This window comes from Cryobacterium tagatosivorans (assembly GCF_004402215.1).
GTDB classification, from domain to species: Bacteria; Actinomycetota; Actinomycetes; order Actinomycetales; family Microbacteriaceae; genus Cryobacterium; species Cryobacterium tagatosivorans.
Window position 1 is genome coordinate 1 of record NZ_SOEZ01000007.1, and the last position, 115,343, is coordinate 115,343.

Annotated in this window: 103 protein-coding genes, 3 pseudogenes and 2 riboswitches (1 of these 108 running past the window's edge); of the genes and pseudogenes, 63 read left to right on the top strand and 43 right to left on the bottom strand. The window is 64.6% G+C overall.

Annotated features, from left to right (window positions below):
* Window positions 1-285 precede the first annotated feature (285 nt).
* Entirely contained in the window at window positions 286-777 is a 492-nt protein-coding gene (locus E3O23_RS00705) for a WxL domain-containing protein (RefSeq protein ID WP_241983253.1), read from the top strand.
* 164 nt (window positions 778-941) lie between these two features.
* On the opposite strand, the gene E3O23_RS00710 is transcribed toward E3O23_RS00705, so the two are convergent.
* The gene (locus E3O23_RS00710; RefSeq protein WP_241983266.1) at window positions 942-1,994 is read right to left on the bottom strand and encodes an ATP-binding protein; all 1,053 of its coding nucleotides are present in this window, start codon (window positions 1,992-1,994) and stop codon (window positions 942-944) included.
* 980 nt (window positions 1,995-2,974) lie between these two features.
* On the opposite strand from E3O23_RS00710, the gene E3O23_RS00720 reads away from it, so the two are divergent.
* The gene (locus E3O23_RS00720; RefSeq protein WP_241983254.1) at window positions 2,975-3,676 is read left to right on the top strand and encodes a TetR/AcrR family transcriptional regulator; all 702 of its coding nucleotides are present in this window, start codon (window positions 2,975-2,977) and stop codon (window positions 3,674-3,676) included.
* Between the two features lie 935 nt (window positions 3,677-4,611).
* A riboswitch (cyclic di-GMP riboswitch) is annotated at window positions 4,612-4,685 on the top strand.
* Between the two features lie 579 nt (window positions 4,686-5,264).
* Here E3O23_RS00720 and E3O23_RS00725 read toward each other — a convergent pair.
* From E3O23_RS00725 to E3O23_RS00740, 4 genes are all read right to left on the bottom strand, one after another.
* On the bottom strand, window positions 5,265-5,477 hold the full coding sequence (locus E3O23_RS00725; protein ID WP_134486843.1) for a hypothetical protein: 213 nt from the start codon (window positions 5,475-5,477) through the stop codon (window positions 5,265-5,267).
* 162 nt (window positions 5,478-5,639) lie between these two features.
* Window positions 5,640-6,182 (bottom strand): metal-dependent transcriptional regulator, encoded by a 543-nt coding sequence (locus E3O23_RS00730; protein WP_134486846.1) that lies wholly within the window; start codon window positions 6,180-6,182, stop codon window positions 5,640-5,642.
* A gap of 100 nt (window positions 6,183-6,282) precedes the next feature.
* Window positions 6,283-7,323 (bottom strand): WxL protein peptidoglycan domain-containing protein, encoded by a 1,041-nt coding sequence (locus E3O23_RS00735; RefSeq protein ID WP_241983255.1) that lies wholly within the window; start codon window positions 7,321-7,323, stop codon window positions 6,283-6,285.
* Window positions 7,324-7,517: 194 nt separating this feature from the next.
* On the bottom strand, window positions 7,518-8,093 hold the full coding sequence (locus E3O23_RS00740; protein WP_134486849.1) for a WxL domain-containing protein: 576 nt from the start codon (window positions 8,091-8,093) through the stop codon (window positions 7,518-7,520).
* 448 nt (window positions 8,094-8,541) lie between these two features.
* Window positions 8,542-8,615: riboswitch (cyclic di-GMP riboswitch) on the bottom strand.
* Between the two features lie 1,683 nt (window positions 8,616-10,298).
* Between E3O23_RS00740 and E3O23_RS00745 the strand changes: the two genes are divergently transcribed.
* From E3O23_RS00745 to E3O23_RS00760, 4 genes and pseudogenes are all read left to right on the top strand, one after another.
* Window positions 10,299-13,157: a sensor domain-containing protein gene (locus tag E3O23_RS00745; protein ID WP_134486852.1), complete on the top strand. Its 2,859-nt coding sequence runs from the start codon at window positions 10,299-10,301 to the stop codon at window positions 13,155-13,157.
* 45 nt (window positions 13,158-13,202) lie between these two features.
* Window positions 13,203-13,535 (top strand): annotated as a pseudogene (locus E3O23_RS00750) (phosphomethylpyrimidine synthase ThiC); the annotation flags it as partial.
* Between the two features lie 23 nt (window positions 13,536-13,558).
* Window positions 13,559-14,224, top strand: a complete 666-nt coding sequence (gene thiD, locus E3O23_RS00755) for a bifunctional hydroxymethylpyrimidine kinase/phosphomethylpyrimidine kinase (protein ID WP_134486855.1) — start codon at window positions 13,559-13,561, stop codon at window positions 14,222-14,224.
* A gap of 44 nt (window positions 14,225-14,268) precedes the next feature.
* Complete coding sequence (locus E3O23_RS00760; protein WP_338145290.1) at window positions 14,269-14,451, top strand: hypothetical protein; 183 nt, start codon at window positions 14,269-14,271, stop codon at window positions 14,449-14,451.
* Window positions 14,452-15,053: 602 nt separating this feature from the next.
* On the opposite strand, the gene E3O23_RS00765 is transcribed toward E3O23_RS00760, so the two are convergent.
* From E3O23_RS00765 to E3O23_RS00815, 11 genes are read right to left on the bottom strand one after another with little or no spacing between them, the layout of a single operon-like run.
* Window positions 15,054-15,554 (bottom strand): GNAT family N-acetyltransferase, encoded by a 501-nt coding sequence (locus tag E3O23_RS00765; RefSeq protein ID WP_134486861.1) that lies wholly within the window; start codon window positions 15,552-15,554, stop codon window positions 15,054-15,056.
* Window positions 15,551-17,095 carry a M81 family metallopeptidase gene (locus tag E3O23_RS00770; protein WP_134486864.1) on the bottom strand — a complete coding sequence of 515 codons (1,545 nt, stop codon included), beginning with the start codon at window positions 17,093-17,095 and terminating at the stop codon, window positions 15,551-15,553. Before E3O23_RS00770 ends, E3O23_RS00765 begins: the two co-directional genes overlap by 4 nt.
* A complete protein-coding gene (locus E3O23_RS00775) occupies window positions 17,092-18,333 on the bottom strand; it encodes an NAD(P)/FAD-dependent oxidoreductase (protein ID WP_166790358.1) in 1,242 nt (413 codons plus the stop codon). The genes E3O23_RS00770 and E3O23_RS00775 overlap by 4 nt, the downstream gene beginning before the upstream one ends.
* Window positions 18,330-18,626, bottom strand: a complete 297-nt coding sequence (locus E3O23_RS00780; protein WP_134486870.1) for a (2Fe-2S)-binding protein — start codon at window positions 18,624-18,626, stop codon at window positions 18,330-18,332. The genes E3O23_RS00775 and E3O23_RS00780 overlap by 4 nt, the downstream gene beginning before the upstream one ends.
* A complete protein-coding gene (locus E3O23_RS00785) occupies window positions 18,626-18,895 on the bottom strand; it encodes a (2Fe-2S)-binding protein (RefSeq protein ID WP_134486873.1) in 270 nt (89 codons plus the stop codon). Before E3O23_RS00785 ends, E3O23_RS00780 begins: the two co-directional genes overlap by 1 nt.
* Window positions 18,892-20,166, bottom strand: coding sequence for an NAD(P)/FAD-dependent oxidoreductase (locus tag E3O23_RS00790; protein WP_134486876.1), 1,275 nt, complete (start codon window positions 20,164-20,166; stop codon window positions 18,892-18,894). Before E3O23_RS00790 ends, E3O23_RS00785 begins: the two co-directional genes overlap by 4 nt.
* 9 nt (window positions 20,167-20,175) lie before the next feature.
* Window positions 20,176-21,627 (bottom strand): aldehyde dehydrogenase family protein, encoded by a 1,452-nt coding sequence (locus E3O23_RS00795; protein ID WP_134486879.1) that lies wholly within the window; start codon window positions 21,625-21,627, stop codon window positions 20,176-20,178.
* A gap of 8 nt (window positions 21,628-21,635) precedes the next feature.
* On the bottom strand, window positions 21,636-22,370 hold the full coding sequence (locus E3O23_RS00800; RefSeq protein WP_134486882.1) for an amino acid ABC transporter ATP-binding protein: 735 nt from the start codon (window positions 22,368-22,370) through the stop codon (window positions 21,636-21,638).
* A 6-nt stretch (window positions 22,371-22,376) separates the two neighbouring features.
* Entirely contained in the window at window positions 22,377-23,033 is a 657-nt protein-coding gene (locus tag E3O23_RS00805) for an amino acid ABC transporter permease (protein WP_134486885.1), read from the bottom strand.
* 12 nt (window positions 23,034-23,045) lie between these two features.
* Window positions 23,046-23,786: a transporter substrate-binding domain-containing protein gene (locus E3O23_RS00810; RefSeq protein WP_166790359.1), complete on the bottom strand. Its 741-nt coding sequence runs from the start codon at window positions 23,784-23,786 to the stop codon at window positions 23,046-23,048.
* A gap of 29 nt (window positions 23,787-23,815) precedes the next feature.
* A complete protein-coding gene (locus E3O23_RS00815; protein WP_134486891.1) occupies window positions 23,816-25,204 on the bottom strand; it encodes an aminotransferase family protein in 1,389 nt (462 codons plus the stop codon).
* 272 nt (window positions 25,205-25,476) lie between these two features.
* On the opposite strand from E3O23_RS00815, the gene E3O23_RS00820 reads away from it, so the two are divergent.
* The 4 genes from E3O23_RS00820 to E3O23_RS00835 are packed head-to-tail and all read left to right on the top strand — an operon-like array spanning window position 25,477 to window position 28,896.
* Entirely contained in the window at window positions 25,477-26,709 is a 1,233-nt protein-coding gene (locus E3O23_RS00820) for a thiolase family protein (RefSeq protein WP_134487128.1), read from the top strand.
* Window positions 26,703-27,401 (top strand): 3-oxoacid CoA-transferase subunit A, encoded by a 699-nt coding sequence (locus E3O23_RS00825; protein WP_134486893.1) that lies wholly within the window; start codon window positions 26,703-26,705, stop codon window positions 27,399-27,401. Before E3O23_RS00820 ends, E3O23_RS00825 begins: the two co-directional genes overlap by 7 nt.
* An 8-nt stretch (window positions 27,402-27,409) precedes the next feature.
* On the top strand, window positions 27,410-28,060 hold the full coding sequence (locus E3O23_RS00830; protein WP_277613868.1) for a 3-oxoacid CoA-transferase subunit B: 651 nt from the start codon (window positions 27,410-27,412) through the stop codon (window positions 28,058-28,060).
* Window positions 28,057-28,896: an IclR family transcriptional regulator domain-containing protein gene (locus E3O23_RS00835; protein WP_134486899.1), complete on the top strand. Its 840-nt coding sequence runs from the start codon at window positions 28,057-28,059 to the stop codon at window positions 28,894-28,896. The genes E3O23_RS00830 and E3O23_RS00835 overlap by 4 nt, the downstream gene beginning before the upstream one ends.
* Window positions 28,897-29,003: 107 nt before the next feature.
* Here E3O23_RS00835 and E3O23_RS00840 read toward each other — a convergent pair whose 3' ends face one another.
* From E3O23_RS00840 to E3O23_RS00880, 9 genes are read right to left on the bottom strand one after another with little or no spacing between them, the layout of a single operon-like run.
* Complete coding sequence (locus E3O23_RS00840) at window positions 29,004-29,525, bottom strand: hypothetical protein (RefSeq protein ID WP_134486902.1); 522 nt, start codon at window positions 29,523-29,525, stop codon at window positions 29,004-29,006.
* Window positions 29,522-31,240, bottom strand: coding sequence for a type IV secretory system conjugative DNA transfer family protein (locus E3O23_RS00845; protein WP_134486905.1), 1,719 nt, complete (start codon window positions 31,238-31,240; stop codon window positions 29,522-29,524). The genes E3O23_RS00840 and E3O23_RS00845 overlap by 4 nt, the downstream gene beginning before the upstream one ends.
* 2 nt (window positions 31,241-31,242) lie before the next feature.
* Window positions 31,243-32,667, bottom strand: coding sequence for a nucleotide-binding protein (locus tag E3O23_RS00850; protein WP_241983257.1), 1,425 nt, complete (start codon window positions 32,665-32,667; stop codon window positions 31,243-31,245).
* Window positions 32,664-34,280 carry a P-loop NTPase family protein gene (locus E3O23_RS00855; protein ID WP_134486908.1) on the bottom strand — a complete coding sequence of 539 codons (1,617 nt, stop codon included), beginning with the start codon at window positions 34,278-34,280 and terminating at the stop codon, window positions 32,664-32,666. Before E3O23_RS00855 ends, E3O23_RS00850 begins: the two co-directional genes overlap by 4 nt.
* On the bottom strand, window positions 34,280-35,776 hold the full coding sequence (locus E3O23_RS00860) for an SCO6880 family protein (protein ID WP_134486911.1): 1,497 nt from the start codon (window positions 35,774-35,776) through the stop codon (window positions 34,280-34,282). The genes E3O23_RS00855 and E3O23_RS00860 overlap by 1 nt, the downstream gene beginning before the upstream one ends.
* A 16-nt stretch (window positions 35,777-35,792) precedes the next feature.
* Window positions 35,793-37,199: a hypothetical protein gene (locus E3O23_RS00865; RefSeq protein WP_134486914.1), complete on the bottom strand. Its 1,407-nt coding sequence runs from the start codon at window positions 37,197-37,199 to the stop codon at window positions 35,793-35,795.
* A gap of 1 nt (window position 37,200) precedes the next feature.
* A complete protein-coding gene (locus tag E3O23_RS00870) occupies window positions 37,201-37,503 on the bottom strand; it encodes a hypothetical protein (protein ID WP_134486917.1) in 303 nt (100 codons plus the stop codon).
* A gap of 24 nt (window positions 37,504-37,527) precedes the next feature.
* Window positions 37,528-38,133, bottom strand: coding sequence for a M23 family metallopeptidase (locus E3O23_RS00875; protein WP_134486919.1), 606 nt, complete (start codon window positions 38,131-38,133; stop codon window positions 37,528-37,530).
* Window positions 38,134-38,135: 2 nt separating this feature from the next.
* The gene (locus E3O23_RS00880) at window positions 38,136-38,675 is read right to left on the bottom strand and encodes a hypothetical protein (RefSeq protein WP_134486922.1); all 540 of its coding nucleotides are present in this window, start codon (window positions 38,673-38,675) and stop codon (window positions 38,136-38,138) included.
* A 507-nt stretch (window positions 38,676-39,182) separates the two neighbouring features.
* Here E3O23_RS00880 and E3O23_RS18790 point away from each other — a divergent pair.
* The 5 genes from E3O23_RS18790 to E3O23_RS00905 all read left to right on the top strand — a co-directional run bounded on the left by E3O23_RS18790 (window position 39,183) and on the right by E3O23_RS00905 (window position 43,646).
* Window positions 39,183-39,506, top strand: coding sequence for an ArsR/SmtB family transcription factor (locus E3O23_RS18790; protein ID WP_134486925.1), 324 nt, complete (start codon window positions 39,183-39,185; stop codon window positions 39,504-39,506).
* Window positions 39,507-39,564: 58 nt separating this feature from the next.
* Window positions 39,565-39,801 (top strand): hypothetical protein, encoded by a 237-nt coding sequence (locus E3O23_RS00890; protein ID WP_134486928.1) that lies wholly within the window; start codon window positions 39,565-39,567, stop codon window positions 39,799-39,801.
* Between the two features lie 142 nt (window positions 39,802-39,943).
* Complete coding sequence (locus E3O23_RS00895) at window positions 39,944-41,884, top strand: hypothetical protein (protein ID WP_134486931.1); 1,941 nt, start codon at window positions 39,944-39,946, stop codon at window positions 41,882-41,884.
* Between the two features lie 125 nt (window positions 41,885-42,009).
* Entirely contained in the window at window positions 42,010-42,306 is a 297-nt protein-coding gene (locus E3O23_RS18900) for a DUF7882 family protein (protein WP_134486934.1), read from the top strand.
* Window positions 42,307-42,695: 389 nt separating this feature from the next.
* A complete protein-coding gene (locus E3O23_RS00905) occupies window positions 42,696-43,646 on the top strand; it encodes a sigma-70 family RNA polymerase sigma factor (protein WP_134486936.1) in 951 nt (316 codons plus the stop codon).
* A gap of 171 nt (window positions 43,647-43,817) precedes the next feature.
* Here E3O23_RS00905 and E3O23_RS17935 read toward each other — a convergent pair whose 3' ends face one another.
* Window positions 43,818-44,165 carry a hypothetical protein gene (locus E3O23_RS17935; RefSeq protein ID WP_166790360.1) on the bottom strand — a complete coding sequence of 116 codons (348 nt, stop codon included), beginning with the start codon at window positions 44,163-44,165 and terminating at the stop codon, window positions 43,818-43,820.
* A gap of 605 nt (window positions 44,166-44,770) precedes the next feature.
* Between E3O23_RS17935 and E3O23_RS00915 the strand changes: the two genes are divergently transcribed.
* Window positions 44,771-45,727, top strand: coding sequence for a DNA-processing protein DprA (locus E3O23_RS00915; protein WP_134486942.1), 957 nt, complete (start codon window positions 44,771-44,773; stop codon window positions 45,725-45,727).
* 126 nt (window positions 45,728-45,853) lie between these two features.
* A complete protein-coding gene (locus tag E3O23_RS00920) occupies window positions 45,854-46,060 on the top strand; it encodes a hypothetical protein (RefSeq protein ID WP_134486945.1) in 207 nt (68 codons plus the stop codon).
* Between the two features lie 183 nt (window positions 46,061-46,243).
* Here E3O23_RS00920 and E3O23_RS00925 read toward each other — a convergent pair whose 3' ends face one another.
* Together E3O23_RS00925 and E3O23_RS17940 are read right to left on the bottom strand one after the other, a co-directional pair.
* Window positions 46,244-47,215 carry a coiled-coil domain-containing protein gene (locus E3O23_RS00925; RefSeq protein WP_134486948.1) on the bottom strand — a complete coding sequence of 324 codons (972 nt, stop codon included), beginning with the start codon at window positions 47,213-47,215 and terminating at the stop codon, window positions 46,244-46,246.
* A 496-nt stretch (window positions 47,216-47,711) separates the two neighbouring features.
* A complete protein-coding gene (locus tag E3O23_RS17940; RefSeq protein ID WP_166790361.1) occupies window positions 47,712-48,236 on the bottom strand; it encodes a hypothetical protein in 525 nt (174 codons plus the stop codon).
* Window positions 48,237-48,253: 17 nt separating this feature from the next.
* On the opposite strand from E3O23_RS17940, the gene E3O23_RS00935 reads away from it, so the two are divergent.
* The 5 genes from E3O23_RS00935 to E3O23_RS00950 all read left to right on the top strand — a co-directional run bounded on the left by E3O23_RS00935 (window position 48,254) and on the right by E3O23_RS00950 (window position 54,464).
* The gene (locus tag E3O23_RS00935) at window positions 48,254-49,177 is read left to right on the top strand and encodes a ParA family protein (RefSeq protein ID WP_134486951.1); all 924 of its coding nucleotides are present in this window, start codon (window positions 48,254-48,256) and stop codon (window positions 49,175-49,177) included.
* Window positions 49,178-49,380: 203 nt separating this feature from the next.
* Entirely contained in the window at window positions 49,381-49,587 is a 207-nt protein-coding gene (locus E3O23_RS18795; RefSeq protein WP_420897630.1) for a ParB family protein, read from the top strand.
* 622 nt (window positions 49,588-50,209) lie between these two features.
* Window positions 50,210-51,874: an HsdM family class I SAM-dependent methyltransferase gene (locus E3O23_RS00940; protein ID WP_134486953.1), complete on the top strand. Its 1,665-nt coding sequence runs from the start codon at window positions 50,210-50,212 to the stop codon at window positions 51,872-51,874.
* Window positions 51,867-52,892 (top strand): hypothetical protein, encoded by a 1,026-nt coding sequence (locus E3O23_RS00945; RefSeq protein WP_134486956.1) that lies wholly within the window; start codon window positions 51,867-51,869, stop codon window positions 52,890-52,892. Before E3O23_RS00940 ends, E3O23_RS00945 begins: the two co-directional genes overlap by 8 nt.
* Before the next feature lie 276 nt (window positions 52,893-53,168).
* Window positions 53,169-54,464 carry a hypothetical protein gene (locus E3O23_RS00950; RefSeq protein ID WP_134486959.1) on the top strand — a complete coding sequence of 432 codons (1,296 nt, stop codon included), beginning with the start codon at window positions 53,169-53,171 and terminating at the stop codon, window positions 54,462-54,464.
* 387 nt (window positions 54,465-54,851) lie between these two features.
* Here the strand turns inward: E3O23_RS00950 and E3O23_RS00955 are convergent, their stop codons facing one another.
* Both E3O23_RS00955 and E3O23_RS00960 read right to left on the bottom strand, forming a co-directional pair.
* Complete coding sequence (locus E3O23_RS00955; RefSeq protein WP_134486962.1) at window positions 54,852-55,901, bottom strand: SDR family oxidoreductase; 1,050 nt, start codon at window positions 55,899-55,901, stop codon at window positions 54,852-54,854.
* Window positions 55,898-57,292 (bottom strand): MFS transporter, encoded by a 1,395-nt coding sequence (locus tag E3O23_RS00960; protein ID WP_241983269.1) that lies wholly within the window; start codon window positions 57,290-57,292, stop codon window positions 55,898-55,900. Before E3O23_RS00960 ends, E3O23_RS00955 begins: the two co-directional genes overlap by 4 nt.
* 236 nt (window positions 57,293-57,528) lie before the next feature.
* Here E3O23_RS00960 and E3O23_RS00965 point away from each other — a divergent pair, with 236 nt between their 5' ends.
* Window positions 57,529-58,416: a helix-turn-helix transcriptional regulator gene (locus tag E3O23_RS00965; protein ID WP_338145291.1), complete on the top strand. Its 888-nt coding sequence runs from the start codon at window positions 57,529-57,531 to the stop codon at window positions 58,414-58,416.
* Window positions 58,417-58,615: 199 nt separating this feature from the next.
* On the opposite strand, the gene E3O23_RS00970 is transcribed toward E3O23_RS00965, so the two are convergent.
* On the bottom strand, window positions 58,616-59,431 hold the full coding sequence (locus tag E3O23_RS00970; RefSeq protein ID WP_134486968.1) for an NAD(P)H-binding protein: 816 nt from the start codon (window positions 59,429-59,431) through the stop codon (window positions 58,616-58,618).
* A gap of 81 nt (window positions 59,432-59,512) precedes the next feature.
* Between E3O23_RS00970 and E3O23_RS00975 the strand changes: the two genes are divergently transcribed.
* The 4 genes from E3O23_RS00975 (at window position 59,513) to E3O23_RS00990 (ending at window position 62,199) form a co-directional block, all read left to right on the top strand.
* Entirely contained in the window at window positions 59,513-59,926 is a 414-nt protein-coding gene (locus tag E3O23_RS00975) for a winged helix-turn-helix transcriptional regulator (protein ID WP_134486971.1), read from the top strand.
* Window positions 59,927-60,097: 171 nt separating this feature from the next.
* Window positions 60,098-60,871 (top strand): alpha/beta fold hydrolase, encoded by a 774-nt coding sequence (locus E3O23_RS00980; RefSeq protein ID WP_255453269.1) that lies wholly within the window; start codon window positions 60,098-60,100, stop codon window positions 60,869-60,871.
* Between the two features lie 212 nt (window positions 60,872-61,083).
* The gene (locus tag E3O23_RS00985) at window positions 61,084-61,623 is read left to right on the top strand and encodes a TetR/AcrR family transcriptional regulator (protein ID WP_241983259.1); all 540 of its coding nucleotides are present in this window, start codon (window positions 61,084-61,086) and stop codon (window positions 61,621-61,623) included.
* A gap of 84 nt (window positions 61,624-61,707) precedes the next feature.
* A complete protein-coding gene (locus E3O23_RS00990) occupies window positions 61,708-62,199 on the top strand; it encodes an FBP domain-containing protein (RefSeq protein ID WP_092325303.1) in 492 nt (163 codons plus the stop codon).
* A gap of 105 nt (window positions 62,200-62,304) precedes the next feature.
* Here the strand turns inward: E3O23_RS00990 and E3O23_RS00995 are convergent, their stop codons facing one another.
* On the bottom strand, window positions 62,305-63,222 hold the full coding sequence (locus E3O23_RS00995) for a LysR family transcriptional regulator (protein ID WP_134486976.1): 918 nt from the start codon (window positions 63,220-63,222) through the stop codon (window positions 62,305-62,307).
* A 72-nt stretch (window positions 63,223-63,294) separates the two neighbouring features.
* Here E3O23_RS00995 and E3O23_RS01000 point away from each other — a divergent pair, with 72 nt between their 5' ends.
* Entirely contained in the window at window positions 63,295-64,236 is a 942-nt protein-coding gene (locus E3O23_RS01000; RefSeq protein WP_134486978.1) for a DMT family transporter, read from the top strand.
* A gap of 173 nt (window positions 64,237-64,409) precedes the next feature.
* On the opposite strand, the pseudogene E3O23_RS01005 reads toward E3O23_RS01000, so the two are convergent.
* From E3O23_RS01005 to E3O23_RS17950, 6 genes and pseudogenes are all read right to left on the bottom strand, one after another.
* Window positions 64,410-64,982: pseudogene (locus E3O23_RS01005) on the bottom strand (recombinase family protein); the annotation flags it as partial.
* 180 nt (window positions 64,983-65,162) lie between these two features.
* On the bottom strand, window positions 65,163-67,586 hold the full coding sequence (locus E3O23_RS01010; RefSeq protein WP_134486984.1) for a hypothetical protein: 2,424 nt from the start codon (window positions 67,584-67,586) through the stop codon (window positions 65,163-65,165).
* Between the two features lie 388 nt (window positions 67,587-67,974).
* A complete protein-coding gene (locus E3O23_RS18645) occupies window positions 67,975-68,106 on the bottom strand; it encodes a hypothetical protein (protein WP_255453270.1) in 132 nt (43 codons plus the stop codon).
* Window positions 68,107-68,415: 309 nt separating this feature from the next.
* Window positions 68,416-68,763, bottom strand: a complete 348-nt coding sequence (locus E3O23_RS01015) for a DUF2188 domain-containing protein (RefSeq protein ID WP_198415098.1) — start codon at window positions 68,761-68,763, stop codon at window positions 68,416-68,418.
* Complete coding sequence (locus E3O23_RS01020; RefSeq protein WP_134486987.1) at window positions 68,756-69,292, bottom strand: hypothetical protein; 537 nt, start codon at window positions 69,290-69,292, stop codon at window positions 68,756-68,758. Before E3O23_RS01020 ends, E3O23_RS01015 begins: the two co-directional genes overlap by 8 nt.
* 306 nt (window positions 69,293-69,598) lie before the next feature.
* Window positions 69,599-69,940 carry a hypothetical protein gene (locus E3O23_RS17950; RefSeq protein WP_166790357.1) on the bottom strand — a complete coding sequence of 114 codons (342 nt, stop codon included), beginning with the start codon at window positions 69,938-69,940 and terminating at the stop codon, window positions 69,599-69,601.
* On the opposite strand from E3O23_RS17950, the gene E3O23_RS01025 reads away from it, so the two are divergent.
* The 6 genes from E3O23_RS01025 to E3O23_RS01050 all read left to right on the top strand — a co-directional run bounded on the left by E3O23_RS01025 (window position 69,939) and on the right by E3O23_RS01050 (window position 78,564).
* Window positions 69,939-70,565: a PadR family transcriptional regulator gene (locus E3O23_RS01025; protein ID WP_134487140.1), complete on the top strand. Its 627-nt coding sequence runs from the start codon at window positions 69,939-69,941 to the stop codon at window positions 70,563-70,565. The genes E3O23_RS17950 and E3O23_RS01025 overlap by 2 nt on opposite strands.
* Before the next feature lie 312 nt (window positions 70,566-70,877).
* Window positions 70,878-71,417, top strand: a complete 540-nt coding sequence (locus E3O23_RS18400; RefSeq protein WP_134486990.1) for a hypothetical protein — start codon at window positions 70,878-70,880, stop codon at window positions 71,415-71,417.
* An 83-nt stretch (window positions 71,418-71,500) separates the two neighbouring features.
* Window positions 71,501-76,447 carry a helicase gene (locus E3O23_RS01035; RefSeq protein ID WP_420897631.1) on the top strand — a complete coding sequence of 1,649 codons (4,947 nt, stop codon included), beginning with the start codon at window positions 71,501-71,503 and terminating at the stop codon, window positions 76,445-76,447.
* A 202-nt stretch (window positions 76,448-76,649) separates the two neighbouring features.
* Window positions 76,650-77,648, top strand: a complete 999-nt coding sequence (locus tag E3O23_RS01040) for a type IV toxin-antitoxin system AbiEi family antitoxin domain-containing protein (protein WP_134486993.1) — start codon at window positions 76,650-76,652, stop codon at window positions 77,646-77,648.
* Window positions 77,641-78,246: a nucleotidyl transferase AbiEii/AbiGii toxin family protein gene (locus E3O23_RS01045; RefSeq protein ID WP_134486996.1), complete on the top strand. Its 606-nt coding sequence runs from the start codon at window positions 77,641-77,643 to the stop codon at window positions 78,244-78,246. Before E3O23_RS01040 ends, E3O23_RS01045 begins: the two co-directional genes overlap by 8 nt.
* A gap of 51 nt (window positions 78,247-78,297) precedes the next feature.
* Window positions 78,298-78,564 carry a hypothetical protein gene (locus tag E3O23_RS01050; RefSeq protein WP_134486999.1) on the top strand — a complete coding sequence of 89 codons (267 nt, stop codon included), beginning with the start codon at window positions 78,298-78,300 and terminating at the stop codon, window positions 78,562-78,564.
* A gap of 409 nt (window positions 78,565-78,973) precedes the next feature.
* Here the strand turns inward: E3O23_RS01050 and E3O23_RS01055 are convergent, their stop codons facing one another.
* Window positions 78,974-79,960 (bottom strand): zinc-binding dehydrogenase, encoded by a 987-nt coding sequence (locus E3O23_RS01055; RefSeq protein WP_198415099.1) that lies wholly within the window; start codon window positions 79,958-79,960, stop codon window positions 78,974-78,976.
* Window positions 79,961-80,045: 85 nt separating this feature from the next.
* Here E3O23_RS01055 and E3O23_RS01060 point away from each other — a divergent pair, with 85 nt between their 5' ends.
* From E3O23_RS01060 to E3O23_RS18805, 21 genes and pseudogenes are all read left to right on the top strand, one after another.
* Window positions 80,046-82,928 (top strand): FAD-binding and (Fe-S)-binding domain-containing protein, encoded by a 2,883-nt coding sequence (locus E3O23_RS01060; protein WP_241983260.1) that lies wholly within the window; start codon window positions 80,046-80,048, stop codon window positions 82,926-82,928.
* On the top strand, window positions 82,925-83,611 hold the full coding sequence (locus E3O23_RS01065) for a GntR family transcriptional regulator (protein WP_134487006.1): 687 nt from the start codon (window positions 82,925-82,927) through the stop codon (window positions 83,609-83,611). The genes E3O23_RS01060 and E3O23_RS01065 overlap by 4 nt, the downstream gene beginning before the upstream one ends.
* Window positions 83,612-83,638: 27 nt before the next feature.
* Window positions 83,639-83,743, top strand: a pseudogene (locus tag E3O23_RS18800) (IS982 family transposase); the annotation flags it as partial.
* A gap of 136 nt (window positions 83,744-83,879) precedes the next feature.
* Window positions 83,880-84,803, top strand: a complete 924-nt coding sequence (locus E3O23_RS01075; protein ID WP_241983272.1) for an IclR family transcriptional regulator — start codon at window positions 83,880-83,882, stop codon at window positions 84,801-84,803.
* Complete coding sequence (locus tag E3O23_RS01080) at window positions 84,800-85,543, top strand: SDR family NAD(P)-dependent oxidoreductase (RefSeq protein WP_198415100.1); 744 nt, start codon at window positions 84,800-84,802, stop codon at window positions 85,541-85,543. The genes E3O23_RS01075 and E3O23_RS01080 overlap by 4 nt, the downstream gene beginning before the upstream one ends.
* A 32-nt stretch (window positions 85,544-85,575) precedes the next feature.
* Entirely contained in the window at window positions 85,576-86,406 is an 831-nt protein-coding gene (locus E3O23_RS01085; protein ID WP_166790364.1) for an amidohydrolase family protein, read from the top strand.
* Complete coding sequence (locus E3O23_RS01090; protein ID WP_134487015.1) at window positions 86,403-87,191, top strand: amidohydrolase family protein; 789 nt, start codon at window positions 86,403-86,405, stop codon at window positions 87,189-87,191. Before E3O23_RS01085 ends, E3O23_RS01090 begins: the two co-directional genes overlap by 4 nt.
* On the top strand, window positions 87,188-88,153 hold the full coding sequence (nikC, locus tag E3O23_RS01095; RefSeq protein ID WP_134487018.1) for a nickel transporter permease: 966 nt from the start codon (window positions 87,188-87,190) through the stop codon (window positions 88,151-88,153). Before E3O23_RS01090 ends, nikC begins: the two co-directional genes overlap by 4 nt.
* Before the next feature lie 4 nt (window positions 88,154-88,157).
* On the top strand, window positions 88,158-89,708 hold the full coding sequence (locus tag E3O23_RS01100; RefSeq protein WP_166790365.1) for an ABC transporter substrate-binding protein: 1,551 nt from the start codon (window positions 88,158-88,160) through the stop codon (window positions 89,706-89,708).
* Between the two features lie 59 nt (window positions 89,709-89,767).
* On the top strand, window positions 89,768-90,778 hold the full coding sequence (locus E3O23_RS01105; RefSeq protein WP_134487024.1) for an ABC transporter permease: 1,011 nt from the start codon (window positions 89,768-89,770) through the stop codon (window positions 90,776-90,778).
* Window positions 90,779-90,837: 59 nt separating this feature from the next.
* On the top strand, window positions 90,838-91,518 hold the full coding sequence (locus E3O23_RS01110) for a PIG-L deacetylase family protein (RefSeq protein WP_166790367.1): 681 nt from the start codon (window positions 90,838-90,840) through the stop codon (window positions 91,516-91,518).
* Window positions 91,515-92,354, top strand: coding sequence for a sugar phosphate isomerase/epimerase family protein (locus E3O23_RS01115; protein ID WP_134487029.1), 840 nt, complete (start codon window positions 91,515-91,517; stop codon window positions 92,352-92,354). The genes E3O23_RS01110 and E3O23_RS01115 overlap by 4 nt, the downstream gene beginning before the upstream one ends.
* Before the next feature lie 2 nt (window positions 92,355-92,356).
* On the top strand, window positions 92,357-93,004 hold the full coding sequence (locus E3O23_RS01120; protein ID WP_134487031.1) for a PIG-L deacetylase family protein: 648 nt from the start codon (window positions 92,357-92,359) through the stop codon (window positions 93,002-93,004).
* Between the two features lie 23 nt (window positions 93,005-93,027).
* Window positions 93,028-94,254 carry a DegT/DnrJ/EryC1/StrS family aminotransferase gene (locus tag E3O23_RS01125; protein ID WP_166790368.1) on the top strand — a complete coding sequence of 409 codons (1,227 nt, stop codon included), beginning with the start codon at window positions 93,028-93,030 and terminating at the stop codon, window positions 94,252-94,254.
* 8 nt (window positions 94,255-94,262) lie between these two features.
* Window positions 94,263-95,132, top strand: coding sequence for a sugar phosphate isomerase/epimerase family protein (locus tag E3O23_RS01130; protein WP_166790369.1), 870 nt, complete (start codon window positions 94,263-94,265; stop codon window positions 95,130-95,132).
* Window positions 95,125-96,723 carry a thiamine pyrophosphate-binding protein gene (locus E3O23_RS01135; RefSeq protein ID WP_166790370.1) on the top strand — a complete coding sequence of 533 codons (1,599 nt, stop codon included), beginning with the start codon at window positions 95,125-95,127 and terminating at the stop codon, window positions 96,721-96,723. Before E3O23_RS01130 ends, E3O23_RS01135 begins: the two co-directional genes overlap by 8 nt.
* Before the next feature lie 21 nt (window positions 96,724-96,744).
* Window positions 96,745-98,520, top strand: a complete 1,776-nt coding sequence (locus E3O23_RS01140) for a thiamine pyrophosphate-binding protein (RefSeq protein WP_166790371.1) — start codon at window positions 96,745-96,747, stop codon at window positions 98,518-98,520.
* A 7-nt stretch (window positions 98,521-98,527) separates the two neighbouring features.
* Entirely contained in the window at window positions 98,528-99,370 is an 843-nt protein-coding gene (locus E3O23_RS01145) for an ABC transporter ATP-binding protein (protein WP_166790372.1), read from the top strand.
* Window positions 99,367-100,389 (top strand): ABC transporter ATP-binding protein, encoded by a 1,023-nt coding sequence (locus tag E3O23_RS01150; protein WP_134487048.1) that lies wholly within the window; start codon window positions 99,367-99,369, stop codon window positions 100,387-100,389. Before E3O23_RS01145 ends, E3O23_RS01150 begins: the two co-directional genes overlap by 4 nt.
* The gene (locus E3O23_RS01155) at window positions 100,386-100,940 is read left to right on the top strand and encodes a carboxymuconolactone decarboxylase family protein (RefSeq protein WP_166790373.1); all 555 of its coding nucleotides are present in this window, start codon (window positions 100,386-100,388) and stop codon (window positions 100,938-100,940) included. The genes E3O23_RS01150 and E3O23_RS01155 overlap by 4 nt, the downstream gene beginning before the upstream one ends.
* Window positions 100,941-101,176: 236 nt before the next feature.
* Window positions 101,177-101,824 carry a helix-turn-helix domain-containing protein gene (locus tag E3O23_RS18805; RefSeq protein WP_166790374.1) on the top strand — a complete coding sequence of 216 codons (648 nt, stop codon included), beginning with the start codon at window positions 101,177-101,179 and terminating at the stop codon, window positions 101,822-101,824.
* Here the strand turns inward: E3O23_RS18805 and E3O23_RS01165 are convergent.
* The 3 genes from E3O23_RS01165 to E3O23_RS01175 all read right to left on the bottom strand — a co-directional run bounded on the left by E3O23_RS01165 (window position 101,791) and on the right by E3O23_RS01175 (window position 104,770).
* On the bottom strand, window positions 101,791-102,546 hold the full coding sequence (locus E3O23_RS01165; protein WP_241983261.1) for a magnesium and cobalt transport protein CorA: 756 nt from the start codon (window positions 102,544-102,546) through the stop codon (window positions 101,791-101,793). The genes E3O23_RS18805 and E3O23_RS01165 overlap by 34 nt on opposite strands.
* 360 nt (window positions 102,547-102,906) lie before the next feature.
* Window positions 102,907-103,317: a TetR/AcrR family transcriptional regulator gene (locus tag E3O23_RS17955; protein ID WP_241983262.1), complete on the bottom strand. Its 411-nt coding sequence runs from the start codon at window positions 103,315-103,317 to the stop codon at window positions 102,907-102,909.
* A gap of 121 nt (window positions 103,318-103,438) precedes the next feature.
* Window positions 103,439-104,770 carry an MFS transporter gene (locus tag E3O23_RS01175; RefSeq protein ID WP_241983263.1) on the bottom strand — a complete coding sequence of 444 codons (1,332 nt, stop codon included), beginning with the start codon at window positions 104,768-104,770 and terminating at the stop codon, window positions 103,439-103,441.
* 122 nt (window positions 104,771-104,892) lie between these two features.
* Between E3O23_RS01175 and E3O23_RS01180 the strand changes: the two genes are divergently transcribed.
* The 6 genes from E3O23_RS01180 to E3O23_RS01205 are packed head-to-tail and all read left to right on the top strand — an operon-like array spanning window position 104,893 to window position 109,843.
* Window positions 104,893-105,459: a winged helix-turn-helix domain-containing protein gene (locus tag E3O23_RS01180; protein ID WP_241983264.1), complete on the top strand. Its 567-nt coding sequence runs from the start codon at window positions 104,893-104,895 to the stop codon at window positions 105,457-105,459.
* 3 nt (window positions 105,460-105,462) lie between these two features.
* Window positions 105,463-106,479 carry an ABC transporter permease gene (locus tag E3O23_RS01185; RefSeq protein ID WP_134487062.1) on the top strand — a complete coding sequence of 339 codons (1,017 nt, stop codon included), beginning with the start codon at window positions 105,463-105,465 and terminating at the stop codon, window positions 106,477-106,479.
* Window positions 106,476-107,357: an ABC transporter permease gene (locus E3O23_RS01190; RefSeq protein ID WP_134487066.1), complete on the top strand. Its 882-nt coding sequence runs from the start codon at window positions 106,476-106,478 to the stop codon at window positions 107,355-107,357. Before E3O23_RS01185 ends, E3O23_RS01190 begins: the two co-directional genes overlap by 4 nt.
* Entirely contained in the window at window positions 107,354-108,118 is a 765-nt protein-coding gene (locus tag E3O23_RS01195; RefSeq protein WP_134487069.1) for an ATP-binding cassette domain-containing protein, read from the top strand. Before E3O23_RS01190 ends, E3O23_RS01195 begins: the two co-directional genes overlap by 4 nt.
* The gene (locus E3O23_RS01200; protein ID WP_134487072.1) at window positions 108,115-108,882 is read left to right on the top strand and encodes an ABC transporter ATP-binding protein; all 768 of its coding nucleotides are present in this window, start codon (window positions 108,115-108,117) and stop codon (window positions 108,880-108,882) included. Before E3O23_RS01195 ends, E3O23_RS01200 begins: the two co-directional genes overlap by 4 nt.
* 55 nt (window positions 108,883-108,937) lie before the next feature.
* Window positions 108,938-109,843, top strand: a complete 906-nt coding sequence (locus E3O23_RS01205) for a hydantoinase/oxoprolinase N-terminal domain-containing protein (RefSeq protein WP_134487075.1) — start codon at window positions 108,938-108,940, stop codon at window positions 109,841-109,843.
* Between the two features lie 85 nt (window positions 109,844-109,928).
* Here the strand turns inward: E3O23_RS01205 and E3O23_RS01210 are convergent, their stop codons facing one another.
* Window positions 109,929-110,300 carry a hypothetical protein gene (locus E3O23_RS01210; protein ID WP_134487078.1) on the bottom strand — a complete coding sequence of 124 codons (372 nt, stop codon included), beginning with the start codon at window positions 110,298-110,300 and terminating at the stop codon, window positions 109,929-109,931.
* Window positions 110,301-110,488: 188 nt separating this feature from the next.
* Between E3O23_RS01210 and mobF the strand changes: the two genes are divergently transcribed.
* Together mobF and E3O23_RS01220 are read left to right on the top strand one after the other, a co-directional pair.
* Window positions 110,489-114,295 (top strand): MobF family relaxase, encoded by a 3,807-nt coding sequence (mobF, locus tag E3O23_RS01215; RefSeq protein ID WP_134487080.1) that lies wholly within the window; start codon window positions 110,489-110,491, stop codon window positions 114,293-114,295.
* 159 nt (window positions 114,296-114,454) lie between these two features.
* Window positions 114,455-115,343: the 5' portion of an ATP-dependent nuclease gene (locus E3O23_RS01220; protein WP_134487083.1), read on the top strand. It continues 752 nt past the right edge of the window; 889 of the gene's 1,641 nt are visible here — the first part of the coding sequence; the start codon lies at window positions 114,455-114,457; the stop codon falls past the right edge of the window.

A 115,343-nucleotide genomic window follows, 5' to 3' on the forward strand; every position in this document is an offset into this window, starting at 1 on the left:
GAGGACCCCCATTCAGGGGAAGGCGACTCGTCAGACGAAAGTGCGACCGGCGGAGACATGGCCCAGGCACGCGGGCTCAATCTGCACAAACGCAACGGAGGGGGGCCGCGCGTCAGCGGCAATGAGCACAGACCGCCGAAGGGGCGATGCGAGGGCCCGGGAGCCGGATTCCTCACCAACGAGACTCACCCGGACCCCAGGCCAGCGACGAGGCCGACACCATCCTCTCTGGTGTGTTAGCTCGCTGCCGCCGCTCTCCTGGTCACCGTCGGACTCATGCCCGCCATGGCTGACGTTGTGGACTCTACCGTTTCCGGTGGAGCCCTGACTTCCACAACGGGGCGCCACGCTGAGCGGCGTGACGCTTTTGACGGATCCAACACCCAGGCGGCGACGGGTTCTTCGACGCAGTGGAGCATCACTGACGCCCGTGGGACTGGCGCGGCTTGGACAGTTTCGGTCAGCGCCACGGTCCCCACGAGCGCGGCGGGGACCACGGAATTGGTCGCCCGCACCCTTCCGGTCGGTAATCTGACCATCACCCCGGGCGCGATCACCGCTGGCGCTGGCTCTGACGCCGCAGCTGGAATCATCGCACCTGCTCTCACGACGTCCCATGCCCTGGTAGCGGCAGAGGCAACGCACAAGGGGACCTACACCCTGACCTCCTCGTTCAGCCTGGCCATTCCCGCCAACGCTTTCCGGTCCAACTACGCCGTTGGGTCCAGCGGCGCCCTGAACCCGTACACGACCACCGTCACGTACACCATCGCCTAAGAGCGAGCATGTTGAGTAGCCCGTCGGCCGTGCCCATCAGGGGCATCCCCCCCCTGTCGAGCGCGGGCGTCCCGGTGCGGGTTGGGTTGGGCGCGCGGTTCTCGGATGGACTCGATCAATGACTGCGGTGCCAGCATGTGACTTTGTCAGATCCGGTGGGCGGCTCAGCCCGTGGGCTTCGAACTGAGATACCGGCGTAGACCGGGGATGGCGAAGTCGACTTTGCCGTACCCCACCGATTCAATGAGTCCGGCTGCCAGGAGCCGTGTCCGGTAGTTGGCGACAAGGTTTGTCTTGGCGCCCAGCCGTTGCCCGATGTCGCCGGCGGCCGAGGGTCCGTCGTCTTTGGCTATGGCATGAAGGAATTCCATGTCTTTGGGTGAGGCTGTTGAGAGAGCAGCTTCGATCACGGTGCGTGCGTTGCGTCGGTGGGCGGCTTCAATGGCCCTGCCGACAGCCTCAGCATCCAGCGATCCCTCGTTGTTTTCGGCTTCCCGCCAGAGGAAGTAGTCGACCAGTTGGATGAGAAACGGGTATCCTCCTGTCGCTTCGGAGGCTTGCCGGACCAGGGCCGGTGAGATGTTGAACCCCGCCGTCGCGAACGTGTCGGCGAACGATGTCTCCACGTCCCGGACTGCGGCCGCATGCAGGTCGATCTTGTCGGCGCGGCGGAGGAACGTCGCCACGCCTTCGTTGAGCAGGTCCGACACCGCGGCCGGCAGGCCGGCGAAGGCCAGTCCGGTGGGAAGCCGGTCCTGGATCAGGTGCTGGACACTGGCGGCCAGCTGCGCCAGTTCAGCACGGTCAGCGGCGTGGATTTCGTCCACGGTGATGACCAGACCGGTACCACGGCCCTGGAGGAGCCGGAGGAGTTCTTCAGCGAGGTTCCGCCACGCGACCTGGCGTTCGGGCGGGAGCTCTGTCGTGAGGCTGAAACCGGCGACGGAGACCGCCGTGATCCGCCGGCCCTGCGGCCCGTTGCCGAGTTCTTCGGCCAGCTGGCGCATGGATTCGCCGATCCTCCCCATAAAACCGCCGGTGGCCGTCTCGGAGATCACGGCCCATCCGCGTTCCCTGGCCATGTCATGGGCGGCACCGAGCATGACGGTCTTGCCGATGCCACGGGCACCGGTGAAGATGGTGAGGAGCCCCGGCGCACCAGAACCCAGGCGTAGGCCGTAGTCGAACTCGTCGAGAAGTCCTGCGCGGCCGATGATTTCCGGCGGTGTCGCGCCCGGCTGAAGGCCGGAAGGGGTTCTACATGGTGGATTCCTTGTGAGTAGCTGTGTATCTTGTGAGTTTTGTGAGCTTCGGCACCACCATACCTGCCCGCATCGACATTCGTACCAATTACGGGCATGAGTATCCCCGTCCCCGCCAGGCAACCAGGTCGCCGCGCGTACGAGGACTCTGTGCGGGCTGGACACCGGCGGGATCGTCACCTGCGCGAGATCCTCGGCGCCCAGCTCGTTGCCTACGTGGGCCGGGTCGATTCGCGCTCCGTTCGTGAATGGGCGGAAGGCTCCCGCGCGCCTGGTGCGGACGTCGTACAGAGACTTCGTACCTCTTATTGCGTTGCCGGCATTCTGGTTGAGCGTGAGAGCGCGAAGACGATCCAGCCGTGGTTCCAGGGCATGAACCCGGAGCTGGGCGACCAGTCCCCCGCTGCCCTGTTGCGCGTCGAGCCGCTGGATGGTGTGGGCCCGAAGGCCATCGGGGCTCACAGGTATGGTCCCCACTCGTGGCGGCGGCTCAAGGCGCCGTGTTCGGTAAAACACTCTTGTCCGCTGGCGGCGAAAAAGGCATGTGTACCGAACAACGGAACGGCGTGCTGGTGGTCGGCGACGAACAAAGCGAGTCTCAAACGTTCAGCGACTCCCGGCGCCGACCCCGACGCCTTGCTCTGTTGGGACAAGCTCCCTCGCACGGCTTCTACACTTAAGCCGGCCAGAACCTGCGCCATTCGGAACGAACTGGAACCTCATACGCCGCTACTTCGGGAGCGAAGCGGGTATCGCGTTATGAAAATGACCCGCTTCATTGATGTACGCAACCCTATTGATGTGTGCAAGCACGTTGCCTTTTCGGTTGGTTCACAGACCGGCGCCGTATTGAGAGGGAGGCGACGCTGAACCTCGCCTCGCGGTTCACCAGGACTTACTCCTCTATTGTTGTGCTGAATCGTCAAGGAGGATACGTGTCGCTAAATGGCGTCTTTGGCCACGAGTCCGGGGCCTTGGGCCAAATTCGCACCGAGCCCATGCAGCAGCGGAGTGCGGCACGTCTTTCCGCGCTGCTGGATGCCGCCGCAGCCGTCGTCGACGAGGTGGGCTTCGACCGCATCACGACGGCGATGGTCGCCGAGCGTGCCGGCGCATCGATCGGCACCGTTTATCGGTACTACCCTGATCGGGTGGCCGTACTGCACGCCCTACGCGAACGCGCCGTGCTGCGCTGCAGACAGCGCGTCGCCGAGGAACTAGGCGCCAGGCAACCGAAGACCTGGTGGGATGCCGTCGATTGCGCGGTCACCGCGTTCGTCGGCCTCTACCGCTTCGAGCCGGGCTTCCGCATCCTGCACTTCGCCGACCGCGACCGAGCACCCATCAGCGAGACAGACGACGTCGCTGGCTTCTTCGCCCGCCAGCTCGCCAACGTGCTCGTCGACGAATTCGGACTGCCGGCAGGTCCGGACCTGATATTTCGACTGGAGATGACCGTCGAGATAGCCGACGCGCTCCTGTCGCGCGCGTTCCAGTCCAACCCGCAGGGCGACCCGCGGTTCATCGCTGAGAGCCGACGCATCATGCATGACTACCTGGCTGGCTTCTACGGGCCGAGCGCCGGCGCCCCGCCGACGCTCCGAGCTCGGGCTGAGGTACAGCCCACCGTTCGCTAGCTCAGAAAACGACTCCGATGTCAGCGAGACCCAAGGAATCGGGAAGCTGCACATCGTTGGTGCTGCTTGACTCCGAGGGCCTCAGTTTCGGATCGCCGCCCGAGAGCGAGGGGACTCAACGCGAAGGCAAACGACGTCAGCGTAAAGAGCCACAGTGGGATGGTCAGTGAGTACCGACTGAAGAACTCACGAAGCACACCACACGATGGCTCCAACAGTTGTTGTCGTCGACATCCAGGTTCGCCGAATGCGTGTGGGTTCCGCATTGCTCACATTGGAACCAGATTTCCTCGTCCAGGAGGGTCAACGTTGCAGGGGCGAGCACGGCGCATGCCACCTTCGCATCCCGTTTCCTGGCATCGGGGGTGGAAGCTCACCTTTATCCTTCTCCTTCATTTGTGTATCTCGCGCACAAGGGCGGTGTGCTCGGGCAGGGGTCGTAGCTCCAAGCCCGCGACCGCCGCATGTGTCTAAAATCTGGACAGCACCGCCGTGTGGCAGCCCGGGCACACCCAGTAGGGGTGGGCCGTTGTCCCTGACGTTTCGCACCTGGTCGAACAGTTTGGGCAGTTCGGTGGATCGAGGGGCTCGAGGTCGTCCATCCCGGGACTCTACGCCGCGAAGTCCGCGACCGGAAGGGGCACCTCTGGCAGGACAATCAATAGTTCTGTGATTTGACAGAGTGACTGGGTGGCCTCATTGCTGGTGAGGGTGAATCCCAGGCACAATATTGACAATCGGGCCACACTGGAGATGTGAACGATGACGGCGACGTCCCTGGTCGGTTTAGGACGGTCTGCCCAACATGCGAATGTGTGTTGGATGTGGAGTTCATTGAGACGTAAACTGTGTCAGCGGTCTTCAACAGGAGAAATTCAACTGGTAGGCTCGCGCCAGGTGATGATTCCATTACTGGCGAGGCGGTTCTCAACGTCAAACGCAAAAGGCACACCCGTCGTAAGGCGGCGTCGCAAAGGCACGGGACCTTCGGGTTAGCCGGCCCGCCGAATGGACAAGATTGATGCCAGAGGTCCCTTCTCTCCCTGCCGTGCCTCCCAAAGGAGCAAGCGGCCCCACCGCGTCGGCCGGCGTGACTCTTGATTGTCACATCTGCGGGGGGCTCGCGACAGCTCGCGCGAATCCGTTTTTTGGGACGGGGTTGTCCGTGCACGAATACATTGTCGAATGCTCTGCATGCTGGGGCGTAGGTTTTGGGTCCACTGTTCCCACACAGGCTCACAGCCGTAACTCGTGGCGTTTTGGTAGCCGGTCGCGCCGGATATGGGTCCGATACTTCGCAACCTGGCGTTTGCGTCGACGCCGGTAGGCGTGTTTGGCTATGGCCGTCCGCGCGCGGAAAGCCTACGCTGGCGCGGGCTCACCTTGGCCGTCAAGGCAACAGCCCGGGAGTCGGGGTCTACGCAACCCGTTAGATTCTCGTTCTCGCCGCACCTGCGAATCAGCTTAATTCGGTGGTCGTAATCGTCGCTGAGCTAACGGTCAACTTGGCCGTTGACGAGAACCGTACCGACTTCAAACTTCATTTTGACGTGCGCTTTCCTTAGTCCGCGACCGACCCCTTCTCGTCTCAGCGCAATCTGACGTAAGAAGTACCGTCAGTTCTGTCGCCGAGGTCGTCGCCGAGCCACATCCCTTGTACAACGCGCCCATCGCCGTCAACGGGGTCAAGGAGCACGGCGGGCAGCTGCCCATGCCGGTTCGCGTTGACGAGGATGATCGCCGGCGGCTTTGACGCGTCGACCTGGTGAAGGGTAACGGAGACTTTGAGTGAGCTTCTCATGACATTCCTTGTATACGGGCGGTCAAGCCAGGGTGAGGTCTTAACAGTGGGCGGCGCCCAACGGAGGCCACCGTCGCGGCACCGAAGCATCACGCCCGTTACCGGTTGACGACAGGGCGCTGACGCGAAGCGTCGCTCGGAGGGCCCAGCCGATCTGATTACTCATCCCGCCACGACGCTCGAGACCCAGATAGCGTCAGAGGCAACTGTGCCGAGATGGATCTCCTGGTCGTGACCGAGGATTTGGATCGTTGTGACGTCGGAGTACGAGCGCGTTTTTCGTACTGTCAGCCTCGTTTCAACGGTCAGGCCTAGCCCTGACAGGTATGCGAGCATGGCCGGCTCGTTCCCTGTGACGCGGATGACAGCCAACTCCCGGCCAGATTCGGCATCGGTGAGTTGCGTCACAAGGCGGCCTACCGGCCGACCGAGGGCCGAGGGAACGGGGTCACTGTGCCGCGTGGATTCGCGGAGGTGGTTGTCGATGCGCTCCACCATCGCGTCCGAGACGCTTCGTTCCAGATTCTTCGCCTCATCGAGCGCGTCGTCGTAGGTGTAGCCCAGGGTTTTGATCAGGAAGGTGTGGAGAATCCTGCGTCGACCTACCCTGCGTATCGGGTGAGTGCGTCCAGCAGCCGTGCTATCGACTGACCCGGAAGGCGCCAGGATTCCGCGTTTGGCGATTGCCCGATCATTGTTCGACATTCGACATCCTCATTTCAGTTGATTGGTCCGCAGTGCGGGCCCGATGGGCACTGCCGCATCAGGAGGGCCTATAGGAGGACCTCGAAACAGGTCCTTTTCGCTATGCGTCGCGGTGTCGTGCACGGCCGCTGGGTAATATGGCGGTCGTGGGCGCGTGGTTGTCCGGTCCAGCGCGGGCAACTTGAGCGATCGCACGTCGGGCGCGGCGGACAAAGCGGGCGGCACGCCAGAGGCCATAGACGACAACGGCGAGCAGGAACAGGCCGACCCCGAGGAGCAGCCAGGGGGCGTAGACAATACTGGCCTGCGCGTGGTCAGTGCCGGCCTCGGAGGTGATGGTCGCATCCGCGGTGCCGGCCTGGATGGGGGGCGCCTTGAGCAGTCGGGCCTTCAGGTCGAGATTTTCCCCGGGGAGGATGCTCTCGGGTGTATCGAAGTTCAGGTTGGTGTTCGCTCCTATCCAGCCGCTGAGATCAAGGGTGGCGGTCGGATGCAGGATGGAGTTTCCGGTATTGCGCACGGGCAGGGTGAATGTGACGGTGTCCCCGGTCTGCTTCCAGCTCAGGTCTCCAAGTTCCAATGATTTGAGCGCGGTGCCTGCGACGTTGAGGTAGATCCGAACTCCCTGGCGCTGGATGACGTCCAGGCGCACGGCTGTGTCACCCCCGACGATGGATGTTTCGCCCTCAACGGGTGGGCTTTGGATGATCAAACCGCCGGCGTAGTCGCCCGGTGGGGTGTTGGCAGGAACGCTGAGCCGGAAGGGGACCTTCAGGTCCGAGTTCGCGGGCACCGTGATCTGAGCGGTGTCCAGTCGCACCCAGGCTCCAATGCCGGTTCGAGGATCTGTTTGGGCGGCGAGGGCGAAGGTTCCCTGGGGGCTGCTTTGGCCGTCTACCGGATAGGTGAGTAGGGTCACCGGGGTGTCGGTGTGGTTGCTGACGATCGCTGTGGCGTCGGTGGCTGCGCCAGGGTAGAGCGAAAGGTGGAAGAAGTCTGATTCGTTGGACGGACGGATTCCGAGCGTCCCGTTATCGATCGCAGCCGCGGGCCCGGCGGTGGCGAGCAGAGCCAGGGCCAGCACGGCAACCGCCACGACACTACGCAGAGAATGGTGCGGCCGGGCGCGAGGAGTGGTCACAGAGAAATCCTTGGGAAGTCCGCCGGGTTGTCCCGGATGGGTCGAGTATCAAAAAATGAAATGCCAAGCTGAATGCCACGCTGTCCTATCAGCAAACCGGCGCGCAGGCCGGGCTGCAAACGACGATGAAGATGCAGCCCGCCGACCAGTGCCCCGGATGGGCACGGCCTGCGGGCTGCTCAACATGCTCGCTCTTAGGCGATGGTGTACGTGACGGTGGTCGTGTACGGGTTCAGGGCGCCGCTGGACCCAACGGCGTAGTTGGACCGGAAAGCGTTGGCAGGGATGGCCAGGCTGAACGAGGGGGTCAGCGTGTACGTCCCCTTGTGCGTTGCCGTTGCCGCCACCAGGGCCTGGGACGTCGTGAGCATCGTGAGAGCAGGTGCGGTAATGCCTGTAGCGGCGTCAGCGCCAGCGCCAGCGGTGATCGCGCCCGGGGTGATGGTCAGATTCCCGACCGGGAGGGTGCGGGCGACCAGCTCCGTGGTCCCGGCCGCGCTCGTGGGGACCGTGGCACTGACCGAAACTGTCCAAGCCGCGCCAGTGCCACGGGCGTCAGTGATGCTCCACTGCGTCGAAGAACCCGTCGCCGCCTGGGTGTTGGTTCCGTCAAGCGTCACGCCGCTCAGCGTCGCGCCCGCCGTCGTGGAAGTCAGAGCGCCACCGGAAATGGTGGAGTCGACAACGTCTGCCATGGCTGGCGAGAGTCCGGCTGTGAGCAGGAGGGCTGCGGCTGCGACGACGCCGGCAACCTTGGAAATTGTACGCACGATGATGCTCCTTGTTGTTGTTGTTGTTGGTTGTGGTGGTCTTTGGGTGAGACGACTGCACCTGAAACAGATGCGTCACGCCGTGGGCTGGGCACGGGAGAGAAACGCGGAGACGAAGAATGCGGCGGCGTTGGCCCCGAAAGGCGAAGGAGACGCGCTCGAATTTGTCCTCAGCGACCTCTCTAGTCAGACGGCAACACGAATGCCGTCCCGGCTTGCTCCGAATACCTTCGTCTGCGACGAGGCGAGGAATGGCCGGAGTCTCCCGGGTGGACGGTCGCGGCGCTTATCGTAGGCAGGGGCCCGATCTAGCGGGCCTTGGCTCTAGCGCCGCAATCCAATGCGCACGCTCGGCAGGACATCAGTCCGGTCGCCGCAGTGGTATCGCGGGCAACCTCGAAGACCTGAGCCCCTGAGGGGAAAGCTCATCTGGCAGAGTCCTATCCATTTCGGTAGACCGGCTAACCCTAAGGTCCCGTGCCTTTGCGACCCCGCCTTACGACAGGTGTGCCTTTTTCGACTGACGTTGAGAATCGCCATGCCGGCGACCGTATGATCGCCTGAGCTGAACGTAGCAGGGCAGTACTGCCTTGGGGAGCCCCCAGAACGGGGCGTCTATCCCCACACGACCGTTCACCGACCAAGTAGCGCTGTCCGACGTTAGGCCGGACAAACACCGGCGGCATGAACGTCCATCAAGAACTGATCGCGAGGACTCTTGCGAAGTCTCTTGCCGATCCTCGCGCCATGGACTCTTAGCAGCCGCCTCGAAACCAGCCGGGTGGCTTCCGTGGACGAATTCTTGGGCGTGCAAGCAACGTGCGGCTTCAAGCCCCTGCGGAGGTCAACGACCGGGCGTTCTGACCTCTTGGAATGCAAGAGAGATTGGCCGAGGGCCTCGTCCTCGCGTCCCCGTCAGACCCGACCGTGACTGCCGACTTGGTTCGCGTGCACAGCTTCTTCCGAGATAGCGCCCCGAGTCCGGTACGACCGGGAGCCTGGACCGAGTGTGAGCGGTTCATCGGGCGGTCGGTGCAGCAGAACCGCAATTGCGCAGGGACGTGTTGGCCTGTCAGGCCACGCTTGTTTGCTCCCTCAGCCCGTTTGACTCCCGTTCTCGTCGCGTCTGCTGGTCAGTTCATACTTGGTGCCGTCGTAACCGTCCCCGAGCCACATGCCAAAGAGAACCCGCCCCGTGACATCAACCGGGTCGACAAGGACCGTGGGTAGCTGACCGTGTCGATTCGGTTCAAGGATTACTGTGAATGTCGGTTCCAAAGAACCCACAGAGTGCAGAGTGACGGTGGTCTGCGTGCGGGAGGTTCCGAGCACAGCACCGACTTCAACTCCATCGTGGACGGGCATCGGGGCTCTTTGCTTGAGCCCCGATCGTTTGAGGCGTGCAGCAGAAACCCACCTGGGAAACGCGCGCGGTGCTGACTTCGGCTGAGCACTTGACTCAATGGCGGGAAAGCTCATTTGACATCGATCCTGTCCATTCGACGGGTGGGCCGGCCGCCCGCCCGAAGGTCTGTGTCTTCGCGGCGCCCGCTCTACGACACTCCTCCGTCTGCAAGTGGCAGGAGAACCGCTGGGCCAGAGTCTCGGGACCGCTCAGTGAACCTAACAGCCTGACCCTTCCCCGGACGAGCCCCAGAACGGGGAACCTGTCCTCCGAAAGTGACGGCCCGGGCTCGTTGAATCGATCAGGACCGTCCGCCTGCCATAGCGACGGGATTCTGCGCACACACCCACTCGAGCAGTCTCCAGCGCAGGACCTGGATGGAGGCTTTGGCCCGCTTACGGATCGCACACCCATCGGGGCTTCTCTCTGTCGTCGTCGAAGCACCGGGCTCATGAACGACGCCGAGGATGTGCTCGCTCGGCCCAGCGCGCACCTCCTCCCCCGGCTCGCCCAGACCATCCGGACCGCCTTCGCCGCCACCTTCTCGGGCGTTCGAGAAACCAGCGATTGTGTCCGGATGGCAGCGGATCAGCCCCGGGCACGCCCGCAACAGGCGCTCTGGGGAGACCGAGCGGCCGCTCGGTAAGCCAGAAAGTGTCATTGACGGGTTCGAGCTGCAGCAGCTGATTCCTACCCTGTGGCGGTGCAGGCGACGCAATCGCGGCCGAACGTAAGCATTGACGATACGATCGCGGTGGAGAGCCCACGTACCTGGCCTCCTGCTCCAAGAGGGAAGAGTTATGAAAGACAGCGGTTCGAATCCGGACCTGATCGCGCGGTCGGTTACCCAACTGCAGTCCGACTATGAGTACCGTGAGCTCCTGGAGGCAGCGCCCGATGCCATGGTGATTGTGAATGCAGTTGGCAAGATCGTGCTGGTCAATGCTCAGGCGGAACAAATTTTCGACTACCCCCGTGCGGAGTTGCTCGGTCAGCGACTTGAAATCCTGTTGCCGGGACGGTTCCGAGCAGGACATGCTGTTAATCTCGCCCGTTTCGCTGAATGTCCGAGCGCCCGGGCCATGGGTTCCATCGAGCTTGTTGGCCTTCGCCGGGACGGATCGGAGTTCCCCGTCGAGATCTCACTCAGTCCCCTGGTCACGGCTCGGGGGATGCTCTTGTCCAGCGCCATCCGTGACATCACCGACCGCAAACGCAACGAGGCGACCCTGCGGATGCTCTCGGCGCAAATCGAAGCGTCGAGCGACGCGATCTTCAGTTGTGCCACCGACCACACAATCACCACCTGGAACGCGGCCGCGGAGTCCATGTTCGGCTACTCCGCGCAGGAGGCTGTGGGGCAGCCCGCAGCGCTCATGCTCGGCGATACAGATCGCGACATTCACACACGCTTGGATGCGGGCGACCAGGTTCGGTCGTTAGAGACGATCGGGCACCGCAAGGACGGAGCGTCCGTTGAGGTTTCGCTCAGTGTGTCCCGCCTGTTTGACCCCGAGCATGTGCCGATCGGGACCTCCTGCATCGCCCGCGACATCAGCGAAGCGAATCGTCGTCGAGCGGAGTCGGAAATCGATCGTGCCCGCCTCAACACGGCACAGCACACGGCGCGTCTTGGCAGCTTCGAGATTGACCTGGTTACCGGAAAACGATGGTGGTCCGCCGAGTATTGGCGAATCCTCGGGGTCGACGTAACGGAGACGGCGTCGCTGGAACTGATGCTGACCAGTGTCCACCCAGACGACCACGCAACCGTGGAACGGGCCGCGCGAGAGCTCTTCTCCGGCGGCCCGGCGATCGACCTCGGCTACCGCATCGTAAGTCCTGCAGGCGATGTCCGATGGGTTCGCTCGCGCGCGAATACCGAATACTCCGAGGGGGGATCCCCCGTTCGAATCCTGGGAACGTTGATGGACGTGACGGATCTGCATCGGGCAGATACCCAACGCCGGGAGGCCGAGACCAACTTCCAGTTAGGTTTTGGCCTTTCTCCTATCGGTACGGCCATGACCAGTCTTGACGGGCGGATTGACCAGGTGAACCCAGCGGTGTGCGAGATTCTCGGGCGCACAGCGGAGGACATTCTCGGCAAACATCTCCGAGACTTTCGTCACCCCGTGGAGCCTGCCGGCCCACTTGAGCCGCTCGTGCTTAGCCGAGTGATCAAACCAGGACCAGCGCACATCGTACGACGATACCGGCAGCCTGACGGCACCCTGGTGTGGGTACAGGAGACCGAGTCAACCGTGCCTGGCGGGGATGGGGGTCCAGCGTATTCGTTCGTGCAATTGCAGGACATCACCGCCCGGAAGGAAGCCGAGGCTGAACTCGTCCGTCAAGCCTGCCACGATCCCCTAACCGGCCTGGCCAATCGCCTGCTGCTGACCGAAACCCTTGACCGATCCCTCGCCGCGGCCCGGGCTTCACAGGCCGAAGTGACCGTCTTCTTCCTCGACGTCGACCCGTTCAAGAACATCACCGATGGGCTGGGGCACACGATCGGGGACCGGCTGCTCGTACAGATGGCCAAGCGGTTGCAATCCATGGTTCGCCACACCGATACGCTTGCTCGACTCGGCGGCGACGAGTTCGTCATCGTCTGCGAAAACATGGCTCGTCATAACGCGGAACTCATGGTCGAGCGCATCATCGAATCGACCGAGCAGCCATTCCTGCTCGGAGGGCAGGAGGTGTTCGTCTCGGTGAGCGTGGGTTTCGTCCTCGCCTCAGGAAATGACGACGCGGTGGCGGTGCTGCGCAGCTCGGATGCGGCCAACTACCAAGCGAAGAACCATGACCGGGTGCAAGCGATGGTGTTCAGTGAGGAGATGTACCGCAAAGCATCGAGTCGGCTGGACCTCGAATCACAGCTGGTGCGCGTCCTGGAGAAGAACGAGTTGCGCGTCTACTACCAGCCCATCGTTGAAGTCTCCACCGAGAACGTCGTCAGTTTTGAAGCCCTGGTGCGGTGGGTGCACGGGGAACGCGGATTGATTTCGCCGCTTGATTTCATCCCGATCGCCGAGGAAATCGGCATGATCATTCCGATCGGCGAGTGGGTACTGCGCCAGGCTCTGGAACAAGTGAAGCAGTGGCGTGCGGAGATCACCGGCGTAGAGAACCTGTCCATCTCCGTGAACCTCTCGGCCTTGCAATTGCAGGATCCCGATTTTGTCGGGGTCGTAGCCGACGCGCTCTCGGCGAGCGGAGTAGACCCGGTAGCGCTGCATCTCGAAGTTACGGAAACGATGCTGATGAGTGACGTCGATGTGGCTGTTGAAACCTTGCACGCGCTGCGCGCGCTCGGGGTGAGCTTGTCCATCGACGATTTCGGAACCGGGCATGCCGCGCTCGGCTACCTGCGCAGCTTGCCCGTGCAAACGATTAAAATAGACCGGTCCTTCGTCGACGGCCTGAACAGGGGCGACCCCAAGGCAACGTCAATCGTTGACGCGATTGTTAGTCTTGCCCGCGCGCTGGATCTCGACGTCATCGCGGAGGGGGTGGAAACCACCGGGCAGTTGGCAGAATTGCGCCAAATGGGTGCCCGCTTGGCCCAGGGATACCTCTGGTCCCGGCCTCTTCCACCGGACCAGGTCCCCAGCTGGCTGAATGAGAAGCGACGAGCCGGTTCGACGTAGTGGCCAACCGCGCGCGATCGACGTCTGCCCGTGCGCTGCTCGTGGCATCCTGCAGCTCCCGCAAACATCGAAAGACGCACCCTCAGCAAGGCCCGGTTCGAATTCCGCTGGAATGACCAGTTCGCGTTATCCCTCGACCCCGACACCGCCCGCAGCTTCCACGACGAGACTCTGCCGGCGGAGCCCGCGAAGACCGCTCACTTCTGCTCCATGTGCGGTCCCAAATTCTGCTCCATGCGCATCTCCGCCGACGTACGGGCGTACGCGGAGGAGAATGGGCTCTCCAGCCTGGAGGCGATCGAGGCGGGGATGGCCGACAAATCCGCGGAGTTCGCCCGTATGGGCAGCTCGGTGTACCTGCCGATCAGGGCGCTCTGAGCATTGCTCCGACTGCTCCGCCGGTGATCTTCAACGTGCTGAGCATCGCCGGCACCGACCCTAACGGCGGTGCCGGCAGCCAGGCGGACCTGAAGACGTTCTCGGCCCTGGGCGTGTACGGAACGAGTGTCATTAGCGCGCTCGTCGCCCAGAACACCAGGGGGGTAGCGGCGATCCGCCACGTTCCCCCGCCCTTTGTCATCGCACAACTCGACACGCTTTTCGACGACGTTCGCATCGATGCGGTCAAGATCGGCATGCTCGGTACGGCCGGCGTCGTCGAGGCGGTCGCGGCCGCGATGCGTCGACATCGGCCGGCCTTCATTGTGCTCGACCCGGTCATGGTCGCGACGAGCGGAGACCAGTTGCTCGCCGGCGACGCGCTGGCCGCGCTACGAGAGGAACTCTTGCCTGTCGTCGACCTCGTCACGCCGAACCTGGCAGAGGCCGCCGCCCTGCTCGGCGAGCACGAGGCAGCCAACGAGGAGGAGGCGCTCGGCCAGCTGGAGCGGCTCCGCCGGTTGTGCCCTGGCGTGCTCATCACGGGCGGTCACCTCGGCGGCGCCGAGAGCGTGGATCTCCTCCTCGTGGACGGGACGATCACCCGGCTTCGTGCCCCGCGCGTGCCGACCCGGAACACGCACGGCACGGGTTGCACGCTCTCGCCACTCATGATCCCCAACTCGTAGCGCGACTGCAGGACGAGTTGGGTGATGAGTTGCGGGCAGAGCACGTGGAGTTCGAGATGCTGCATGGCCTCGGCACCGAACTGCTCGACTCGCTCAACCAGCAGGGATTCTCCACTCGCGAGTACATCGTCTACGGTCCCGAATGGTGGCTCTACGTCATCAATCGCATTGCGGAACATCCCGAACGTGTCCTCGAAGCGATCGCAGACATCGGCCCTTTGGTCTAACACTTGGCCTCACAAAAGATCAGGTCAGGCACGTCTCTGAGCGCGTTAAAGCGCAATGGTTGGGGCGCCACACCGCCGGAGACTGCCTGGCACAAACACCTGCCAACGGATTGGTCGGGGCATTCGCATCATCGCTGAGCGCCAACCCGGCTCATAGGGGCACAATAATGCCTTCAATGGGAGTCGCGATGACCACCCATCACCCCGTCTGGGTTCCCCCGCTGAATCCCCGCCGAACTGGTCGTTCTGCAGTGTGCCCTGCGTGTGGATGTTCGGATCCCACCGCGCGATCTCGCTCGGTTGATCACAGCCTGCGACGGTCAAGCGCTTGTGGAGGCGGGCGAACTCGTCGAAGTGGTGGAAGTTCTCATACCAGCGCCGGTTGATGTATGCGGAGATGTGGAAGGCTGTGCAGAGTCTGGTGCGGCCGAACCGGCTGATGAGATTTCGGTGATGGCGTGATGCGGCCGTAATGCCCGGGCAGGTGCGCCCGGAAATCTGGTTTCCGGGCGTCTCGACGCCGTCGCCGAGCCAGAGCGGGTGGTGTGGGCAGACGACTTTCTCGTGGTTGGTGAGCCCGGAACTTCAGCCAATCCGGCGAGTTACCGCCTCATGCGGACATCCTGCGCTCCCGCTTCCGGGTCCCACTTCAGGGCACCTTCGACGACGAAACGATGCTTGCGATAGAAGGCCTGGGCGCGGTCGTTCTGCTCGACGACCCAGAGCGACGCCGACTGGTGAAGCAGGACAGCTTCCAGCAGCCGGGCAGCCACTCCGGAGCCGTGGCAGCTGACGTCGGTGTTCAGAACGTACAACTCCGTTTCGGCAATCGGCTGGGCGTCGTGCGAAGGCCCCGCCGAGGCGAATCCGACAATAGCTCCGTCCCGTTCGGGATCAACCGCGACGATCGTGCGCCTCCCGTCGTCCGTGCACAGGATCTTCCGCCAGTCGGCGATCCAGTCGGCGGTGTCCAGGCCCGCTAGGAAATTCGGGTCCATACAGGTTTCATAGGTGGCCCGCCAGACCGCGATGTGGAGCGTCCCGAGGGCATCCGCATCCTCGAGTACGGCCGCCCGGAGGGTGAACCGGTCCTTGCCCGTCACTGTGGAATCCTTTCAGCAACGAGGGCACCCGGGATGACGGCCACCCTGACCTCGGGCGTGAAAGTCGCGGAGAGGTCGAAGGGCCACAGGCCGGCTGGCAGGTTCCGGAACGGAAAGGTGGAGAAGTCATTCGACGCTACACCCGGTGCGTCCACGTAGATAATCTCCCCGACCAGGGGTTCGAACGCTGCGCGAAAGTGGTTCTTGACCTTCATGGCCAGCAGGTCGTAGCCGGTGACGTCCAGCCCAATGTGCCCGAACACCTCCGGGTCGTTCGCGGTGATCGGCCGCCCGGTCACGAGGATGTCGGTCCCCTGGGAGCGCAGGTGCACGGCGCCTTCGACGTCGACCTGGAGTCCGGTGTTCATCGGACCGGTGTTGCGGAACCGCCCATCGCTGACGCGAATGATGTCAACCTCGAGGTCGAGCGGTGCACCGAATTCGGGCGATATCTTCCCGCCCAGGCGGATGCCAATGGTGGCGCCCTCCCCCGCGGCCCGGCACTGCTCGACGACCTCCGCATCGCACAGGGCGCCAATCAGCGACTTCGGCACGTGCGCGTTGAGCACCTCGGCGACCAGGGCCGTCGTATCAGCGCTGCCGCCGCTCAGCGGGTTGTCGGCGATGTCGGCCAGCACGACCGGCCGGAGACGCTCGGGCTTCACCGCCAGCGCGACAGCGGCCGCCGCGCCGGGCAGCTCGGTGACAAACTCACCGCGCAGCGACCACAGCAGTGACGCAAGGCTCCGGCAGCTCTCCTCGCCCAGCGCGCGGTCGGTGGCCAGCACGACGACGCTCGCACCGGCACCCGCAATGTCTGCGTAGGGATACCCGCCGAAGACGCTCGCCGCGACGATGCCGTCCCTCTTCTCCCAGCCCTGGGCCGCGGTGACCGCCTCGTGCATCGGGCCTTCCGCCGTGCGCATGTTGACGCTCGGCAGGAGCGCCGGCAGCTTGGCGAAGCACTGGTAGTACGTGATTCCGTCCCGAACCTGGCGCATCAACGCGGTTGCGGCGCGCACGCCCTGCTCGTACGCATCGACGTGCGGGTAGGTCTGGAAACCGAAGCAGGATGCCCGCTGGTCGATGAGCCCTCGGGTCACGTTCGCGTGCAGGTCCAGCGTCACCGCAATCGGGAACGCCGCCCCCCGCTCCCGCCGGATGTGCTCGATCAGGTCGGTCTCCGGATCCTGGTAGTCATCCACGACCATGGCGCCGTGCAGCGCCAGGAGCAGTCCGTCGAGTTCACCGGCGCCCCCGAGGGCCGTCAGCATGTCGCCGCGAATCTGCTCATAGGCCCCAGTCGTCACCTGGCCGGCCGGAGAGGCCGCCGCCGCGACCAGCGGGACCGGGACGAACTCGGTTTCCTCGAGCGCGTCGATGAAACCGCCGAGCTCCGTCTTTGTGCCGCGGTAGGCCTCGATCAGATCCTCGCCGCTCAGCAGGGCCTCCTGGCGGAAGGCCTCGAGGTTCGTGCGGAGCGGGCTGAACGAGTGTGATTCGTGATAGAAGAAGGCAAGCCCAAGCCGGCGCGTGCTCATGCCCGGCCGCCGCTCTTTTCCCACGCGCGCTGGACATCGTCGTGGCCTCGCTGCACGTTGGCATCGAACTGGAACTCCATGGTGCGCCGGGCGCCCACGAGGTCGAGTGCGGCCCCGGCCGCGTCGCCGCCGCGCCGGGAGGAGAGGCCCAGGTCGTCGATGATGCTCAGCGCGACAAGTGCGCCCTGTTTCTCGGCGATCTTGGCGCTCTCGATTCCGATCGTGTTACCGGCGACATACATCCCGTCAAGCTGGGTCCGAAGGGTGTCGCTGTGCACGGGAACCGTACCCCCGAGGTCGGGAGACCGGAGGAAGGAACAGTCCAGCGTGGCCAGTAGTTCGTTGAGCGGGATCAGTCCGTTGGCGAGGCAGACCGCATCGACGGCCACCTCGCGTTCGCTGCCGGGAATCGGCGTTCCGTCGGCCGTCACGTTGACCAGGGCCGCGCCGGTGACCTGGTCCGTTCCCTGGATGACCACCAGGGAGGTGCGGAGTTGGAGCGGCATACCCCACATGCGGAGCGTGCGGGGAACCAGCCGTGAAGCGAGGGCCTGGACCCAGGGCCACCCGAGGAAATGTCCGCCGAGTCGCATGTACCTCGCCGGTGCGAGTTTCGCCATCGGGGCGAGACGACTGAGCGTGGCTCGGGGGGAGCTGCCCTCCACAGTCGTGGGCGGCAGGACGATGCCCACAACGTCAACGCCGGCCAGTTGCATCGCCCTGGCGATGGTGAGCGAGAGCACGTCCATGCCGACGACGAGCACGCGGTGACCCGGCTTGACCCGATGGATGTTGGTGAGCACCTGGGCCGCACCGATAGTCATCGCGCCCGGAAGCGTCCAGCCGGCGACGGGCATCGGCCGCTCGACCGCGCCCGTCGCCACGAGGACCGCACGCGACGTGAGCTGGCTGGGACCGCCGGTCCGGCCTGCCGGGTAGGTCAACCGCACGGTCCAGCCTGGCTCGAGTCCCCAGGCCACGACGTCGGTCATCATCTGCGCTCCGGCGTCAACGGCATCCTTCTCGGCCTGTTCGGCCAGTTCCCAGCCCTTCCACCAGCTGGAATCCGCGGGGTCCTCGTGCAGCTGGCCGCGCAACTTGCCGCCCATGGCATGGTTCTCGTCCACGACCATGACCCGGCCTCCGGCGGCCGCGACATCCCGAGCCGCGGTGAGACCGGCCGGACCGCCGCCGATCACGACAAGATCGAAGTCTTCGGTTGTTTCCTCGGCGCTCATTCTTCTGTCCGCTCTGACGCGAAGGAGTCGCCCTCGGTCGCCGGGGTCAGGCACGCGCGCACCTGGGTGTCGTTGTTCAGCCAGACGCGGCATTCGTAGCAGTGCCCGATGCCGCAGTAGATCCCCCGGGGCTCGACGGCTACCGGCGAGACGCGGAGCTGACGCACGCCGTTGGCAAGCAGGGTCGCCGCAACGGGCTCGCCCTCGCGGGCGGTGTACGGCTCCCCGTTGAAGGTGAAGCCGACCTCGTCTGCTGGAAGGTCCGGCAGGACAGGATGTCCGGTGATTCTCATTACTGCTCCCTGATGATGACAAGATCCTGCAAGGACACGGGCCGAATGGGTAGGTGCACCGTCATGCTGCTGGTGCTCTGCAGCACGCCCTCGCCGCTAACCCCGACCATCGCTTCGACCGCCGGCCGGCAGACCCGGCCCTGGCAGGGGCCCATTCCGGCCCGCGTGCGCATCTTCACTTCTTGCGCATTGCAGGCGCCGGCGTCGATCGCGGCCCTCACGTCGGAGGCGGTGACGTCTTCGCACCGGCAGATCATGTGGTCATTCATGGCTGTTTCCCTTGCCTTGCGTTGAATCTGTCCGGACCGAATTCCCCGACCACTGCGCTCACCGCCGCCGGCAGCGGGACTCCGTCCGAACCTGAGCGGATGAGATCGACTGTGAGTCGACCCATGGCCGCGCACAAACCGAAACCGTGTCCGTTGTACCCGGCCGAAATCCAGAGGCCTTCCATGGAGGGTGCCGGGCCGAACAACGGAAAGTGGTCGGCGGTCAGTTCCACCGTTCCGGCGAAGGCGCGGATGATCGGGGCTCCGGCCAGGCCGGGGAAGAGCTCCGACATGTGCTTGCCCAGGAAGGACAGTGCCTCATAGGAGCTCGTGACGTTGTAGCCGTCCTGTTCCCAGGGACCGCCGCCGCCGATCATGATGTTTCCGGCGTGGGTGCGGCGCGCGTAGACGCGGTTGCCCGACACGAAGGGAAAGTTCTCCATGCCCGCGATCCGCTCGGTCACCATGATCTGTGAGCGCCGGGGGCGCACCGCAAGGTTGCAGCCGGCCGATTCGCTGAAGCCCGCCAGCCAGGGGCCGGCGCAGAGAATGACGTGGTCGGCTTCGGTGACACCGAGCGCCGATCGGACTCCCCTGGCCTGGCCGCCACGTTCAATGACCGACTGCACACGGCAGTGGTCACGGATGATCGCGCCGGCCGCGCGCAGCTCGGCGATGATCGACGAGACCGCGGTGAACGGGTAACCCTGCCCATCCGTGGTGCCCATCAGCGCGCCTGCGTTGTCGGGCGACACACCGGGCAGCACGGCGACCGCCTCGTCGGGGGTCAGCCTCCGGGTCGGAAGCCCGGCCAGCGCATAGTGGCGTTCGGCCATGTCCAGGAGGCCTCGCTCGTGGTCATTGAGCGCGATCATCGCATGGCCCGGGCGGTGGAAGTGACTGTCGAGGCCGCCGAGAGTGAGGTCCTCCCACAGGTCCATGGAGGCGCGTGCAAGGGCGACCTCCCCGATCGCGCGACCGAAGGCATAGATTCCCCCGGCGTTCCGGCCCGAAGCCGCAGCCCCCAGTGACTCGGCCTCGAAGAGCTCCACCCGGGCCCCCGCACGCGTGAGGTACAGCGCCGTCATCAGGCCGATCACGCCGCCACCGACGATCACCACACGTTGCCCGGCCATGGTTCCCGCGGTGTCGGCCTGCAGGTGTGCGGTGAGGTTCGCATAGTCGGATGCCGCGAGAGTGGATTCCTCCTCGGTTGTCGTCAGCGGGTCCATGGACAGCATGGTCAGGCGATTTTCGAGTGCTACAGACATACGGTCCTCTCAGAAACTCATGTAGACGGACTTCAGTTCCGTCATGACGTCGAATGCATGCGTCGACACTTCGCGGTGGCCGTTTCCCGACAGGCGCATTCCGCCGAAGGGCACTCCAGACTCCGCAGCTGATGTTCCGCTGTTGACGTAGACCACGCCGGAATGGAGATCGGTGGCCGCGCGGTGCGCATAGTGCAGGCTTTGCGTGTAGATCGAGGAAGACAGGCCGTAGTCCGTACTGTTGTTCGCGGCGACCGCCTGCTCGTAGTCGTCGACGTCGATCACGGCGACGACCGGACCGAAGACCTCGGTCCGGGCGATCGCGTCGGTGGCCCTGACCCCGCCGAGAAAGGTCGGCTGGTAGAAGCTGCCATTCGGGTACTCCGCGAGCTCCGCCCGGGAACCTCCGCTGAGCACCTCGGCGCCGGCCTGGACGGCGGCGGTGACCAGCGAGGCCACCCGGTCCAACTGGGCAGGTGTGGCCAGCGGACCGAGATGCACGGCCGCATCCGTTCCATGGCCGAGCTTCAGTCGTTCGGTGCGGCGCAGGAGTTCGGCCAGCAGCGGCTCGCGCACAGACCGCTGCACAATCACGCGGCTCGCCGCGGTACAGCGCTGGCCGGACGTGGCAAAGGCTGACTGCATGATTCCGTTGGCGGCAAGGGTGAGGTCGGCGTCCTCGAGAACAATGATCGCGTTCTTGCCGCCGAGCTCCAATGAGACGGGGGTCAGGGTTCGGGCACAAGCCTCGGCGATCTCGATACCCACCGCGGTGGAGCCGGTGAATGCGACGGCGTCGACGCCGGGGTGGGTGGACAACCGGCGACCAGCGTCAATCTCGCCCCCGGAGAGGAGGTTGACTACTCCCGCGGGCGCGCCTGCCCTGACAAGCGCCTGCGTGAACAGGAGCGCGCTTCCGCTGATATTCGGTGCGGGCTTCCAGACGACGCAGTTACCGGAAACGAGGGCAGCGAAGATCTTGTACGCGGCAAGCGCGATCGGGAAGTTCCACGGCGTGATGCAGGCGACGACGCCGACGGGTTCACGCACGGTCATGATCGTCCGGTTCGCCGATGCCGACGGGAGCACCTCGCCGAGGGATCGAAGTCCCTCCCCCGCCATGAAGCGGCAGCTCGCGATCGTGGCGTCGACTTCCCCCAGCGACTCGGTGAGCACCTTTCCCATTTCCAGGGTCATGGTGCGGGCGAGTTCGTCCTTGACTGCCTCCAGCTCCTGGGCGACTCGGTGCAGCAGCCGCCCTCGGGCGGGCGCCGGCTCGCGCCGCCACGTCGGGAAGGCCAGCCGTGCGGCGTCGACGGCCGCGTCGACGTCGGCGGTAGTCGAGACGCCGTATCCCTCGAGCCTTTCGCCTGTTGCCGGGTCGCGGGTCTCGAATCGCGTCAGTCCGCTCGTACCCTGCCACGCGCCACCAATGAGATTTGCGCTGCTAGCTTCTGTCATGCCCTTGCCTAACTCACGTGCCGGAGAAAACCGCGGAGACGTTCGCTCTGCGGGGAGTCGAACAGCTGGTCCGGAGGCCCTTGCTCTTCGATCACGCCGTTGTGCATGAAGATGACTCGGTCGGCCACTTCACGGGCAAACTTCATCTCGTGCGTGACGACGACCATGGTCATTCCCTCGGCCGCCAGCTGTTTCATCACCTGCAGCACCTCGCCGCGCAGTTCCGGATCCAGGGCTGAGGTGGGTTCGTCGAAGAGCATGGCGCGCGGATTCATCGCCAGCGCCCGGGCGATGGCCACGCGCTGCTGCTGACCGCCCGAGAGCTTACGCGGGTATACGCGAGCCTTCTCGGCCAATCCAACCTTCGCCAGCAGTTCCGCGGCCAGGGTTGCGGCCTCCTTCTTCGGCATCCCGAGGACCTGGATTGGTCCTTCCATGACGTTTTCGAGCACCGTCATGTGCGGGAACAGGTTGAACTGCTGGAACACCATGCCGATTTCGCGACGGATCTCACTGATCGCACGTTTGGATCCGGTGAGGACCGTGCCGTCGATGAGGATGGTTCCCGAGGTGCTCTGCTCGAGGCGGTTCAGGCACCGGAGGAGGGTGCTCTTGCCCGACCCGCTTGAGCCGATGACCGCAACCACTTCACCGGACTTGACTTCCAGCGAGACCCCTCTGAGGACCTCGAGCTCATCGAATGACTTATGGAGGTCGATGACCTGGATGGCTGCTTCCGACATGCTTTCCTAACGCTCGCTCACGGACATGCGGAACTCGATCTTCCCCAGAATCCAGGACATCCCGGTGGTCATGACCAGGTAAATCACCGCGGCCACAATGTAGAACTCCATGTACGCGTAGTTCGTGGCCGCGAACCTCTGGGAGACCATCATCAGCTCGTTCACCGTCACCAGGGAAGCCAGCGACGACTCCTTGAGCATCGAGACGGCCTGGTTGCCGAGGGCCGGAATGCTCAGCCGGAAGGCCTGCGGCAGGATGATCCTGCGCATGACCTTGGCCGAGCTCATGCCCAGGGATTCCGCGGCCTCGATCTGCCCCGCGGGCACGGCCAGGATTCCGCCACGGAGAATCTCCGCAACGTACGCCCCGGTGTTGGCACCCAGCGCCAGCACAGCCGCCAGCATGGCCCCGAGCTCGATCCCGATTTGAGGAAGACCGAAGTACACGATGAACAGCTGAACGAGCACCGGGGTGCCTCGGATCGACCAGACGTAGAAATCCGCGACCCATCGGATGGGCTTGAACGGACTCATCCTGGCGAGTGCCGCGATGAGCCCCAGCACCAGGCCGAGCGCCGTGGCCAGCACCGAAATTTCGATGGTGACCAGGGCGCCCGTCAACAGGAACGGGAGGAACGGTGCGACGAGACTGAAGTCAAGCAAGGTTGTCTCCCATTAGCGAATGTCGGTTCCGAACCATTTGGTGCTGATCTTGAGGTACGTGCCGTCGTCCTGGATCTTCGCGATCGCGGCATTGAGCTTCTTGAGCAGGCCCGCGCTGTTCTTGTTGACCGCGATGCCCGCTGCAGCGTCGATGAGCGGAGTTCCGACGGCCTTCATGTCGTAACCTCCGACCTGGATGGCGTTGCCTCCGACCGGTCCGTCGGTCAGGAGCCCGTCCAGGCGGCCGTTCTTGACGTCCTCGAACGCAAGCAGGTCGGACTTGTAGGTGACGACATCCGCACCGAGTGCCCGTGCCTTCTCCTCGAAGGTTGTGCCGATGGCCACGCCGATCTTCTTGCCCTTGAGATCCTCGGGGTCGGTGATGGACGTGTCGGTCGGAGCGAACAGCTGAGAACCGGTGTGGTAGTACGGTTCGGTGAAGTCGACCTTCGCCTTGCGCTCCTCGGTGATCGCCATGCTCGAGATGATGATGTCGTACTTCTTGGCCAGCAGTCCGCCAAGGATGCTGTCCCACGGGGTGGCGACGTACTCGATCTTGACGCCCATGTCCTTGGCGAGTGCCTTGGTGATGTCAACGTCAAAACCGACCAGCTTGTTGTCTTTGTCGTAGTAGTTGAACGGAGGGTACGCGCCCTCAATGCCGACCTTGAGGGTGCCCTGGGCCTTGTCTTCGGTGGGAGCGGCGACGCTGCTGCTGCACGCGGCGACGCTGCCGACCAGCAAGACAGCCATAAGCGCTGCAATTGTTGTGCTTCTGATTTTCATAGTGCATTCCTTTCGTTGATGATCAGACTGCTTACTTCGACGTCGACATCGGTCAACGTTTGTTCCAGCACGTCGAGCATCAAGTCGATGTCAACGCGCTGGATCGTCAATGGGGGTGCGATGAGGAGATGCTGGCCACGGATGCCGTCGATGCGGCCCTTGCCCGGGTAGAAGATGGCGCCGTTCTGCATGGCCATCTCGTTGAAGGCTTCGGATGTGATGTGTCGCCGGCCCGGAACGTCGAGCAGATCGAAGCCGAGGAGCAATCCCCTGCCTCGCACCGGCCCCATGCGAGGCTGGCGCGCCTGGAGCTCGTCAAGCTGCTCGCGGAGGTAGCGGCCCTGGGTCACCACGTTGTCGAGCACGTCGTTGTCTGTGTAGTAGGTCAGCGCGGCGTTGCCGGCGGCCAGGCAGACGGGGTGGCCGCTGTAGGTGTAGCCGTGCCGGAACACGCCATCGCTGCGCTCCCGGATGACGTCGACGATTCGGTCGTGCACGATCATGCCCGACAACGGCGCATAGCCGCCGGTCACACCCTTGCCGAACGTGATGATGTCGGGGGTGACGCCGAAGTGCTCGACGGCGAAGTTCTTGCCCGTTCGGCCGAAGCCGGTCATCACCTCATCGATAATGAGCACGATGTCGTGCCTGTCACACAGCTCGCGCACCCGGCCCAGGTATTTCGGGTGAGGAACGACGGCTCCCTGCTGACTACCGACTATTGCCTCGCAGATAAACGCCGAGATGTTTTCGGCCCCGACCCGGGCGATGACTTGTTCGAATTCGCCGATGTAGTCAAACTGCTCGCCAGGGCCGCCGTCGTGGGGGCACACCGATTCCAGAGGCTCGTTCTCCGGCGCCGAGACATGGGGGTACGGCGCCAGCATGGGGCTGAAACTCGTCCGGCGCCCGACGTCCCCGCCGGCGCTCAATGCCCCCAGCGTATTACCGTGGTAGCTCTGCCACCGGCCGACGACCAGGTGTTTGCCCGGGCGCCCACTGTCGAGGTGGAACTGGCGTGCCAGTTTCATGGCTGCCTCGTTGGCCTCTGACCCACCGGAGGCGAAGTACACCGTTTCTAGGCCTTCCGGGGACAGATCGGCAATCCGGCCCGCGGTCTCGACCATGACCGGTGTCTCGAAACGCAGAGTGTGAGCGAACGCGACCTGACTTGCCTGCGCTGCCATCGCGTCGACTATCTCCTGGACGCCGTGGCCGAGGTTGGCGGCGACTGCGCCGGAGGAAGCATCCAGATAGGCTTTGCCGTCGCTGTCGAAGATGTAGACCCCTGCTGCTCGCACGGCCACGGGGTACTTCTTGAGCAGGTTTCGGTGGAACACATGGTCCCGGACGGGCGCCTCGGCTGGCGCTGCAACGTTGCTCACCAGCTCTGACTCCCTCGTCGAGTTTGTACGTCAGGCGAACATTATGTCGCCGTAGCGAACAGACTAAGGGGCCAGCGCGGGCAGAGTCAATACTCATTTGGGTAACGAATTTATCTTCAGCAACTCCGGCCGATTAGGGGCCCTGGCTACGCCGTCACTGCGGGCACCAACAGCCTTGACGCCGAGCGGTGGGCACGAATATAGTTCAGATGTCGCACAATCGTGCGACAAGCGAACATTATTCGCCACGTGGCGTGAACACCGGAGTTGGCATGAATCAGGCATTCATCTACGACGCCGTACGGACGCCATTCGGCAAGTCCGGCGGCGCGCTGGCCGGCCTGCGTCCGGACGACCTGGCTGCTCACGTAATCCAGGCATCCCTGTCACGCGTGCCGACATTCGATCCCGCCCTGATCGACGAAGTCGTTCTGGGCAATGCCAATGGCGCCGGCGAAGAGAACCGCAATGTGGCTCGGATGGCGACCCTGCTCGCGGGACTCCCCACGTCGATTCCCGGCACCACCGTCAACCGTTTGTGCGGCTCCAGCCTGGACGCGGCGATCATCGCTGCCCGTCAGATCGGCGTCGGGGATGCCGACGTCGTTCTTGTCGGTGGCACGGAGTCGATGAGCCGGGCCCCCTGGGTCGTACCAAGGACCTCCGAATCCGCCGACGGGGACGATCGCGACCTCGTCTCGACCGAGCTGGGCTGGCGTTTGGTCAACCCGAGAATGCCGTCCGAATGGACGGTGTCCCTGGGCGAAGCAACCGAGCAGCTCAGGGAGAGGTACGACGTCAGCCGCGAACGTCAGGATGCATTCGCCGCCCGCTCGCACCATTTGGCGGACTCGGCCTGGGCCAACGGCTTCTACGATGAGCTGGTAACGATGGTCCCCGACACGGCGCTCACCCGAGACGAGTCAATCCGGCCCGGAAGTACCGTGCAAAAGTTGGCGACGCTGTCCCCGGTCTTCCGCCCTGCGGGACCGGGGCCCTCGGCCGGCACGATCACGGCGGGCAACGCGTCACCGCTGACCGACGGAGCCTCCGCCGCCTTCCTGGGAAGCGAGGCGGCCGCCGACCTGCTGGGCCTGTCCCCCCTGGCACGTATCGCCGGGCGCGGAGCGGCAGCAACAGATCCGCAATTCTTCGGCTTTGCTCCCGTCGAGGCGGCAAACCGCGCTCTTGCTCAGGCCGGCGTCACGTGGTCCGACGTGGGCGCCGTCGAAATCAATGAGGCCTTTGCCGCCCAGGCCCTGGCCTGCATCGACGCGTGGGACATAGACCCGACGATCGTCAATCAGCACGGTGGGGCGCTCGCCATCGGCCACCCTCTGGGGGCCTCCGGCACGCGGCTTCTCGGCACGCTGGCGCGCAGCCTGCAGGCCAGCGGCGAACGGTGGGGCGTGGCGGCCATCTGCATCGGCGTCGGCCAGGGCCTGGCCGTTGTCCTGGAGAACGTTTCCCCCCGGCGGACGCCGACAATGGTGGGCGCATGCTGACCATCCACGACGATGTCGATGAGGCCGTATCGGAGATCACTGACGGCGCGATTGTCCTCATCGGGGGATTCGGCAAGGCCGGCCAGCCGATTGAGCTCATCGAGGCCCTGCTTCGGCGAGGGAGCCGCAACCTGACGGTCGTCAGTAACAACGCGGGGAACGGCACGGTTGGGCTGGCGGCGCTCATCGGAGCTGGGCGGGTCGCCAAGATCATCTGCTCCTTCCCTCGTCAGTCGGATTCAGAACTGTTCGACGCCAAGTTCCGTGCCGCCGAGATTGAATTGGAGCTCGTGCCGCAGGGAAACCTGGCCGAGCGGATCCGAGCCGCGGGGTCGGGAATCGGAGGTTTTTTCACCCCGACCGGTTACGGCACGATGCTGGCCGCCGGCAAGGAGACGCGCATGATCGACGGGCGCGGCTTCGTCCTCGAGAGTCCCATCAGAGCTGACTTCGCCCTGATCAAGGCGCTCAAGGCGGATGGAGTGGGCAATCTCGTCTATCGGAAGACGGCACGAAACTTCGGCCCGATCATGGCTTCTGCTGCCGCCCACACGATCGTTCAGGTTTCTGAACTCGTGGAGACGGGCGACCTCGACCCGGAGAACGTCGTAACACCCGGGATCTTCGTCAACAGCGTTGTCGTCGTCCCGGCCCAGGTCGCATCCAACGGTTCGACGGAGGTCGCACTGTGACTGAGAGATTGACCCGCAATCAGCTCGCCAGGCTCGTTGCCCAAGACATCCCATCAGGCGCCTACGTCAATCTCGGCATCGGCCAGCCAACACTGGTGTCGGACTACCTGACGCCGAGCCAGAACGTCACGCTGCATACCGAGAACGGAATGCTGGGTATGGGACCCGCGGCGGAAGGCGACGAACTCGATGAAGATCTGATCAACGCAGGGAAGATTCCGGTTACCGAGCTCCCTGGCGCTTCCTACTTCCACCACGCCGATTCGTTCGGGATGATGCGCGGCGGGCACCTGGATGTCTGCGTGCTGGGTGCGTTCCAGGTCTCGGTCGCCGGGGACCTGGCGAATTGGCACACGGGCGACCCGAATGACATTCCGGCCGTGGGCGGGGCGATGGACCTGGCCATCGGCGCCAAGGATGTCTTCGTCATGATGAACCTGCTCACGCGTGACGGGCGCAGCAAACTCGTGGAGGCCTGCACATATCCCCTCACGGGCGTCGGATGCGTCACCCGCATTTACACGGACATGGCAGTCCTTCTTGTCACCCCCGACGGAATCAGAGTGCGCGACACCCACGGCTGCACCTTCGAAGAACTTCTACGGCTGGTCGATTTGCCCCTGCTCGCGCCCGAACGTGAAAGTATGCTGAACGCATGATTGAGGGGACCATCTCCGTGGAAGAGCCAAACGTGCAGCGCACCAGTGACCAGTTTGTTCAATCCTTGGCGCGCGGACTCGCGGTCATCCGCGCTTTCGACGCTGACCACACGCACATGACCCTCACCGAGGTAGCCAAGCGGACAGATCTGACTCGGGCCACAACCCGCAGATTCCTGATGACCCTGGAGGAGTTGGGCTACGTCCGCTCTGATGGGAAGAACTTCACGTTGACACCGCTGGTCCTGCAACTCGGCTACGCCTATCTCTCCGGTTTGAGCCTCTCGCAGGTGGCCCAGCCGCACCTACAGGATCTTTCCACCAAGCTTTCGGAATCCACGTCGGCCGCCGTTCTGGACGGCGCGGATATCGTCTACGTGGCCCGCGTGTCGGCCCGACGCATCATGACGGTCGGCATCAATGTCGGCACGCGGTTCCCCGCGTATGCCACCTCCATGGGACGCGTGTTGCTCGCCGGTCTGTCCAGGGCCGAACTCGACGCGTACCTGAATTTCGTACCTCTTATCGCCCTCACGCCTCGGACCATTTCAACTCGCGGGGCTCTCCTCGACGAACTCCACAAGGTCAGAGCCCAGGGTTGGGCCATGGTTGATCAAGAACTCGAGGTAGGCCTCATGTCAATGGCCGCGCCCATCTACGACAGATCAGGCCGTGTTGTTGCGGCGGTCAACGTCTCTCTCCCGGCCCAAAACGGCATGAGCGGCAGAGAGTCAATCGACAAGGTTCGGGAGGCGCTGATCCATGCGTCGGAAGCGATTTCGACGGATATCACCCTCATCGGCGACGGTGCGGCGAAGGGGCCGGGCCGAATCTAGCGTGCCGCCTGTCCGGCGCTGAGGGTCCCGCGCGCGCGGCGTTCTTGAGTGCTGGATGTTCTGATCAGGAGCGATTCTCGGGTGGGCGCGTCCCGGGTCATCGAAGGTCAGGCCGTTTCAGCGGCTACGTCGACATATCCCAGATACTCGTCGGACACCCTGAACGTCGCGGGCCCGGCGTGGTGTCCGCGGTGTTCGCTGCGGTCGCGGCATCCGGCGAGGCCGGCGCGGAGCTTGAGCGAGTCGAGGGTTGGCCAGAGTGCGCGTTGGTGCCAGTCCACGAGGGTGGAGGAGGCTTTGGCGGAGCGGGTGTCGTACGCAGCCCGGTGCGAGACCATGAGCGCGGTGAGTTCTTCGACGGCGATGGGGTGGCGGTACCAGCATTCCGGGAGCCTGTAGCTGGGGTCGGCCAGGTTGGTGAGGTAGCGCCCGTCGAGCCAGGTGACGAATTTGCCGAGTTCGTCCCAGAGTTTGACGGCTTCGTCGTGGTTGAGTGCCGCCCAGTAGTAGGGCCCGCCAGCAGCCCGGAGTTCGTACATGTCGAAGAGGTCGGGAAGGATCGTTTCGACGTTGACGAGGCGGGCGTCGAGGCCTTCGATACTCATCGGGTCGAGGTCGTCGTCGTTCATGCGGTGATTCCCTCGAGCCCCAGGGACCATTCTTGGGACTGGTGCAGTTGGTCGGCGTCGGGGCGTTTCCACCAGGGGGTGAGTTGCACGATGGCTTCTTTCTCGCGGTAGAGAAGGAGGGCTTTGCCTTCGGGGATTTTGCGGATGTCTTCGACCTTCATCCGCCGCTCTTCCCGCTCACTCGTCGACGTGGAGGTGGTGCCCTGGCCGGCACCGTTACGCTGCAGGGATTTGCTGGTTTGGGTGACCTGGTGGGTGCCGATGAGTCGGGAGATCTTCTCGAGGAAGGTTTCGTCGGCGAGGCCGCCGAAGATGATTTTCGCGGCCGAGGATTCGAAGATCGTGGTGGCCGCTTCGGGCCCCCATTTCCCGACGAGCTGGGACATGGATTGGGCGAAGATCCAGGTGTGGAGGCCGCGGCCGCCGCCGTCGCTCATCAGGTTCGGCAGTTGCGGGAGCGGGGACACGTTGGCGACCTCATCAAGGACGAGCGTCATCGCAGTGGGCAGCCGGCCACTGGTCGTGTGCTGGGACACGCTCTTGGCTTCCTCGATGATCGCGGAGACCAGGGCGGTGATGATGGGCGCGGTCGAGGACTCGCGGGAGTCATCGACCAGGCAGTAGACGGTGTCGGTGGAGAGCACGAAGTCCCGGGCCCGGAACGATGCCACGGGCTCGTCGCCGTCCGCCTGGGCTGCCGGGCAGAGGAGGTCGAGCACGCGCGCGTCGGTGAGGGATGCGGTGATGCGGGAGAGGGTGGTTTTGGTGTTGCCGATGGTTTCAGGGGCGTCTTCTCGGCACCACTGGTCGAGTTCGCGGGCCCAGATCGCCCCGTTGGGTGAGAGGTCCCGAAGAATGGCGGAGGGTTCGTGGTCGTTGAAGTCTTGCGCCCACCGGACGACGTCGCGCATGTTCCCCCCGGGGATGAGCGCGGCGGCGTGGAGGAGGGAGCGGAGGATGATCTTCACGCCTTCGACGAAGTGCGCCGAGTCTTTCATCCCCGCGGACCCGGCCGGTCGGGCGTTGACGATCGCAGCGGCACGGGACTGGGCGGCGTCGGGGTTATCGCAGCCGGCGACCATGTCCCAGCGGGCTTTGCCCGGCCAGCGGGTGATGCCGTCGAAGTCGAACACGAACACGTGCCCGAGGTCGCTGCGTTTCTTGACCGTGACCCGGAACACATCGGCCTTTGTGGAGGTGGCGACGACGGCGCCGGCCGCGTCGACGATGCGGCCGATCGCCAGGTAGGCGCTCTTTCCCGCGCGGGGCGGGGCGATCGTGCAGGAGGTGTCCTCTTCCCGGATCGTGACGGGCTTCCCGTCCAGGTGCGCGAACGGGACGACCGCGGCGACCCCGTGCCCGGTGACCCGCTTCCGCAGCTCCGCGCCGGTGGACAGTTCAGCGCTCCGGGCGCTCTTCCGGCGGTCCCAGAGGATGAACGAGCCGCCCAGCGTCACGGCGACCACGACCACCCAGAAGCCCAGCCAGATGCCGAGCATTTTCGGGTCGGGCGGGGTGAGGCCGCGCCGGGTGAATCCGGCGTCGTTGCCCGTCATGGTCATCACGGCCGCCTGCAGGGTCTGGTCCAGGCGCAGCACACCGACACCGGTCCCGGCAGAGAGGAACGCCAGGTGCAGGGCGAGCACGACGGCCAGGATCAAGCCGAGGAGCAGCCAGGGTGGTTGGTTCTGCTGGGGTTGGCGCGGCGCGGCCATGGTTAGAGGCCGTCGGCGACGGCCGCGCCGGCTGCGAGCCACGCGTTCTGGGTTGCGGTGCTCACGGAGTCGTACCGGAGCGCCCCACCGTGGAGGGCCCGGTCGAACGGGATCGTGACAGCTGCCCGGGCGATACCCGAGAAGCCGTCGGCGATCCGCTGCGCTTCGGCCAGAGTGCCGTTCCGTTCGGACTGCAGGACGACAACGACCGCGTTTCGGGCCAACGCGGCCGAGTGCTCGTCGCGTTCGTGCAGCGCTTCCAGCAGGAGGGCGCCGGATTCGGCGGACTCCCCCAGCGCCGTGGTCGCCACGACGAGCTGGTCGGTGTGGTCGATCATGCGCAGCCACCTTGGTGCGGACTCGTCGTTGCCGGAGTCGAAGAACACCAGACGGAAGTACTTGGCGGCAACCGAGTGGAGGGCGTCGAAGTCGCCCTGGGTGATCCGCTGCTTGGTGGCGAGCAGTTCCGGGTTTGAGCGAAGCACGTCGTATTTGTCGCCGGTCTGGTGGTGCACGTACCGGGCCAGGTCGGAGATCTGCGAGGACGGTGAGAGCAGTTGGCCGGTGGCGGGAAGCAGGTCCTGCACGGTGGAGTCGTGGGGGCCTTTCTCGGTGCGCCAGCCTAGGGTGCCGCGGGTGTCGTTGTTGTCCCAGGCGAGGACGCCGGCGCCGCCGTGCCTGGCGAACACGGCCGTGAGCATCGCGGTGGTGAGGGTTTTGCCGACGCCGCCTTTGCCGTTGACGACGGAGATCTTGCGGGGGCCTGGCCAGTGCTGGCTGACGGCTTGAACGTGCCCGCGACGCCTTAGTTCCGCCTCAGACGCGGGGACTTGGAGGCCGGTGGTGCGGGCGAGGACGCCGCGCCACCCGTTGGCGGCCGCGGGCTCGCGCCGCTCATCGACGATGAAGGACGCACGCAGGGCCCGCGGTGCTGCAGGCTCCTCCCCCGCTGCCGACGCGTCTTCCGCGTCGGGGACGGGCTCCGAAACTGGGGGCTGCTCTGATCGCCTCGCCCGCTTCGAGGGCTCGGTGGGCTCCGTCGACGTCGTGCTCGTTGGCAGAGGAGTCACCGTGGCTACCGGCGGCGCCTCGGTCCCCCTTACCAGCGGCGGCTCCACCAGCACCAGCGACGGGGCGCTCTGCGCTGGCAGATCATCGGCGGGCTGACCGGCGGGGTCAGGGTCGTGGAGCTCTCCGTCGGCGCCAGCGATAAGCCGCCACTGGCCGTCCTGGTCGTGGACGGTGAGGTGCACGTTGCTGCCCAGGCCGCTGGCGAGCTTCATGACCCGGCTCATGATTTTCTTGCGCACGTCGACGTAGGTGTCGGCGGTGAGGGTTTCCTGGTTGCCGAGGACGCTGAGCTCGGCGCTGTTGCCGGTGACGACGGCGCGCACTTCATGGCGGGGAACGGATGTGGTGAGGCTCATTTGATGTGTCCTATCTGTTCTGCAAACTGCTTGGCTTCGCCGGTCGGCCAGAGCCGATCCAGCATCGATTCATCGAAAACAGGTTCGTCCAGTTCCGACACGAACTGCGGGAAACGTTGATCTTCGGCCGAGCCGGCTTCGACGGCGGCGTCGGTCTTGAACAGATCTCGTTCCCACTGCGTTGAGGTGGCGAACGCATCGACGATGTAGGAGAACCGGCCCACATAAGCGAGGAACACCCCGGGCTGAAGCGTCATCGCCAGGCGGGCGTGCGCAGGCGAGAGCTTCAGCCGACTGATGAGGTTGCTTTCCTCTTGCGTGTTTTGACGGAAGATGAACTTGTTCTCCATGTCCCCGGCGATCGAATACGCGAGGGTGCGTTCCTTGGAGCCCTCTTCGCCGACGGCGTCGAAGTCGCTCATCTTGTGCAGGATGACGATGTTGGACACCCCGTAGTGGCGGGAGAGTTTCAGCCACTGCTGGTAGGTCCGCAGGGCCTGTTCGGTGGCCATGTCCCGCCACCCTTCCTCGCGGACAAGGTACCGGGTGCGTTTGGCGGAGCGGTCCGAGATGACGGCCTGAATCCAGGACGAGGTGCAGATCTGGGTGAGCTGCGCTGCCAGCTCGCTGCGGTCAAACAACGCCGACGTGTCAACGACAACCATTGGCGCGTCCGGGTCGAACGCGACCGTGCTCTCCCCCTCAAACAAACCCTGCAGGTCCCCGGCAACGAAACGCTCCAGGACGTGCCGGGCCCGTTCCCCGTTGCTCTCCATCTCCGGCCGGTACCCCGGCGCGGCCGCGTCAGGGGACACGAGCGCCTGCCACACGTGGGTGATCGTCGGCCGGTCGTCGGTGGTGCGGATGGCGTGCTCGAGCGCCCAGTTGATGGCGGTGTGTTCCATCGGAGACAGTTTCGCCTGGCCCTGGATGGTGGCCTCGATGACGCTGGTCAGGGTCGCCCGGCGGCGGCCCTGGACCATGATCTCGTCGACGTCGTCCGAGACGCCCGTCAACCGGGGTCCGCGGTCGAGCGGGTTCAGCCGGGCGGTGGTGTTCTCCCCGCCAAGGGCAATGACCTGGCCGCCAACGGCTTCGGCCACGATCACCCACTCCCCCTTGGAGTCGGAGGGAACAACGACCTGGTGCCCGAACGCGAGAGAGCGGGTGCAGAGCTGCTTGATGGTGCCGGATTTCCCCGACCGGTACGCGCCGATGACGAGGATGTTCGTCGACAGGGCAGCCTTCGCGGTCGTGTTCATGTAGAGATCCCACGGGGAGAAATGCCAGAGCACGTCCGCGTTCAAGTCCACGCCGAGGAGGGGGCCTTCATGGCCGAGGCCGTCGTCGGCGACGAACGGGTAGATGCCGGCCAGGTTATGGCTCGTGGCCTGGTGCGGCGGCTGCGCCACCTGCAACCAGTTCCAGTACTCCCCCGTCGACACCCCCGGGCCGAGCGGCCCGGCCGCCGGCGCGGGAAAACGATTGTCACCATCTGCCGTGCCCGTGTGGTCGGTGGATTTGCGCAGCTGGTCGACTTGGCGGCGCAGCTCGGCGCGCTTGGCGCGGGAGAGCCTGCCGGGTGGGGTGACGTTGAAGACTTCCTTGGCCATTACTTCATCCCCTGTCCGAGCGGGAGGGCGTTGACCATGAGCGCTTCGGCTTGCTGGCAGTAGAGGATCTGCGGTTCCATGCCGGCCCGGGTGAGTGCGTTGCGCATCCCGGCCAGGGAGGAGTTCAGTTTCTCCTCGCTCGTCGCCGACACCGTCAGGTAGGCGCCGTACCGGTACTCGCCCTCCCCCGCGACGATGCTCTGCTCCTGATCGATGAGCGCGTCCCAGTCGGCGTTGTCGGCCGCGCTGTCCTGCTGGTTGCGTTTGGCTTTCACCCGCTGGTTGGTGCGCCAGGTGCGCTTCTCATCGTCGATGCGCTTGAGCGCGGACCGAGTTTTCACCGGGGTGAGCACGAGCGAGAAGATGTGGGTGACGGCTTCACCGGAGTTCGGGTGCCGGGCGAACACCAACGGTTCGATGAAGCCGACGTGGGTTTCCGTGCGCGGCCATTCGTGGATCCACATTGTCGAGTGCCAACCCGAATCGGACCGGACGATGTCGTTCTTGCCCTGGGGCTCGTCGAGCGCCATCGGCCCGATCGCCGCCAGGTCAACGCCGGCGTCTTCGTGGAGGCGGCTCTGGGTGGCGGAGAGGTACTCCGGGTCAAACGCCGTCCGGCCAAGCGCCGCCCACTCCCGGACGCTCAGCCATTTCCGCACGTCGAACCGGGCCGCACGGAGGGCGTCGGTGACGTTGGCGGTCTCGATGCGGGCCAACGCGAGAATGCCGGCCTTGCCGCCGCCGAGGTTCTTGATCTGACCCTGGAGCTTGAGCAGGTCAAAGGTCAAGGTCACATAGTTCTTGTGCGAGACCGCGAAGGACTCGGACTGATCGAGGACATCGCCGTAGTTGCGGGCGACCGCCGAGTCGGGGTCAAGGCCGCGGCGGGTGACGGTTTCGGCGTAGAACTGGCGGGCCGGAAGGATCGTCGTCGGCACGGTTCGTTCCTGCAGGGAGACGCGGGTGATGCCGTCGCGCTGGGTGAACCCGGCCAGCACCTGGCCCCAGTTCCGGGCCAGCTCGTTCCGCTCGGGCATTTCGAGCATCAGGAACCCCTGCACCTCGAGCTCCGCGGTGATCGAGATGGTCTTGGAGAACGGGTTGTAAGCCACGGCCTGCCCATCCGTGTCCCACACCTGAATGCTGGCGAGCCTCCCCGGCAGGTTCAGGGTGCCGGCGATCTGCGGCCGCTCCGGCCGGAACCGAGTCGTCGTGCCGCCGAGGGTCCGGCGCACGTGCAGGGACAGCCACTGCGCCGCGATGCGAGGAAAGGCGACCCCGTGGTGTTGGGCGAGACCCGCGATCGCCAACGGCAACCAGATCGGCATCGACGCGAAGAACGCGGGAAACCCCCACCGGTTGATCGAAATGATCGCGATTCCCGCGGAGACGGCCAGCGTCGTGAGGTTCCACATGTCCAGGCCGGCGATGATGCCCTGAGTGCTCTTGCGCGCCAAACGAATCGGGCGATCAACCATCGAAGTGTGAGTGCTCATGCGTGGATCCTTTGGTCTACCTGGTCGTGGGCGCTGCGGATGGCTGCGCCTTGGGCAGCGCGCTCTGCTGCGCGGTGTGCTGCCCGGTGGGTGGAGCGGTTGGCGGGCGGGTGGCGTTGTTTCGCGCCGGGCCTGATTGGGCGCGCGGGGCTGGCCCGCCGCCCGACGGGGCGGGGCCCTGTGTGCGTCGACGTACCGCCGCCGTCCTACTCGCGACTGCTGAGCTGAGGCTTCTGGCCGCCCGGCTGCCGCTCTGCTTTGCGCTTGAGCCGCCGCGGGAGGCGATGTTGTCGATCGCGGAGGTCGCTCCCTGACCGACGAAGGAGAACAGCCCGAACACGGCGACCGGGGCGAAGGCGATCATGATCATCCCGAGACCCAGCGGGAGAGCCTGGATACTCCACATGCTGTCAACCTCGGCGAAACCCTTGAGAACCAGCATCAAGAAGCCCAGGGTGAGCGGGGTAGTCAGGATCAGGGCGATCACGGCGGAGAACCAACGGATGACCCATTGCACGCCGATCTTCATCGGGAACAGCATGAATGCGACCGGCCCCAACGCGACCAAAGCGGCGAGGGCGAGATTGCGGAAACTGAACACGAAGACCAGCACTACGACGCCGATCACGAGCAACGTCAGCACCGCCTGGGCAAGCCAGATGTTCCCGAGACCGCCGCCGAAAATGATGTTCTCCACCGTTCGGTAGAGCCCCTCCCCGTTGCCACCACGCGTGAGCAAGGGGTCGACGAGCTGGTCGACCATGTTCACGATGTTCCCCACCAGCCACAGCGACACTGCGGAGAGTGGAACTGCCAGGAAAAACCGGATGATGGCCGCGGTCAGTTCACCGCTGTCGCGCGACCACAGCGCCGTGGTGATGGCCACGATGCCGGCGATCAGGATGACGATCAGAACTACCCAGCTCCACCAGGCCCACTCGGTAATTGCCGCCGTCCACAAGTAGGAGTCCGTATTGAACGACGTGTTCTCAATCACCCAGGCGATGCCGCCCGTGATCACTGACGCGATGCCGCGGGCCATCGACTCCGCAACCGTGCAAATCGCGTCGACCGCGCCGCAGCCATACTCCAGCTTCAGCTCCTTGCCGCCCGTGTCCGTCAGGGCGCCAACGTTGTCATCCGAAAGCGTGCATACGGTGACGCTGCGGCCCTCGTACGGTACTTCTTTGAAGCAGCGTTCGGGTTTGCTGTCCGCAGCGTTCTCCGGGGAGCAGGAGATACGTGCAGTGCTTCCGGTGCAGTTGATCGGGAATGCGGGTCCGCTCCACGGCTCGCCCTCGATCACTGCCGCCGACGATGCCGCTGACGGGTGGGGTGTCGCTGCGTGTGCGGGGGTCGCTCCGGTGGCGCTCAGTGTTCCCGTGAGCACGAGGGCAGCGGCAACGCCGAGGAGCCAGCGCATGTTAGAAACCGAAGTCGAAACCGACAGCGAACGCGAAGATCGCGTTGACCGCGCCGAGGCCCGCGCCCACCGCGAGGATCTTCAGGATCCACTCCCCCGCCCAGGACTGGTACCGCTCCGAGCCGCCTCCCTTGGTCACCACACCGACGAACGCGATGATCAGCATGATCAAGGTGAGGATGAGTGCTCCGGCCAGAATGAACGAGCCGATGCTGGTGAGTCCGGAAATGAAGGGCGCGTTCCAGTCGGGGCTGATGTCTGGGACATCGACCGCGGTTGGGATGGGCCAGGTGGTGTGCTGCAAGGGGGTGCCTTTCAATTGGTGCGACTAGAGAGTGATTCCGCGGGCTTGCAGGAACGGGACCGGGTTGATCCGTTCCCCGTTCAGGCGAGTTTCAAAGTGGAGGTGACAGCCCGTGGACATGCCTGTGGTGCCTTCTCGGGCGATCACGGTGCCGGCCTGGACGGTGTCGCCGGGCGAGACTGTTGCGCTTCCGAGAGCCAGGTGCGCGTAGAGGGTTTGCACGGCGCCCGGGTGGTCGATCATGATTCGGAACCCGTAGGAGCCTTCCTCGCCGACCTTCACGATCGTTCCCGAACTGGCGGCATAGACCGGCTCATCGCATCCGCTGCCCATATCCATGCCCCAGTGCAGGGTGGAGCAATACGTGCAGGGAGCAGCCCGGGGACCGAAGTCGTCGTTGATCGTGTAGCCGGTCACGGGCAAGGTCCAATCCCCACTGATGACCGGCCTCGCCGATGCGGAGTCCGTGGGGGCAGTCCCCCCGGATCCCAGCGCGATTGCGAACACGACGGGTAGGGAGAGCATCGTCCCCAACGTGGCGAACATGACCAGTACTACTGCGAGTGCCAGCTGGAGGATGCGCTTTGGCCCGATCGCTTTGACGGCTGCAACAGCGGCGGGCGCAGCCATGGCTACTTTCTCGTTTCGGGGAAGAACCGGATGAGTTTGCAGTCAGCTGGGGTCTGGCCGGAACTCTCGACGGGTGCTGTGTTGCCGCACAGAACTTGCACGCTGACTGCGTATCGCTCCTGGTAGCTAACGTCGCCGCGGCCCGTGTAGGTCGCCAGGATGTTTGTCGTGACGAGGTGGTAGCCGTCCGTCATGAGCGCGTCCAGGGAACCTGGTTGGGGGCTGAGGTGGTCGTAGTCGACAAGAACTTTGCCGTCGACTTTCGCCGTCACCTCGATGTCATTGCTGGCTTGTGCGTCCCAGTCGGTTTCCGGCACGATCATGCGCCGGTTGAGCTCTTCGAGCTTGCCCGCGAGTGCGTCCTTCCGGTCTGCCTCGATGTCATAGCGGGGATCAAGGGTGTGCCAGGTGCTGAGCTCGTCGAGGAACTGCTTGCGAGTCGCCAACGTCGTGTTGTATGTGGACCCTGCGATCGCTGCCGCTGTTCCGTAGGCCGTCGCATCTGTGGTGATCGGCTCGGGCAGCCAGCCGAACTTGGTCACCGCCGGGTCTACGACAGAGCCGGGGTCCGCTGCCGGGTCCGCACTGGGTGACGTGGGGCCAGTGGTTGAGGTTGGCGGTGACCCTCCACCGTCTTTTGAGACAGTGATGAGCGCCCCAACGAGCCCAACAACACTCGCCAGCACGACGGCGCCGGCAGCGCTTGCCCAAGCGATTTTGCGCGTTCTGCGCTGGCTGTCTGTGAGTGCCGCACGTTCTCGCCTGGCCATGTCATGCCTCCCGGTAGGGGCGGGCAGCACCGAGCGACAACGAGACACTCCCCCGAGGCCGCTGACCGCTCCCGCTCTTGTGGTCATGCGTGTGGGTTCGTGTAACCCGTTCAGGGGTACTTTAGCCGCTGCCAGTGACACACTCAGCGCACGACGCCTCTCGATTGTCCCCTGGCGCATTTTGTCCCCCTCTCGCGTGCTTGTTGTAAGCTAATCATATAATGATTAGGGTTGGTGTAATTAAGAGAAGCGAGTCGGGCGGTCGGGCAGAATGGCAGAATGCCCCGTTATGTCCGCCCCGCTCACGATGAATTCGTGGAGGAAGCCATTGACGCTTTTGGTAACCGTGCGCGTGTCGCGGTCCTCAGCTACGTGCGACGACATGGGCCCTGTACGCGTGGAGAGATTGCGGCGGCGCTCAGCATCGCCCCGCCGACAACGTCGAATCACCTGGCGGCTCTCGAGACTGCGGGCCTCATTGTTTCGGCGCCGGCGCGAGATCAGGCGAAGAGTGGCCAGTGGGTGCGATATTCAGTCGTGCCAGAGCGTGTTGCCGAGCTCTACCAAGCTCTCGGGCGCGAACTGGGCCAGAACGAGGATTAAACGAGAGCTCGCCGCGTGTCGCGCAATCTTGAATGGATTTAACGACAAGCTTTGTCCCATGGCAGTAGCAAAGGGCAGCAAGATTCGCCGGGACCACACTCCTACGGTGTTGTTCCAGACGCGAGTCGACCCCGCGATCCGCGCGGAAGTCAATCTAGCCGCAGCCGCAAGCGGCGTCTCGACGGGTATCTATCTGGAGGCGCTGCTTCGACGAACCCTCGAGGACCTGGGCAAACTGCCCGTCCTTGATCTCATCCGCGATCAGAAAGAGGAGCTGCTTATTCCAGCCGCTTAAAAGAAAGAGCCCGCCGCTTTCGCGACGGGCCTTTGCAAGTTTCGTAGCTCAAACCCTGTGTGCTTGCCGGCCAGGGGGTTGGAGCTAATCCAGATCAACGGCCCTCACGGGAGGTTTCTCTATGCCACAGAGCATAGCGCACGTGACGCTTGATGCACCTGAATTTGTGTGCGGCGTGTCCACTTATGTGTGGACCCCTTGGGAATTGACGCGCCGGATAAGTCCGCGTGCTGAGGTGCGCGTCATGGTGGCGGAGGCCGATGGCCGTCTCCACATGAATCAGTACCCCCGTTTATACCGTCTCGGGCCTGCCGCACCCACGACGCCGTGGTGTGTCCGCCTGGCCGATGACGACCAGGTGTTCCGACTGTTGTGCTTCGACTTTGACGCCAAAGGCGGCGATGACGCGGTGGAGCGCGCCGTCGATGACTGCGACGCCCTGTCGGGCATCCTGCACGCGAATTCGATCGCGCATGTGGTCTGCCAGTCATCTTCTGGTGGCGGCCGGCACGTGTGGGTCGGTCTCCGCGGCGGCGCACCGGCAGCGGTTGTGGCCGGTGTTGCGCAGGCCGCGCACGCCACGTACCGCACCCTTGACCACGGCATGCTCCTGAACCCGCGCGAAGGCGCAGCTCGCCCGCCGGGCGCCCCGCACCGCGACGGCAGCACCTCGATCGTTCTGCGCGGCCGCGTCGAGTCACTGACGGACCCGACGACGACGACCGAGGATCTCGGCCGGCTCGCTGAGGCGCTGCGTGAGCGTGCGCCGGCGGCCCGGCCGGAGCATTCCCGCCCGTCGGGGCCTCTGGATGCGTCCCACAGAGCCCACCGCGGGCTCAGCCGGTGGGGTGAGGGCCACATGGCCACTGTCGGCGGCGGCGACAACCCGTCCTGGACCGGATTCATGTGCCTCCTGGCCGCTGCTAGCGCCGGGTGGAGCGTCCGCGACGTCGAGCAGGCCGCACAGACCGCACCGGGCATGGAGCACTACCGGACGAAGAACAGCGGCCGCGGCACCCGCCGGCCCCGCAGCACCGCGGAGGGCGCCGAGCGCCTTGAGCGGCAGTGGGCCAAGGCCCAGCAATACGCCGCCCTCCAGCAGTCCCTGCCGGAGGCGCGGGAGCCGGCCGATCTGGCGGAGCTGACCGCGATAGTCGCGGACGTCGATGACATCCTGCACCGGCTTCGGGTGAGCCCCGGCCGGTGGGGTCAGACCGAGGCGGCCGTCTCTCAGCGGAGCATCCTCACTGCCCTGGCCTACCTCACTCTGCAGACCGGCAAACGCGTCGTCGCAGCGTCGATTAGGGATCTGGGCCTGATGGTGGGCCTGGGCCGGACGACCGCGGCTGACGCGCTCCGTGCCCTGCAGGCGGCGGGATTCATTGACCGTGTCCACGGCCCCGACGGGGTGAACGCCGCCGAATGGCGCCTAACCCCGAGGTTTTCCACAGGTACAGGATCAGTCCGGTCACAACCACTTAATAACCCCCGCCCCCCTACCGAACTCTTCCTCCAAAGAACTGTTCTCGTCCGCTCGATCGAGGACCAGCTCACCGATCAACTGCATGACCTGTTTACCCGGAAGGGGCTGGGTCATCTGGCTGGCCGGCTCTACGCGTTGCTGCGGGAGCATGCGTCTCTGACGATCGAGTCCGCAGCCCGGCTGCTCGGGGTCACCGCCCGGCATACCACCGTGATCCTCAGTCGTCTGCGACGTTCGCGTCTGCTGGTGAAGCATGAGGAGGGGTGGGCGAGGGCGCGTCGGGATCTCCGTGACCAGGCCGCGCGACTTATTCGGGTTGCTGGCACGTTGGTCGCACGGCAGGTTGCGTATCAGGCCGAGCGGGTGGTGTGGGCGTGGTGGTTGGCCGAACAATCCACGATGAGTAGCAGCCCGAGGGATCGTCCTCGGAGGGCTCACGTGTCGAGCCGGCCTTTGTTTGATGTGAATGCGCCGGGCGAGCGGGTGTGGCCGCGGTACCCGCGCTCGGGCGATGGCCGGGCTAATCACCGTGAGGCCCGCTACTACGTTAACGCGGGCGTGCTGTCTCCCACGAGCCGGTGGCAATTGGCTGCCGGCTGAGACGTTGATGCATCGGTTGGTTGGCTGATTCGAGGTTGAGGGGCCGTGTCGATCATGTCCGATTTGGGGGATAAACTGGTTGTCTTCTCGCGTTTCTGGGATTTTTCGAAGAAGGAAGCTCCCTGGTGGGTTCTTTGACGTATGACCGGTTCACGGTCGAGTTTGACGACCGGATGTTGGCGCATTTGCAGATCGTGATTGTGCAGAAGTTGCGTCGTGGTGAGAGCTTCGTCTTTTCTTGGCGGATCTCGCAGGAGTCTGGGGGTGGTCGATGTTCGATTTGGTTGAACCCGGCGATCCCGTTGTACTTTCGGTTTTCCGGCAGCAGGCCCCCTGGGATTAATGCGGTTTGGGTGGCTGAGTTGACTGGGTCTGCGAACCGTCCGCAAGGTCTTGTGGCCACCGGTGAGACCCTGGGCTGAGGCGGCCTGCCCTCGCAAGGCTTCCGGTCCGGTCGTACGGTGAGTTCCACCTGTTTTGTGCCCTGTTTGAGGGGCGCAGTTTGGTGCGGCCGATGCGAGCATCGTCCCCCGCCCTTCTCAGTCGCCTTCCAGCCGCGGCGCGCACCATCGAGACAGCCATCGCGTCCCTTGACAGGCGTGAACGCGAGGTGCATGAAATGGAGGACTTATTGCTCTACGGTCCGGGCGAATCCGGTCCGTACCGTGGGAATGTCAGCGTTATCGGGTCAGCAACGACGTGGCTCGAGAGCCTGACGGCAGAACTCGCAAGGTAGGCACCGCTCAATGACTATCAACTGGGGGAAAATAACTGTGAAGATACTGCTTCGTCCGGGCCGGAAGTCTTTCTGATGAGTGCGACTGCGAAAGCGCCTTCGATACCGTCGTCAGGCGCGCGATATGACCGCGGATCGACCGATGCGTTCGGTGACTACCTCACAAAGATTGGCAAAGAAACACTTCTCACTGCCTTGGAGGAGGTTGATCTGGCCCGGCGAATTGAGGTGGGCCTGTTCGCGGCCGAGAGGCTACAACAGGGGGTGTCCGACCCGACTCATCAGCGCGAATTGGCGTGGCTCGCCCATGATGGGAAGCGCGCCAAGAACCGTTTCATCGAGGCCAACCTGAGGCTCGTGGTCAGTATTGCCAAACACTATTCCGGTCGTGGCGCTCCCATCATGGATCTGGTCCAGGACGGCAACATCGGCCTGATGCGTGCGGTGGAGAAGTTCAACTACATGGTCGGCTTCAAGTTCTCAACTTATGCGACGTGGTGGATCCGCCAGTCCATCCATCGCGGCATGGCAGACAAGGTAAGGATGATTCGCGTCCCGGTGCACACGGCCGAGAAACTCAACAAGATCAAACGGACCCGCCGAGACCTCACCAGCATGCTTGAGCGTGACCCGACCGTGGGGGATATCGCGGAGGCCAGCGACATTCTGCCATCCGAGGTCGTGAAATTGCTCAAGTACGATCAGGAACCGATCTCTCTGGCTACGCCGGTCGGTGACGGGGCCGCTGATATCTCGGAGTTGATCATCGACGGTGACTGCGCGCAACCTGACGAGTGTGGGATGCTCGCCCTGCGAACGATTGATATTTCTTTTTATCTCGACGCGCTGCCGGAAAGGGAACAGTCGATCCTGCGGGCCCGGTTCGGCCTGACCGGTGACGCACCGTTCACCCTGGATCAGATCGCGGTGGTTGAGGGTGTGACTCGTGAGCGAGTCAGGCAGATCGAGAGTCGCGCGTTGGCGGCGTTGCGCGTTCCGCGCTTGCGGTTGTACTTGACCGATTAGGTCGAGTACAGAGCGGTCACGTCGGCCAACGCCTGCCGCTTCCCGAGCGGAATGAAACCTGTTCTATCGCGTGTCGTCGGGTCACGGACGCCTGCACCGGAGTGCTCGCAGTGTTGTGATTCCACAACCAGGGGATCGTTCTGAGTCTTCTTTGAAAGTTGGCCGCACTAGTTAGAGGTGGCCCATGTCGTCCCACTCGAAATCGGTGAAGGCAGTGGCTTCGATGAAGGGATATCGTGGCGGAGCGCTCAGGACGGCTTGGGTGAGGGCGAGGAGGTAGGCGACTGCTGTTTTGGTGTCAGGTCTGTCCCACGGTGATTCTTCGGGGATACTGATGAGCTCACTCGTGGGACCTGCGAGCATCTTCACGATCACCGTCTTTCCCTTGGTATTGACGGCCGGTATTTCGAGCGTCAGGGTTGTGTGGCTGGCTGACAGTGCGGCGACCAGCGGAAACAGAGCATCCGCGACCGTGCTTGTGGTCAGGAAAGACGCCGCACCGTAGGAAATTCTTCTCATCGCTAAACCCTCTCGTTTCGGGTGTGTATGTGGAAGCCCCTTGCGCTGAGCAAATGTGGGATACCCCAAATTGCACCCGAGACCAATTCGGGTCAGGGTGACACCCGAATGTCCCCTGACCGCCTCTGCAGAACATGACGCGTCGAAACCATGCCGACAAGTCGGCATTTTGACGGACACGACGACATCGTCGTCTCCGTCAGAGTGAACCGTCCCAGTCGGACGGCTGAGCTGTGTTGGGCCTCGTGGCCACGGCGTGAGAATTGCGTTGCCGTTGCCGTTGCCGTTGCCGTTGCCGTTGCCGTTGCTGGTGTGCGCTGGAAAGTGAATCGTCTGCCCGACAGGGGCCGGCTGAGGGGCCGGCTGAGTCGACGGCCGCGTAGACGCGGTTGGAGCCGCTTCGCGGCACTGTTTCTTGCCCGTTTTTTCCTTTCCGGCAGCCGATCGTAGTTCGCTCCCGGCCCTGCGTGCCCGGTTTCCCGGGCGCGGTCGCAAGCTCCCTTATATCGCCCGGGAAACCGGGCACTCCGGGCCTTGCCGCTCTCAATCGATCTCTCTTGCCGGAAAGGCAAAAAACAAGTTGTTTGAGGGAGAGGAACCCCAGCATGAGCACCATCACCGAGACCAGCACCGACACGATGACCGTGACCATCACCGAACTTGCCGCCGAGTACGGCGAGCCGATGAGTGTCGAGCGGGTCGCCCGGCTCGCGTGGACTCTGGTGTGTGAACCGGGTGATGTCACCGCGGGGGTGTTGATCGACGAACTCGGTGCCGTGGCCGCACTGGATTGGGTCTTGGGCGGAGGCGAAGAGAACCCGGACGTGGCCGTGTTGCGGGAGCGCGTCCTCCCTCGCGCCCAGGTCGGAGAGCTGCGGCAGTTGCTCCGGGCGGTCACCGAGCACGGGTACACCGTGTTGATCCCCTCCGACGCGGGCTGGCCGGCCGGACTTCTGGACCTGGGCACCGCGGCGCCGTATGCCCTCTACGTCGCCGGTGATGCGAGCCTGCTCACCGTGGCTGCCCCGCGGATCCTGGTCTCGGGGTGCCGGGCGGCGACCGGGTATGGCGAGCACGCCGCCAGGGACATCACGGCCGGGCTGGTGGCGCGTGGCCACATCATCTTTGGGACGGGCAGTTACGGGATCGCGGGGATGGCGCACCGGGCGGCGTTGGCCAGCGGCGGGAAAACGGTGGTCGTGTCCGCATCTGGGCTTGGCCGTGGCTTCCCGAGCGGTCACGACGCCCTCCTGGCCCGTATCGCCGAGGTGGGGGCGATCGTGTCCGAGCTGCCCCCGCACCGCTCCCCCACACGGTGGACCTTCATCCAGCGTGGCCGGCTCGCGGCTGCGCTGACGGATGCGGTGCTCGTGGTCGAGGCTGGGGTGCGGTCGGGGAGTTTGAACGAGGCCGCTCATGCGGGCGCGCTCGGCCGGCCGGTGGGAGCGGTGCCCGGGCCGATCACCAGTGTGACCAGTGACGGGTGTGTCCGGTTGATCCGGGAGTTCGGGGCAACCCTGATCAGCACGACTGAGCACGCCGCGGAACTCACGCGCGGGTAGTGCCGGTCGGCCGGAAGGTCGGCCGGTTCCCCTCACACTCCCCCGCTCGGCCGGCCATGATGGAAGTGCTTTCGGCGGAGCCGCTTCCTCGGTCTCACCGGGAACCGGTCGGCCGTCTCCGACGCGATGGGACGCGGGAACACCCTCGCCCACCACCTCCTGAGCATCGACTCCGCACACGGCTACCGCGCCGCCGACAAGATCGCCGCCCACGCCAAAACCAAACACCCGACCAAAGCTCTGCATGTGGCTCTGGCCGTCGTCCTGGGCGGGATCGAAGAGTCCACCACCCGCACCACCTGGTGCCACCCCGACACTCGCGCCGCAAGCTAGCTGAGCCTGCTCGCCGACTGGGGATACACCCTCTCGCCCGTCGAGCAGCTCGTCACCAACCACACCCCCACCACCTAGCCCGGGCCGGGCGCACGGACACCACACCGCGCCCCTCGCGCTCCCCCGGTCAGGGCAACTAGAGGTTCGTGCGGGATCGGCGGCCCAGCGAGTGTGTGCCGAGGCCTATGACTTGGAAGCGGGCTTTCCGGGTGCCACCTTCGCGGCGGTGGCGGGTTGGGCTTCGGCCTTGTCGGCGCGGCTGCGCTGCTCGCGCGCGTCCTGCCGGGATTCGGTCAGTTCCGTACGGATCTGCTCGGGCTGCTGGTCCTGGCTGGTGCGCAGGTCAGCCACGCGCTGATCGCCGTGCGCCCGCTCCCGCTCAGCGTCAGCCCGGGCCGCGTCCCGCTCCACGGTCACAGTGGCGACGGTGCCGCGCAGCGCACTGATCTGCTCGCGGAGACCCTCACGCTCCGTGCGGAGCTGGTCCAGCTGCTCCCGCACCAGGACCAGGTTGGCCTCGGCACGCTTGGCCCTGTCCGCCTCCTCGTCAGCGCGAGCGACCGCGCCCCGCGCACGCTCGTCCGCTTCCGCCCGGGCCGCGCCCGCGGCTTCCGCCCGCACCGTTGCGTCGGCGCGAGCCTGCTCGGTCTCGGCCAGACGCGCCTGGGTGGCGGCCAGCTGCTCGCCCAGCTCGGTCAGCTCAGCCTGGGCCTGACGGTCCCGGGTCTCCCCCGCCGTTCGGGTCTCGGCCAGCTCGGCCGTGGCCTGGTCCAGAGCCTGGCCCTGCAGGTCCAGCTGCTCGCCCAGCTCGGTGAGGGTTGCTTGCTGCTGTTCGGCCAGCTCGGACGCTTCGACGGCGGCTGCGTCGGCCTCGATCCGTTCGGCTTCCGCCTGGCGCTGGGCCTTCTCAGCCCGGCTCGCCCGTGCGGACGCTGAGGCGACCTGCTCGGCGGCTTCGCTCGTCACGGATTCAATCTGCGCCTCGGCCGCGTCGGGGTCGCCCACGGTGCGCAGCTCCTCGACCAGGGCGTTCAGCTGGGCGCCGAGGTGCTCGACCATGCCCGCGACCTGACCGCGAATCTCGCTCGCACGCTGACGCGCAGCATCGACCGGACGCTTCTCGTCCTCCGCGCTTCGCGCCGGCTCCGCGCTCATCCGGCGACGGGCACGCCACGCCGCAGCCCGGTTATGCCCCTCGTCCTCGCAGTACTCCGGCGGCCGGCCAGTCCCGGCCTCCGCGGCCACAGCCGGCCGCTCACACCCAGGAAACCGGCACGTACGCTGCTCCGTCTGCTGCAACACATTACTCATAACGTCACACTAACAGAACTTAACACGAAAGACGTAACAAAACAACGAAAGACGAAACACTAAACGGAGGATGCGCCCGCGGAGACGGTGCGAGAGCGCGTGAGAATGCTCATCTCGATGTCTGTGGACCGTTGAGCCGGCGGTGAACGACCATCCCCACGACCCGTTCCACCTTGATCCACGACCACTTGGGCGCTACCGCGCCCCGCGACCGGCATGGACGCCCCGCGGGGCGTAGCTGTATGCCGTCCGCCGCCAGCTCGCCTGCTACCCCCGCGACCCGGACGGGAATCTCACCGCGCTGGCACCCCGCCTCAATGTCCTGTACGGGCCCTGGAACTCACCGATCACCCCAGCCCAGAACGTCCCTGAACGAACGCGCGTGAGACAGGAAGATCATCAGACCGCTCCCTAGCAGTCCCAACTGGCCGCACGCAGCGATCTTGGTATCTGACAGCCAATTGAGCAATTTACTGACATCGAGATGAGCATTCTCAGTTAGACCTCCCGTCAATCGGACGCTCCGGGTCTGGAGGGGGTGGCGCGGCGCGAACGCTCCCCCGCTCCCCTGATCACTCATCGCCCGGGCCAGAGAATTGCCGGTATTGATGGCATTACCGGTATTACTGTCATTACAGTGAATGGCGCTAATGCTGCCATTGCTGGTAATGTAGGCATTACATTCAATAACAGCAAAAGCAGTAACGCCAGCAAAAGCAGTAACGCCAGCAAAAGCAGTAACGCCAGCAAAAGCAGTAACGCCAGCAAAAGCAGTAACGCCAGCAAAAGCAGTAACGCCAGCAAAAGCAGTATTACTGCTTATGCCAGTAATGACAGCATTAGCTGTAATGTCGCTATTGACCACTAGAGAAACGAGAACGCATGCCTCCGGCACTCAATCGCACCGCGTTGGATCGGGTTATCGCCGTCATCAACGGCAAGGGTGGCGTCCTGAAGACCACGCTCACGGCCAACATCGGCGGGATGCTGGCAAACAACGGGTACCGCGTTCTGCTGGTGGATCTCGATCCTCAGGGCAATCTCGCCGAGGATCTCGGATACACCGACGACGACCGGGACGACACCGGCCGAGCGCTCGCGCAAGCGCTCATGTTTGGCGGGGGAGCGGCACCCATCCGAGAAGTACGACCCAACCTCGACGTCTTCGCCGGAGGCCCAGCCCTCGACCAGGCCACTGCCGGTCTTGCGGCCAAGGCCAACAAAGACCCTGACGGGGCCAAGCTTGCCGTCGCACATCTCCTCGAGCCCATTGCCGGCGACTACGACATGATCCTGATCGACTGCCCACCCGGCGACGAAACTCTGCAGACAGCCGCCGTCGCGGCCGCTAGATGGGCACTCGTACCCGTCAAGAGCGACAAATCAAGTCGCAAGGGACTCGGCGCCGTTGCAGCGCGACTCGATGCCGTCATCGGAGTGAACCCGACCCTCGACCTCCTGGGAGTGGTCCTGGTCGATGTGGGAACCTCCGCCCATGTCGTCCAGCGGGAAGCACGCGAGCACATCGCGGAGCTCTTCAACGCCGACAACAACGTCGTCTTCACCGCCACCGTCCGCCACAGCGAAGCGACCGCCCAAGCGACGCGAGAACGCGGCCTCCTGGTACATGAGCTCGATGCACAGGTCCGAAAAGGCCCGAAGTGGTACGAAATCCGGCGAGGCGACGCTCAGGCACAAACACTCGCACCACGGACGGCCTCATCGGTAGCCGATGACCTTCAGGCCATCACCCAAGAAGTCGTGGCCCGAATCACAGCAGCCGAGAAGCAGGAGGCCCTCGCATGAGCGACGACACCCCCAACCGCCAGATCGGTGGACTCACGCCTCGTGCCAAGACCCAGGATCTGAGTCGACTCCAAGCCAGAAATCGAACCGAACCCAAACCCGAGACCGTTCAACAGCCCAAACCGGTGTCGGTCAAATCGGTCAAGCCCCCACGGGCACCGTCACGCAAATCCGCAACAGTTGTAGTGGACTCGACCGCGAGGATGACCACCTACCTGTCAGCAGCGACGCGTGATCGGGCGAGAGCCACATACCGGGCGACGAGCCACCTCGAGGGTGACAAGAGCTGGTCCGACTTCGTAGAGCGGGCGATTCTGGCAGAGGTTGAACGCCGTGAAGTCTCACACAACGCAGGGGAGCGGTACGTGGGCGACAGCTCGCCGTTACCTGTCGGACGGCCACTTGGCTGAGCGATGACCAAGACGCCGGCAGGATTCACTGAAGCGCGAACAGGCGGGCGAGTACTGTGGCCGACATGGACGACGACCTTGGTGTGCCGAACTGCGAACGATGCCTAGTCTCCATGGTTGTCGAGGGCACAGATGAAGGCCCGTTCTGGGGCTGTCCGGCGTGCGGTTTCGTTCGGCTCGTTTGACGCGCAGCGACCTCTCCCGCTCTCACACGATTTCCTTTGCACGGGTTCGACGTCGCCGCTGGAGTCAGAGAACCGTCGCGACGGAAAGTGATGCGGCGAATGATCGAGCTGCTTCCGTACAGCCGAGCTTTACTAGGAGAGTGCACGAGCGACCGGAACGCTGCTCCCCACAGGCGCTGGATCTCCCGCGCGCCTACGGATTGGACACAGTGTTCCACCTGGGCGATTGTCTCTCGTGACATTACGTATTCCATCGTCGGCGCCAACCCTGGTGCGACGGGAATCCTCGAAACCCAAACCGCCTTTGCGCGAGTTCCTCGGGCCATTGGTGATGTCAATATGCTGACACGTTAAATCTGCTCTGCGGCCTACCCGGTGGAGTGAGAAATGAGCGTGGCTGAGAGGCCGGTGTCTCCGGTGTAGGGGAGAATAAAGCTGTGACTCTGGCCTCCCTTAACCCTGCAGACTCGCCCGAGCTCCGTAAATTGCGCGGAGCTTTCTTCACCCCACAGCCCATTGTTCGGTTCATCGCGGACTGGGCGCTTCGAGACGCTACGGATGCAGTCTTCGAGCCGTCAGCCGGCGACGCTGAGTTTCTTGTCCAATCAGTGCGGCGGCTTCGTGAACTCAGCGACGATCCGGCGTTCGAGCCCACGGTCCACGGTGTGGAGATCCACAAACACAGTGCTCAGGTGGGGCGCAGCCGAGTCCGCGAAGCTGGGGGGCGTCCCCGTATCCAAGTCGACGACTTCTTCATGGTTGATTCAACTCGGAAGTATGAGGCGGCGATCGGTAACCCCCCATATGTGCGTTACCAGGACTGGTCAGGCCTCGCGCGACTTCGTTCGCGCGAGGCAGCACTTCGTGCAGGGGTCTCCCTAACCGGCCTTGCATCGAGCTGGGCGGCGTTCGTTATCCAAGGCTCTTCGATCCTCCGTGACGGAGGACGACTTGGCCTCGTGCTGCCGGCTGAACTCCTCTCGGTCAACTACGCGGCTCCCGTTCGACGGTTCCTCTTCGATCACTTCCGCAGCCTTGAGATCGTGCTTTTCGAGGAGCAAGTCTTTCCGGAAGCGGAGGCCGATGTCGTGTTGCTTCTTGCAGACGGTTACAATCTGGGCCCGACTGATCATGCGACGATCCGGCAGGCTAAGAATGCTGCCGGCCTCGCCGATCTTGAGATCGGAATGCAGTGGGCGCCGGTCGATCCCGCGGGCAAATGGACCGGTGCTGGACTCGTGTCGCCCGCGGCGACGATGCCCCTCGCTCGGCTCACTGCAGGGAAGTCCTTCATTGATTTGGAGTCCTGGGGCGACACAACCCTTGGCATGGTCACCGGCAACAACCGGTATTTCGCACTTTCGCCTGCTCGGATCAAGGAACTGGGCATACACCGCAACGAGCTCCTGCGACTCTCCCCGCCTGGCAGCTCGCACCTGCGCGGTCTTGTTCTCTCCGATGACATGCTCAAGCGACTCGGGCGTGAGGGGAAAGCAACGCGAATGTTTTACCCTGCAGCGGAGCCGTCGGCGGAGGCGCAGGCCTACATCGATGCCGGGCACGCCGCAGGGGTCGATCAGGCGTATAAGTGCCAAGTCCGCAAGACCTGGTACCGCGTACCGCTCGTTGCGCCTGCCGATCTGCTCCTCACGTGCATGAATGCAGATACACCCCGACTTACGACAAACCTTGCCGGCGTACGCCACCTGAACTCTATCCACGGGGTCTACCTCAAGGACGATGTTCGAGAACTGGGCCGTGAACTCCTGCCGTTAGCCTCGCTGAACTCGATCACTCTGCTGAACGCAGAAATGGTCGGCCGGACCTACGGTGGCGGAATTCTCAAACTCGAACCCAAGGAAGCCGACCAGTGGACGATGCCGTCACCAGAACTCGTCAGATCCCGTGCGGACGAGCTCCGCTCAATCCGTGACAAAGTCGCTAGGAAACTTAAGGCTGGCCAGCTCATCGCTGCAGTGCGACTCGTTGACCAGGCTCTCCTGCTCGACACCGGGCATCTGGCCCTTGAGGAGATCGAGCACGTTCGTGCCGCCCACGCCGAACTGACTCGTCGACGCACAACGAGAGGCAGACGTGGCTGAGCCAACCGCCAAGGACAAAGCATGGGTCATATTCGACCGCATCATCGCTGACGCCTCACCCAGAGGAATCCACACCAACCCGTGGCGCCTCGTGGACGACAAGCGGCAGTACATGCCGGACATCGCGATACTAGAGCGTCTTCTCGGCGTCCCCCTCTACCTAAAGGCGACCGTGCGATCGGGCGTGCGGGCTCTCGCAATCGATGTATGGCTCGCTTACGAACTTCGCAGGGCTGGATTCGAAGCAGATGCTGTCTGGCCACGAGCCAGCCACCCCCGTATCCTTCCGGTGCCGATCACCAGCCTCTTGGACGCTTTGCCGAGAGCAGAAAGGGCGAAGCTCTTAGAGCGGTTGACTAAGAAGACAGCGATACCCGGTGTTACCTCGTCGAGCGCATCGATCCTAGGTAAGAACTATCTCAAGCAGGTAGATGTGATCATGACGGACTGGGCGACCGGTCCCGAAATCCTGATTTCGACAAAGCGGATGGACTCCTCCTACGGCAAAAACGCGGCGAATCGGATCGAAGAATCGTACGGAGACGCCAAGAACCTAAGACTTCGCCACCCCATGGCGGCCCTGGGCTTTTTGATCGCTCTGCGCTCTGACGTGAAGGTCAAGGAACCTCTCATTTTCGACTGGCTTACCGACCTCGTGGGGAAGCTCGGCCAGGAGGATGATGCGTACCATGCAACGTCATTGTTGCTTATGGATTATGGCGATGACCTGGTCGTCGAGGAGGAAGATGACGATGAGGAACCTGAAAATCCGCTCGCTGAGGTAGGCGCAGAGCCGGAACCTGGAGGAGCTGAGGACGTCGAGGAAGTGCCGCTTTACGAGATCGAGGCCGCATTGGCCGGTCTTCCTCGAGTCGTCATTCAGGAAGATCTCGTAGAGCCCCACCTCCGCGCATCGCCATTTATTGCCAATATCGTCAATCGTGCGCTCGACGCCACCCCCATCAACCTTCACAAGACGGCTCGCGCGCTTCGAAAGAACGCCGCGGCAGTCGATTAACCCGCGTCGACCAATCAAGCTTGACGCCCAGTGGGGTACACCCCAGCTGGACGTCAGGTGGTTACATCGGAAACCGTCAAGACGGAGTCAATTTCTTATTCGTTGGCAGCTCTCGACCTCGGGTCTCAGGGTCCAAACGGGCGGGCAGGAAAGCTCCGTGACAGGTCAGCGATTTGCATACGTGCGGGGCGCGACCGGTGCGCAGTTCGACTGGGATACGGGCTCGGACGAGACGGCGACCTGTCAGTATTGGGGTATCTGGGATGGGAGATTGTGGTGGCACTTGCAGGTCCAGGCGAGTTGCTCACAGCTCTCGACGTCCTCGAAAACGCTCTCGGATCCCGCCCTACGCCGGAACAGCTCCGCAAGCTCACCATCCCGGAACTCGATGAGTTGTCCGGCCTCCTAGGCGAGCTTTCCGAGGCGCAATGCGACGACGAAATTCCGGGGGGCGCATCTCTCATCGGTGGTTGGCTCGGTGGCTACTGGAGCGAGCCATCTCTCCGTGGAGATCTCGGAAAGTCTCTGCTCTACTATTCGAACCTTCTTGTGCTTGACCCGCTCGCTGACTACTTCGATGATCGTTCGCGTCTGCCAGCAACTCGCCCTATACGAGTGCGCAGGAAAGAGGATAAACAATTCAACACGCTCACATCCGGTCCGGACATGTGGAGCAGGAACGGTTCTTTCGGGTCTCTAAGGGATGCTCCGGAGGAAGCGGTCGGCCGCTTTGCTGCGATTGTCGGGAACCTCTATTCGTTGGAACCGCTCATTAGGAGTGGTGTCGTGGTGCTCCGAAGCCAGTGGCCGATCCTTTCCCGGAATTCAGAAGCTTTGGCGGCTTCCGTTCGGCACGACATTCGTTCGAAGGAGATGCAGTCGCTTGCACGTGAACCTTCCACAGCGGGCGACTCCTTCGCCGTTTGGGACAATTTGCGCGGTGGGGCAGTGAGCTTCCCCAGCGGAGTACTCTCCAGCGACGAGCCTTGGGAAACCCAGCACGTTTTCTATGACTTGGCCAAGACCCTCGCGATCGCAGACGCCGCGGGGGCACAACACGTGCCGTCGACGGAGCGGGACCTCGAACTCCTTCGCACAAAGGTGAGTTCGGCAGCAAGGTCCACGTATCCACGTGCCTTCCTTGGAGAAGTTGCCCGAGTGGCCGTTCCGTCATTTGATATCCCGATCCAGCAAGCAGTCGCAATGCGAGAGTCTTCAGCGAGCTTTGAGGATTGGCTGGACCTCATTCGCCGCGCGGGAGCTGCGGACGATGCTGGGCAACTTCGAGAGAGGGTCCAGGACGAGCTTCGGCCGGCTATTCGGTCCGTGGAGGCTGAGATCGGCAAGAGCACCATGCTCTCCCTGTTGGACAAGACGCTGGCTGATGTGATTTTCACTGGCGGTGTCGCCAGTATCGCCGCCCTCGCAAGTGGAGGGAGCCCAATCGCGTCGGCGGGCGCCGCCGCCGCCTCGGGCATCGTGAGTTGGATACGACGCGCCTACGGCCAGCGGTCACTTGGCGGTGCCGAAGCAGTCCTAGCTGCCCTCGTTCGCGGTAAAGAGAAATCCTGAGCCGCGCAGGCGTGGGAACCCGAAGTCAGTACGGAAGGCAGCCTGGCCGGGTGCGTCCCGAACGTCACATTGACTGCTTCCGTTTCGTTTGCGACACGCTGAATAAATGACTGGTTGTGTGACGTTTTTTGTATCCGTTGAGGTTACGATCGTCTTGTCACGTATTCGGACGTATAGATGACACATGTCGAGCATGGGTTGAGCGCCCGTTAGCGGAAGGCCGTACGGGACACTCGGCGCTGACGTAATCCCATTTGGATTGGCCGGGTTGTCTTTTTATTGGGAGAGGTCGAGGTTAGCCTCGTCGTCGTGCTGCTTGAGCGTGTCTGGCGATGTCACTTCACGATCTGAATGGTCTGCGGGCCTGGTTGCGCGAGCGGATGCATGTCAGGGCAAGTACTTGTCTCGCCGGAGGTGCCGGAGTTTCGTGGTGATGTTGTGATGCGAGTCGAGGCTGTCCGGGAAGCCGGCTTGACGTATCTTGATGGTGCTCTGGACCATGTCGAAGTCGGCAGACCAGAGGCTATCCGTGAATTGCCACGAGGTGAGTTGTCCATACGGAGTCGGCCGCAGATCGTGGGCAGTGCGCAGAGCGTTCCAGGCTGGCTCCTTGTCGAACATCTGCGCGGCGAGGCTCATCGGTTGCGGGGCCGCGGTCGGCATGTTGAATGCGTTGGCGATGTCTTCCCAAATGTGCTCCCACCGGAACTGGTCGCCGTTGGTGACGTTGAAGATCTCACCTCGTGCGGCTTCAGCGGTGAGCGCCCAGCTCACCGCTGAGGCGAGGAGGTCGGCATCCGTGATCTGATGCAGTGCTGTCCACGCGCCCGCGGTTCCGGGGAAACGGAGCGGAACGCCGGCCGCTTTGGATAGTGAGGCGTAGACGCCGATGGTATTGAGCAGATTCATCGGCGAGCCCAGGCTGAACCCGATCACCACGTCGGGGCGGAGCACTGAGTAGGTGAAGTCGTCTCGGTCGGCGCGGGACGCGAGTAGGTCTTCCTGGTCGTTGTAAAAGATCGGACCCAGGAACCTTGGATCGGCTTCTTTCGCCGGCGTCTTGTACGCGCCAAGGTGTTCCCCGTACGATTTCCCACCGCCGATGAGAACCACGTGTTCGAGCGGTGCGCCGACTGTGGTGAGGCCGTCGAGGACATGTGTGAGCATCGCGAGGTTCGGTGCGGTGGTTTCGACCATCGTCGGGCGTTCAACATAGGCGGCGTAAACGAGATGACTGACCTGGCCGAGGATCTCGGCGTCGGTAAGCGCCTGCGGGTCCAACAGGTCGACGCTGAGATGTCTAGCGTTTAGGCCGGCCGGGGCGTCGCGGCGTGAAGCGGTGATTACGTCCCACGCATCGTCGACGGCCATCCTTCGGGCGATAGCGCCTCCCACGACTCCGTGCGGTCCGATGACGAGGACGGTGGGCTTGTTCATGCGTTGACCTTGTCTGACTTTGTGGGGCGAAGAAACAGCGCGATAGCTGCGGCGGCCAGCACGCACAGCAATGCGTTCACGCCGATGGCGGTCGTGACACCGCCGAGGACTCCGGCGGGTCCGGTGTCGTCGAGGGTATTCATCCGTGCGGTCACGATCGCGGACATGATTGGGATTCCCATCGTGATTCCGACTTGCTGGCTCATCGTGACCAGGCCGGTGGCCAGGCCCTGTTCCGTATCGGGCAGGCCGGAGGTGGAGGTGACGACGTACCCGACGATCGCTACCAGGTTTGCGACACCCCCGATGAAGGTGGCGATGAGCAGGAGAAGCATCCAGTCGGAGTCGGGGCCGAGGAACATGAGCGGAATCGTGGCTGCTGCCTGGAGCAGGAATCCGGCGACGATTGCACGGCGTGATCCGAGTGTGCCAATGACTTGCGGGCCGATGAGTCCGCCGAGTACGGTTCCCGCTCCGAGGACAGCGAACGAGAGTCCAGCGGCAAGAGGCGAGTAGCCGAGTACTTCCTGCAGGTACAGCGTCAACAGGAACACCAGCGAGGTTTCGGTGGCGAAGGCCAGTAACCCGGCGATGTTGCCCCAGGCGACCGTTTTCCGTTTGAGGATAGCGACAGGAACCAACGGATGCGCCACCCGCTTCTCGATCGCCCAGAAGACGACTAGGAAGACGAAACCAGCCAGGATCGACCCCCATGCCATCGGGTTTCCCCACGAGGTTTCACCCGCCGTGGTCAGCCCGTAGACGAGAGAGAGAAGCCCGAAGGTCACGGTGGCAGCGCCGGCGAAGTCAAGCTTGGGGCGTTCGTTGGGGCGGCTTTCCTTCAGGACGAAAGGTGCGATCACGAGGACAACTACCGCGACGAAAACGTTGATGAAGAATGCCCACCTCCAGCTGAGCAGGTCGGTGAGGACACCGCCGAGGATGGCCCCGGTCGTGAACCCTGCCGCCATCAAAGCACCGTTGAGGCCGAGCGCCGTGTTTCGCTGCGGTCCTTCGGGGAACGAAGTCGTCAAAAGCGTAAGTGCCGCTGGCACGACCATCGCCGTCGCGAGCCCCTGGGCCACCCGGGCAACGATCATCAACACGGGTTCCTGCGCAAAACCGCCGACAAGAGAGGAGACGCCCAGCAGGGCCATGCCGAGGAGGAAGAGGCGTCGACGACCGAACAGATCAGCGATCCGCCCGAAGAACAGGGTGAACCCTGCCGCGCACAGGGCGAACGAGGTCGCGATCCATTGCAAATGATCGAGGCTGAATCCAATGTCGGCGCCGATGGTGGGCAACGCCACGTTCAGGATCGAGAAATCCACGGCAAGGGTGAAACTGGCCGTGAGTAAGACGAAGAGGGCGAGGCGTTGCCGCCCCGTCAATCTCGTGGCGTCCCCGCCGGGGTCTGCATGGTTGACGGCGAGGTCGGAAGTTTGAACGGTGCTGGACATGCCCGTCCTTTCGGTAGAGGGAACAATTTATGGGCGCCGGGAAAACCGGCACCATGCCACAGTGGGCCACCGTGCGCGCATCAACCAGACCCGCGTCATCCCACCCCCGCGGTGCCTAGCACTGACAGGGACAGGCTTGATCCGCTTAGACAGTCGAGAATGTAGCCATGGCTGGCATGAACCACACAGAAGAACTCGGCGAGTTCCTTCGAGCTCGGCGCGCACAACTCACCCCCGAAGCGGCAGGGGTCACCTCCTACGGTGCCCGTCGGGTGCCCGGTCTCAGGCGCGAGGAACTCGCTCAACTCGCCGGCGTGTCGGCCACCTACTACACACGGTTGGAGCAAAGCCAATCGACGAACGCATCCGAATCCGTGATCGACTCGATCGGGCGGGCGTTGAACCTGAATGACGATGAGAAGGTGCACTTGCATGACTTGGCGCGACCCGCCAAAGCCAAGCGCCGCGCTCCGGGAAAACCCGACCAGGCAACGCCTGGCACGATACGTCTGCTGAACGCGATGACCAATGTGCCGACCGTGATCATGGGCCGAAGGAACGAAGTCCTGGCATGGAACCCGCTCGGGCATCTGCTCGTCGCCGGGCACACCGACTTAGACGCACCCAGCCGGCCTTTTGATCGACCAAACCTCACCCGGATGCTCTTCCTGGACCCCCACACGAAAGACCTCTATCGCAACTGGCGTGACGAGGCCTCCCTCGCTGTCGCATCCTTGCGGTTCATCGCCGCACAACACCAAGACGACGCCGAGCTGACCCAGCTCATCGGCGAACTCACGCTCAAGAGCCCTGACTTCGCTGCTATGTGGACGAAGCACCCAGTCCAACAATGCGTGAGCGGTGTCAAGCGTTTCCACCACCCCGAGGTTGGGGACTTCGACCTCAGTTTCGAGGTCCTCCACCTCCCCGGTGCCAGCGGACACCGAATGATGACGCACGTTGCCGAACCCGGCTCAACCGACGCCGCAGCCCTGGAGCTCTTATCGGCTACAAACGAGACCCCTGTCGCGCGACACGTTCCGTCACGGATCTAACGAACGCTCTTACCGGAGGTAAACCTCGGACCTTTCAAACCCGGCTCGCTGCACGCTCCAGCTCTTCGGACACAATTCGACACGATCCGATTCTCAGTGCCCAAGGCTGAGGACCGAGTTACCCTGACGCCAATCGCCCCATTCCGACAGATCAAGCTTCGATGCCCGCAAGGGGACGCTGACGGGCACAAACTGGGGATCAGGCAGCAGTCAGTTGTTCCACGATGCGCACCACAACAGGTACGGGGTCAGTGGGCGTGCGGCCAAGGAGATCGCCGAGGTCGCTGGAAGTTCGTGAAAGAAAACCGTGTGCCCCGCTCGAATAGGTCGAGAGGAGCATCGCCGGCTGAAAGGGCAGCAGCCCGCTTTCTTCCAGAGCAGCGCGGTGACTACCGAGAGAAGCTGGGCGATAGAGCAAACTAGCCCCCTCGGCGATCTGGCCAGCCGTGATCGCGTGCGACCCAACCAGGTCGTACACACGATTGATGTGGCGGTCCGGGGCGGCCGCCACGTTGGCCGCTGCCTCCGCTAAGTCAGCGCGGGTCACCACAGCCACGCCAGCGGAGCCGAACGGCGCGGTGATGACACTCTGACTCGGTGCGAGCAACGATCCGAAGAGCTCGGCATAGAGACCATTGCGCAGAATCGTCCACCGCAGAGTGCTGCCCTGTATTCGCCGCTCAGTCCAGCGATGTGCGAGGGCGAAGCCCAAATGATCCCCATCTGTGGCGACGCTGGTGTAAATCAGGTGCTGCACGCCGTCGCGTTCCGCGGCCGCGACAACGTTCTCATGCCTGTCAATCACCACGTCATCTTCCTCATAGCCCGCGGAGACCATCACGACCGTGGCGAAACCGGTGAAGTTCAAAGAACTAGGTTCGTCGAAGTCAACGTGGCGTTGTTCGCTGCCGTCGGCCGGTCGTCGTGTCCCCGCGGTGACAGGCTGGCTCGCGCCGGCCAATCGCTCGACGATGGCACGGCCTAACTGGCCGGATGCTCCGGTAACCAAAATCATGTGCAAGTCCCCTCGGTGGTTCTGAATAGTAACTAGACTCATCCTCGGTAACTCACCGGCACTCCACAAGGACGCACTTTCGTGTCAGACAGTCACATTCAGGTAACCGCCTCGATCGAACCCTGCGGCCTGGACGAGCACCCGGACTGCGGAATCCGCGACGTGCTCACCCGAGTGGGCGATAAATGGTCCGTCCTCGTCATCGTTGAACTTGCCTCCGGCATACGCCGCTTCCGAGAATTACAACGCGGCATCGACGGAATCTCCCAACGCATGCTGACCCTCACCGTGCGCCGGCTGGAACGCGACGGCCTTGTCGCCCGAACCGTGTACCCCACAGTCCCCGCCCAAGTCACGTACGAGCTAACGGCCCTCGGCAGCAGCCTGACCCACCTCGTCAAACAACTCGCCGACTGGTCACTCGAGCACCGCGAAATCATTGGACACTCGCGAGCCAACTACGACACCCACCACCCCGCCCACGAGATTCACTAGATAATGGCCGCCCGTAAGGAGAACCCCGAACGAAACGATAGCTCCGGTGCTTCCGTCCAGCTGCCGCCGCAGCGGAGAAGCGATCCGTCTCGATGTCAATGAGGATCTAGGCAACACATCGACGCCCTAGCCTTGGTTGATGCTTATCACGAAATAGGCTCGGGAACTCCGTTGGTCCTCCTACATGGCTTCGGGGTCGATCATCGGATCTTGCTGCCCTTGGAGGCCACGCTGGAACACGCCGGCGGGTGGCGGCGCATCTACATTGACCTGCCGGGCGCGACCGGATCGCCAGACGATCTCGTAAGCAGCGCCCAAGAAATTGCCACGGCGACGATGGCCGAGGTGCAGTCTCGTGTTGGTGCTGAGCCGTTTGCAATCTTGGGAAATTCATTTGGCGCCATGATTGCCCGCTACATCGCACACGAGCGTCGATCACAGATTCTCGGGCTGGCGACGTTAGCAGGCGTCTTCGTCCCCGAGCACGGCGACCGGACGGTACCGGCCCGAGCCGTACTCCACCAAGACCCCGGCGTGGTACCAATCCTTCGCGACGCACTCGATGACTACCGCGAAATGGTCGTGGTGGAATCACCAGCAAGCGCCCACGCTTTCCTGGAGTACGTGCTGCCCGGCGTTCGCGGTGCCCACCAATCGGCACTGGAACGAGTTGCCACGAATTACACACTGACCCAGCATCCAGAGGATGCCCACCCCGCGCCCTTTCTGCAACCTTCGCTCCATGTCACTGGCCGACAAGATCATATTGTTGGATACCGCGATGCCTGGAACCGGATTGAGCACTACCCACGCGCGACATTCGTGACGCTTGACGGCGCGGGCCACAATGCCCATCTCGAACAACCCGAGATCTGTGCCGTGCTCGTGAAGGACTGGCTAGCGCGAATTCGGCGATCCATCGAGGGAACCCTCTACGGGCTGTGACGCCGGGGTGCGCGCGAGCTCCGAGCTTGCATTGCGTGTGTGTTGGCGCCCATCTCGGTAGCAATGGCTATGCATCGAGCGACTGGGATCGACAAGGATGACTCCTCAATAACATCAAGGAAATACCTGGAGGTATTAGGCAAATACATTGCTATCGTAGGAAATGGGGAAAGGTGGCCGCAATGGCACGAATAGGACTGACGACGCAACGCGTGACCTTCGCAGCGGCTGACCTGGCTGACGAGATCGGTTTCGAGGGCGTGACCGTCTCGGCTGTTGCGCGCATCTTCGGCGTCAGGGACGCGAGCCTCTACTCACACATCAAGAATGTGCGGGACCTCCGGACGAGGGTGGCCGTGCTTTCATTGGCCGAACTCGCCGACCGAGTCGCTGCCGCATTGGCTGGCCGTGCAGGCAAGGATGCGCTGGTCGCCTTCGCCAACGCCTACAGGGCTTACTCGAAGGAACATCCCGGGCGATATGCAGCAACACGGCTGGAGCTTGACCCTGAGGTGGCTGCCGCCAGTGCGGCGGGTAGGCACGCGTCGATGACCAGGGCTATCCTCCGGGGCTACGCACTCGAGGAGCCGGACCAGACCGACGCTGTGCGGCTGCTGCACAGCGTGTTCCACGGATACGTAAGTCTGGAATGTTCCGGTGGCTTTCAAAACACGCAACGCGCAGCGGATGCATCGTGGTCCAGGGCTCTGGACGCCCTCGATGTTGTCCTGAACAACTGGCCGCCGGCCTGACGACACCGTTTAGCTCCCTACCCCGGACCGCACCACTCTCAATCCACGGATCAGCGACACAGACAGAGAAGGCATCCGCACCTCATGCTCCAGCTCACCGCCACAGACATTCGGTCATCATTCATCAATGCTTCACTCAGGGAACGAAAGGCGCTCACCCTTCCCCGGGACCTCGAAAACCTGCCATGGGACAACCTCGACTACCTCGGCTGGCGGGACCCCAAGATCCCGGGAATCGGATATGTCATCGTTGAACTCGAGGAGGGCCTGGTCGGGATCCTGCTTCGTCAAGCCGACGGGAAGACAAAAACGCGGCCCCAATGCTCGTGGTGCGAAGACGTGCATCTCCCGAACGACGTGGTGTTCTTCAGCATCAAGCGGGCCGGCCAGGCAGGGCGCAACGGAGACACGGTCGGCACTCTCGTATGCGCCGGCTTCGAATGCTCTGCAAACGTGCGCAAGCTCCCCCCGGTCGCCTACATCGGCTTTGACGTGGAGGCAGCGCGACAGCGACGCCTCGAAGCGCTGGGAACACACGTCCGCAACTTCGCACGTAGTGTCCGCGACGGAAAATAGGGCCGCCCGCAAGCTGGCCTCCGCTGAGCACAGATTCCGCCGCTAGGACTTCGAGCCGTAGAGGGGCTGACGTGCCAGCCGGGAACCCCCCACGCGACACCGGTTCTAGTCGCCAGGCGATCGCTGGGTGAGGGTCATTGCTATGGCCCTGACATGTGAAAGGACCGCCTTTGCATTGTTTCGCTCAAGAGTTTCGGGTCGAGCAAGGCAGTCGATGTGCCGGCCCAGCCCAGGGTGGGCGAGCGGACGAAGGACCAGATCCCGGTGGTCGCGGATGTTGGTCGTGTATCGGGGCATGAGCGCGATGCAACCGCTCGCTTCGACAACTGCGGCAGCCACGGAGAACTCGTTGATCCGGTGCAGGATGCGCGCCTCACTCCCACCGATTCCTGAAATTACGGAGAGAGCCTGCTTGAGCGGGAATCCTTCGTGTACAGCGACCCATGCCTCGTCCTGAAGATCTGCCGGCTCGATCGCGGCTTTCGCTGCAAGGCGGTGATCGCGTCGGATCGCGATATCCAGAGGCTCGTACAGGAGCGGTTCCACACGCACCGACCCCGGCCACGACGGGCTACCGACCAGCCTGTGCGCGAGGACAAGATCATGATCAGCCGTGAGAGGGGGAAAATCCTCCTGGGCCACGTCGAAATCACTCAGCCGGACATCAGGCTGATCTGGACTGCCACATGCAGCGATCAGAGGACCAAAGACCGCAAGGCCCACGCTATGGAAGGCCGCCACTGAAACGGCGCCCAAGCGATCGTCTTGGAAGCGTGCCACTGCCTGACCGGCACGTTCGAGCGCCACTTCCACGTCGATCGCCGCCATCGCTAGGGCGCGCCCGGCGTCGGTGAGGGCGGTCCGCCGTCCGTCCCTGTACGTCAACGGTGCGGCCGAGTGACGTTGCAAGGCGCTGATCTGTTGCGAGACCGACGACGGCGTGACGTACAGCGCCGCAGCGACGGCGGTAATACTTCCTCGGTCACCCAACTCTCTCAAAGCGCGAAGCTGACCCAGTTCCATAAGTTTAAACTAAACCATCCAGCACGAAACTTCTCTCTTGTCTTACGTGAAATCAAACCGGACGATGGTGGAATGACCGCTCCACTCAGCCGATTCCGTGTCGACCTACTCCTGCTGTTAGTCGCCGCCTCGTGGGGATCGACGTACCTCGTGGCCAAAGAGCTAGTCACGCCCGATTCCGTAGTGGCACTCCTCGAGCTGCGCATGCTGCTCGCCGGCGCCCTCATGGCGGCAATCGTGGCCGCCCGGCGGCACCGTGTAACTGGAGCCGAACTGCGAGCGGGTGTGATCCTCGGGATCGTGTTGGCTTCAGTGTTCGCATTCGAGACTTTCGGGATCGCCCACACGTCAGCAACGAATGCCGGCCTCATCATCAGCCTGACAATCGTGTTCACTCCTCTTCTCGATTCCGCGGTATCCGGTCGACCTCTGCCCGGCAAGTTCTTCCTTGCCGCAATGATTGCCATCATCGGGGTTGCACTTCTCGCCAGCAACGGCACTTTTCAAACGCCAAGCCTTGGCGACCTACTTATCCTCATCGCGGCAATCGTTCGCGCCATCCACGTCACGTCGATGTTTAAACTCACCGGCAACAAACCGAGGGACTCGCTTCACCTCACCACGGTTCAACTCGTTACCTGCGCGACAATCTTTTCGGCGGCGTCACTGTTCTACGGCGACCCGATCCCACACTTCCTTACCGGCCTCGACCCGCGACGCGCGGTCATGTTCCTCTACCTCGTCGTCGCTTGCACAGTCTTCGCCTTCCTGGTACAAACCTGGGCGGTCCGGCGAACATCGCCATCGAGAGTGAGCCTCCTCCTCGGAACTGAGCCCGTCTGGGCCGTGATCATCGGAATTACGATTGCGCGTGACTTCGTGACCGTCACTGGATATTTAGGTATCGCCCTCATCCTCGCAGGAACAGCATGGGGTCGCTCCATCGAGCAACGGCACCAACTCACCCTTGCCCCACGTGACCGTCAAGAGTTACGAGCGGCATCTGAAGGCTGAACGTGTCCGCAAGGCGGACGGCGACCGGGAAACCTTCGAATCATCGTCGTCTACTCGGTTCCCTGCGGCGTCGAGAGGGCGATCGTCCCGTAAGCCCCGTCCGAGAAAATGCCCGGTGAAGGGAGGCTATGCGGGGCACGTTCGGACGCCTCAGATGACTCTCCGGCGAGGTCCAATACCCGCCCTCGGCGATAGAACGTTGCTCGAGACATTCCAAGATCGCGGGCAACCGTTGTCACTGGCTCTCCACCGTCGATGAGTCGACGCGCATTGCGGATTTGGCTGTCGGTGATGAGCCGCGGCCTCCCACCGAGGTCCTTGCCGGCGTTGCGGCGCTTGTTGATGGAGTCGATCACACGTTCTCGTTTGATTTCGTGTTCCATCTGTCCGAGTGCAGCCATGATCGTGAACAGCATGGACCCCATCGGTGTCGCAGTATCGACATCGCCGCCGCCCAGGTTGAGTACGCGAAGGCCGGCGCCGCGACCGCGGAGCTCCTCGGCGAAAGCGAGCATGTTCTGCGTCGATCGGCCCAGCCGGTCCAGGGTCGTGATGACGAGAGTGTCGCCGTCGTGGAGTGCGGCGAGCGCACGGTCGAACTGAGGCCGTGATGCTTGAGCACCGGAGATGCCGTGGTCGACGTAGAGGTCGTCACGCCGGACGCCAGCGGCGAGGATGTCGATCTGTTGCCGGTCGGTGGACTGCTGTCGCGTGGACACGCGCGCGTAGCCGATCAGTTTCGTCATTTCTGCCCCCGGGGGTGTCTCATAACCAATGGTGTGTACCACACTTCAAGCATGCGGTTATGCGACGTAGTTATGAGAATCGGCGCGCCGCAAGATTCCGGCGAACGTGGAGGGGGCCAAGACGTGGTCGTGAGACGTCTTGTATCTCTAGGGTTTCGAGACAGTATCAGCGCAGGAGGATCATCTGCTCTTGCCTCGCAGGCGTTTCGTCGTGCGGCGGGCCGATGGTGGGATGGGGCGGCTCTGCTCGCCCACCGGCTCGAGCCGAAGCTCATCCACCACCATGTCGAGCGCGGGATCGTCGCTGATCGGCGAATTGATGTAGTGGGTCCGCTGGAGCTGCCCATCTTGAGCGAAGAGAAGCCCGTACGCCCGATCGGATCGGAGTTGATACCGCTTCGCTGACATATACCTCAGCAGATGGGACGCTGCTGTCCCGTGAGTACCCGGAGGGCAGGTCGCCAGGAACAGCGCAGGATGCCCCCAAAGCCCTGCAAACGACAGGACGCACTCGTGGCGATCGCCGTCCTGGCGAGTGCGTCGAGCACATTCGCGGATCGCGTTGAGCACTTTTCGCTGGGTATCGCCGGAAAGTCCCAGCAGGTCGGTGGTCAGGCGCAGCCATCCGGGTTCCTTTCGAGTGGCGATCTCTTCTAATAGAGGAATCAGATTCGGCTCGATGTTGAAGCTGGGCTTCTCGGGGTGGTGCTCTCCGATGGGGATCGCGTCGCGCCCCATCCACACGTTGAGGTCGTGGCAATGGTCCGTGACCATCGTTCCGACAGCGTCCTGTGCGTGCCGGCGTCGATCGCGCTGTTTCGCTGGAGGTGCGGTCGGGTTAAGCTCCCGCACGAGTTCCGGATCGGGCTCCACGTAGAGTCCGCCTTCGAGGAAGAGCATGTAGAGGTCGAGCTCATCGACCGCTCGGTAGTGCGTGGTGACGTCGCTGCTGGTGCGGCGGCGCAGGTAGAGGAGAAACTCGCCTGCGCGGTCAGAGACCTGAGCGATCGTAGCCAGATCGTGGAGAGAGGCCACCCAGGGAGGGTCCGTCTCGCTGACGATGCCTGCCATCTTCAGATCGTCGAGGGCGGTCCCTAGCGGCCCGATGTCATCAAGGACCGCGACGATGCAGCGGATCTCGCGGATGTGGGAGAGGTCCAGCCAGGATCGGTTGCCAAGCCAGACCCCCTGGTTGGAAGAGATGAGTTGCTCGAGACGCTTGGCCTGGTCGCATCCATCCCCGAGGGTGGCCTTCAGGTCGGTTTGCAATCGCTTAACGTCGCCGCGGCGAGCTTGCGGAGCGATCGATTTCGCTTTGACTTCGACGATGATCGCGACGTCGTCGATGAGGAACAGTCCGTCACCCTCGACCTCCTTGCCTACCTCGGTCAGGTTCGTGCACTGCGGCCCCAACTCGGAGGTGCCAGTGGGCGTCGTCGCCGCATAGTAGGTGAAACCGCTGTGGGCGACGGGTTCGCCGAGGATCGCCTCGAGATGCTCGATCGCGAGTCGCTCACTCACGATCTGGCGGTTGCGCTTGTCGTACTTGCGCATCTCGAGTGAGTTCGGGGGCAGTGCTTTCTCGAACACGCGGCGCAGCGAGTCGAGGCCGACGTCGTTGACGGTGGAGAGGTAGTTTCCGTCGTCATCCGAAACGAGCGGGGTCGCTAGGTAAGGATTGGTTGAGGTGAGGAGTTCGAACACGCGCGCGCCAGCCGAAATCGTGGCATCGAATCGTTGTGAGTAGGAGCTGAGGACTGCATCGGCCGTCTCAACAGTGATCCCAGCGACTGCCGCCACGTCTTCATGGCGCGTGACCGCGCGGTCGCCTGGCAGGAAGATGAACGGGATCATCAACTCCATAAAACGCTCGCGGTCTTCGCGAGGCACCTTCGACGGATGGACGTCTCTGTAGCGCATGAGGATGTCGCCGCTGTCGTCGCGGAGTTGCGTCATCCTGCCCCCGGCGAGCTTCGTCACTGCGGATCGGACCTTCATCAGCTCCGGGTAGTCGTATCCGAGGAACTGGCGCATCAGGGGCGCGACAAGCTGGTTATCGAATAATCGTTCATCCTGTTCACGCCGGACTTCGTCGTACTGAAGATTGCGGATGTTCAGCACCGCACCCTGATACTCGGCCGCCAAACGGGCAAGGGGATGCCCGCTCATCCTGGCTTCGAACTGGAGTCTGTAGAGCGCGAGGCGGCCAAGGCGCTGCGCTCTGTCGTGGATTTCGGTTATGTGCTCGTGAGGTCGAGTCTCGTCGCGGGGGCGGGGGTCCGGCTTGCGGGATGGTCGGGACAGCATAACCGCGGCGACAATCTCGACCGGTAGCGCGGTGCCGTCCGGAACGACAACGCGGGGATCTGGTACCGGTGCGAACTCCCGCATTCGCATGAGCTCGATGACGTCGAAGGCGTCGGCATCTGCGACGAGCTCGGCGATCGCGGTCGTCTCATTCTCGACCTCGCTTCGTAGAATCGCACGCAGGTCGCTTGGAGTTGCGCACTCCGCAAACAGCGAGAGTTCCCGCACCGGATCGCCGAACTGGCCCGGATCTACATCGCCGATTACCCGTCGTAGCGGGTCCCGTGCCGCGCGCATCAGTTCTCCCCGCGCTGGTTGGAATCGTATCGATGGGCGCATTCAGGAGGTGGCGGCATGGCCACATACTAGGAGGAGCCACCGACATCCAGAGTCACCCACCTCATCGGACGGACCCGTTCCTGCCTGGGCTCATGGGCGTTGCAGGCGTCATCGGAGCGTCACGCCAGTAGGAATAGGTTCAGGCTTTGCTCACCGCGACCGGGTCGGCGACGCCCCTCAGCGCGTTGCCGTGGTCGGTCAGACATCGATCGCCATTCTTACCGCCAGGAGACACAGCGACCGCGATCGCTAGCCGGACCGTGGGATCAGACGCTGCCCCGGTGTCTCACAAGCTCACCGTCTCATAACCCATGGGATGCGAGACGCTGACCCCGCATCTGAGGCGTCACTGCGCGCCAATCAGCAGGAGAGAACGGACGTGGTAGTCGATGAGACGACTTATCGTGACACCGACGAGGCCCACATTGTGGGAAATTCGCCGTCGCTTGCGGGCGAGGAGCAGTGCCTTGAAAATCATTAGCTTTTGAGACGTTCGGCACTGGCTTCGCCGTTCGGCCGGACCTGAGTGCAAATGCATTCTCAGGATCCCAGTTCGGGAACCAGCCGTAGACTTCCGCGCCAATTCCAACGCTCGTGCGACGCCCACCCCAATGGGACGAACAACTCAACCGCCTCGGCGAGTTGCCCGTGTGCAGGAGATCGAGCCCCGCCAAGTCGCTGAGCAATCCGGTCGGCGTTCTGCTGTCGCGTGACCTTTTCTATCCGTCCGTGTCTCGGGCCAATCTGCCATGCGTCCGCCACGCGGCCAGTCGCGCCCCTGCTGGTCCTAGTGCTTGGTGTCCTTTTTGGGGCTCTCGTTCTTTGACCCGGAATCGCTGTCGCCCCATTTTCCGTTTAGCTTCTGGGATCGAACTTCACCGTTGCCTCCGCCGCTCTTTTCGACGATTTCCTTCGCGCGCACTTCGGCTGCTTTTTTAGTGGGAAGGTGCGCGGATGCGCGTTGGGCATTTTCCTTCTTTACATCCCATCCGCCGCGATCCTTGTTGGGAATCACGTACCGATCGTTGTTGTTTCCCTTGCTCATCGGTTCTCCCTTTTTGTTGCGTTTGTTGGAAGTGGGGCCTTTTTGGACTTTCTTCTTCCAGTCATCTGCCGAGTCGTCCCCCTTACCCATGGGCGCCGCTCGAGAAGGCTGCGGACGTATCCGTTGAGTTGGTGTTCGCGGAATCTCCCGACGTAGGGATGAGCGCGCCTACCAGCGTGATTGCGATGCTCAGCGTGAGCGCGATGAAACCACCTCTCGCCCAGTAGCCGCGGACGATCAGCCAACGTTCGTCGGCCTCGAGCACTTCGAGTTTGGTGGTGATGAGCTTGTAGCGGCCTTGTTCTAGTTCCATCTTTAGGAAAGCGTCGCGCATAGCCCGAACATCGAGGGCATCGCCCTGTCGCGGAAACACAACCACGACTCCAGCGACAGCGGCAACAAAGGAGAGGGCGAGGTTTGCAACGACTAGCCAGGAATGGTCCATGGAGACCTGGAGAGCTCCGACCACGCTAGCGGCGCCGATCAGGATCGTTGCTCTCTGTTCCATCGCGGTTTTCCGAAAGGCGAAGGATGCCGTCTCCAAATTCAGCTCGTCGGCGATGACATTTAGGTGTGCAGACTGGCGGCTCAATTTCCTCTTCGGAGTTGAAAACGCCATCGGGAAAGCTACGCCTTCTTAGCTGGCTTCGGGGGCGCAGGGCGTGGTGGGGGCGCCTGAGTATTACGGCCGAACTCCCCGGACTTTCGCTCCTGCGCCTTCTGGACTTGCTTCTTCCAGTCGTCGTTCCCCGCGCTGGGCTTGTCTGCCATCAACGGTCCTGTCAGTTTGGATGTCTCGACGAGACCTACTGGCACCACACTAGCGTCCGGTGCCCTCCAATAGTTGGGGGACTCGGCCTGCAACGGTGCGGGACATGGCCTGCGAGCCGGCTGATAATTCCGCCCGAGGGAATGGCGGGGGAGGTTACCCCCACTCGAGAGCGAGTACCCAGGATCCGTCAGTGTCGCGCCGTAGGTCGTAGCGGTGTTGTTCTTCGCCTCCGCGTGATGCGTCCAGACGCCAGGGTTCGGTGTCGATGCGGGGCGGAACCCCACTGGGGTTCTCCCACCACCGGGTGCGGGTGAAGATCGCCTGGGGCTGTCCGATAACGGTGTGTTCGAACCGGTTCCAGATGAAACCGCGAGGGTCACCGTCGGCCGACAGCTCAACATCGGTGTGAAACTTAAACGATATATCGTTGATACATCGCAGAGGTTTGCGGTTATGTCGATTGTTCTCAATAACACGAAAGGTGGATGCGATCATGAAGCGCATATTTCACACACAGGGGATGGAGTTTGGCCCGGAGTTCAGCCGTTCCCACCATGACTCGTCCGAGCACGGCCCGCAGGGCCATGGCCGCGGGTTCGGCAGGGGAGCAGGATTTGGTCCGGGCGGTTCCGGTTTCGCTGGCTTTGGTCCGGGCTTCGGACGTGGTGCTCGCGGCTCCAGGCGGGCAAGCAAGGGCGACGTCCGGTCCGTGATTCTGTCGTTGCTGGCCGAGGGTCCGTCCAATGGCTATGGACTCATCAGGTCGATAGAGGAGAAGACCGGTGGCGCCTGGCGGCCGAGTCCCGGCTCGGTGTATCCGACGCTGCAGCAGCTCGTGGACGAGGAACTCATTTCTCCCACGGGCGACGGTCGTCGCACCGAGTACGAGTTGACGGAGACTGGCACGGCGTACCTGGCCGAGCACGCGGACGATCTCAAAAGGGCCTGGGAGGCAACCCCGGGCCAGTCCGAGGCGGATGCTGCCTTCCATGAGAGCGTCGGGAAGCTGTTGGGTGTCGTCCATCAGTTCCGCTTCTCTGCCACCGACGCCCAGCGCTCGGCTGCGATCGAGAAGCTCGACGAGACCCGACGCGCTCTCTATCTGATCCTCGCCGACTGAGTGTTGCTGCGCGGTGCCGCTCGTCGACCGCTGCCGGGTGCTGCGGGCGTGCCAGTAATGGGGCTGTGTTGACCTGTTAACCTCGAAACACACCCATTCGGGGGACAGGGGAGTGGCGTATGGCCGGCAGGCGTTCGAAGAAGCATGTTTCAGAGGATCAGGGCGAATTCGACCTCTGGGGACTCGATGAGAGCAGTGCTGACGCTCAGCTTGAGGCGGAACGCACCGTTGAACCGTCGCCCGTTGAGGCCGCCCTTGTTGGTGGCCGGCTGAGCTTTGATGACTTTTGGATTGAACAGGATGGTGGGACCGATGAACCAGTACGGATTGTTAGCCAGGGATCACTGGATCAAGGTGGCCCCGAGCCGGTACGCGGCGTTGCCGAACCCGGGGGAGTACTTCGAGGGTCTGGGCGAGCAGGTGCAGAGCCAGGTCGACAATCTGAGCCAGAGGATCGCCGGGTCGGACCTGGCGGGGGAGACCTACTTGGAGAAGGTGGGCCGGCTCACGATGGCGAAGAGGCAGGCCGAGGAGATCGTGCTGGCCGACCTGGTGTGGATCACACCGGAGCTCTCAGCGGACGAAGCCCGGGAGGAGTGGGGGTCGGTGCAGCCGCCGGTGGAGGCTCTGGCGGATTGGGCGTTCCTGATGCAGGACGAGGATCGGGAGTTCAAGTCCGTCGATCCGATCGAGCAGCTGGCGGAGGATTGGATGCTTCCGGAGAGCTTCTTGGAGGTTCTCGCGGTCCAGGACAATCCGTACCGGTTCCTGAGCGAGCAGGCGGAGATCTTGACGGAGAGCGCGAACCAGCGGTATCGCCGGTTCCGGGAGACGCAGGGCCAGGAAGAGTAGCCGCATCCAGCTTCATCCCGGACACCCAGGACGGACTCGCCCCCTCGGGCGCGAAGGCCCGCTACGGCGCGAACGTCGCCGCCATCCGGCTCTCTCAGCAGCTGCAGGCCGAGGGTCGTCCCGCCACGAGCGCCGAGCACCAGGTTCTCGCCCGCTGGTCGAGCTGGGGGGCGGTCCCCGACGTCTTCGACGAGGCCAAGGGCAACTGGGCCAGCGAACGCACCGAGCTGAAATCGTTGCTCACCGGTGATGCGTACGCGGAGGCGCGGCGCACGACGATCAACGCCCACTACACCGACCCGGCCTACGTGCGCGAAATCTGGTCGGCCCTGACGGGGCTGGGCTTCGAGGGCGGCCAGGTCCTCGAACCCGGTGCGGGCTCAGGCACGTTCATTGGGTTGGCCCCAGGCAGCGCCCGGATGACCGGGGTCGAGCTGGACAGCACGACGGCAGCGATTGCGAGTGGTCTCTACCCGCAGGCCGAGATCCGTGCGGAGTCCTTCGCCGACAGTCGGTTCCCGGCCGGGTATTTCGATGCCGCGGTCGGCAACGTTCCGTTCGCCGATGTCCGCCTGCATGACCCCGCACACAACGCGGGCCGGCACTCGATCCACAATCACTTCATCATCAAGTCCCTCGCCTTGACCCGGCCTGGCGGCCTGGTCGCGGTGCTGACCAGTCACTACACGCTCGACGCGCAGAACCCGGCCGCACGCCGGGAGATGAATGCGATGGCCGATCTCGTCGGTGCCGTGCGGTTACCGTCCGGCGCGCACCGCCGCTCCGCCGGCACCGACGTCGTGACCGACCTGCTCGTCTTCCGCCGCCGCGAGATCGGCCAGCCCGCGGTGTCGCAGTTGTGGGAAACGGTCACCGCTCACCAGGTCGACGAGCAGATGGTGAAAGTCAACTCCTACTTCGATCAACGCCCCGAGAACATCCTCGGCGAGGTCCACGTCGGTACCGGGATGTACGGCAACGAAACGTTGCACGTCACGGCCACCGACCTCCAGGCCACACCCACCGCGTTCCGTACCGCTCTGGCAGGGGTTGTCGCGGATGCCACCGAGGCCGGCCAGTTGATGACTGCTCGCAGTGCCCTGTCCGAGCGGAAACTCTCGACCTACCGGCCGGCCGAACCGGCCGAGTGGGACGGCACGATCACCGTCCAGGAACACGGGACGTTCACCATCGTCCGCACCGGTCAGCACGAGCCGCTCCACGTCCCGAAGAACGGGGTCACCGAACTCACGGCGCTGCTCGGCCTTCGCGACGCGGGGACAGCTCTCCTGGCGGCGGAGTCCATCACGGTGGACGACACCGACGAGATCGTCGCCGCCCGGACAACTCTCCGCGACCGGTACGACACCTACAAGGCGACCTACGGGCCCCTCAACCGGTTCACCTTGCGCCCCACAGGCCGTGACGATCCGGAAACAGGCGAACCGGGGATGGCCCGCATCACGCCGACCCCCGCCCGGATCCTGCGGAAAGACCCCTTCGGGCCCCTGGTGATGGCGCTGGAGAACTTCGACGAGGAACGACAGAGCGCCGCGCCTGCAGCGATGCTCAAACAGCGCGTCGTGGCACCACGCCCCACCACGCGCGGCGCAGAAACCCCAGCCGAGGCCATCACGCTCAGCCTGGACCGGACGGGCCGCATCGACCTAGAAACGATCGCGCACCTGCTCGGCCAGGACCAGAGCGAAGCGCGCGCCGGCCTGGGGGAGATGGTCTACGACGACCCGATAACCGGCCAGCTCATCCACGCACCCGAGTACCTCTCCGGTGACGTACGCGTCAAGCTCGATGCCGCGCAGGCCGCCGCGCAAACCAACCCCGAGCAGTACACGGCCAACGTGAACGCGTTGGCCGCGGCCTTGCCGGAGAAGCTCACGATGGAGCAAATCCGGGCGCGCATGGGAGCCGTGTGGATCGACGCCGACACGCACAAACAGTTCCTGCAGGAGCTCCTCCGCGACCGAGGCCTGAGGGTCGAGAACCCGATGGCGGGCATGTGGGAAGTGCGCGGCAACCGTCAGAGCCTCCGGGCCACCAGCGAATGGGGCACCAAACGTCGCCCCGCAACCGACATCGCCCAGGCTCTGATGGAGCAGAAGCCCCTCATCGTCCGCGACGACATCGAAGAGCTGGGCAAGAAGAAAAGCGTCGTGAACGCTTTGGAGACGACGGCCGCGCAGGAGAAAGCCGACAACCTGCAGGAACGGTTCGCCAACTGGATCTGGGAAGACCCCGAGCGAGCGACACGCCTCACGGACGAGTACAACCGCCGGTTCAACTCGATCGCGCTCCGCGACTACAGCCACGAGGGCGACTATCTGACGTTGCCCGGTGTGGCGTTGAACTTCGTCCCGCGGTCGCACCAGCGCGCCGCGGTCGCACGGATGCTCTCCGAACCGGCCGTGGGGTTGTTCCACCAAGTCGGTGCGGGCAAGACCGCGGAAATGGTCATGGGCACCATGGAGCTTGGCCGGATGGGACTCATCACCAAACCGGTGGTCGTCGTTCCCAACCACATGCTCGAGCAGTTCGCCCGCGAGTGGCTCCAGATCTACCCGCAGGCCCGCATCCTCGCCGCGTCCAGCGATGACCTCGCCGGCGACAAGCGACGCCTGTTCGTCGCCCGCGCGGCCGCGAACGACTGGGACGCGATCATCATGACCCGCACCGCATTCCTCCGCATCCCGCTCTCACCCGCGACCGAGGCGGACTACGTCAACCGTGAGGTATCCGCCGTGCGAACGGTGCTCGAAGCGGCCACCGGTGACGACGCGATGACGGTGAAACGCCTCGAGAAGACCTTGATGGCGTTGGAAGAGAAGTTCAAGAAACTCACCGACAAGCCCCGCGACCCAGGCATCACATTCGAGTCCACCGGCATCGACTACGTCGTCGTGGACGAGATGCACGACTATAAGAACCTCGCCACCGCGTCCAACATCAGGGACGCCGCCATCACGGGCGCGGATCGCGCGATCGACCTGCACATGAAGCTCGAGTACCTGCGCTCCCAGCACGGCGACCGCGTCGTCACCGTGGCCACGGCCACCCCGCTGGCCAACAGCATCACCGAGGCGTATGTGATGCAGCGCTACCTCCGGCCCGACCTGCTCGAGAACGCCGGCATCGGACACTTCGACGCCTGGGCGGCGACGTTCGGGCAGACGGTGACCGAGATGGAGATGGCGCCTACCGGTGGCGGTAACTTCCGGTTGAAGACCAGGTTCGCGAAGTTCCAGAACGTGCCCGAAATGCTCCGGATGTGGCACGTGTTCGCGGACGTCAAGACCGCCGAGGACCTCAAGCTCCCGACACCGTTGTTGCGTGAGCGTGCGGATGGGCAGCGGGTGCCCGAGAACATTGTGCTGCAGCCGGGTCCGGAGCTCGAGGCGTATATCGCGGAGATTGGTGAGCGGGCCGAGCGGGTGGCGAATAAGTCGGTGCGGCCCGAGGAAGACAACATGCTCAAGATCTCCACGGACGGTCGGAAGGCTGCCCTGGACGTGCGTATGGTCGGTGGCGACCAACCGGGTGGGCCGACGAAGATCGACGCGGTCGCTCACCAGGTGCTGCGCATCTGGAACGACACCAAGCACCTCACCTACCTCGACGACGTCACCAAAGAGCCATCGCTGACGCCAGGCGCGCTGCAGCTGGTTTTCAGCGACCTGGGCACGCCGAAACCTGACCGGTGGAACGCGTACGACGAACTGCGGGCGAAGCTCGTCGACGGCGGGATGCCCGCCGAGTCCATCCGGTACATTCACGAGGCCAAAACCGACCCCGACAAGGCACGCCTGTTCGCGGCCGCGCGGGCCGGGCATGTGGCCGTGCTCGTCGGGTCGACCGCGAAGATGGGTGTTGGCACGAATGTGCAGGCCCGCGCGATCGCCCTGCATCACATGGACTGCCCGTGGCGCCCCGCGGACATCGAACAGCGCGACGGCCGCATTGTGCGGCAGGGAAACCAGAACCCTGAGATTGGTCTCTACCGGTACGTCGTCGAGCGCAGCTTCGACAGCTACATGTGGCAGACCGTCGAGCGGAAAGCGAAGTTCATTTCCCAGATCATGCGCGGCCGGCTCGACATGCGCGAGATCGAAGACATCGGTGACGTCGCCCTCGGTGCGGCCGAGACGAAAGCACTCTCGTCCGGGAACCCGCTCCTGATGGAGCAGTCCGTCGCCAACAACGACGTCTCCAAGCTGCAACGCCTCGAGCGCGCCTGGCAGCGCAACCAGACCAACCTTGCCAGTATGCGCGTCAGAGCCACCACCCAGCTCGGAACGCTGGACCGCCACATCGACGCGCTGACGGCCGCGCTCCCACGCGCCGTGGACACCAGCGATGACCTCTTCCAGATGACGGTCGCCGGCCGAGACTACGGCAAACGAGCGGACGCGGGCATCGCGATCGGGGAGTGGGCGGCACGCAACGGCGTGGGCTACCTGCCCACAAATGTCGACCGGAACCTGGGGAATCTCGGCCACGTCGGCGGGTTCCCCATCGACGTCACCTCACGCACTTCTTTGGGCCAGGTGCGCATCGTCGCTGAGCTCCGCGACGTACCCGGGGCGAGCGTGAACGTGCCGCGGGACCAGTTCTCCGAAGCCGGTGTCGGGTTCGTGCGGCAGCTCGAGAACCGGGCCGCATCACTGCCCAAACTGATCGCCGAGACCAAGCAGAAACGCGTCGAGGCCGAGACCACCATCACGGAGGTCGACGCGCGAATCGGCGACCCGTTCAAACACAGCGACGACCTCCACGAAGCGCAGACCCGGCAAGCCCGCGTCCTCACGGACCTCGCGGCCCTGGCCAACGACCAGAACCAGCGCACAGAGACGACCGGCGATGCCGCGCCAGCTCGTGCGGATGAACAGGCGACCGGGCGTGATCGGATGAAGAAACTCGCCGAGCGAGCTCGGACCAGAGCCGAAGGCGGCGACCAGGACGAGCACGGGGATCAAGGCCCCGAGATCAGGGCAAGCCCGCCACGACCTCAGGTGTAGCGGCCTGGTGTTATGTGGGCGGTTTCTTCCAGTTCGATGGTTAGGCTCTGCACGCTGGACCGGAAGGACTCGAACCCCAAGTCCCGGGACGAGCGGAATCTGACCCACTGTGCGGCCCGGTCGGCAGTGCGACGTCGGCCCTTCTGCCTCGCGTGGGGTTCAGGATTGCTTGAAAAGTAAATACCTACTATACTTTTCAAGTATGAGTGTGGTGGTTGAGCCGATCCTTGAGGATCTAGCTTCCGGGCAGTGGGGGCTGTTTACGGCTGCTCAGGCGCGGGTGCGACTGGTGAGCCGCGCTAATCTGTCCCACCGGGAACGTGATGGGCGTCTCGTGCGGCTCGCGCACGGGGTGTACCGGCTGGGTGGGGTGCCGGTGGCGCCTCTGGATGAGCTGCGGGCGGCTTGGATGTCGACGGAGCCGGAGAAGCTGGCTTGGGAGCGGGTCGATGCTCCGGAGGTCGTGGTTGGAGGGGCAGCAGCGGCCGCAGTGCATGAGTGTGGCGATATTGAACCGGCGCCGTACCGACTATTTTCGCGCGGTCGGCGTCAGACTCAACGGGCGGACATTGCGTACCGGCAGCGCGTGCTGGATCCAGAGGATGTTGTTGTGGTGGGGGGACTTCCGGTGACGAGTATCGAGCGCACCGTCGCTGATCTCGTCGATGAGGTTGGGGATCTCTCCCTGGTCGGTGATGTGCTCGCGGACGCGACCCGGGGAGATCGCGCGGTTGACCTGGACCGCCTTGTCCACCTGCTGGCCCCCTACGCGGCACGGTATGGGCACTCTCGCGGGGATGGGTCAGCGCTGCTGGAACAACTCCGCAGGAGTGCGGGCATCGACGATGTTGCTGTTGCTCGCGCACTGGTGCAACGTCCCGCTGTTGGCGCTGCCCTGGCAAACGTCATCAGCCGAGAAGTTGCAGAACAGCTTCGAGTCATTGCCGCTCAGTTTCAATCCCAGCTGGGGGAGAACGCTCAGTTCCGCGAACAAATAGACCTGATGCTTGCGCCCCTGCACGAGCAGAGCCGTGTCGTCTCCGAGATCGCGGACACGGTGCTTGCGCCGGTCCTTCGACAGAATCGAGAGCAGATGAATCAGATCACGAAGACGATCGCATCACAGCTACCCACCATCACGATGCCGAGGCCCACAATGCCAGTCATAAATTTCCGCACCGATACGCAGACCGATGAGTAACGGCCAGCCGTACCCGGATGGGCGGGCGGTGCTGTCCGCGATCAAGGAGAAGGCGCTCTCCGCGCATCGCAGCGGGGTGGGAACGTCGGTTCAGAGCCTCATTGAACTGGCAATTTTCGATCGCTTTCTCTGCCGGGTGTTCTCCGCCCGGGACTGCCCGTTTGCTCTGAAGGGTGGCACCAGCATGCTGGCGAGGCTTCCTGGGGCGAGGCGGACGAGAGACGTTGACTTGGAGACGGCGGAGATGAGTATTGACGAGGCCATCACGCAACTCCGTGCGACGGTCAGCGTCGACCTGGGGGATCATCTGGAGTTCCGATATCTGCGCCACCGGGACACGGGCGGACGCAATCAGCCTGAACTCCAGGCGGCCGCAGTCACCTTCAGCGTCACAGTGCGTGGCGCTGGAACCCAGAACCCCGTCCATGTTGATCTGGCTATCCACAAACGCACGCCCGCGGCACCGCTGGATAAGATCACCTCGGCTTTCAGACTCGACATGTCTCGCCTCGGCCCCGTCGTGGCGTATCAGGCGATCGCTGTCGAGGATCAGATCGCTGACAAGGCGTGCGCCACCCTCTCGATCTACGGCGGGTAATCCTCGACCCGATCGAAAGATCTCGTCGACCTGGCCATCCTCGCCCGAACAATGCGCATCAACGCGCGGCAACTACGCATCAGTGTTCATACCGAAGCGCTCCACCGGCACCTTTCAGCATTCACAACGCTCGTGGTGCCGCGATCCATGACTGATGGGTACGGCAAAGTTGCCCGAACAGTCCCACTTCTGGGCGATCTCCTCAACCCCGACGACGCAATTTCTGTTGTCAACGCGATGCTGCAGCCAGCTCTCAGCGGGGATATCACGGACGGCCAATGGGACCCCACGCAACAGCAGTGGGTCGATCAGCACTAACGATTGAGCACCAGGCCTTCAGCCGGCAGCCGCACCAAGGTGCGGCGCTGTGTCGCTGAGAGCGGTGGTCTCCCGGCCGCTAGCGCGCTCACAAAAGAGCGGGCCGACCACCCCGCTCGAGCGGCCTCACATCCAGGGATTGGCGAAGGCCCACTGCAATCGCGGTGGGCCCTCAACCATCAAAGTAGCCGACGCCACTGACAACGCCACCTCAAGCGGCGCGTTCCACAGGGCGGAGGCTGGCGACTGCCCGGACCGATTGCAGGCCAGGAGCGGGGCCGCGCGGGTCTGTGCCGGTCGAGGGTGTCACGCTGCGCTCGCGGGAGCAACTCGCCCCGTTCCTGCAGGAGCCGCAGTGCCCGGGTTGGAAGTCGGTTCACGAGCTGCCGAAGATCGGCACGTTCGGCGGTTAGCCGAGACATAACGTCACCTTCATCTGCCCGGCCCTGGGGTGCGCCGCAGCCTCGAACGCGCTCTGGGCATCCTCGTAGGAGTAGGGCGTGCCCAGATACGCGCCCACCAGTTCGGGATGCTTGGCCACATAGGCATCAGCAGCGCCGAGCACCCGTCGACGATGAACCACGGGAGTGACGCCGGAGATCAGACGGGCGTTCTTTCGCAGGAACTGGTCCATGGGGAAGGGATACACGCGATCGTTCGGGATGCCGAAGTAGAAGATCGTGCCCCCCCAGGCTAAGGCCTCCACGGCGCTGGTCAGAGTCTCGACCTGGTGTCCGACCGCTTCCACGATGACATCGGGCCGCTCTGATTCGGCGAGTGCGCCGGCCCAGGTCTCGGCGTCAGCGTGGACGACCTCGTCGAGCCCGAAGACGGCCCGGACGTCGGATCGGTCGACCCGATCCACACCGACGACGCGAGACGCGCCTCGTGACTTCACCACGTGCGCGAAGAGCGCGCCGATGGGCCCCACGCCCAGCACTGCCACAGACCTGCCGGCGAGGTCACCCAACTGGTCGACGGCGTACAGCACGCAGGCGAGTGGCTGGAGCATGACTGCGATCGTCGCATCGAGATCCTTCGCGATGGCGTGGAGGCTCGCCCCCCGCGAGACCACGAACTCCGCAAGCCCGTCGGAAGAGGAAGCCCACCCGACGGCCCTGTCTCCCACCGAGATCCCCGCGTCTGCTGAGGCGACGACCTCGCCCACGATCTCGTGCAGCGGAAAACCCGGTTGCGCCGGGTCGCCCGTTCTGGCGAGGGGATTCGGGCGGCCGCGGAAGAACGGCAGATCACTTCCGCAGACCCCGCCCGCCAGGCTGCGCAGCAGCACCTCGCCCTGCTGCAAGTGCGCCTCTACGGGAGCCGGAACGACCCGCGTCTCGAATGTCGACGGGCCCGTCAGTTCGAGGGCCCACATGGATGCACCAATCGCCACTTGCTCTTCTTCCGTACTCTTTACAGGGACCGCCTCGCGCAGCAAACGGTAGCATGTTACTGCCGGGATTAGTAGCATGCTACTCGTGCACCCTTCCTCGATCGCGCCCTCCGCCGCTCCCTCAGCCAGCCGGGATCCGCTCGTAGCCGACCTCGTCGACGCGCTGCACCGGGCCGGTGTGGAGAGCGTGGACGGGTCGACGAGGCGCCGAGCCGAGTACTCGACCGACGCCTCGAACTATCGCGTCGTGCCCCTGGCCGTCGTTTTTCCCCGCACGACCGACGAGATCGAAGGTGCGCTGACTGTAGCCCGTGACCGTGGCACCCCGGTGACGATGCGCGGAGGCGGCACGTCGGTGGCCGGGAACGCGGTGGGCCCGGGACTCGTGCTGGACACCTCGCGCCACCTCGGCCGCATTGTGGAGATCGATCCGGAGGCCCGAACCGCGGTGGTGGAACCGGGTGCGGTTCTCGGCGCACTCCAGTCCCGGGCTGCTCCGTTCGGACTGCGGTTCGGCCCCGATCCGTCCACGTGGGCTCGCTGCACCATCGGCGGCATGATCGGCAACAACGCCTGCGGACCGCGCGCACTTGCCTTCGGCCGCACTGCCGACAACGTCGTCGACCTCGATGTCATCGACGGCGCCGGGCGCCGGTTCCGCGCGGGGTCGGGCTACGCGGACGTTCCCGGGCTGGAGGAGTTTGTCCACGGCAATCTCGACATCTTCCGCACCGAGCTGGGCCAGTTCGGCAGGCAGATCTCGGGTTACTCGCTCGAGCACCTCCTGCCGGAGAACGGCAGGAATCTCGCGCGCGCCCTGGTGGGCACGGAGGGGACCTGCGTGGTCATGCTCGGCGCAACGGTTCGACTCGTCGAGATTCCTCGCGAACCCGTTCTCGTCGTGCTGGGGTATCCGAGCATGGTGCACGCGGCAGACGCGGTGCCCGCGCTCATCGGTCATGGCGCCATGGCGATCGAGGGCCTGGACGCCCGGATCCTGGGGGTCCTGCGAGCCAAGAACGGGGCAGCGAGCGTTCCGGATCTTCCGGCCGGATCGGGGTGGCTGCTCGTCGAGATCGCCGACCGCGAGCCCGGGGATGCCATGAGCAGGGCTGCGGCGCTCGCGGCTGTCGCGGGAACATCGGCGGTACGGATTCTCCGGGCCGGTCCCGAAGCGCGCGCGATCTGGCGCACCCGCGAAGACGGAGCCGGTCTGGCTGGCCGCACCCAGTCGAACCGCCAGGCGTGGCCGGGCATCGAAGACGCGGCCGTGCCCCCCGAGAACCTCGGCAAGTACCTCCGTGACTTCGAGAAGCTCACCGATTCCTACGGTCTCGAGGGCATGCCGTACGGCCACTTCGGCGATGGCTGCGTCCACGTGCGACTCGACATCCCGCTGGAGACCGACGGTGCCGTGCTGCGGTCGTTCATGATGGATGCGGCGACCCTCATCGCGAGCTATGGCGGCTCCCTCGCCGGGGAGCACGGTGACGGTCGCGCCCGCAGTGAGATGCTCCACCACATGTACTCGCCCCGGATGCTCGCCGCATTCGCCGCCTTCAAGAACGTCTTCGATCCTGCGGACATCCTCAATCCGGGTGTCATCGTGCGGCCGGCGAAGCTCGATCACAACCTCCGGCGACCGGCGGCGCTCACCGTCTCCAAGGTGAACGGCATGGCATTCACGCACGACGACGGCAATCTCACACGCGCCGTGCATCGGTGCGTCGGTGTCGGCAAGTGCCGTGCCGACAACTCGGCCTCGGCCGGGTTCATGTGCCCGTCGTACCAAGCCACCCGTGACGAGAAGGACTCCACGCGTGGGCGCGCCCGAGTGCTGCAGGAGATGATGAACGGAACGCTCATCACCGACAGCTGGCGTTCCCCCGAGGTGCACGCGGCGCTCGACCTCTGCCTCTCCTGCAAGGCCTGCGCGAGCGATTGCCCCGCTGGTGTGGACATGGCGGCGTACAAGTCCGAGGTGCTCCACCGCTCGTACCAGGGCCGGCTGCGGCCGATCTCGCACTACACGCTCGGGTGGATGCCGAGATGGGCGAGATTGGCCACTCGATTCGGGCCGATCGCCAACGCCGCGATCTCGATCCGGGGCGTGGAGAAGTTCGCGCTGTTCGTCGGCGGTATGGACACCCGGCGGTCCATCCCGCGCTTCGCTCGCACGCCGTTCCGGTCCTGGTGGAGACGCCGAGCCGCCGCGGTGCCGCGCAGGAAGAAGGTCGTGCTGTGGACCGACACGTTCTCGGACAATTTCTCCCCCGACATCGCCCGGTCGGCGGTGGCGCTGCTGGAGGGAGCCGGATACGAGGTGATCGCCCCGGAACGGCCCGTGTGCTGCGGCCTGACCTGGATCACGACCGGTCAGCTCGTCGCGGCCCGCCGTATGCTCGGCGACCTGGTCGACCAGTTCCATGGCTATGCGCTGGACGGCGTTCCCGTGCTCGGCCTCGAGCCGTCGTGCACGGCCGTGGTGCGCTCGGACCTCGTCGAGCTCCTGCCCGATGACTCCAGGTCGGCGGGCGTCGCAGCGAACATGTTCACCCTCGCCGAGCTGCTGACGGCCGCGGAGCCGATCGGTCCCGGTAGCGCGTGGCGACGACCGGATCTCACGGGAACCACCCTCGTCGTCCAACCGCACTGCCACCACCACGCGGTGATGGGCTTCACTCCTGACGAGCAACTGCTCATCGAGCTCGGAGCCACCACCACTGTTCTGGCGGGATGCTGCGGGCTCGCCGGCAACTTCGGCATGGAGCGCGGGCACTACGAGGTGTCGGTGGCCGTGGCCGAGAACTCGCTCCTTCCTGCGCTCCGAGCCGCGGACGAGTGCACCGTCTTCCTCGCCGACGGGCTGTCGTGCAGGACGCAAGCCGATCACCTGGCGGGCGCCAAGGGCGTGCACCTGGCGGAACTGCTCGCGGGCGCCGCGAGACCGATAGCGTGGGGGGCATGAGCGGCCGAGTCAGCCTGAAGGATCGGGCTTACGCCTACCTGCGCGACTCGATCGTGTCGGGCGAACTGGAGAACGGCTCACACCACTCGGTGTATCGCCTCGCGGATCAACTGGGCATCTCGCGAACACCCGTGCGTGAGGCAGTGCTGCAGTTGGCCGAGGCCGGACTGGTGACCGTCGAGAAGAACCGCGGCATCACGATCCACGGCCTGACCGTGGGCGACGTCCGCGACATCTTCGAACTACGTCTCCTCATCGAGGTGCCCGCGGCCGCCTATGCGGCCACTCACGGCGGCGAAGACTTCCGAGCTCGCCTCCGATTCGAGGCATCCGCCATGGAGACATCATCGGTCGAGAACGACGAGGAGGGATTCCGGTCGCACGATCGCGCCCTTCACGATCACATCGCCGGCGTGCTCGCCAATAGCCGGCTCGCCTCGACCCTGGGCGGGCTGCGTGACGTGACGCGAGCCCATGGCGCCTGGACGGGCAACCGCACACGCGAGCTCAGCGAGATCATCGGTGAGCACGAACACATCGTGGACGCGCTCATGGAGAGGGATCCCGAGCGGGCCGCCCGAGCGATGAGAGAGCACCTCATACGCACCGGGACGCTGCTCATGGAACAGATCGCGCCCGGAACCGGAGAGACCGTCCCGGTCGACTGGTGGAACCGGCTCTGACGAGCCCGCCGCCCCGCCCTACCCCGGAACGTCCCGGTCCTGACCGATATCGAGTTGCTTTGCCTGATCGCGGCCCAGCACCTGCTCGGGATCGCCTCGGACCGGAAATGGATCCGCTACGCACGCACTCACCGCCGAAGCGGGGCAGCCGAACGCGAGTCATCCGGTCCCGTCTGAGCGCACCTCGTGCGCCGGAGGGGCCTTCGTCCTGCGCGGACTCGGACGAGCCAAATTGTTACACGAACGTAATGCGCATTCGTTCGAGGCGATGTATGTTTGTAAAAATAAAAATAAAAGTAACTTTCGAGGAGTGAAAGTGGCCGCAGCAGAGTATTCGAATCAATCAGTGAGTCGCGCCTTCGAGGTTCTCCGTTGCTTCGACATTGCACGCAGGCCTCTCTATATCTCAGCCATAGCCGCGATGACCGGATTGCCGGTTCCCACCGCCTTCCGATTCGTCCGAGTGCTCGAGCACGAGGGCATCGTGGAGAAGCTCGACTCGGGCGCCTACCGTCCCAGCCTGGCTCTGCTCAGGCTCGGGTTCGCAACGCTGGACTCGATGGATCTCGTGCAGTTCGCCGATACGAGGCTCAAGGCACTCGCCGAGGACACGATGGAAACGGTGAACCTCGGCGTTCTCGACCGGCTCGACGTGAGGTACCTGATTCGGATGCGTAATGCGGACCTCGTCACGGCCGACATCCGGGTGGGATCGCTGCTGCCCTCGGCGAGCACGTCGATGGGCAAGCTGCTGCTGGCCTATCTCCCGGAGCCCGAGCTGGAGGCACGTCTCGACCGTCTTGACTACTCGAAGGCCCGCGGTGTCAATGCCATTCGCACCAGCGGCAAGCTCCACACCGAACTCCAGGAGATCCGCGAACGAGGATGGAGTTACCAGGACGAGGAGCTCGAATACGGGTTGCGCTCGATCGCCGCTCCCGTGCGCAACCACCACGGGACGGTCATCGCGGCCATCAACATCGCCGTGCCAGCGAGCCGGTGGTCGATCGTCGAATTGGTCGACAAGTTCCTGGGGCAGCTCGTCGACTGCGGTAACCAGATCTCGAGGGACATCGGCTTCAACCGGGCCTTCGACAACGACACCTTGCTGCATCGTGGCTCGGGTATCACGTCCTCCTCAGCCGGGGCGGCGACCGAAACGGTACAGGAATTGGGGGGTACGGCAGAGTGAGTGAGTGGCTCCAACTGGCAGGCAAACGGGTCATGGTCGCGGGGGGCGGAGGCCTGGGCGCCGCACTGTGCGCGGCGTTCGCAGACGTCGGAGCGTCGGTCTTCGTGGTTGACCGTGACCCGGATGTACTCGCGACCGCGCTCGACTCGTGCCCGGACGGCGTACTGGGACAGACCGCGGACGTCGGTACGAAAGCTGGTGCGGATGCCGCCGTGGTGAGTGCGGTGGCCGCGCTCGGTGGTCTCGACGTCCTCGTCCACGCCGTCGGCATCAATCTCAGGCAGGCGATCGTCGACATCGACGTCGAGAGCTGGCAGCTCACGCAGGATGTGAACACGGCGAGCTTCCTGTGGCTGGCGAAAGCCGCTAAGACCGAGCTCGAAGGCGGGGGACGGGTCGTCACGATCTCCTCGGTCTCCGGCACGCTCGCCCACCCCGACCACGGCTCGTACGCGGCGAGCAAGGGCGCGCTGAACCAGCTAGTCCGCGTGATGGCCGTCGAGTGGGCTGCCTCCGGGATCGCCATCAACGCGGTCGCGCCCGCGTACACGATCACTCCTCTCACCGAGGCCTACGTCGCGCGCCCCGGACGGCTCGAGGCACTCGTCAAGAGGGTCCCCGCAGGGAGGCTGGGACTTCCCGAGGACGTGGTCGGGCCCGTGCTCCTGCTCGCATCATCCCGGGCCGAATTCGTGACCGGGCAAGTCATCAACGTCGACGGCGGACGGACCCTCGACTGATGAACATGCACACCGACCGGAGGAAACCACCAATGGAGAACCAACGCACGGCGATCCACGAGACCGCTCTCGCGGGCGAACCGCTCGACTGCCTCATCATCGACGCGCACGCGCATGTCCAGAACGCTTCCAACGTCGCGGCGTACACTCCGAACCCCTACGGGGACGGGCTCCTGAAGTCGATGGATGCCCTCGGCATCGACGTGGCATGCATGAGCGTGCTGGGCGCGGGGGACCAGAACAGCATCATGCTCGACCTGGTGTCGGAGCATCCGGACCGCTTCGCCGGGTTCGTGCTCATCAATCCGCGCTATCCGGACGACATCCTCCCGGTGTTGGAGTCGTGCTTCTCCAACCCCGCGGTGAAGGGTATCGGTGAGGTTCACCCGACCTCGTACTCCCACGACTATCCCGTGACCGGGTCGGCCTACGTTCCCGTCTGGGAGTTCGCGCACCAGCGGAACCTTCCCGTGCTCATCCACGCCGGTCCGACCTCCGAGGCGAACCGGTGCCGCCCGAGCGATCTCGGCAAGGTCGCGGCCGCGTACCCTGGCATGAACGTGCTGATCGGCCACGCCGGCGGGTATGACTCGTGGGACATGCTCGATGAAGCGATCGCGACGGCGCGCACCCACGACAACGTCTTCCTCGAGATCTGTGCGATGGGCAGGCACCCGGGTGTCATCGAGTACATCGTGCGGAAGCTCGGCGAGGACAAGGTCGTGTTCGGCACCGACGCACCGTTCCACGACTGGACGGCGGAGATCGCTCACATCGCCTTCTCGAAATTACCTGATCGAGTGAAGGAGAAGGTATTCGGCCTGACGATGGCCGACCTGCTCGCACAAGGGAGGACAGCATGAGCGTCGACCTGAACTTCTTCGACGCCAACTGCGTCGTCGGACGCGTGAGTCGGCCGTCGCCGATGATGCTTCACCAACCCGCCGATATTCTCGCCGAACTCGCTCGGCACGATGTGCGGGAGGCCCTCATCGTGCACGCGCACGCGGTCGAGCGCGCACACGAGGACAACGAGGAGGTGTTCGAGGTCACGCGAGCCTACCCCGGCACCCGAGCATCGTGGGTCGTGCCGCAGCACAGCACCATCGACATCCCCGACCCGGATGAGTACATGTCCGACCTGCTGTCCAAGTCGGTCGCCGCAGTGCGGGTCGCCCCCACGAGGTACAACGGGTACACGGTCGACCCGTGGGCTCTCGGCCCCATCTGGAGCCGATTCGACGCGGTGCGGCTCCCCGTACTCCTGCCCAACAGCGACCTCGGGCGGTACCCGGACGCTCCTGCCGTCGGCTACAGCGCGCGCAATCTCTATGACATGGCCAAGAGCTTCCCGAACACGCCCCTGGTCATTCTGAGGATCAACTTCTCGTCGCTGCGCGTGCTTGCACCGCTCATGCTCGAGTGCCCCAACATCTACGCCGAGATCTCGTTCTTCACGGCCCATCAGGGCATTGAGACGCTCGTCGGCCTCGTCGGCGCCGATCGGTTGATCTTTGGCAGCGGGATGCCGTGGGGACCTCCCGGGCCGGGTATCGTCGCGACCCGTTACGCCGCGATCGCGGAAGAGGACAAGGCGCTCATCGCCGGGGACAACCTGCGGCGCCTCATCGGCGGCATTCGACAGTGAGCCTCACCGACCTGACCTCGATACCGCCGGAGGAGCGGCGCCCCGCAGGTTCCCCGGTGGAGCAGCGTGCTGCGCTCTCAAGGTCCAGCGTATCGGTGCTCATGCGGCCCATCGCCAAACTCCCTGCGGCCGGGACGATCAGCTTTGCCGTGATCGTGCTGCTGTTCCTGGTTGCGGCCGTCGGCCCGATGCTCGTGCCGTACGACCCGATCCGGCAGGACTTCGCCCAGCTGCTCGCCCCGCCGTCCACTCAGCACTGGCTCGGCACGGACCAGCTGGGTCGTGACGTGCTCGCGCGCGTGGTATCCGGTGCGCGGATCTCGCTCCTCATCGGGGTCGCGGCCGTCGCGATCGCAGTGACGCTGGGAACCGTTCTCGGCCTCATCGCCGGTTTCGTGGGCGGGTGGGTCGACAACCTCATCATGCGGATCACGGACCTGTTCCTCGCCTTTCCTGCACTCATCCTGGCGATGGCCGTGTCGGCCGCGCTCGGCCCGAGCCTCACCAACGTCGTGATCGCGGTGAGCGCCACCTGGTGGCCGGAATATGCCCGGCTCGCGCGGAGCGTGGGCATCGTCGAGCGGAACGTGCAGTACGTCGACGCGGCGCGCGTGCTCGGCGTGCGGACCGTACCCATCCTCGTGCGACATGTCTTCCCCGCGGCGGTGCCGCCCCTCCTGGTCAAGGCGACCATGGATGTCGGCATCGCGATCGTCTACGTGGCCGGCCTGAGCTTCATCGGGCTCGGCGTGCAGCCCCCGACCCCGGAGTGGGGCGTGATGATCTCCGAGGGCCGTATCTACATGCAATCGGCCTGGTGGATCGCCACCTTCCCCAGCCTCGCCATCCTGCTCACCGGCTTCGCGTTCAACCTTGCCGGCGAGTCGCTCAGAGACATTCTCGACCCGCGGCACCAACCAACTAGAAGGAGAAAGCGAAATGTACTACAGATCCAAAGCTAGGAAGGTGACGATCGGGGCGGTACTCGCGATCGCATCCATCGGCCTCGTCTCGTGTGCAACTCCCGGGGCGGACGAACCCGCGGCCCCAACGACGCTCCGTATCGGCTGGGGTAGCGAGGTCCTCACCCTCGATCCACCCAATGAGTCCGGGGAGACTGGTATCGCGGTGTTGCATAACGTGTACGACACGCTTGTCGGCTACGACTTCCAGTCCGCCGAGCTCGTGCCGAGCCTCGCCGAGAAATGGGATATCTCGGACGACGGTCTCGTCTACACATTCCATATTGATCCGGATGCCACCTTCGCGACGGGCGACCCGGTCACGGCAGATGACGTGCTCTTCTCGTACCAACGCGTGATCGACTGGCCGGAAGCCGTGCAGGGCGGGCAGATCCGTCCCGCGCTCAGTACGGCGACGATCTCGACGATCGACGATTCGACTGTCGAGATCGCGCTCGCGACCGCCAGCGCAAGCTTCCTGCCCTCGCTCGCCGGGACTGCCGCGAGCATTATCTCCGAGGATCAGGTTGTCGAGGCCGCTGGGGACGACGTCGAGGCCCAGCGGGCCTGGCTCAATGAGAACACTGCGGGGTCGGGTGCCTACCAGTTGGGCGAATGGCTGCCCAGCAGCTACATCCAGCTAGCGGCGAACGAGTCGTGGTGGCGCGGGGTGCCGACGTACGAATCGGTCGAGGTCCAGATCATCGAGGAATCGTCGCAGCAAGCAGCAGCTCTGCAGCAGGGCGACATCAACGTCGCTCTCGACCTGCTCCCACAGCAGGTTCAGGGCTTCGGTGAAGGCTTCGACATCCTGTCGGGTGCGGATCTCTCGACCTACTACCTCGCCATGAATCTCGCGGTGGCACCGTTCGACAGCCTTGAGGTGCGTCAGGCGGTGAAGTACGCCATCGACTACGACAACATCATTGGCGGGCTGCTCGGCGGCCAGGCAGAGCGGGCTGGCGGAGTGATCGGAAAGGGGATGCTGGGCCACGACCCTGCCCTGGCTGATCGCTACGAGTACGACCCTGAGCGAGCACGAGACCTTCTCGAGAAGGCCGGATATGGGGACGGGTTCACGTTCGACCTCTACTACGAGGCGAACGCCACCGTCCGCGGCCTGGGTATCCCGGTGTCAACGATCGCCGAGAAGATTCAGGCCGATCTCGCCGAGGTGGGAGTCACACTCAATATTGTCGCGCAGGACATCACGACGCTCTTCACGGCGTATCGCGCCGGTCAGGTTCCCGCGTTGATGTGGTACTACGGATCGACTGTGCCAGACCCCGACCAGATCGTGAGTGCGCACGGCGATTGGAACGCCCCGGCCCCGAAGCGGGTCGCGTTCAACGATCAGGACATCACCGCCTCGATCCTCGAGGCGCGCACAATGACGGACGAAAAGAAGCGGGCAGAGATCTACATCGCGGTCGGCGAGCGGCTCTCCGATGTTGGACCCTACGCGTTCATGTTCCGCCCGATCGTCGCGGTCGTCACGACTGCTGGCCTCAAGGGCTTCTCGTGGACGCCGATCTGGGGGTTCAACCTTAGTTGAGTTAGCACGCCCCGCCACGGCGGGATCAAACGGACAAACAGAGTAGGAGGTGGAGCAGCATGTACGTCGCACAATTGGTGATCAGGAGGGTTCTCCTGATGATCCCTATCCTCTTGGGCGTCACTTTGGTGACCTTCCTCCTCACCCAGGTGATTCCGTCCGATCCCGCCGCGGCGATCGCGGGCGACACGGCAACAGATGCGCAGGTCGAGGCCGTTCGCCAGCGGCTCGGTCTCGACCAGCCCATCTGGGTGCAGTATGTGACGTATGTGAGCCGGCTCGTGTCCGGCGATCTCGGCACCTCGATCTATACCCAGCGTCCCATCTCGTCCGAGATCGGCGTGTACCTCACAGCGACGATCGAGCTGGCGACTGTGGGCATCCTCATCGCCGTAATCCTTGGAGGCACGCTCGGTGTGCTCGCAGCGGTCCACCGCGGCACGTGGGTCGACCGGTTCGGCAGGCTGTTCGCGATCTTTGGGGCGTCCATGCCGGTGTTTTGGCTCGCGCTCCTGCTCGTGCTCGTCTTCTACAGTCTTCTCGGGTGGCTGCCCGGTGGTGGTCGATTCTCCATGTCTGTCGCCCAACCCGCTCCCATAACCCAGTTCCTCGTCATCGACAGCATCGCCCGTGGCAATCTCACGGCACTGGGTGACGCGTTGTGGCATCTCGCGCTACCCGCTGTGACGCTCGGGATCATGGGGGCGGGTTCACTCGCTCGCGTCATGCGGGCGAGCATGCTCGACGTGCTGTCGCAGGAATACATCAGGGCGGCGAGGGCGAAGGGCCTGACCCGCAAGCGGGTGCTCTACGTGCACGGGGTCCGCAACGCGCTGGTCCCGCTGGTCACCGTCGCCGGACTGGTCTACGGTGCCCTGCTCGGCGGAGCCGTGCTCACCGAGTCGGTCTTCAGCTGGCCCGGTCTCGGCCGGTACGCGGTATCGGCGATGTTTCGGAAGGACTTCCCCGCGCTCATGGCGGTGGTCATCATCATCGCGATCGCCTACGCAATCGTGAACCTCGTCGTCGACGTGCTCTACGTGTTCCTCAATCCCACCATCCGCCGATAGGAGACATCACTCGTGAACCGCACCATCCGCCGCCTCCCCGGAGCGACACTATGAAGGTCATGGTCATCGCCGCACATCCCGACGATGTCGAACTGTGCTGTGCGGGGACGATGGCTCGCCTCGCGCACGCCGGCCACGACCTCGTGCTTGTGCACATGACCTACGGAGACAAGGGCGGGCGGGATGAACCGGACGTTCTCGCACGCACGCGTCATCAAGAGGCGATCGATTCGGCCGCCATGATCGGTGCCGTCGTCGACGGCCGATTCTGCGGGGATCTTGAGCTCTACCCGGACGACGTGACAACGAAGGCCCTCGCCGACGTGTGGCGTAAGCACGATCCGAGCGTGGTGTTCACCCATCGCCCCGACGACTATCACCCCGACCACCGCATCACGGGCGAACTCGCACTCGCGGCAGGCGCGCAGGTAGCGCAGTCGACCCCGATCTGGTTCATGGACACCGTCGGTGGCGTGGAATTCTATCCGACCGACTATGTGGACGTCGCCGCCACCCTCGACCTGAAGGTCGAGATGCTCGAGTGCCACAAGTCCCAGATGACCTGGATGGCGGCCGCTCGCCACGCATCCATGCCGTACATGATCCGCTCGGCCGCCGGCTGGCGGGGGTTGCAGTCGGGGATGGCCGCCGCGGAAGGGTTCCAGCCCGCCCGCGCAGGCGACGCCTGGCCATTCGAGGACGTCACCAGTTTAACTTTCGACAAGGAGGCAGCGCGATGACCGTTGGAGTCGCAGTGTTCGAGTATCACGAGGAGATCGCCGCAGCGCTGGACCGCGCCGCCGCGCTCGGAGTCAGCCAGTGCGAGCTGACGGTGCCGGGGAACATCACGGTGGAGACCGCGGGCAGCGTCGGGGAGTTGCTCACCGAGCGCGGGCTCACGGTCAACTCGGTCGCGAGCCTGAGCAAGATCAACGCGGTGGACACCGATGAGGCCGCCGCCGCCATGGTGGCGCTCCTCGACGCGAGCGTGCGATGCGCTTCGACCCTCGGAGCGCCTAACGCGATCGTGTACTTCGGGGGACATCCGACCCGGCCCATCGACGAGGCGGTGGAGCGGTACGTGCGACTCATCCGTCCCAGTGTCGCGATCGCCGAGAGCCTGGGGGTGACGATACTCATCGAGAACCACTTCAGCCACGCACCGGGAGAAGTCACCAACACCGCGCAGGGGTGCGTCGACCTCGTCACCGCGGTCGGCTCCGACAACTTCGCTGTCAACTTCGACCTGTGCAATTTCGCGATCGGCGGCCAGCAGTTCCCGGCCTCGTACGAGACGCTCAAGCCGCACATCCGCAATGTGCACATCAAGGATGCGCGCAAGTTCGACCCGGTCTCGGACGCCGACTACACCGGTCGCATCGTCACCGACCTCGTGCACGGCGAGTTCATGTTCGTGCCGGTAGGCGAGGGAATCACGCCGAACGCGGAATTGCTGGACCTGCTCGTGCGCGATGGTCTGGATGTGCCCGTCACGATCGAGGCCCATGTTCCCGACGGCCAGCTCGACGACGCCTTCCGCCTAGGTCTGCGGCTGTGCGCATCGAAGGGGGTGTGACGATGCGGATACTTGCCATCGGCACCGATCCCGTCGACCTTCTGGTCGCGAGCGGGGGAACGCTGCTGCTCTACACCCAGGCTGGCCACGAGGTCAGCGCGGTCATCGTGACCGATGCCCCCGTGCCGCAGTCCGACATCGAGCGAGCGAAGGCGGCCTTCGCGTCCCTCTCGGTCTCGTATCTCAACCCCGTGCTGGTCGATACAGTCGCGGACTTGCGCGCGAGCCGGGATGTGCTCATGGACGTGATTCGCGAGGTAGGGCCGGAGGTGATCATCGGCCCGTCCTCCAACTCGATCCGCGAACCGGAGCGGGCCCTGTCGCGGCTCGTGTTCGGGGCAGCGTACTGCGCCTGCGTGCCGAACTATCCCTCACCGCGGGGTGTGGAGGCGGCCACCGTTCGAGCGGTGATATTGCACACGGATCCCACTCTCGGGTTCCACTCCGGCACGCCCGAATATGTCGACATCGTGCCCGTCTGGGACGCCAAACGCGAGGCGATCGAGTTGTTCGACAACGCCGCGGATCACATCGTTCGCGCGGAATCGCTCGCGGGAGCCCGCGGCGTGCAGGTGCAGCGGGAGCTCGCCGAGGCCTTCGGCACGGAACCAGCCTGGGGGCGACTGCGCCCGTACCGGGTACTGCCATGAACCCTACGAAAGGAAACAGAACAATGCCCAGGGTCCAACACAGCGTCTTCCGCACTCTCTACAGGCCGCCCGAAGGGGTGAACGTGAAGGTGCCGTACAGCTTCCTCGGCGCTCCCTACGGCGAGGAGGAGCTGAATGCTGTTCGCCGGGTCATGGAGAGCGGGTGGCTGACCACTGGCATGGAGACCCACCTCTTCGAGGAGGACTGGCGCGAGGCCCACGGGGTCGAGTACGCCTACACGGCATCCAACTGCACGACGGCCCTCCACATGGCGGCGCAGCTGTGTAAGCTGCAGCCCGGAGACGAGGTCGTCACCACGCCGATCACCTTCATCTCCACCAATCAGGCCGTGCTCGCGCAGGGAGCGGTCCCGGTGTTCGTCGATGTCGACCCCCGTACCTTCAACATCGCCCCGGACGCGATCCGGGCAGCGATCACACCTAAGACCAAGGCGCTGTTCGTGACGCACGTGGCGGGGCAGATGTGCGACATGGACGAGATCATGGCGATCGCCGAGGAGCACGGGCTGCTGGTCGTTGAGGACTGCGCTCACACGCAGGGCGCGAGCTACAAGGGCAAGGCTGCGGGATCGTTCGGCGATGTCGGGTGCTTCAGCTTCCACGCGATCAAGAACATGACAACCCTCGGCGAGGGCGGCATGCTCACGACCAACCGCGACGACTTCGCCGTCAAGATCCCGTGGCTGCGGTCGATGGGCAGCCGCTACCCGGGTGACCCGCACGACGACGGCACGCCCGGCCCGCGGCCCTATGGGGTGGACGACGTTGACGGCTACATTCCGTCGAACCTCCGGATGACGGAGGCGCAGGCGGCCGTCGGCCGGGAGCAGCTCAAGAAGCTGCCGGCGTTCATCGAGCGCAGGAGGCAGATCGCACACCGCTACAGTGGGGCCCTCGCCGATCTCCCCGGTGTCACGGTTCCCTACGAGTCGCCGGATGCGGTGCACACGTACCACATCTATGCCCTGCTCATCGATTCGGACCTCACCGGCAAGACGAACCATGAGCTCTATGACGTGCTCATGAACGAGCACGGCGTGCACACCGTGCCAGGGCTCTACCGGCCGAGCTATCTCTTTGATCTCTACGCGAAGAAGGGGTTCGTCGCGAGTTGCCCGACGGCTGAATGGTCGGCGGCCAACTCCCTCCAGCTGCCGCTGTACCCGCACCTGACCGACGAGCAGATCGATCATGTGATCGCCTCCGTTCGCTCGGCCCTGGGGAGGTAGCGGACCGGATGCTCGACTTACGACGACTCGGCCTCATCAGCCTCGACTTCGCGTCACCACAGGAGTGTCTCGAGGCCACGCGGTCGCGTGGCTTCGGCTGGATGGAGGCGTATATCGATGGTGTGGCCAACGATGACGTGCATTCCCTCGTGCGGTGGAGCATCAAACGTGGAGTGACGGTCTCGACCCTCTCGACCCTGTCGAAGCTGGGGAGCTCGGAGGATGACGCCGACCGGCATATCGCCGCCGTCGAGCGCTCGATCCTCCTGGCCGCGGAGACCGGAGTGGCGAGAGCGGGCTTCATGTACGGCGGTTCGAGCACGCTCGGCGAAGTGGCGGCGAGACGCCGTTTCGCCGAGCGGATCGAACCGCTGCTCGGCATGGCGGAGAGTCTCGGGGTGCGGCTTGTCATCGAGAACGTGTTCTCGCGCGGCACCGGCGTCGATCTCGAATCGGTCGCGGCGATCGAGGAGTTGTTCGCCGTTCTCCCTCCCCGTGCGATCGGACTGACTTTCGACCCGGCGAATTTGGCGATCGCGGGCGAAGAGGCTTACCCGTATGCGCTCGCGCGGCTGCGTGAGCACTGCGCGGTGATCCACCTCAAGGATGTGACGCGCCATGTGCCAGAGACGCACGGTACCGAGGCCGACTGCCGACCGCTCGTCGAGAGTCGCCGCGGCCGGTTCATCACCGTTCCCCTCGGGGAGGGCTCGCTCAACATGCTTGCCCTCGCCGGCGAGCTCCTCGCCTCCGACGACGACACGCCCCTGCTGCTCGAGCCGTTCCGTTCCGGGGCCAGCCGGGAGGCCTGGATCGACCGCTCCCTCGCCAACCTGTCCCGACCGGCTCTCGTGGATTCGGGCGCCCGCAATGGTTAGCGTGGCCGAGGCCGTCATGTCCGTGGCCGAATCGCATGGTGCGAGCACCGCCTTCGGTCTCCTCGGCGAGGCCAACCTCGCGATAGTGCTGGCGCTCGAGAAACGGGGAATGCGCTGGGTCGCCCTCCGGCGGGAGGACTCGGTTGTCGCCGCTGCTGACGGCTACGCGCAGGGCACCGGAACGGTGGGCCTCGCGATCGTCTCCCAGGGACCCGCTCTGGCCAACGCGGTGAACCCGCTGATCGGAGCGACCAAGGGCCGCACGCCGATGGTGCTGCTCACCGGCTCTCTGCCGGTCCGGTCGACTCATGAGCCGCAGTGGCTCGACCAGCGCGCCCTGGTCGAGGCATCGGGCATCCACTACGCTCGCGTCACGGACGCGAGCAGCGCGGGGGAGGTGATCGAGGCCGCGTTCGCGCTGGCCGTCAGCGATCGCAGGCCGGTCGTGCTCGACGTGCCCACGGAACTCCAGCTCGAGCAGACGGCGGAACCGCGCTCCGGGTCACCGGCCGAGGTGTCCCCTCCGGCACCGGAGCCCACCGGGCTCGACCTCGCCATCGAGGCGATCGGTCGCGCGCAACGCCCGGTCGTGCTCGCGGGCAGGGGGGCGATCCACGCCCGCGACGAGTTGCTGCGGCTGGCCCGTGCACTCGGCGCACCCGTGGCCACGACCCTCCTCGCGAAGGGGCTCTTCGACGGTGTGCCGAACGACGTCGGAGTCATGGGCGGGTTCTCCACCGCACACTCGCACGAGGTGATCGGCCGCTCCGACCTGATCGTCGCGTTCGGCGCCGGCCTGAACCAGTTCACGACGGAGCGAGGTCGCCTGCTCAAGGGAAAGCACGTGGTGCGGGTCGACCTCGAGGCCACCGCGACGGCGGACCAGACAGGCGTGACCGGCGACGCGGCCCGGGTCGCGACGGCCCTCGCCGACGCCCTCGCCACGACGGCACCCTGGGCGGAGCCCGCCCCGGCGAGGGACCCGTTCCACGACCGGTCCGACGAGAGCGGCCTCGACCTCCGCCGCGTGTCGGTGCTGCTCGATGAAGCACTCCCGCGCGATCGGGCGCTCACGACGGACCTGGGCTACTTCAGCTCAGAACCGGCGGTGCACATCGGCCTGAGGCATCCGTCTCGCCAGTCCTTCCCCCTGCACTTCGGATCCATCGGGCTGGGGCTCGCGAGCGCGATCGGCTTGTCGTTCGCGCATCCGGGGCTGCCCACGCTGTGCGTCATCGGGGATGGCGGGCTCGCGGCATCCCTCGCCGAACTGGAGACCGTCGGGCGGCTCGCGCTCCCGATCGTGATCGCCGTCTTCAACGACGACGCGTACGGGGTCGAGGTCTACGAGCTGCAGCATCGCGGGGAGGGGATCGCTACGGCCGTGTTTCCCCCGGTCGACTTCCGGGGGGTGGCGGAGGCGCTCGGCATCCGCTCGCTCACGGTGTCCACGGCGGCCGACCTCGACGTCGCCCGATCGGTGCTCGCCGACCCGCGGTCGCCCCTCCTTCTCGACTTTCGACTCAAGCGCGGCGTGATGACCCGTTGGTACCTCACAAGCGTTCACCCCGATTTCTCAACATCGACCTGATCCAGAATGGAATCCACGACCATGCCTTCGACTCCCGAAACCCTCCAGACCGCCGCGCAGTCCCTCGTGCGAGTAATGGTCGCGCACGGCATCACGACGGTGTTCGGAACGGTAGGCCACGGCAACCTCTCGCTCATCGACGCGATCGCGGGCGAGAAGCGACTGAACTTCGTGAGCGCATTCCACGAGCAGGTCGCCATTCACGCCGCCGACGCCTACTTCCGCGTGAGCGGGCGGGTCGCCGCCGTCGTCACGACCGTGGGGCCAGGCGCGACCAACCTCACGACGGGACTCGGCGACGCGCTGCTCGACTCGTCGGCCGTGATCGTGATCACAGGAGGCGTCCCCTCCGAGTACGTGCGCAAGGACCCGCTCCAGTCGCTCTCCGTCGCCGCGGACAACTCGCAGTCGGAGATCTTCCGGCCGCTCACGAAACGAGTGTTCGAGGTCGGATCGTCGGCCGATCTGGTGCCGACGTTCTCCCGCGCTTTCAGCGAGGCGATCAACGGCCGGCCGGGTCCCGTGCTGATGCACGTTCCGCTGGACTTCTTCGCCGGTCCGGTTCCCGCGACGAATGCCGAATCCGTCGCCCCCGCCCGTTTCGTCCCCTTCCCCGACCCCGCCCAGATCGCGCTCGCCGCGAAGGCGATCGGCCTGGCCGAACGCCCGGTGCTGTACTGCGGCGGAGGGGCGCAGGCCGAGGGAGCACCGGAGGCGATCACCGAACTGGCGCGGGAGTTTGGCATCCCGGTGGCGACCACGATGTCTGGGCAGGGTGTGATCGACGAGGATGACCCGCTTGCGATGGGCACGACCGGCGTCGTGGGCACGCGTCCGGGCAACACCGTCGTGCGGGAGGCAGACCTCGTCATCGCGGTGGGAACGCGGTTCCCCGAGATGGACACGAGTTCATGGCGTTCCGACTTCTTCTCGGGGTTTCCCCCGGCCAAGCTCATCCACATCGATATCGACCCCCTCGTGCTCAACCGAGTGTTTCCCTCCGATGTCGCAATTAACGCGGACGCCGCTGCGGCCGTCCGCGCGCTGCGTGCCGAGCTCAGGAGTGTCTCGCCGGAGTGGTCGGACTGGAGCGAGCGAGCGGCGACGCTTCGCGAGGACTGGTCGCGCGAACTCGAGGAGGTGCGCTCGACCCCGTCGATGCCCTTCGAACCGGCTTTTGTGCTGACGCGCCTCCGCGAGCAGCTGCCAGCGGCAGCCGTGCTCGTGAGCGGCGTCGGCGTGAGGCACGCCGTGGCCCAGCACTACCCCGTGCGCTCGCCGCGCACCCTCGTGGTCGCAAGCGGTTTCGGCACAATGGGCCAGGAGACGGCGGCGCCCCTCGGCGCCGTGGAGGCGCTGCCCGGCACGCCGGTCGTCGCCGTGGTTGGCGACGGTGCCGTGCTGGCATGTCTCGCCGCGCTTCCCACCGCGGCTGCAGCGGGGGAGAACGTGACCTGGGTCGTGCTCGACAACGGCGGATACGCGTCCATCGCGATCTACCAAGCGAAGCACTTCGGACGGCTGCTCGGCACCGACTTCGTCGACGCCGCGGGCGCACCGTACACGGTCGATTTCGTGCAGCTTGCGCAGTCGTTCGGCATCAGCGCCGACCGAGTGGTCTCGGAGTCGGAACTCGACGAGAAACTGGCCGCGGCGATCGCCCATGGGGGACCCTCGCTCGTGGTTGTGCCGATCACTCGCACGCCGCGCATCCAAGGCACGGGGCACTGGGACGTCAACGACATCTTCGCGGCCGGTGCCACCTATTCAAGAGCTGGTGAGGGCGGAGATGTCTGATCCCGGCATGACCGGTCTCGAGCCCGCGGTTCTCGACGTGCGGGACCTCTCGGTGCGGTTCGCGACCGCGAGCGGCGATGTGCCGGCCGTCAAGAACATCAGCTTCCAGGTTCCCCCCGGGGGCTCGCTGGCCCTGCTCGGTGAATCCGGATCGGGTAAGACGGCTACCGCGCGCGCCCTCATGGGCATCCTGGATGACTCCGCCGTCGTCTCCGGCTCGGCGATCTACGACGGCCGAAATCTGCTCGAGCTCACCGACAAGCAGATGCAGCGCATCCGCGGCACCGAGATCGCGATGATCTTCCAGGACGCGCAGTCGGCTCTCAATCCGGCTTTCACCGTGGGGTGGCAGGTCGCGGAGGTATTCCGCAAACGCGCGGGGCTGAGCAGATCGGAGGCGCGGACCCGCGCGTTCGACACGTTGCGCGGTGTCGGCATCCCGGACATCGACCGCCGGTTCTCGCAGTACCCGCATCAGTACTCCGGCGGCATGCGCCAGCGCGTGCTCATCGCTATCGCTCTCGCGCTCGAGCCGCGGATCCTCATCGCCGATGAGCCTACCACTGCACTCGACGCCACGATCGAGGCACAGATCCTCGACCTCATCCGCACTGCCCACAGTGCGAGCAATACCGCACTGGTGCTCATCAGCCATGACCTCGGCGTCGTGGCCGAGATGGTCGACCGTGTGATCGTCATGAATCACGGCGAGATGGTCGAGGAGGGCAGCATCGAGGACGTCTACCTCCGGCCGAATCATCCCTACACGCAAGCGCTTCTCGAGGCGTCGCCATCGTTCATCGGCACGCGAGCCCACGGGAGCGGTACAGGAAGGAAAGAGGAGTCATGACCGATCGGTTGCTTCGAGTCGAGAACCTGGAGAAGCACTTTCCGCTGCCGTTCCTTGACAGGGTGCGCACCGGCGCACGGTCGGTGCGAGCACTCGACGGCATCTCCTTCTCCGTGCGGAAGGGGGAGACCGTCGGCGTGGTCGGCGAATCCGGATGCGGCAAGAGCACTCTCGCGCGCACCCTCGTCGGTCTGGACAATCAGACCGCTGGCACGATCCACCTCGAGGGCCGCGACACAGCCACGTTGTCGAAGCTGGAGGGCGCGAGGTTCCGCTCGCGCGTGCAGATGGTCTTCCAGGACCCGTATGCGTCGCTGGACCCGCGGATGCGCGTGCGCAGCATCCTGGAAGAGGGGTGGCGGGCGAATCCAACCCTCGTGCCCCGGGCCGACCGGACGGCCGCGGCGGAGAGCCTTCTGGACTCGGTGCGCCTGCCCGCCGAGAGCCTCGCGCGGTTTCCTCACCAGTTCTCGGGCGGGCAGCGCCAGCGCATCGGCATCGCGCGAGCCCTCGCCGTGCAGCCCGATATCCTGGTGTGCGACGAGCCGACGTCAGGTCTCGACGTCTCCGTGCAGGCGCAGGTGCTCAAGCTGCTCGCGGAACTCAAGGCCGAGCGCGAGCTGACTGTCATCTTCATTGCCCACGACCTGCCCGTCATCCGGTCGATCGCCGACCGCGTCATCGTCATGTACCTCGGCAAGATCGTCGAGATCGGGCCGGCCGAGCGTATCTTCACCGCACCGCACCATCCGTATACGCGGGCGCTGCTCTCGGCGACGCCCGATCCCCTGCGGATCATCGAGAAGCGCAAGTCGGACCGGATCGTGCTGCGAGGGGATGTGCCGAGCCCGATCAACCCGCCGAGCGGATGCCCCTTCCGCACGAGGTGCTGGAAGGCGCAGGATGTCTGCGCCACAGTCGCGCCCCTCCTGGCCGACGACGTCGACTCCGCCGCGTGCCACTTTCCGGAGAACGTCGGTTTCACGCCCGCGTCCGCGGGCCTAGGACGAGCGCTGTGAGCCGGTTGCCTCTGCTCGGCGACGGCCAGCTCGAGCCGGACCAGGAAATCGTCTTCCGGTCGATCGCGGGCGGCAAACGTGCCGCCTTCTTCCGTTCGATCGGCATGACCAGTCTGAATGAGGGACTGCCCGGGCCCTTCAACGCGATGGTGATCGCGCCGACCGTTGGTATGCCCCTGCATCGCCTGGGGGAGGCGCTGCGGTACGAGGGGGTCCTCCCGCCGCTCGTGCGCGAGGTCGTCATCCTCACCGTCGCGGCGGTTCGCGATTCGCAGTTCGAGTGGGCCTCCCACGAGCCCGAGGCGCGCAAGCAGGGCGCGGACGCCGCAATGCTCGACGTGATCAGGGACGGCTCGGAATCCCTCGCGGACGACCAATGCGCCGCAGCCGTGGCCTTCGCGCGCACGGTGCTCTCGGGCGCGCACGTCGACGACGTGCTGTTCGATCGACTTCAGGAGATGTTCGGAGACTCCGGTGTCGTCGAACTCGTCGTTCTGCTGGGCTACTACGTTCTGCTGGCAGAACTGATGAGCGTGTTCAGCATCGAGTGAGACTGCGGTGTGCCGGAGGCGTTGCGCCAGGCATCGCCTCCGGTTCACCGGCCATAGGGGATTTCCCCAGTTGGACGCGGTTGTATGGAACTGTGCCTAATTGAAACTGGGCGGTTTCTAGCCAACGTCGCATCACCTGAGTGTCAGGAGTAGCGATGTCAGGTAGTCCAAGGACGCGGGGAAAGGGTTCCGGCGCACTGCCGATGGTCGAGACCCGCGCCAAATATGCTCAGCTGATGAGGCAAGGAATCAGCAACGCCGAGGCGTGTCGAACTCTGAAGATCAACCGGCGCACGGGCATGCGGTGGCGGCACGGGCGGACGGTGACGAACGCGCAAGGGCGCGCGAAGACGTACGCGTCGATCTCGCTGAAGGCGCCACCGACGATTTCGTCACGATACCTCTCCGAGGGCGAGCGGATCCAGATCGCCGATGCGTTGCAGGTCGGGAAGAGCCTGCGTCAGATCGCGGCCGAGTTGGGCAGAAGCCCGTCGACGGTCAGCCGTGAGGTCGTCCGGAATCGGGCGCCACGCCAGAAACGATATGCTCCTCGAGCGGCGCAGGCTCTGGCGGAGGCCGCGCGCAAACGCCCCCGGCCGGGCAAGATCGCCGGGAACCCGCAGCTTCGGGATGCGATCTCGAAAACACCTTCTCGAACAATGGAGCCCCAGGCAGATCAGTCACCAGCTGCGGATCGATTTCCCGGGACAGCCCGAGATGAACGTCGTGCACGAGAGCATCTATCGGGCCTTGTATTCGCCGCACACCACCGGGCTGTCCCGGGGAATGACCCGTCACCTCCGAACCGGGCGCTGCGGGCGCCTGACCCACCGTCGGGCCACATCGTCGACTACATCCACTTGCTGCGTTTGAAGATCACGTAGAGGAGGGCGGCGAAGCCGACCATGAGGGCGATGGCGAAGGGGTAGCCGAATGCCCAGTGCAGTTCGGGCATGACGTCGAAGTTCATGCCGTAGATGGCTCCAACGAGGGTGGGGGCGAAGAGGATGGCGGCCCAGCCGGAGATCTTCTTCATGTCTTCGTTTTGTCGTTGGGCGACGAGAGTGGCGTTGACGTTGAGGATCTGGGCGAGGGCGTCGCGGAGTTCTGCGGCGTGGGTGCTGGCGCGGGCGAGGTGGTCGGAGACGTCTTGGAGGTAGGTCTGCAGTTCGTCGGGGATCGCGTATTTGCCGAAACCGCCGCGGAGCGCTTGGAGGACTTCTGTCATGGAAGCGACGGCGTGTTGGACGTCGATGATCTCTTGGCTGAGGCGGTAGATGCGTTCGGCGACGGCGGCATCTCCGCTGAAGACCTGTCGTTCGATTTGTTCCTTGTCGATGGCGAGGCCGTGGAGAACGGGTGTATAGCCGTCGACGATGGCGTCGAGGAGCCGGTAGACGACTGCTTCAGGTCCGAGGCCGAGGAGATGCTCGTCGGCGAGGAGGGTGTGTTCGCGGCGTTCGGGGTCGGCGAGGTCTTCCTGGGTGATGGTGGTCCCGTCGCTGCCGTCTATCCATTTCCCGCTCTTGCACAGCAGTGCTACGGCGTGCGGGCGGAGCAGGACGTGGAATTCGGCGAAGTCGACTTCCTCCCCGTGTGTCGTCATAGCGTGCGGAGCGGACGACGAGGAAGAGCACGTCGCCGTAGCGTTCGAGTTTGGGGCGCTGGTATCCGGCGAGCAAGTCCTCTCGGAGGATGGGGTGCAGATCCCATGCATCGGCGAGCTCGGCGACGTTCCCGGGCGTCGGGGCGGGGTAGAAGTGCATGGCCATCCGGTCCGTACCGGTGCGAGCAAATTCCAGTGCGTCGGAGACCGTCGCGCCAGGCGGGGCCGCTGTTGGCAGTCCTCGGTTCACATAGCGGGCCAGGAACGACGCCTCGGCCGGTCCCGGGGTGGGCGGTGCGGCGCTTCGTCGTCTGGCATGTTCCGCCGAACTCGCGATCGCCCGACGGCTCCGCCAGGGATTCATAGCTGCCGCCCTTCCGAATCCTGGCTCCTGCGTGGGCCGGTGCTGAGGTGCGCGGCTGCTGCTGTGGGAACGAGGATCTGTTGGATCGCTGGTCCGATGACGGCGACGAGCGTTTCGGTGTCAGCTGCGACGAGCGTGGGTACTCCGATGATGCGACGTCCGGTGACGATGCCGACGAGCATCGAGGAGGCGAGGCCAGCTCGGAGGACGGCGTCGGGGTCGTGGCGGTCGCGGGTGCCGACGAGCAGGCGGGACTGGATGAAGTCGCGCAGCTGCCCGCTCGCGGTGTCGTTGACGACGAGAAGATGATCGTGGAGGACGTCGATCTTGACGTGGTGAGCGAGCACGGCTACGAATCGCACCCACGCCGCGCGTTCGTCTGTCGTCAGCCAGCACGTCTCGTCCACACCTCCGGTTCTGCCCAATAGTTGTCAGCAGAACTAAAGGGAGGCTGCGATGGTGGTGAGCGGGCCTGGAGCAGTCAGCTCCAAGGAGGACAACGCTGGAGGTGGCCGCCCCAGGTCCCGTTCAAACCGCCGGGCGGTGTTCTATGTGGACGGTCGGTACGTGATGCCTGACCCGCACCTGCAACGTGAGATGCCCACGCCGCGCCAACACGACACACGCGACAGCCGCCGCCAACGCCGGCATTCCGCCGGAGACCATCATCCCGATGTGAGCCCCGAAAGTCGTGATGATCCAGCCCATGAGCGGGCCGCCGATGGCCTGACCGCCGAGGAGGACCAGCACGTACAGGGACATGACGCGCCCGCGAACGCCGATATTGCTCGACATCTGGATGAGGGAGTTCGACGCGGTCAGGAAGAGAAGGGACGCCATGCCGACGGTGATGAGCATCAGAGCGAAGGGCGCCACGCCGGACATGAGCCCGGTCGTCGCCTGCAGGAGCCCGGTGATGCCGACGCCGATCACAATGGTGCGGAGTCGGATGCTCGCGCGCCGGGTCGACAGCAGCGCTCCTGCCAGCGCCCCGACGGCGACCATGGAGTTGAACAGACCGTAGCCGCCCGCTCCGACATGGAAGACGTTGTCGGCGAACGATGCCAGCAGTACCGGCATCGTCAGGCCGAAGACGGCGAAGACAGCGGCGAGCAGTACTGGCCAGATGATGGTCGGCTTGCCGACTGCGTACGCGAGGCCCGCGCGCAGCTGACCGGGTACTCGCGGCGGTGCTGCCATCCGGGTCATCTGCGAAGTGCGCAACAAAGACAGCATGATGACGACCATGATGCAGGCCGCTCCGTTGATCGCGAACGCCCAACCGGCGCCGACGGTCATGAGCAGGACGCCAGCGATGGCGGGCCCGATCATGCCGCCGAGCTGGAAGACGGACGAGTTGATGCTGATGGCGTTGCGGAGGTTCTTCTGACCGACGAGCTCGGTGACGATCACCTGGCGGGCGGGGTTGTCGATGACGGTCACGAGGCCTGTGAGGAAGGCGATGCCCCAGACCATCCATGCGTCGACGTTGCCGCTGAGGGTGAGAGCTGCGAGCACGAGGCTGAGGATCGCGAAGGCCGACTGCGTGAACATCAACAGCATCCGCTTCGAGACGCGGTCGACGAGGACTCCGCCGAGAAGCCCGAAAAAGAGCATTGGGGCGAACTGCATAGCGACGGTGATGCCGACTTTCGTGGCGCTGCCGGTGAGCTCGAGGACGAGCCAGTCCTGTGCTATGCGCTGTATCCAGCCGGCCGTCATGGCGATGAGATTGCCGTAAGTCCAGATGCGGAAGTTAGGGACGGCAAGGGCGATGAAGGTGTGACGCCACGGAGGCCGTTCCGTGACGATCGAGAGTGGTTCGGTGGGCGGGGAGGCAGTCGTCGTCGGCGAGGTCACGCGGGGAGTCCTGAGGTCGGAGGAGGAAGATCGATACTCTTCAACGGTACGGGGAAGATTCGCATTTGGTTCCCGAACGGGCATAATCAGTGGTATTGGGGCTCTCCTTTCTGTTCCGTGGGTTGAATCCGACCCGCGCTGAAGTCATCGATGCTCTCCGAGGATGGAGCCACGTCCCCATCCTCGTCGTCTCCGGCCGCACTGGCGCAGCCGACAAAGTCGAAGCGCTCGACAAAGGAGCCGATGACTGCGTCACGAAACCTTTCTCGATCGAGGAGCTCCTGGCCCGGATCCGCGCCCTGACTCGCCGAGTCCCCGCCTCGGATGAGGAACTCGTCATCGTTTTCGGCACAGTCACCGTCGACCTCCCCGCCAAACACATCGTCCGAACCGGCGCAGGCGCTCCCGAACCGATCCGGCTCACCCCGACCGAATGGCAAATCCTCGAACTGCTCCTCCGAAATCCGGGGAAGCTCGTCAGCAAACAGACCCTTTACACCGCAGTGTGGGGCCCCCACCGCACGAGCGACACCGGGTACCTCTGCCTCTACATCGCTCAACTCCGAAAGAAACTGGAACCGGCCCGCTACCTTCTCACCGAGGCCGGCATGGGCTACCGATTCAACCCTGACCTCGACCCGGCGTACGCCGGCGTCGTACACGTCTACGACACCAAGGTCGTGCGCTAGGCCATGACGCGGTTCGTCCTGTACCGGGTGGCACAATCACTGTTCGTCGTCGTGGGTGTCGTCCTGCTGACGTTCGTGATCGTGCGCCTGGTACCCGGCGATCCGGCCGTCGGCTATGCGGGCTCCCGGGCGACCCCCGGGCAGCTAGCCGCGGCCCGCGAGAAACTGGGGCTCGACGGTTCGGTGTTCACCCAACTGCAGCACTACATCGCCGATCTGCTGAACGGAGATCTCGGAGTAAGCATCCACACCCGTCAGACGGTGGTCGCCGACCTGACGCATTTCGTGCCGGCGTCGATCGAGCTGGTGTTGTTCGCCATGGTGATCGCGGTGCCCGTCGGATTCGCCATCGGCCGGTTCGCGGCGAGGCACCACGGTAAGGCCGCCGACATCGTCATGCGGATCATGACCGTGCTCGCCGTGTCGTTCCCGGCGTTCTGGCTTGGGCTCATTCTGCAGACGACGTTCGCGAGTACCCTCGGCTGGTTTCCCATCGCCGGCGAATACACCTCGTCGCTCGACGGGACCTCGCCGCTGCATGTCTGGACGAACCTGACCCTCGTCGACGCCGCGATAACGGGCAACGGGCCCGTCTTCCTGAGCACCCTCCAGCACTTGGTGCTTCCGGGGCTCGTTGTCGCCGCATACCCCGTCGGCGCGATCGCGCAGCTGACGAGGGCAGGCCTGACCGAAGAGCTCGGGCAGGACCACATCCGCACCGTCCGCGCGCTCGGCTTTTCGTCGCGGGAGGTGATCGGCAGGTTCGCGATGCGGCCGGTGCTGTCGCCCATCCTCACTCTAATCGCGCTGGTCTTCGCGTACTCACTGGTCAATGCGTTCATCGTCGAATCCATCTTCAACTGGCCCGGTGTCGGCCGGTATACGACGGAGGCGATCCAATCGCTCGACACACCGGCGATCGCAGGCGTCACTCTGGTCGTCGCGATCATCTACGTGCTCATTAACCTGGTCGTCGACATCGCCCAGGCCTTCATCGATCCGCGGGTGCGTGTGCAATGACCGTCTCCCCCCCACTCACCTCGCGCATCCCCTCGTGGATCAACCCGTCACGCCTGATGCCTCGCGATGTGCTCTCCGTCGTCTTCATCGTCGTGCTCGGAATTCTCGTGCTCGCCGCTCTGTTCGCGCCGTGGTTGACGCCGTACCCGGCCGACGCCAACGGCGCCACGCATCCGCTCCAGTCGTTGCACGCGCCGAGCGCGCAACACTGGTTCGGAACGGATGGGGTCGGCCGCGATATTTTGACCCGTGTCGTGTTCGGAGCGCGCACGTCGTTGATCGTCGTAATAGCGGTCCTCCTGTTCTCGATCGTCTTCGGCACCCTCACCGGCGTCATCGCCGGCTATGCCGGCGGAGTCGTCCGTGACGTGATCATGAGGATCACCGACATCTTCCTGGCTTTCCCGGCGCTGCTGCTGGCACTGGCGCTCGCACTCGTGCTGCCCCGCGGCATCCCCACCCTCATCATTTGTGTCGCGATCACCTGGTGGCCCTGGTACACGAGGTTGGCTGCATCCGTCGCGGCGTCGATCAGTCGGCGCGGCTACGTGGATTCAGCAAGGACCCTCGGAGTCTCCGCGCAGCGAATCGTTCTCCGCCACGTTCTCCCGAACTCACTGACCCCCGTCATCGTGCAGGCGTCGCTGGATGCCGGCGGCATCATCCTCGTGGTCGCCACCCTCTCGTACCTCGGATTGGGTGTCTCCGAGCCGACACCGGAATGGGGCCTCATGGTGCAGCAGGGTCAAGCGCTCATCACGACGAACTGGTGGGTCGTCACGTTCCCCGCCCTCGCGATCCTGATCACTGCGTTCAGCTTCAACATGCTCGGTGAAGGCCTGCGTGTCTCGCTCGACCCGAAGAAGGCCGGACGATGACCACGCACCTGCTGACTGTGCGCGACCTGTCAGTGAGCTACGGCGACCGCCGGGTGTCGTTCGTGCCTGAGCTCACGGTGGGCGCGGGGGAGTGCGTCGCCATCGTCGGCGAGTCCGGGTCGGGAAAGACCTCGGCGCTGCTCGCCCTTCTCGGGCTGCATCCGGGCGCGCGCGTCAGCGGCGTCGTCGACATGTTCGGGACGGAGGATGTGCTCGCTGAGCGTTCGCGCTTGACGGGCTTGCTGGGCCGTCGCGTCGCGCTCATCTCCCAGAGCCCGATCTCGGCGCTGAACCCGACGATGCGACTTGGCCGATTCGCGGAGGTCGTGCTGCGAAAGCACGGCCGCTCCCGTGCGGAGGCCAGGGCCCAGATCACCGCCGCTCTGAGCGCGGTGTCGCTCGCCCCCGACATCCTGACGCGGTACCCGCACCAGGTTTCCGGCGGCCAGGCGCAACGCTTCGCGATCGCGCTCGCGGTCGAACTCATCGTCGCCGACGAGCCGACAAGCGCGCTCGACGTCACGGTGCAGGCCGAGATCGTCGCACTGCTCGCGTCCCTGCGCCGCGACCGCGGAATGGGGTTGCTCATCGTCAGCCACGACATCGCCCTCGTGTCGGGGCTCGCCGACCGCATCATCGTGATGAAAGACGGCGAGGTCGTTGAAGCCGGGCCGACGCGCTCGGTGATCGGCAACCCGACGACGGATTACGCTCGAGCCCTGATCGGGGCCGTGCCGCAGATCGGTGGGAGTACCTCGTGAGCGAGAACGCGTCGACCCTGCTCGCCGTCACGAATGTGACGTTGGCCTACGGCAAGAAGGTCGTCGTCGACGACGTGAGCCTCACGGTGCCGGCAGGGCCGTTCGGGCTCGGCCTCATCGGCGAGAGCGGATCGGGTAAGACGACGATTGCGCGTGCCGTGCTCGGCCTCCTCCCCGTGCACTCGGGCGAGATCTCCGTCGCCGGGATGAATGTGGCGCACTTGACGCGTCCGCAGCGCGCGGCGTACCGCAGCATCCTGCAGCCCGTGTTCCAGGACGGCACGGAAGTGCTCGACCCACGGATGAGCGTGCGGGCCTCGATCCGCGAAGCACTGCGCGTCGTCGGGCGCGCGCAACACGACGACATCGTCGCTGACCTCCTCGTGGATGTCGGACTCCGGTCCGACGTGATGGCGCTGCACCCGCACCAGCTCTCCGGCGGCCAGCGTCAGCGCGTCGCGATCGCCCGCGCGTTGGCGACCGAACCACGCCTTCTCATTCTCGACGAGCCCACCAGCGCGCTCGATGTCACCGTGCAGGCACGCGTGCTCGATCTCTTCGAGAAGCTCCGGGCGGAACGCAACCTGTCATTCTTGCTGATCACCCACAATCTGGCCATCGTGGATAGGCTCTGCGACGAGGCCGCGGTCATCTCCGCCGGGCGCATCGTCGAGCAGGGGCCGGCCGACGCCATCCTCGGCGACCCGCAGCACGACTACACGAAAAAGCTGATCGCATCGGTGCCGCTCCTCGAAAGCTCATGACCCGCATCCGTCTGTCTGTCGCACTCACCCCAGAGCAAGAAAGCCCAACATCACTATGAGCTACCGCATCGCCATCGACGTCGGTGGAACCTTCACCGACGTCGTCGCTTTCGACAATGACACCGCAGAGGTGTCGTTCCACAAGGTGGCAACGACACCGGATGACCCTGGACGCGGCATCATCGACGGCTTCGCGGCCGCCGGCGTGAGCGTCGATCAGATCACCCACTTCGTGCATGGGACGACGCTGGGACTCAACGCCCTCCTCACGCGCACGGGAGCACGCACCGGGATCGTCACGACCCGAGGTTTTCGCGACGTCTACCTGCTGGGCCGCACCGATCGCCGGCCGATGTACGACTTCACCTACCGCAAGCCCGCGAGCCTCGTGCAGCGTTCCGACATCTTCGAGGTGCCGGAACGTCTCAACCACCGAGGAGACGTTCTGGTGGCATTCGACGAGAACGAAGCGCGCCGGGTGGCCGCTGAGATCGGCCGCTCCGGTGTCGCGGCAGTGGCGGTGTGCTTCTTACACTCCTACGCGAACCCCGCCCACGAGACGCTGATGGCCGCTGTGCTCGCCGAGGTGGCCCCACACGTCGACGTGACGATCTCCTCCGACCTGTCGCGGGAACTCCGTGAATACGAGCGCACGAGTACGGCCGTCATCGACGCATACATCAAGCCGCAGATCCACACCTACCTCGACCGGCTGCAGGCGACTCTCGCCGGCCAAGGTTTCCGCGGGCAGTTCCTCATGACCCGGTCAGGCGGTGGCGCCATGAGCGTGCGATCCCGGCCACGCGCCTGCGGGCCTGGGCAGCTGGGAGTTTCTGACGAGTTCGGTGATAGCCGCGAAAAAGCCCCGGCTTCACTACACCTGGGGGGAGGCGAGGAATCTGCCGGGGCCAATTCGTTTGGAGTGGGGACTCCGTCACCAACCGTACGGGGGATGGGCTGAATGCCGGTTGGGCGAACCCCGCGTGTCCACGAAAAGCCAGCACACTGAGTATCCACTCAGTGGCAGTTGGATAGGGCAGGTGAGGCTAGGGCCGAGCATGAACCGGATGAGAGTTCGTGTCAGCCGGTGATGCTCGCGGGGGAGAGAGGACTGGCTCGGTTGGGGTGGTGAGTCCGCGCAGACGCTTCATTTCTTTGGGATCAAGATCAAGCAGATTGGCGACCTGACTTGCGTTCTCGCCGAGCGTGAAGAGGTACTCCACGCTGTGCCCGATGGTGTTCTCGACGACGGCCAGTTGTGCGATGAGGGTGTCGCGTTCGTCACCGGCGGTGAAGAACTCGGCGAGGGTCACTTCGATCTTGGCATCCCGCTCCGCGCGGACCTGATCAACCCGGGTGCGGGCGAGCCTCGCCCGCTCGCGGGCGTCCAGCTTCTTACCGGTCTGTTTCGTTGCCATCTCTCAGCTACCCCATGTATCCAGATTCAACTCGCACCGAACGATCCCGGCACCCCCAATTAATCACAAAACCAGCCATCCCCAAAACTCACCACAAAAGCCAGAGCAAAGTAGACACACCTCTTGCACTAATAGTGTCTGGACGGGATTGACCCGTTAACCTGTGTTGAGAGGGGGTGGTTTCGCCGATGATGACCGTGCATGTTCTTCACGCCGGTGATGGCTACACCTACCTGACCCGTCAGGTCGCAGCCGGGGATCATTCGGTGCGTCGCGGCGAAGACCTCACCGACTATTACACCGCCGAGGGCAACCCGGTGGGAGAGTGGCTCGGCTCCGGGCTGGCGAACCTCGGCGTCTCCGGGAACGTCTCCGAAGAGCAGATGCAGGCCCTGTTCGGCGACGGGTTGCACCCGGACGCGGAGGCCGCGATCCGGGCTGCTGTCGCTGGGGGAGCGTCCCCGGAAGATGCTGTGCAGGCGTCCCGGTTGGGGCGCCGGTTCCCACGGATCCAGCCCAAACTGGACGGCTGGGACGACGCCGTCGCCGACGCCTACCAGGCATTCGAAGTGGAGAACGGGCGCAGCCCCGAGGTCGGAGTGGAGCGCGATCTGATCCGCTGGAACATCGCCGCCGCCCGTGTTGCCGCCACGCTGCAGCGTCCCGGCGCGGACGCGGAAGTAGCCACCCACCTGTCCCACATGGGCAAAGCGGCCCGTCAACCTGTCGCCGGTTACGACCTGGTGTTCACCCCGGTGAAGAGCGTGTCCGTGCTCTGGGCCCTCGGTGACGAGGCCACCTCCCAGCAGGTCCGCGAGGCGCACAATGCGGCGTGGCAGGCCACGGTTGCGTGGCTGGAAACAGAAGCCGGCGTCACCCGGGTCGGTGCCGGCGGTGTCGCCCAAGTCGACACTCACGGGTTCGTCGCCACCGCGTTCGAGCACCGCGATTCCCGCACCGGAGACCCGAACCTGCACACCCACGTTGCCGTGTCCACGAAGGTGCAGGGCCTCGATGGGAAGTGGCGTTCGCTGGACGGGCGGGTGCTGCACGCGCTCGGCGTGGCCGCGTCCGAACGGTACAACACCCTCGTCGAACAAGAAGTCCGAAACCGCCTCGGCGTGGGCTTCGTGGATGAGTCCCGGGGGCGGAATAAGCGCAGCGTCCGGGAGATCGCTGGCATCAGCCGGGAGTTGCGGGACTCGTTCTCGTCTCGTCGTGCGGCGATTGAAGACGCGTACGAAACCCTGGTCCAGGAGTACGTGGCCAAGCACGGGCACACCCCACCGAAGACGGTGCAGCTGAGCCTGGCGCAGCGCGCAACGTTGGAAACCCGTGAGGGCAAGAGTGCCCCGAAGAGCCTGTCCCGGCAGCGCGCCGAGTGGCGGCTGGCCGCGATCAAGATCATCGGTCAGGTCGCCGTCGACACGATCGGCGCCACGGTGCGGCAGCCCCTGCAGCTGTCGGTCCAGGATGAGATCCTCGCTGGCCTGAGCGTTGACGAGTTGGCCGAGCGGGTGCTGAACACGGTCGAAGACAGCCGGGCCACCTGGCGCAGGTCGCACGTCGCCGCGGAGGCCCAGCGCATCGCCCGGGCGTTCGCGAACGTGCGCCCCGGCGTCGACGCCCAGCAGGTCGCCGACCAGGTCGCCCAGGCCGTGATGACCCGCGTGATCGGTGTCAGCGCCCCGGCACTCAACCCGGTCCCGGAGCAGCTGCAACGCGAAGACGGCGAGTCCATCTATAGGGTTCACGGGACCGAGCGGTTCACGTCGACGCGGATCCTCGCGATCGAAGACAGCCTCATCGATGCAGCTCGCACCGTCGCCGGCTTCACCGTCGACCCGGCCACCTTCATCGCCACCGTCGAAGCGTTGAACGCGGCCAGCGCGTATCCGTTGGATGCGTCCCAGGTGGAGTTGGCCCGCCGCTTCGCTTCCGGGGGCCGGCTCCTCGAAGTCGGGATCGGCCCGGCCGGAACGGGTAAGACGACGGCCATGCGCGCGTTCGCCCGCGCCGTCGAAGCCGGCGGCGGCCGCGTTCTCGCACTCGCGCCGACCGCTGCCGCATCGACGGTCCTCGCCGAAGAAATCAAAGTGGAGGCGGAGACCGCGCACAAGCTCGTCGACGTCCACCGCCACGGGTCAGCCGAGCAGAGAGAGTCCGACCAGTACCGCATCGACAGCAACACAGTGCTCCTCATCGATGAGGCTGGCATGGCCTCCACCCCGCTGCTCGCCGACGTCCTTGAGCTTGCTCAGCAGCACGGGGCAACGATCCGGCTCCTGGGCGACCCGGCCCAGCTGGCCGCGGTCGAATCCGGGGGTGCCCTGCGCCTGATCGAGCAGCGCGTGGGCGCCAGCTACCTCGACCAGGTCCACCGCTTCATCGACACCGACGAAGCCGCCGCGTCCCTGCTCCTCCGCGACGGAGCGAGTGCGTCTCTCGACTTCTACGTCACCGCCGACCGCACCCGCGGCGGGATCCGGCAGAGCATGCTCGAAGAGATCTACGTGGCCTGGGCCGCCGACCGGGAAGGGAACCGGCACTCGATCATGGTTGCCGGAACCAACGACGAGGTCGCCGCGCTCAACGCGCGCGCCCGCCTGGACCTGGTCGGCCAGGGCGTCGTCGGGAAGAGCGGGGCGGTGCTGCACGACGGGAACAAGGCCGGCCTGAACGATGTGATCGTGACCCGGCAGAACGATCGGAAGCTGCGTTCCAACCAGGGCAAGGACTTCGTCGCCAACGGCGACCTCTGGACCGTCATCGACAATGAGGGTGGCGATCTCAAAGTGAAGAGCCTCCGGCACGGAGGAGTGCTCACCCTGCCCGCCGAGTACGTAGCCACGCACGTTGAGCTCGGCTACGCCGCGACCATCAACCGGGTCCAGGGCATGACCGTGGACACCTCACACATCCTCGTCGACCCGCAATCCACCTCCCGCGAACAGCTCTACGTCGCAGCCACCCGGGGCCGCGAGTCCAACCGCATGTATGCCGTTGTCGAAGATACCCTCGAGGTCGACGCGCACGCCCCCGACCACCTCCGCACCAGCATCCTCGACGCCCTCACCACCGTCCTCGCCAGAGAAAGCGCGGAGCGGTCCGCGACCGAAGAAATCCAACAAGCCCAGGACGCCGCAGCCAGCCTGTCAACGCTGCTGCCGGCGTACGAGGACGCGCTCAGTCGCGTCTACGACCCCAGCCAGCTTGAACGGATGGAAGTCGCAGTCAGGGACGTGCTCGACACGGAGATCGCCGACCGGGTCGTCCGAGACGAAGCGTGGACTCATCTCGCGAGCCGGCTCGCCGCGTACGAAGCCCACGGCGCCGACGTGCGCGCGCGGCTCACTGCAGCCGTCTGGGCTGAGGACACCGGGCCTGGCTCGACCGTCGAGTCGTTCGCGAAGATCTATCACCACCGCATCGGAGCTCCTGCAGGGACGGCAACGGAGACAGGACTTCCGAGCTGGGTCAGTCCCCCGCCTGCAGGAGTGGATGGAGATAATCGGGATACCCGCGCCTGGCTGCACACGCAGGCCGAGCTCATCCACGACCGGACCCAGGCGCTGGTTGATACGGCGACCGCGAACCCGGAGCCGTGGAGCGCGAAGATTCGCCCCGTCCCGGAGGACGCCTCCCTGCAGAAGGCGTGGCGGCGCGACCTCGGCAACGTGGTTGCCTTCCGCGACCTGAACCAAATCAACGACACCGAGTCGCCTCTCGGCACTGTCCGCACCGACGACGACGCCTACACGGCGGCCGCCGCATCGCTCGAGCGTCTCCGTGCTGTTGAGGACAACGTTGCGACGGAGGCGCGTCGGCGCGTGGCCGGTCTCCGGCAGCGGCTGTCCGGGGACACCGATTTGGGAGGAGCCGTCGATGTGGCCGAGCGTGTGCGGCGCCTACGCGAGCGTCACCTGGAGGAGGAAAAGCCCGCCTCAAACGACGACCCAATTCAACGCGGCCCCGGCCACCGTCCGACAGTGTAGGTTCATGGGGAGAACCGAGGGGGCAATACAAAGCCGGGCAGGGGAACTCGGAGTGTCCCTGAAGCCCGTGAATCAATCACCGTATGGAACGCAGAAGTAGGCAATCGTCGTGGTCGCAACCCCCGTAGTATCCCCTTTCCCGAACCAGGGCACATAGTCATGCGGCTCGCCAGCTTTGAGATCACCGGGCATGCGTTGCTGCAGGACATGAGCGTCGAAGTTCGCGACCACCTTGTCATCATCGGCGCGAACGACGTCGGTAAGACCTCGATCCTGCGCCTGCTCAACCTCTTGCTCGGAGCGTCCGTGCAGCAGCTTTACCAGGGTCTGGCAATCACCGACATCAGGGAGGGGACCGACGTACTCGTCGTCCAAGCGCGCCTCGACGGATTCGACGCAGACGAAGCCGGGCAATTCCCGTTTGCCATGACAGTGGAGGAAGGGAAACCGGACTACCTCCTCATCCGGCTCGAACTCCGCACCCCGGAGGGCGACCCCGACAACGTCCTCATCGAGCGGTTCTTCCCCGACTCGGGCACCCGGCGATCCCCATCCCGCGAACAGCTTTTGAAGCTTGGGTGGCGTTACCTGCCCGCAAACCGGTCCAGCGCTGCTGACTACATGAACGGCAAGAACAGTCCGTTCCGCACCATGCTGGACTCCGTCGAATTAGGCGAAGAATTGGCCGACCTTGGTGGACTCCTCGATCAGTTCAATGACAAGCTCGACCTGAATCCGGCGCTACTCGAGCTTCGGCGAGAGATCGCGGCCCACCTGTCACGGTCGATTCCGCGCAGCTACAACGCAGAGTCGTTGGCCATCCGCACGGCTGCTGACCCAGCCCAGGAACCCCTGCAGGACGTCACGATTTTCCTGAGGGAAGGCGATCAGCTCCGCGGTCTCGTCGAACAGAGCGACGGAATGCGTCAGCTGATGGCGTTAACCTTCTTCGACCTCGCGCAGGCGAAGGCGAACATTGTCGCTGTCGACGAGCCCGAGATCCATCTGCACCCTTCGAGCCAGCGGACGGTAGCATCGCTGTTTGCCG

Coding starts and splice junctions, on each gene's coding strand:
- E3O23_RS01205 (WP_134487075.1), top strand. CDS start 108,938: ATGAGCTACCGCATCGCCATCGACGTCGGTGGAACCTTCACCGACGTC.
- E3O23_RS00770 (WP_134486864.1), bottom strand. CDS start 17,095: ATGAGCACGCGCCGGCTTGGGCTTGCCTTCTTCTATCACGAATCACAC.
- E3O23_RS00840 (WP_134486902.1), bottom strand. CDS start 29,525: ATGAACGACGACGACCTCGACCCGATGAGTATCGAAGGCCTCGACGCC.
- E3O23_RS00855 (WP_134486908.1), bottom strand. CDS start 34,280: ATGGCCAAGGAAGTCTTCAACGTCACCCCACCCGGCAGGCTCTCCCGC.
- E3O23_RS01125 (WP_166790368.1), top strand. CDS start 93,028: ATGCCCAGGGTCCAACACAGCGTCTTCCGCACTCTCTACAGGCCGCCC.
- E3O23_RS01110 (WP_166790367.1), top strand. CDS start 90,838: ATGGTCATCGCCGCACATCCCGACGATGTCGAACTGTGCTGTGCGGGG.
- E3O23_RS00915 (WP_134486942.1), top strand. CDS start 44,771: ATGAGCACCATCACCGAGACCAGCACCGACACGATGACCGTGACCATC.
- E3O23_RS01140 (WP_166790371.1), top strand. CDS start 96,745: ATGCCTTCGACTCCCGAAACCCTCCAGACCGCCGCGCAGTCCCTCGTG.
- E3O23_RS00775 (WP_166790358.1), bottom strand. CDS start 18,333: ATGAGCGCCGAGGAAACAACCGAAGACTTCGATCTTGTCGTGATCGGC.
- E3O23_RS01065 (WP_134487006.1), top strand. CDS start 82,925: ATGAGCGGCCGAGTCAGCCTGAAGGATCGGGCTTACGCCTACCTGCGC.
- E3O23_RS00745 (WP_134486852.1), top strand. CDS start 10,299: ATGAAAGACAGCGGTTCGAATCCGGACCTGATCGCGCGGTCGGTTACC.
- E3O23_RS00845 (WP_134486905.1), bottom strand. CDS start 31,240: ATGGCCGCGCCGCGCCAACCCCAGCAGAACCAACCACCCTGGCTGCTC.
- E3O23_RS00925 (WP_134486948.1), bottom strand. CDS start 47,215: ATGAGCGCGGAGCCGGCGCGAAGCGCGGAGGACGAGAAGCGTCCGGTC.
- mobF (WP_134487080.1), top strand. CDS start 110,489: ATGATGACCGTGCATGTTCTTCACGCCGGTGATGGCTACACCTACCTG.
- E3O23_RS18790 (WP_134486925.1), top strand. CDS start 39,183: ATGCCCCGTTATGTCCGCCCCGCTCACGATGAATTCGTGGAGGAAGCC.
- E3O23_RS01085 (WP_166790364.1), top strand. CDS start 85,576: ATGGAGAACCAACGCACGGCGATCCACGAGACCGCTCTCGCGGGCGAA.
- E3O23_RS00990 (WP_092325303.1), top strand. CDS start 61,708: ATGCTCCAGCTCACCGCCACAGACATTCGGTCATCATTCATCAATGCT.
- E3O23_RS00875 (WP_134486919.1), bottom strand. CDS start 38,133: ATGGCTGCGCCCGCCGCTGTTGCAGCCGTCAAAGCGATCGGGCCAAAG.
- E3O23_RS00825 (WP_134486893.1), top strand. CDS start 26,703: ATGCTGACCATCCACGACGATGTCGATGAGGCCGTATCGGAGATCACT.
- E3O23_RS01150 (WP_134487048.1), top strand. CDS start 99,367: ATGACCGATCGGTTGCTTCGAGTCGAGAACCTGGAGAAGCACTTTCCG.
- E3O23_RS00835 (WP_134486899.1), top strand. CDS start 28,057: ATGATTGAGGGGACCATCTCCGTGGAAGAGCCAAACGTGCAGCGCACC.
- E3O23_RS01105 (WP_134487024.1), top strand. CDS start 89,768: ATGTACGTCGCACAATTGGTGATCAGGAGGGTTCTCCTGATGATCCCT.
- E3O23_RS18795 (WP_420897630.1), top strand. CDS start 49,381: ATGACCACCTACCTGTCAGCAGCGACGCGTGATCGGGCGAGAGCCACA.
- E3O23_RS00790 (WP_134486876.1), bottom strand. CDS start 20,166: ATGTCTGTAGCACTCGAAAATCGCCTGACCATGCTGTCCATGGACCCG.
- E3O23_RS00970 (WP_134486968.1), bottom strand. CDS start 59,431: ATGATTTTGGTTACCGGAGCATCCGGCCAGTTAGGCCGTGCCATCGTC.
- E3O23_RS00725 (WP_134486843.1), bottom strand. CDS start 5,477: ATGAGAAGCTCACTCAAAGTCTCCGTTACCCTTCACCAGGTCGACGCG.
- E3O23_RS01185 (WP_134487062.1), top strand. CDS start 105,463: ATGACGCGGTTCGTCCTGTACCGGGTGGCACAATCACTGTTCGTCGTC.
- E3O23_RS00810 (WP_166790359.1), bottom strand. CDS start 23,786: ATGGCTGTCTTGCTGGTCGGCAGCGTCGCCGCGTGCAGCAGCAGCGTC.
- E3O23_RS00955 (WP_134486962.1), bottom strand. CDS start 55,901: ATGAACAAGCCCACCGTCCTCGTCATCGGACCGCACGGAGTCGTGGGA.
- E3O23_RS18805 (WP_166790374.1), top strand. CDS start 101,177: ATGAGGCAAGGAATCAGCAACGCCGAGGCGTGTCGAACTCTGAAGATC.
- E3O23_RS17935 (WP_166790360.1), bottom strand. CDS start 44,165: ATGAGAAGAATTTCCTACGGTGCGGCGTCTTTCCTGACCACAAGCACG.
- E3O23_RS01115 (WP_134487029.1), top strand. CDS start 91,515: ATGACCGTTGGAGTCGCAGTGTTCGAGTATCACGAGGAGATCGCCGCA.
- E3O23_RS00865 (WP_134486914.1), bottom strand. CDS start 37,199: ATGCGCTGGCTCCTCGGCGTTGCCGCTGCCCTCGTGCTCACGGGAACA.
- E3O23_RS00785 (WP_134486873.1), bottom strand. CDS start 18,895: ATGAATGACCACATGATCTGCCGGTGCGAAGACGTCACCGCCTCCGAC.
- E3O23_RS01120 (WP_134487031.1), top strand. CDS start 92,357: ATGCGGATACTTGCCATCGGCACCGATCCCGTCGACCTTCTGGTCGCG.
- E3O23_RS01025 (WP_134487140.1), top strand. CDS start 69,939: ATGAAGCGCATATTTCACACACAGGGGATGGAGTTTGGCCCGGAGTTC.
- E3O23_RS01190 (WP_134487066.1), top strand. CDS start 106,476: ATGACCGTCTCCCCCCCACTCACCTCGCGCATCCCCTCGTGGATCAAC.
- E3O23_RS00780 (WP_134486870.1), bottom strand. CDS start 18,626: ATGAGAATCACCGGACATCCTGTCCTGCCGGACCTTCCAGCAGACGAG.
- E3O23_RS00860 (WP_134486911.1), bottom strand. CDS start 35,776: ATGAGCACTCACACTTCGATGGTTGATCGCCCGATTCGTTTGGCGCGC.
- E3O23_RS01135 (WP_166790370.1), top strand. CDS start 95,125: ATGGTTAGCGTGGCCGAGGCCGTCATGTCCGTGGCCGAATCGCATGGT.
- E3O23_RS18645 (WP_255453270.1), bottom strand. CDS start 68,106: ATGATTTTCAAGGCACTGCTCCTCGCCCGCAAGCGACGGCGAATTTCC.
- E3O23_RS01165 (WP_241983261.1), bottom strand. CDS start 102,546: ATGACGACACACGGGGAGGAAGTCGACTTCGCCGAATTCCACGTCCTG.
- E3O23_RS00920 (WP_134486945.1), top strand. CDS start 45,854: ATGGGACGCGGGAACACCCTCGCCCACCACCTCCTGAGCATCGACTCC.
- E3O23_RS00795 (WP_134486879.1), bottom strand. CDS start 21,627: ATGACAGAAGCTAGCAGCGCAAATCTCATTGGTGGCGCGTGGCAGGGT.
- E3O23_RS01090 (WP_134487015.1), top strand. CDS start 86,403: ATGAGCGTCGACCTGAACTTCTTCGACGCCAACTGCGTCGTCGGACGC.
- E3O23_RS00800 (WP_134486882.1), bottom strand. CDS start 22,370: ATGTCGGAAGCAGCCATCCAGGTCATCGACCTCCATAAGTCATTCGAT.
- E3O23_RS01210 (WP_134487078.1), bottom strand. CDS start 110,300: ATGGCAACGAAACAGACCGGTAAGAAGCTGGACGCCCGCGAGCGGGCG.
- E3O23_RS01015 (WP_198415098.1), bottom strand. CDS start 68,763: ATGGGTAAGGGGGACGACTCGGCAGATGACTGGAAGAAGAAAGTCCAA.
- E3O23_RS00850 (WP_241983257.1), bottom strand. CDS start 32,667: ATGAGCCTCACCACATCCGTTCCCCGCCATGAAGTGCGCGCCGTCGTC.
- E3O23_RS01010 (WP_134486984.1), bottom strand. CDS start 67,586: ATGCGCGCGGCACGGGACCCGCTACGACGGGTAATCGGCGATGTAGAT.
- E3O23_RS01000 (WP_134486978.1), top strand. CDS start 63,295: ATGACCGCTCCACTCAGCCGATTCCGTGTCGACCTACTCCTGCTGTTA.
- E3O23_RS00935 (WP_134486951.1), top strand. CDS start 48,254: ATGCCTCCGGCACTCAATCGCACCGCGTTGGATCGGGTTATCGCCGTC.
- E3O23_RS01045 (WP_134486996.1), top strand. CDS start 77,641: ATGAGTAACGGCCAGCCGTACCCGGATGGGCGGGCGGTGCTGTCCGCG.
- E3O23_RS17950 (WP_166790357.1), bottom strand. CDS start 69,940: ATGATCGCATCCACCTTTCGTGTTATTGAGAACAATCGACATAACCGC.
- E3O23_RS01130 (WP_166790369.1), top strand. CDS start 94,263: ATGCTCGACTTACGACGACTCGGCCTCATCAGCCTCGACTTCGCGTCA.
- E3O23_RS01020 (WP_134486987.1), bottom strand. CDS start 69,292: ATGGCGTTTTCAACTCCGAAGAGGAAATTGAGCCGCCAGTCTGCACAC.
- E3O23_RS01195 (WP_134487069.1), top strand. CDS start 107,354: ATGACCACGCACCTGCTGACTGTGCGCGACCTGTCAGTGAGCTACGGC.
- E3O23_RS00820 (WP_134487128.1), top strand. CDS start 25,477: ATGAATCAGGCATTCATCTACGACGCCGTACGGACGCCATTCGGCAAG.
- E3O23_RS00730 (WP_134486846.1), bottom strand. CDS start 6,182: ATGTCGAACAATGATCGGGCAATCGCCAAACGCGGAATCCTGGCGCCT.
- E3O23_RS01040 (WP_134486993.1), top strand. CDS start 76,650: ATGAGTGTGGTGGTTGAGCCGATCCTTGAGGATCTAGCTTCCGGGCAG.
- E3O23_RS00965 (WP_338145291.1), top strand. CDS start 57,529: ATGGCTGGCATGAACCACACAGAAGAACTCGGCGAGTTCCTTCGAGCT.
- E3O23_RS00995 (WP_134486976.1), bottom strand. CDS start 63,222: ATGGAACTGGGTCAGCTTCGCGCTTTGAGAGAGTTGGGTGACCGAGGA.
- E3O23_RS01050 (WP_134486999.1), top strand. CDS start 78,298: ATGCGCATCAACGCGCGGCAACTACGCATCAGTGTTCATACCGAAGCG.
- E3O23_RS00905 (WP_134486936.1), top strand. CDS start 42,696: ATGAGTGCGACTGCGAAAGCGCCTTCGATACCGTCGTCAGGCGCGCGA.
- E3O23_RS01075 (WP_241983272.1), top strand. CDS start 83,880: ATGTATGTTTGTAAAAATAAAAATAAAAGTAACTTTCGAGGAGTGAAA.
- E3O23_RS01145 (WP_166790372.1), top strand. CDS start 98,528: ATGACCGGTCTCGAGCCCGCGGTTCTCGACGTGCGGGACCTCTCGGTG.
- E3O23_RS00890 (WP_134486928.1), top strand. CDS start 39,565: ATGGCAGTAGCAAAGGGCAGCAAGATTCGCCGGGACCACACTCCTACG.
- E3O23_RS00705 (WP_241983253.1), top strand. CDS start 286: ATGGCTGACGTTGTGGACTCTACCGTTTCCGGTGGAGCCCTGACTTCC.
- E3O23_RS18400 (WP_134486990.1), top strand. CDS start 70,878: ATGAACCAGTACGGATTGTTAGCCAGGGATCACTGGATCAAGGTGGCC.